The organism is Streptomyces sp. ITFR-21 (genome assembly GCF_031844685.1).
Classification (GTDB): Bacteria; Actinomycetota; Actinomycetes; order Streptomycetales; family Streptomycetaceae; genus Actinacidiphila.
Map to the genome: position 1 here is coordinate 2939282 of NZ_CP134605.1, position 115343 is coordinate 3054624.

Sequence of the window (115343 nt, forward strand, 5' to 3'; positions counted from 1 at the left end):
GGAAGTGATCCGCGCTGTCCTCCCGACAGAGGCCGCCCGCATCCAAGCCGAACCCAACTGGCCCGCCCTGGCCGCCACCCTCACGGAAGCCCGCCGGACCGGCCACGACCCCGTCACCCTCCTCCACAGGGCTGTGGACAACCGCGAACTCACCACAGCCGACTCCCTGACCGACGTCCTCCTCTGGCGCCTCCGCCACGGGGCCGACCTCCCGGCAGCCCCAACCTACGCACCCCAGCAGCGTCGCCCCACGCCGACACCCCGCTCAGTACCGTCGACACCTCCGCCGCCTGCACAGGCTCCCAGCCGGAGGAGGTAAAACGTCCACCTCCAGCGCACTGGTGGGTACCTCGACCAGATGGCAGTGGATTGGCGGAGCTCCGGTACATGAGGCCGACCGAGCTGAATGCCCTCGTCGCGTCCTGCCCGGCGTCGATGGCCTGGGCCTCCCGCCTCCCGGAACAAACCACAGTGCGCTCAGCCCACAAGCCGCCGACAATCCCCTCATGGACCCGATCGACGCCGCGCACGCCGTTGTCGAAGAACACCACCCCGACGCACGAGCCGCCTTCCTCGGCGGCAGCGTCATCACGGACCGCCGCACAGCGACCTCCGACCTGGACATCGTGGTCCTGCTGCACGGCGCTCCGGCGCCCTACCGGCTGAGCCTCCACGAACACGACTGGCCGGTGGAACTGCTGGTGCACACCGAGGAGTCCTGGCACGCCTTCGTCGAGAGAGAGGTACGCAACCGTAGGTCCCCTCTCATGTGGATGTGCGCGAACGGCGTCCTGCTCGTCGACCGGGACGGAGTGGGCGCGCGCATCAGCGTCCAGGCGAAGTCGCTGGCCGCAGCCGGACCTGCCCCGGTGTCCGTCGAGGAGATCGACGACCGCCGTTACGCCCTCACCGATCTCCTCGACGATCTCGCAGGCTGTACTGACCAGGGCGAACGCCTCTATATCTGCATCGAACTCGCCCGCCGTACGGCCGAACTCTCCCTCGCTCTCAACTCCGCCTGGAACGGCGGCGGCAAGTGGCTGGCCCGCCGTCTCGACGCCGCAGCCCCCGGCATGAGCGCGCGTCTGCACAACGGCGTCCGGCAGGCCCTCGCAGGCCGAGCGTCGCCGCTGGTCGCTGTAGTAGACGAGGTGCTGGACCAAGCGGGAGGCCGATTGTGGGTCGGCTACCGACGCAGCGGCACCCCGTAAACGGCGAAGCGCCCGCTCACACCTGCGCTCCCAGGGCCACCTCCCCGATATACGTCGGCTCCCGACCGAGCCACTGCCAGCGTCTCTGCGAACCGATTTTCAGTACGGAGAGCCGCCGTGCTTCGCCGACTGCACGCCCCGCAGACCGTAGTAGGCCCGCAGCGCGGCCTCGCTGCCGGAGCCGGTCGCGGCCATGATGCGCTGGAAGCGGGCGGAGCGCAGATCTCCGGCGGTGATGATGCGCGGGTGCTGGCGATCGGGCGGGCAGTAGCCGGACGGGTCGGGCACGAGGTCGCCGGGCGGCGGCACTGGGGCGCTCCCAAGGTTCACGTACACAGCATCGGCCGTCCCGGAACAGGGATGGCCATCCCGGTCGACCCACTCAGCTGTGAACCCGGAATCGCCGTCCGCACTCACCGACAGGTGGGCGACCGGCAGCAGCGTGACCCGGGCATCACCGCGCACTTCGTCGACCTTGTAGTCGTCCTCCGGCGGATAGGCAACCAGGACCGTGGCGTCGAGTGCCGGGTGGGCGCGGAGGAACGTGCCGAGGGGGCGGTCTGCACCGACCACGAGCAGAAAACCGGCCCCCGCTTCGGGAACCTTGGCACCCCAAAGGGTCGGCGGGTCCGTGCCCGCTGCCACCGTGAGCCACGGGGCGGCCGAGACTGAAACCGGGCCCACCCCGGTCGCGACGACCGCGTAAGAGCCGCTTACGGTGCGGCCGGTGTCCGTCGTGACCGCCACGTGGTCGTCGTGGGCACGGACCTCGGTCGCCCGCGCGCCGAGGTCGACCTCGCACAGCCCGGCGCGAGCGACGTCCTCCGCAATGGCAGCAGTGAGTTCCGGCCCGCTGGCACGGCCGCCCACGACGTTGTTGATGGCGGCGATGTGCCGGAGCTTGGCGCAGAGGGCGTCCGGCTCGATCAGGACCGACCGCATGCCGACACTCGCGGCCATCACCGCCGCCGCGCAGCCGGCCGGGCCTCCCCCGACGATGACCAGGTCCGTGATCGCTGTCATGGGGCTATTCCAGCACCGGGACTTCGAGCCTCGGGGCGAGTTGAGCCAACAGATCCTCGGTGGTGATCAGTTGGCGTGGTCCGATGAGGCGGCGGGCGACGGTGAGGCCGGCATCGTGGACAGTGGGCCCCGCGTCACTGGCGGAGGCGTCGGTGAGGACCCAAGGCGCGTAGCCCCGCTCGAAGGCATCTACCGCGGACTTCAGAACGCAGCTCTCGGTCGCGATGCCGCAGAAGACGAGATCGGTCCAGCCCGCGTCGCCAAGTAGGGCGACCGCCTCGTCGGTGAACAGGGTGTAGCCGACCTTGTCGAGCACGGCACAAGCGGACGCAGCCTGCTCCGCCAACTCCGTAACGATGTCCGTCTCCGGTGGGCTCTGCAACCGGCTCCAGCCGAAGAACCGCTCGAAGGGGCTCTCGGGGTAATTGCGGTAGCGGGTGAAGACGACGGGACGGCCTGCGGCGGACCACCGTGAAACGAGGCTGGAGATCACAGGAACGACGTGTCGGCTGTTGTGGTTGGTGAAGCCGTTCTGCACGTCGACAACGATCAGGGCCGCGCCGTCGATGTCCACCCCGGCATCCGTAACCTCCATGGCGTTGTTCTCCCGTCGTCAGCCCACACTGTCCCGGAGAGCGTCCTGCGCGGCACGCAGTCGTTCCGCGAGTCCGCTCGTCTTCACATCCTGACGCAGGAGCCACCTTCCTCGACGGAAGCGTCATCACGGATCGCCATGCGGCAATCTCTGGCCTGGACGTCGTAGTCCCGCTGCACCGCACTCCGGCGACCTACTGGGCGAACGTCTACGAGCACGGCTGGCCAGTGAAGCTGCGGGTGCACACCATGAATCGGGCCGGAGGCCGGCTGCGGATCAGATACCGCCACGTCGGCATCCAAAGGTTGACCGAACGCCCTCCCACGCCTCGCCCTCAGCAGCCCGATTAACTACCCCGAGTACGACGGTGTCTGGCACCGTGGCGCTTCGCCGGAGGGCTCGTGACCGGCGCTCGTCCATCCGGATCATCGGTGGCAAGAATCGCTTGCCATACCCGCTCCTGCAGTTCCCGGATGCAAGGTCCGCACGCGTACATCGGAGCCTGCGCTCCTGCCACCATGGCAGGGCCTATCCACAGCACTCGGGTCCGCTGCTGGCCGCAGAACAGCCAGCAACAACCGTCGGTCCACTGGGTGCCGTCGTCGGTGGTCGCCGGTTCTGGTGGCCCGCCTCGCGCGAACGCCGCTATCCCGGGTATCACGACATGAGGCAGCGGGACGTCCGTCACCAATTCCTCACCTCCACCTTCACCGCCCTGACGTATCCGCAGCGAGCACCGCTCCATCGCTGCCGTCGGCGAAGAGAAAGAAGAGAAAGGTGGGCTCGGCGAGGATGTCCCGTCCTGCCTCGCTCTTGTAGATCCCGTCGACGCTGCCGAACCGGGCTTCGCTGTAGTCGAGGCCCAGAAGGTTGGCGGCCTCCCGGACGGACTGCTCGTCGGGGCCCTCGATCTCCAGGAAGGTGGGCAGGCCGGGCCAGGTGTCGAAGTCGAAGGCGACGTGGCCGAGTTGCCATTCCTCGCGGAAGTTCTCCTGGTAGCGGACCTCGCGCAGGCCGAGGCTGCTAAGGATCTCGGCCATCGCCTGGAGGTCGCCGACCTCGGTCTCGATCTCGGTCGTCCCATGGATGGACGTGGCATCGCTGACCTGCTTGAGGGTGAGCGTGGTGCGCGTTCCTTCATCGCGCAGCCGCACCCACTGCGTGTCGTCGAGATCGTCGCTCTCGAAGATCTTCCGTGTGAGCAACGTCCGTGGGAGGGCCTGGATGGCGCCCAGGTCCGCAAGCTTGGTCTGGAGTCCGATCACGTCGACGGACAGGAACTTCGCCTCGTACTCGTGCTTCATTACCGCCTTCTTGCCGGGTGGAAGAAAAGAGGGCGCCGACAGTTTGGACGTTGCCATTGACTCAACCGACGAGTTCCCGGCCCAAGGCAGCCGAGAGAGCGCGTTGGTGGACCAGGCCGGCGCGCACCAGGCGGGCCTCCGGCGTCGAACAGTCGACGATGGCGAGGTGGTCGCCAGCCGGGCAGACGCCGCCGTCCAGTACGACGGACACCGGGACGTCGGTGAGCTTGAGGAAAGCCTGGACCTCGTCGACGGTGATCGACGGTCCCGGTGCGTCCGCGTGCGCGTCTCCGGAGACATTGACAGTGGTCGCGGCGACGGGGACGGCGGCTGCTTCCGCGAGCCTCCCAAGAGCGTCGGAGGAGCGGGTGACCAGGGCCGGGGCGCCGACCGCCGTGTACTGGGCGCTGGTCTGCTCGTCACGCCACGGCAGGAGGAGGGCGAGGTCACCGGGCCAGAATGCCTCCATGAGCTTGCGGGCTTCGTGGTGGACGACGAAGTGCCGCTCGCAGTGATCTGCGGAGGGGGACACGAGGACCAGGGACTTCGTGAGGGGACGTTGTTTTGCGTGGAAGATACTGCGGCAGGCCGCCTCGTTGGTGGCGTCTGCGCAGATCATGTACCAGCGCCGGGTGGGCACGATGACCAGCCCACCGGTCTCGATGGCGCGGGCGGCTTCGTGAATCTGGTCTAAGGGGATCGATCGCACGGGACTTCCGTTTCTGACGTCGGAGTGTGAGGTCGGCCGTGACCTGTCCGGCCATTCCAGGGCGAATGACTCCCGTGCCGAAACAGGAGACATCGCGCGCGACCGTGGGCGAGATGATGCGGTTACGCCGTCCGTTCCGACAGCAGTGCCGACAGGGGCGGGTAATCGAGCCACGGGTTCTGCAGAGCTTGGATTTTGCGCTCGGCGTGGTGGATGTGCGAGATGCGGAAGTAGGCCATGACGCGTGGCTCGGTTCCGGTGTTGCTGCCCACCGCGTGCGGCACGAGGTGGTGCATCAGCAGCAGGTCGCCGGGGTTTCCCAGCAACGGGGTTCCGTCCTGGGCGTCGATTGCCGGTGGTACCTGGTCCGTGATGCCGGAGGTCCATTGGTCGCGGAACCATCGCGACATCTCCAGGTGAGCGCCGGGCTGGACCCGCAGCGCACCCGCCTTGGGGTCCGTGACGTCGGACAGCACCACACCCACGAGCAGGGAAAACGTCCGGAGTTCCTCCGGGTCCAGGTGGGGGCAGGCGACGCCGTCGACGTGCATCGGTTTGACCGGCTGGGCAGTCCGGAGGAGGTGTTCCGGAAGGCGGATCTGGACCTGAACCGTGGTGACCCGCTGGATGTCTCCACAGAGTTCGACGGCGAGCTGGGCAGCTCCCGAGCGGGTGAAGAGGGCGAGCAGATCGGGATGGCTGCCCAGCTCGGGAGCGAAGGTGCGCTGGGTGTACTGATCGATGAGGGCCTCGTCCATCGCCTCCCGACACCATTCGTCGGTGAGCGCTCGGGCGCGGGTGACGAGTGCCGGGTCGACGGCGTCGCGCTTGATGATCAGGCCGTCGCGCAGGAAGTCGTGTTTGTCGTCGACGGTGAGGGCCACGGGCAAACTCCTGAAAGGCTCGGCCCTCTACGGGCGGTGGGTGGTGAGCTGTTCGAGCACGTCAGCGGCGGCGTCGAGAGCTCCGGCCAGAACGGACCGGCCGTGGTGGGCGGAGGCAGAACGGGGATCGCCACCGACCACGCCGTGGGTCGCGATAGTGGCGTCGCCCGAGGACCACGGCCAGGTCACCCCACGATCGAACACGATCCGCCGGGTTGTTTCCGGGCCTTGGGAGCCGAGGGAACCGTCGGCCGGTAGGCGGTCAAGGTGGACGTCCTCCGGCGCAAGGGCCAGCATCAGCGAGGTCTCGCGCACACCCGCGTGAACTTCCGGGACCTGCCCTTCTGTCCGGACAGGCGATAGCGCGCTCGGGTGGATCACGCACACCGCCACCCCGTACGCGAGGCGCAGCTCGTGCACTGCGGCCTCCAGAACTCCGCGGTTGCCACCGTGGCCGTTGACGATCACGAGATGCCCCGCGGCGGTGGCTCGCGTGTACCCGCGGACCACCTCGTCCAGCAGGGACAGGAACGTCGCCGCTCGGAGCGTCACCGTGCCGGGCGCCCAGAGGTGCTCCGGTGAGAGTCCGTACGGCATGGCGGGCAGCGCCCACAGGTCATGGCGTTCGCCGTAGCGCTCGACGAGGAGTTCGGTGAACGCCTCGGCTATGACCGTGTCCGTGTTGAGCGGCAGGTGCGGTCCGTGCTGTTCGCACGAGCCGATCGGCAGGCACAGCACCGATGTCTTCGTGAGCGCGCCGGTGGTGTCCGGTGCCGCCAGCCGACCGTAGCGCCGGCAGGCGACAGCCATGGCGGTCCCGGTCATTCCTGGGGCCTGCGGCCGATGCGGATGAGGAACTCGTTGTCCTCGGGGAAGGTGTCGTCGTCGCTGTGCTCGGCGAGCACCGCCTTCACGGAGGTCTCGAACTCCCCGAGGCGGTCGCCGAAGAGGTGTGGTGCGGCGAACGTCGTGGAGTACAGGTAGCCGAGCACGCTTTCGGCGGTCCAGGTGCGGTGGACCGGTACCCGGATCTCCTCGACCTCGCAGAACGGCGACTCGGCCATGATCTCGCTGTAGGGCCGGTCGTGGTGCTTGAAGGTCCCGGAGCCCGCCCTGCGCTCCTCGCCCAGGAATTCCTGGACGACTGCACGTACGTCCCGCTTCCAGGCGCTGTCGGCTGCCCAGAAGCTGTTGTCTCCGAAGATCGCAACGGCTCCGTGCGGAGTGACCTGCTGGTCGAGGAGTCGGAGGACGGCGGCCTGGTCGAGCCAATGGAAGGCCCGGCAGATCGTGACGAGGTCGGCCCGCCATCCGGCCGGGGGAACGAAGTCCTCGGCGGTCGTCTCGACCAGCACGAGCTCGCTTCCGGACGGCAGGTCCGGGCGGAGCGCGGACTCCGCCGCGGCGAGCATCTCCGCGTCGTTGTCGATGGCGATGATGTCGTCGAACCGGCCGAGCAGGGACTCGGCAACAAGCCCCGTACCAGTGCCGACGTCGAGCAGCCGGCGCGGACGGGCCTGCGGGGCAGCGTGGTCGAGGACGACTGCGACCTCCTCGGGGATACCCGGGCGATACTGGCGGTAGAAGCCGACGGTGCCGGTGAACAAGGTCATGAATCGCTCCGTGTGAGGTGGTGCCGGACGTGGGTGACGGCGTCAACGAGATCGTGGGCGACCCGTATGCGCTGTTCAACGAGGAGGCGCGGGTCGGGAACGGTGCGGCCGTGGGAGATCCAGACCGCCCTCGCCCCTGCGGTTGTGGCTCCCTGGATGTCGCATTCCCAGTCGTCTCCGACGTGGACGATGCGCGACAACTCCACCCCGCACTCCTCGGCGACCGTCTGGAACGCACGGTCGTCAGGCTTGGCGTAGCCGGTACGGCAGGAGGGGAAGTGCGCGCTCACCCACGGCGAGAGCAGATCGAGGAGACGCTCCGGATCGGCTTCGGTGCACGTCACGTTCGACAGTGTCACGACGGACGCCATGTCGCTCAGCGCCCGCAGGGCCTCGACCGTCCCGGGAAACAGCACCAGAGGGGCAACAGGCAGGTCGCGGGGGAAGTCGGACGGCTCGATGCGGAGCGCCAGGCAGACCCTGTCGACCACGGCCTCGGTGATCTCGGGCACGGTGTGGAGGACGTCGCGCATGACCCTGCGGGCCTCCTTGGGACCGAGGGGCGAGGCAGCCGCCAGCCGGGCCGCGAGACCGGGTCCTTGCGCGCTTCCGAGCGTGCCCCCGATGTCCAGGCTGATCAACGCTTGCGCCCTTGTCATCACGCCGCCTCGGGGTGGTACGGCGCCAGAGCGGAGACGATGGCCTCGATGCGCGCTGCCCGGATGGCGTCGGTTGTGGCTTCACCGAGGAACGTCAGCGCGTAGCGCAGTTCGGCCGGGTCGAGCGCATCCACGTCGCGTGCGCGCTCCCGGGCCGCTTCCGTGAGGTCGGCGGGGATTCTGCGCGGGCGTGCGCCGTGCGGCAGGTGCAGGACGGCGGTCCAATGCGCGGCCAAGGCGGGGACCGCTTCCGTGGGGCGCAGGACGGTGACGTCATCGAAGCTGATGATCCGCACGGGGACAGACTTGGAGCCGAGGTCGAGTCGGCCGGTGAGAAAGGTGTCGTGTCCTTCGACGTGCTGTTCCAGGACGAGCAGCAGGCCGTGCTCGTCCCGGCGGGTTGTTCCGGTGACGGGGAGCGTTTCGTTGGTGGAAGTCACTGCGGTCTCCGGGGCTCGGTGCCTAGGCCGGCGGATGCGGGTGAGGGGAAAGCGCCGTGTACGGGCGTCCAGGGCCCCTTGTAGAGCTGCTGGCGGCGTGGCTCCCACTGGCGCCGGTACTCGACCGCCGGGACGACGTCCGGGAACGCCGCCGCGAGGTGAATGCCGGGTACGAGGGAACGGCCGTGTGGGTAGAGGGAAGTGCTTGCCTCCCGCGCCGCAGAAACGATTTCGACAGCACGGGTGAGCCCGCCGCAGCCCACGACGTCGATCGTGAGGGCGGCAGGCCGGATCTCGCCGAGGAGACGCGGCAGGTCCTCCTCGGGCATGAGCATCTCCCCGACCGCCAAGGGAAGGCCGGTGGCGGCGAGACGTCCGTAGACCGGCAGATCGTGCTCAGGCAACGGGTCCTCTAGCCAGAGGAGCGCTGAGGCGTCCACCTGGGCAGCGAACGCGGTGCTCAGTTCGGGGTTCCATGTGCCGACCGCGTCGACGGCGAAGCCCGTGCCGAGATGCTGGGCGGCCCGCTGTACGGCGCCCACGAGGTCACGGGCTTCGGAGGCGATGGTCGGTCCCGGCCGCCGGCGCAGGCCCCACTTGGTGAACGCCCAGCCTTCCTCGGCCACTTGCACGAGCGCATCAGGCATTTCCGAGCTGGTGAGGTCCGCCCGGAGCCATGAAGCGTAGGCGGGGACCTGGGTGCGAGCGCGCGGCTGTGCCATCAGTTCGGCCACCGGTTTACCCAGCAGGCGTCCGTGCAGATCCCAAACCGCGCAGTCCACGGCGCCTACGGCCCATTGTTCGAGCCACCCGCGTCGGTCACCGCCGGCCGCCCTGCACAGCCGCCGTACCAGGCCCCAGTGATCGGTGACGGGGGTACCGGCCGCGGCTGCGGCGATGGCCTCGACGGCGCGACCCACCTCCGTGCTGACAGGGCCGTACCAGCCGACGTCGCCGCCGCCCCGCGCTGCCACGAAGACGGTGTCGTCACCAGGGCAGCTGGCTTCTGCCGTCAGGACAACCTCGATCCTGACCAGGGCGGGCTCCATCATCACGCCGCCTCTCGCTTCCGGTCCACCAACCGGCGGGCCGCGCGCAACAGGCCGGCCGGGTCGAGACCGAGCTCGTGAGCCAGCACCACTTGCGGCGCGGGTTGGAGTGGCTCACGCCAGCCGACGACCTCGACGGGACGCCCGAGCCTTCCGCCCAGCAGCCCCCACACCGCGGCCGGGTGGCCGAGGGTGACCACGAGCACGGGTACGTGCCGGCCGAGGTAGCCGTCGAGTTCGGAGTCGGCCAGCCCACGCGGCCAGACGGCCGGATCACCGAGGACCGTCAGATCGAGGACGCTCACGACGCGGACCCGGCACCCGAGCTTCTCCCGGATGACGGGCACCGAAGCGGTGGCGACGTCGGCGGGGAGATCCCCGGCGACCACGACCGTCAGTCCAGGCTCTCCGTCGTCGCTGAGGTGCGGCCAAACGGCCAGGCCGTGCCTCTGCTCCTCGCTGATCGTGGCGGTGGGATGGTTCACGGTGGCGTGCTTGCCGACGATCAGGACGTTGATGCGTCCGACGGAACCGAGCGATTCATCCAAGGCGACAGCCGCCCTTCGCGGATCCGCAGGCGTCAGCACGCGCACCGCTGGGTCGCCAGTGGCGAGGAGCATACTGGCCAGGGAGGGATCGCCGTGGGTGTACACGTTGTGCCAGCCGTACGAGGTGAGCAGCAGATTGAGGCTGGGGGACGGCTTACCCACGGCGAGGCGCCGGTGCTTGCTATGCCCGACGATGCCTGCGGCGAGGAGGGGCGAGAACGCCTCGTACGAGATCAGAACGCCTCGCCGGCCGCTGGCCGTCCATCCGGACAGCCAGCCCAGGAGAACTTCTTCGGCCAGCACTTCGGACACCCAGGGTTCGTCCTGCAGCTCCGCAAGGTGGTTCGAGGCGAGTTCGTCGGGGCTGAAGACCCGGAGGTCTCCGACGGCGGCGTGGCCACGCAGAACCTTGGCGATGGCGTGCCCGAACCGGTCGCCGCCGGGATTCCTTGTGTGGAACGGACTGGGCCAGGGCGTCTTTGCGTGACGAGCAGCCAAGTGCCATCTGGCCGCGCCCAGCGCATCGGCGAGGTCGCCTGCGGGTTGCCCGCTGCCGTCGAAGAGCTCGGCGGGCCGGTAGGAGGCCAGCCACTCCTCCAGCTGCTTCCGCTGGAATTCGTCGTATCGGGCGCCGCTCAACGGTGTCTTGTGGGCGTGCGCTGTGCCCAGCACACGTTGGCCCCCCACGGTCTCCGGACCGCTCCACCCCTTCACGCATCGGAGGAACACTGCTGCCCGGTCGCCGCCAGCGGACTCCTCTAGCGCCTCCGAAAGCGCCGTACGGAAGGCGCAGTGTTCGTCGTCCGAAGCTGCCCCGACATCGACCACGCGGCCACGCCAGCCCAGCCCAGCCGCGTACGCACGGAGCTGCGCGTCGTCCATACCGCCGAGCAGCGATCGGTCACCCATCCTGAAGCCGTTGACGTGCACGATGGGCACCACCGCGCTGTTCTGCAGCACGCGGGCCGCGAGCCAGGAAGCAGCAGTCGTAGGGGTCTCGCATTCGCCGTCGCCAATGACGGGAACCACGACCCGGCCCGGAAAGTCGGCGGCCAAGCCGTGGCTGAACGCCAGTACACCGCCGAGACAACCGCCTGGAGCAGCGCCCGCCGCCAGGAGCGGGTGGACCTCGGAGCCGAGTCCATCGGTCTCGGGGAAGTCGCGGGCGAGCCGGGCAAGCCCCTGGGCATCGCGAGAGTACTGGGGGCGAAGCATCGCGAGCTCGCCGGTCAGCCACGCGAACGCCAACTGGACGACGCCCGCGTGGCCCGCGCCCAGTACCGGTACGACCTCGCGACCGGGCGGCGCTTCCCCTGCCGCAAGCACGATGTGCGCGAGGGCCAACGCGGTGCCGGGAACGGTGCCCCAATGACCCGACGGCCGCGGCTTGACGTGCCCAGCCTCAAGCGGCTCGGCCAGCAGGACGTTGTCGTTCAGGTGGAGAAGCACCACCGAGATGTAGGTGGCGGCCCGCCACAGCGCGTTCGCCTGACTCGTCACGGGGCCACCAAGCTCTCGTCGCCGAAGGTGAAGTACCAGAGAGGCCGGTAGCACTCCCATGCCTTCGGACGCAGGCCGGTGGGGCCGGCGATCTGCTCGATCTCCTGCCTGGCTCGCAGGTAGAAGTCCAGGGTGTCCGAACCGTCCGCCCGGAGCCCGGCCATGATCGCGTTGTGGGCCTGGTACACCTGGAAGTTCGGGAACTCCGTGGTGAAGGGCATCAGTTCGCTGACGCCCCTGCGCAGCTCGTCCAGAGTGTCGAGACCGACGACGTAGGTGAACGAGGTCCCGTGGCCCGCCTGCATGGCCCGCCGGAGAACGTGTGGCATTTCGTCGGCGGTCAGGATCGCTTTGCTGGCCTTCAGCAGCAGGTCCCGGCGGCTGAAGCACTCCGCTGTGAGCCGCAGCACGAACGGCGCCACGTGCTCGGCCAACTCCTCGAACGCCTGCCTGCTGCTGATCACCGAGGTGAGGAAGCCGATCCGGGCACCGACTCCGTGCACGTTGAGCACCTCCCGGAGGCCGAGCAGGTGGTCGACGGCTGCACGCTCGCGCTCGAAGCACCCCGTCGAAACGGTGACCTCGGCGAGTTCGCGCAGGTTGCGGCGAGGGTGCTGTTCGGTCATCGCGGCCAGCAACTCGCTGAGCTGGCGCTCCTCCGCCAGCCGGGGATCAGCTGCGGCCTCCAGCGTGTTGGGGCAGAACGCGCAACCGACACAGCGGCTGCGGGCGTTGGGATTGAGGGTCGCCGCACGCCCGTCGTCGCGGAAGTACCCGCCGACCGCCTCGTCGGCGGCCACCCGCTCGACGGTGCCGATCGGGATGCCGGCCAGAGACAGCTCGTCGCCCCGTAATGAGAAGGGGGAAGCCTGCGCGTTCAGCGGAACGATCACCATCCACGGAACGTGCGGACGGGAGGTGAGGCGTATGGACATGCGTGCCCTGTGCCTGCCGTGAGCGGAAGCGATCCCGAACAGGTTGATCGCGATGAGCAGCGCGTCCTCCACGGGGACATGGTGCTCGTCCGCCATTCGTCGGATCGCGGAAAGTGTGAGCGGCGCCGATGTCTTGCTCAGGGATGTGGTCATGGACCCTCCGAGGGGGCTTGAATCGGGGTCTGCCAAGTCCGACGGTGTGCCCGTCCCGCAACTGGCTGTTGGGACTGCCCGTCTCGCGACGTACTGGTCACAAGCTCGGCCCAGACGGTCTTGCCTCCTGGCGTCTCTCGCTCGACGCCCCACCGCCCGCAGAGCGCCTCGACCAGGAGCAGCCCGCGGCCCGTCTCCGTCGAGGAACCCGGCGCCTTCTGGCGGGGGAGGGAGGAGCCGGGGTCCGCGACTTCGATCCTGAGCCGCTGGTATCCCGGCTTGAGGCGCACGTCGAAGCAGTCGCAGTCGTCTGCCTGAGAGTGCAGCACGGCGTTGACAGTGAGCTCGGACGCAACAAGCTCGGCGTCATCGATGAACTGCGTCGCGTATCCCCATACGTCGGTGACCCTCCGCACCAGGGCGCGGATGGCGGGCACGGAGCTGGGCGAGTTCAGGAACGTCATCTGCAGGGCCACGCAGCCGCCGTCAGCGTCGAGCAACCCGTTCTCGGGAACGTCCCGGTCCCCTGCCAGGCTGTCCCGCTCCGCCCCGTAGAGAGGCACGCACGGACCGTCCGCGGCAGCGGGAGGAACGCGCCTCATCTGCTGTCTCGACCGGTCCATCGACTACGCCTTCCTCATCTAAAACAGCCTGTGCTGACAACTGCTTGATGCCACGTCAGAACGCTAGGAGGATGAACCGCGAGGAACCCGGAAAATTCTTCCGGGGTCCATGAACCGGACGACGCCAGGCTGGAAAGCATGCAGGGGATGACCGACAGTTTGAGCATCGGCGAACGTGTCGCCTGGTACCGGCGGCGGCGAGGCATGCCGCAGGAGGTGCTCGCTGGATTGGTCGGCCGGACTGCCGACTGGCTGAGCAAGGTGGAAAACAACCGCATCGATCTCGACCGGCTGTCGGTGATCAAGGTTCTGGCGGACGCTCTCGACGTCCAACTCGGCGATCTCCTCGCCGAGCCGTCGCTGTTGGACTGGGCCAGCGCCAGTCAGGCCAGCACGGTACCTCGCTTACGCGAAGCACTCATGGACTACAGGCGTATGTCGCCGCTGCTTGCGGTCGACAAGCCGAACGACCTCCCTGACCTGGAGATCCTGCGCGCCGAGGTCGGGTCGTCATGGTCGGCCTACCAGGACGCCAAGTACACCCGGGCTACCCGGCTGATCCCCGACATCCTGGCTGACGCGCAACGCGCAGTACGTGGATATGAGGGAGACGCCCAGCTCCAAGCGAAAGCGCTACTGGCGATGGCGTATCAGGGTGCGGCGATGGTGCTGACGAAGATCGGCGAGGCGGATCTGGCCTGGATGGCAGCCGATCGAGGCTTGGGGGCGGCGCAGGAGTCAGGGAACCACGTTGTCACCGGCTCGCTCTTCCGGTCCGTCGCCCACTGCCTCCTCTCCAACGGTCGGCTCACTGCGGCCCGCGACCTCGTTGCCGACTCCGCCGGCTACCTGGAGCGGGGACTCTCCGACGCCTCACCGACCTACGTGTCGGTCTACGGCACCCTCTTCCTCGTCGGGGCCGTGGCCGCGGCCCGCCTTGACGACCGGGCCACCGTCCGCGCGTTTCTTGCCGAGGCCGACGGCGCGGCGCAGCGCCTCGGCCAGGATGCCAACCACATGTGGACGGCCTTCGGCCCCACAAACGTGGCCATCCACCGAATCTCCACTGCGATGGAACTCGGCGACGTCCAGGTCGCTGCCGACCAAGGGCCCCGGGTGGACTCCTCCACCCTCCCTCTGGAACGCCGCGTCCGCCACACCCTCGAAGTCGCCCGCGCCTACAGCGCCCAGAACCGCACCGACGAGGCCTTGGCACTCGTCCTGGACGCGGAGGAACTCGCCCCCGAGCAGGTCCGCTACCACTTCATCTCCCGCCACCTGGTGACTGCCTGGGTCCGGCAGCAGAAGGGCAAGCCGAGCCACCAACTGGCGGGCGTTGCCCACCGGCTCCGCATCGTCGGGTGACGTGCCCAGCCGCTACAGTCATCGACATGAGCGAGCCCCAAGACCAAGAGGCAGTAGCCCAGCCCCGCACCGCGGCCGGCGTGCTCATCTTCGACGAGGCTGGCCGTGTCCTCCTGGTCAACCCGACCTACAAGCCCGGCTGGGAGATCCCCGGCGGCTACCTCCACCCCGGAGAGACCCCAAGCGAAGGCGCCGCCCGCGAGCTGAAGGAGGAGCTGGGCCTCACCACCCCCATCGGCCGCCTCCTCGTCGCCGACTGGGCCCCCCACCCGAGCGAGGGCGACAAATTCCTCTTCGTCTTCGACGGCGGCCTCATCACCGACGCGGACCGTGCCCAGATCACCCCGGACGGCGAGGAGATCGGCGAGTATGCCTTCCACGACGAGGACCAGATCGACACCATCCTGATCCCCCGCCTCGCCCGTCGTATCCACGCAGCCTTCATGGCGAGAGCGACCAGGCGAACCGTCTACTTGGAGAACGGGGAGCCTGCATAACCGGCCGCCCTGCCGTCAAGAGACGCGCTCGTACAGCGTTCCCTCCACCTCGTGCAGTTCTCGCTCGACGGCTTCGGTGAGGCTCGGGTTATCGATGAGGACGCCGAACTCGACGTTGGTGTTCTCGGCGCTCCAGGAGAAGTTCGCGCTGGTGACCAGCAGGAGATGGTGATCAACGGCGAGGAACTTGGCGTGATTGCGGACGTAGCCGCCGTCGAACTCCTTCGTCCGCCACACCTCGGCAGGAGCGAGGTGCGCGGCCACCTCGGAGGTGGACGGGGACCAGTGATGGCCATTGTTGTCGGCGGCGCGGGCGTCGAGGTAGACGCGGACGGCAACGGAATCGCGCTGTGCCGCCGATCGCAGGGAGGTCCAGAGGGCTGAGCTGCGCTGGAAGTTGTAGGTGGAGCAGGTGATCGCGTGGCGGGCGCTGTCCACTATGCGGGGTACGGACGTGGTGAGCGGGCCGCTCTGGGCGAGGTGGCCCGGCATCGTCCATAGGGGGGACAGCGTGCTGGGGAGTGCCCGTGCGCCCTCGATAGCACGCAGGACGAGCACGTACTGGTCTCTCGCCGCGAGGCCGTGCCCCATGGCCTCCAGGAGTTGCCGAGTCTCTGCCCTGCGGCCGGGGGCGACGACCTTCAGGGCCGTGGTCAAGGTGTCGCCGTCGGCCAGGCGGTCGGCGACATCCTTGGCCTCGGTGCCGGTGAGGAGCCGGCCGAGCAGCCGCGGTGCGTTCGCGACGGTCGGGCGTCCGCTCATTCAGCGGCCTGGAAGAAGCCGAGGGTGCTGCCGGGCAGGTCCAGGAGGAATCGGCGGTCGAGGAAGCGGTTGGCGCGTTCGCACGAGGTCTCGGAGGCCATGACGCAGCAGTGGCAGGCGGCGCCGTGCAGGAAGTCCTCGGGATCCTGCGGGGTGCGCTTGGCGCAGATCGGATCGGAGGAGCAACGCGCGGCCTTGCGGAGCGCATTGGCGACGACGCCTTCCAGGCGCTGCGGTTCGCTGAGCTGGACGAGGCCGCCGAGGGTGCCATCGCTGTCGGAGGCCGTGGTGCAGATAAGCAGGCCGGCGGCAGGGGGGCGGTCGCCGTCGGCGGGCCAGGCGTAGAGGCGTTCGCTGAGGCTTGCGGCCGAGTAGCCGCAGGTAAGGGCGAGTTCGCGGATGAGGACGTGGGCAAGAGTGTGCACGAGCCAGTAGCGCGGTGGCTTGAGGCGGCTGCTGGGCTTGATCGTGGCCGCGGTCTCGGAGAAGCGGCGCTCGAAGTTTCTGTCGTGCGCCGCTTCATGCAGTTTCCACAGGGCGCTGTTTCCGACGCGCTTCTCCCAGGCTGCGACCGTGCCCTCGTCGAGCTGGAGGAAGATCCCCTCGCCCCGGTCCTCGGTGGCCACGGTCCAGGCCGGCCTGGGCGTACGGGTCAGCGGCACCAGGCGGCGCGGCAGGTCACCGGCGCGCTCCATGTCGTCGATACGTGTGAAGCCGACCAGAGCGTTGACCTTGCGCAGGCGCTCGACCGCGAGGACTCGGGTGATCTTTGCCGGCAGTGACTCACCCCGAGCCCTGGTGGCGAGGGCGAGTCCGCTCGTGGGATCCTCCACTCCCGGACCGATGATGTCGCGCAGAAGGTAGTTCCACTCGGGGACGAGCAGGTCCACCGGATCCCAGTCTCGAAGCTTCTGCTCCTGCTCCTCCGGGGTGTCGGTGGGCGCTGAGGCCGCCTGGAGGACCTGCTCGAGGTCGTGGTCGGTCAAATTGGTGACGTCGACGCCGCCGGGCATCCCGAGCAGGTCCCTGACCATGTCCAGGCTGTTCCGGTACTTCGCGAGCTTGTCGCCGAGGGACGTACGGACTCGGTCGGCCAGGTCGCTCTCCTTCTCCTCCTTCGACTCCGGCATCACGATGATCGAGTGCGTGGCCGGGAACCACAGGTTGGAGGCGCCGACGAGCATCAGCCTGGTTTCGTTCCCGCAGCCCTTGGGCTCGAAGGCGTCCAGGTGCGGGTGGCGACCGCGGCAGCGCGGGAGCTTCGCCCTTCCGGCCTCGCCCTGGGCCTCGTTCATCGGCCGCCGCATGTCGCACGAGGCGCAGCGGATCAGGGCCGAGGCGCCCTTGCCCGCAGTCCGGTCGACCATCTTCAGCGCGGGCAGTTCCGCCTGCGCGCAGGGCTGCCCGTGGTGCACCCACAGGTCGTAGGGGAACTCGTCCAGGTGCCCGTCGACGCAGGCCAGCAGATACCGCGCCGGGATGGCGGTACGCCGCGTGGGTTTGCGCACGCCGGCGCCGGCGCGGCCCGTGCACTTGGCGTGCTCGAAGACGGCAAGGTCAGTCCGGAACGGGTGTGTATTGCGGTAGTCGAACTGCGTGACAAGACCGAGCATGTCGCAACCTGTGCACCGCAGCCACTGCGGGAAGACCCGGGCGGGGACTCCCAGGTCGTTGCCTTCGGTGGAGCGGCTGTGCTTCTTCGGCTGCCAGGGGTACGGCCGCAGCTGCACGTCCGGCGCCCGCAGCATGAGCCGTACCACGTCACGCAGGCGCGGAGCGTGGATCTGCGGCGGGGCGGACTCGCGGCGGCTCCAGATGCGGTCCCATTCGTCGAGGCCTGTGGGCATGATCGTGAACTGCGGGAGGTCCATGATCGCGCCGGGGCCGTAGGTGTAGAGCAGGGACGAGGGGCGGGCCGACCCGACCTTGGCACGGTTGTGCTTGGTCGCCTTCTCGGCTTCCTCCTCCAGATCGCCCAGCGGATCGACGGCGTGGGCGACGTCGTGGACGTAACGCGTCTCGTCGCTCACTGGTCGTCCTCCTGCAGCGTCCACTGGGGTGCGTCATCGGGTGCTCGGTACACCAGCCGTTCCTTGATCGGGCTGACGAGGAGGTTGATCTCCGGTTGCACCTCGCGCATCGAGTTCGCGACGACGAAGGGCGGGGCGTCGCGGGTGTCGATACCCGCTTTAGCGTTCTCCGCACTCATCATCAGGGCGTCGTGCCGGCCGTCGTCGAGCACCCTCTCGTAGACCAGTGACTTGCGGTCCTCCATCAGGTGCTTGCGCCGCTTGATCCACTGGTCGAGCCGGTTCTCCAGTCGCAGGCGGGCCCGGTTCGCCGCGTCTTCTCCGCCTGCCGAGTGCGTCCGCCTTACGAGGGCCTCGACGAGCTCGCCGGCGAATTGCTGCTCGGCCTCGATCCACCCCGCCCCGTCCTCCGGGGACAGCCCCGGGCCGGCCTTCGCCGCCTGGAGGACCCGGGCGGCGCTGACCAGCACACCGTCCAGGCCACGCTCCAGGGAGGTCACCGAGAAGGGCGTCACCGACAGTGCTTCGACCTGGGCGTAGAAGGTCTCGTGGTAGTGGCGGAACTGCTCGAAGTGCGCGAGGTCCCGGGGCCGCGCCCAGTTCCCGAGTGCGAGAACCAGCCCCGGCTTGTCCGCGAGGCGGCCGACGCGGGAGGACGCCTGGATGTACTCCGCGGTGTTCTTCGGCTGCCCCACGACAAGCATCAGGCCGAGCCGTGTCACGTCCACGCCTACCTGGAGCATGGAGGTGGCGAGGACTACGTCGTACGGATTGGTCTCCCGCGTCGGCTCCGGCTTCTTCGCCTCCCGCAGGGCTCGCCGGTTCCGCCTGCCCGCTGTGGAGTCGAAGCCCGGGTCGAACGGCAGCGCCATCTGGTCCAGGGTCGCGGTGATGTCCGCGCTGGCCACACGCGAGGTCAGTTCGGCGACGTTCAGCGACCCGTAGTCGGTGCCCGTGCGGCGCGGGAGCTTCGACCATGGGCGGCCCTTGGTCAACGCGGTCTGGATGTCGTCGCTCATGTACCGGGCCATGCCGGCGAGTTCACGTGTTGCGGAGAAGTACCCGACCAGGGTCATGTACGGATCGGCGGCGCTTCCGCAGCGGTCGATGAGCAGCTGCCCCCCGGCCATGAGTACTTCGGCCACCCGGATCTCCGCCGTGGTCAGGCGTACCCCGGTTGTGCTGACGCCGACGTAGCGACGGCCCGGATGCTCCTCGGAGACTGGGATCTCTTTGGAGAAGAAGGTACTGCCCGCGTCCAGAACCTGCGGCGGGAAGATCATGACGCTGCGGCCGTAGAGTGCCTTCACCTGGTCCGACGCGTTGCGGGCGGTAGCTGTGGAAGCAACCAGCAGCGGGCGCACCGGCCGCCCGTCCTTCGTCTTCCAGTCGGACATCACGTCGATGGCCACCTCGAACAGGCCAACGGTCGTGCCGAGCGCTCCGGTGATCAGGTGCAGCTCGTCCTGGATGACTAGGTCCGGGGGCCGCAGCCGCATGGCCGGGTGGACGGGGGCCGCCGGCCAGCCGTCCTTCTTCGGGTGCTTGTTGCCGTCCTTGATGTCGCAGTGCTGGTAGTCGGGGTGGACGAACCCGTGCCGGTCGCAGCGCCGCGAGACATGCCCGAGAAGCGAGGCTGCCTCACCCTCGCGCGCGAGGCGGGCGAATTTGTCCACGGTGGCGATGACGAACGCTGGCGCGAGCCGGTAAATCTCCTCGTCCACAGTCAGTACGGGCAGCCCGTCCGTTACCTCGCCACCATCGGCGAACGGGCAGTCGGCGAGCTCGTCCCCGCAGTACACGTAGATCCTGCGCAAGGTTGGCTCGGTACGCACATCCCGCGCCTCGACCCGGGTGCCGCACCACGGGCAGCGCTGGATCTGGAGCACGGTGAGCCGATAACCGCTGCCGCCGTGGGCTCGCTGCAGCTGCTTGGCAGCTTCGTCGTAACGCTTCGGACTCACATCCGTCCCGACCCACAGCCCGATCCTGAAGGGCTCCTCCCCCCACGTGTCCTCATCTTCACGTCGCACCAGCTCCGCCGCGCACACGAGGGTGGTGGCGCGCTGGAACTGCTGGGCAGTGAGGAGCCGGAGGGTGTACCGCATGAGGACGGCGACGCCAGAACGCCCGTCCAGCGGCCCGGCGAAAGCGTCCACGACGCCCTGGCGGCGGCGGATCGCGAAAGTGTACGCGGCAAGGCCCAGGTACGCCTCCGTCTTGCCGCCGCCGGTCGGGAAGAACAGCAGTTGCGCCGTGGCGAGGTCCGCGGAACGCCGCCCGGAGGCCGGGTCGGACAGCAGCGGCAACTGCATGAGCACGAAGGCGAGCTGGAAGGTACGCCACGAATGCGCCAGAGCGCCTTTCTCGACGAGGATGGCGTCGCGGGCTTCGGCGATGCTGTCCTCCGGCCGGCCCGCCCGCCGCTCCGCGACCTGCGACTGCACGCGTTGGTCGGCCATCACCCGGTTCATGAACCGGAAGCAGCGCAAGGCCTCCTCGTCGGCGAGGAGATGGGCCAGGCCGGTTTCGAGCTGCTGCTGCACGCGGCGCGCGTCGCCCACCGCCTCCATGGCCTCGGACCGCAGATGCTCCGGAAGGGCACCGGCCCGCTGCTCCTCGCCGTCGAGCCAGGCCGCGTAGCCGGCGACGATCGGCTCAAGGCCGCTGCGCAGGTCCTCGACCGAGGCAGTCTGCAGCGCACGCATGTCCAGCAGGGCAGCGCCGATCTCCTCGGCTGCCGTCTGCGGCGTCTCGCTGACCGGCAGCCATGTCGTCCATACCTCGCTGGCTCGGCGTGCGCCGTCAGCTACCGCCCAGTCGACCGAGCACGTACGCCCGTGCGCGAACTCCAGGCGGTCGCGGTACTGGAGCCGCAGCCGGCGCAATTCGTCGTCCGGCTCCCAGCGGGTGTCCAGCAGCGCGTCGTTGACTGGCAGGAACACCTCCGCACCGGCGGCCGACACCGAGAGCTTGGTCTGGTAGAGCCACGCCTCCACCGGGATCTTGCGCGGAGTCTCCCGGTCGTTGCAGAGCGCCACCTCAATGAGGCGGCAGCCGCGCTCGGGGTCGTCGTACCGATCCACCCGCAGCAGGACCTTGTCGTGGAGCACGATCTCGGTCGTGGAGGACGTGGCCAGGTCGGCGGGCTTAATGGTCGTGGAGACGGTGTGCGGAACGCGCTGGTAACGGCGCTGGGCAGGGGGCGCCGCGCTCTCGTCCGCTGCGTGGCCTTCGCCGCGCTTCTCCCTGAGGGGCTCATACGTGCCCCACGTGGCGGTCACAGTGAACTCGTCGAGGTCGTCAGGGATCTGGCAGCGGAGCCCCATCGACGCCGGGATCATCAGCCCGCGCTTCTGCGGCTGGTCCTCGACCTCGTCCTCATCCGAGCTGGCGCTGCTGTCGTCAACGGCGGTAAGCGGCACGCCCCGGCTCTCGGCAGCGTCCACGGCGTCGCCCACGTCGGTGGCCGCGTCGTCCGAACCGGCTTCGCCGGGATCGTCGTGCCCGGCGGTCAGCCGTACGGGCGCGATCCGGCCGACGAGGTAGGCCGCATCGGGGACACCTTCGAGGATCTCCTCCGGCCCGTTGGCCGGCCCAAGAAGCTCGCGCTCCAGGATGTCGGCGAGGTTCTCACGGGCAACCCAGGACCGCTCGTCCGGCTCGACGGCAAGCCGGTACGCCGACGCCTCCGGCGCACCGCCGATCTGGGCGCCATCGCGCCGGGGGGTGGTCACGTTTTAGCCCTCCTCGTCCTCGCTGCCGTCATTGTCGTCCAGGGCACTGACATCGCCCTGCGCGGCAGCCCGCCGGTGGTTCTCTTCGAGGAGCCGGTCCAGGATTTCAACGCGTGCCGCGGGGCTCACTGTCCAGCGCTGCATCTGGCGGTAGGTGTGGAATCCGTGGTCCAGCGGAACGTCGTCCCAGCCGTAGGCCGCCATGACGGCATGGTCGAGCTCGACGTGGATCTGGCGGAGCCGGGCAACATCGGGATCGGCGGAGTCTGCGATGTCGGGGTCGTTGACGAGGTTGTAGAGCTTTGTGAGGCTCAACTCCCGACGAAGCATTACTTCGCGACGCTCACAATCGAGCGTCCGCCCAATTTCATCAAGCATTTTATTCGCGGGAGGTCGCGGAAACGGCTCAAACACATCCGAATGCGTGTACCGTGGGTCACTTCGCAATCCCGATCCGTACTTGATGGCCCAAACCTGGTGTGGACTCGACGATAGGATCGCCTCGAGTGCATACGAGTCGGTGGCGAATACTCCGAGACCATGACTGAAGATCTGCCCGGTCCTAACCCGTACGGGCATAACAGTCCTACTGTGGATGGTGAGCACCAGAACTTCTGGCAACTCTACGATAGCCTTTCGCAGGGCAGGACGCTTCTCGCCGTATTGCCACCACCGATCACGCAGCACTTTGCGATTTACTTGCTGTCGAGACGGCTTCACATCGCGGAACACGCGTCCATAGGGCAGAGTGTACCGCCTCGCCGCCTCCTCCGAACGGTCGTAGAAGTCAATGATCCAACGTGACGGGGAAGCATCGTACCGGGAATTGAGATCTTCCCCCGTCAAGTAGGGGAATACTACGTCTTCATTTGCCTCATCACGCTCAATCCATTCCGCTGCCTCTTCAGCCGTAAGTAGGAACCCGGAACCGTATGGCTTGCACCCTTCGAAAGCAAGTTTCGAGTTCTCCAGGAGCCGAATCGGATCCTCATCGGTTCTCCCCGCAGGCTCAAGCAGCGTAGAGATCCGCTTCACGGGAGTACCGTCTGAAGTTCTAATCGACTCCTCGGCCACTTCACCCCTGGTGCCCCAAACAGCCGCATATTCAAGGTTGGCGCTTGCAGCCGGCCACGAGTTACTCTGAATCGCGCGAGTGATAGTAAAACCACTCCTCACCATTTGATCAAGTCCAACCTTGCGACTGAAACCCTGGGCGACAGAATTTGTTGCAATAAGTCCCAGGTCGCCGCACGCGGTCAGAATTTCATGCGCCCGCAGAAAGAAGTACGCCACAAGATCAGCACTTCCCTTCTTCCCGCCCGCAAGCACGCTGACGAACCAATCGCGTACGTTCGTCCCCATCGATCCAGTGAGTTTCGGACCGCCCAGGAACGGCGGATTCCCGACCACCGCGTCGAACCCGCCACGTTCCATCACGTCCGGCACCGCCAGAATCCAGTGCAACGGCTTCCACCGCTCGTAATCCGTCGTCATCGTCGGTGTGAGACCGGCCTCCAGGATCCCGTCGAGCATCCGCCGGTCCGGCTCTCCGCCCCCGACGGGATACGCCGCCTCCACCGCGATGCGAAGGTCCTCGTACGCCGCCTTCAGCTGCCTCCCCGGCTTACCGCCCCACCGCAGGCCAGCCGCGATCACCCCGTCCGCGATGTCCGCCGCTTTCTCCGTCAGCTCCTGGTACCGGCGCCACAGCCGGCGCTTCGACGCGGCCGAGCGCTGGGGGTCGCTGTCATCTACCTCTGTCGCAAGCTGGCGGCGTAGGCGACTGGCGCGGTCGAGGACGTCGTCGATGTCAACGGAGAAGAGACTGAGCCGGTCGTCGGCCGCGCCAGGGTCGATGTGCAGGCGGCGGAGCTGCTCCGCGTCCGTCAGGCCGAGCAGCGCGTTGCCGTGCAGCACCTTGTCGTCCACGAAGGAGAACGGGAGCTTCGGGTCCAGGGAGACCAGCCACAACGACAGCTTGCACATCTCCACGGCCATGCCGTTGATGTCCGCGCCGTACAAGCAGCTCGCGACCACCATCCTTATGGCGTGGACGTGCAGGTCATGAGGGGTCCGCCCGTGCGCGACGCCCTCCCTCTGCCACGCCTCGACGAGCCGATCCGCCAAGTACCGGGCCGCAGCGACGAGGAAGGCGCCCGAGCCGCAGGCGATGTCGGCGATGCGGAGATCGAGGATCTGGTCGGAGTCGATCGGCCGCCAGGCGTCCTGGTCCGCGGTCTGGTGCGGGCCGGGCGAGTAGACGAGGGGCATCAGCGCGTACCGCACGACCTCCTCGGCCAGCGAGCGCGGCGTGTAGTGCGCGCCCGCGGAGGCGCGGGACGAGGTTTCCACCAGCAGGACGCCGCCGGGTTCGACCACGAGGGGGCGGTTGCGCAGGTCACGGCGGATGACGCCGATGAACGGGCGCAGCCGGTGGCGGAGTTCGGGTTCGTCGGTGACGTCGCGGAGTGCGTTCTCGGTGTCGTCGAGGGTGTCGCCGGCCTTCAGGGCCTTGGTGAGGGCGGGTTTACTCGGCGGCTTCGCCGCTGGCTGGTCCTGCTTGACCCAGGCGAGGATCGCGTCGGCCAGCGCGGATTCCGTGCGCTTGGCGGCGGCGAGTTCTTCGAGAGCGGCGAGGGGGATCTCGGGCTCCGAGCCGGCGCTTCCGATGAGGCCGACGATGACCTCTTCGACGGGTTCGCAGGAGTAGCCGAGCAGGCCCTCGTAGATGTAGCCGATCTGCTCGACGTCGATGTCGCGGAAGGAGATCCGCCGCGCGCCGCCGGGCAGGTGGGCGATCTGGACGGCACGCAGGACTTCGAGCATGACCCGGTCGCTCACCGTGATGGCGAGAGTGTCCTGGGAGTTGCAGGTGGTGAGGAACGGGTAGCGGGCCGGGTCGAAGAGGGAGCCGCCGTATTCGGGCAGCCGCAGGTCTTCGAAGGTCGCGCCCCGGTACAGGGCTTGGGAGGTGGCGAGGAGGCGGTGCCAGGTCAGGAAGGTGGCATCGAGGGACTGCTCGCCTTCCTCCTTCTCGCGGGCGTCGAGCAGGTCGAGTTCGTCGCTGATGCCGTAGCCCATGGCGAAGAGCCGGCCCTGCGGCAGGAGCCCGCGCTCCTCGGCGAAGAGCAGGAAGACGACGCGCATCATGACCGTGACGGCGGCTTCGTAGACGTCCCCGCGCTTGTCTGGCAACGGGTCGGGCTCACCGCGGCGGCGGGCTTCCAAGGCGCCTTCGGACAAGGCCTGGACAATGAGTTCGACGGCGCGGCGGACCTGGGTGCCGAGGGCTTCGGTGATCTTCTCGGCGGCGGTGACGGACTCGCCGAAGAGCTCGGTCAGCCGGTCCTCGGGCTTGCCGCCGACCAGTCGGCGACGTTGGAGGAGCTCGATGAAGGCATTGCGGGTGGCCGGCTCCTCGATCCAGGTCTGTGCGTCGACGATGCCGGAGGCGACCATGGTCTTCGGACGGGCGCTGACCATCGCCCACCAGCGGCCGTCGGTGACGACGCCGATCGGGACGTCCGAGGCGCGGAGCAGCTCCTCCATGCGGTCGATGTGGCTGGCCGACCAGCCGTCGGTGAGGGGGTCGCGCAGGGAGTCCGTCGGGTCCGCGACGAGGACGAGGGCTACCGCGGCGTCCGCGTGGATGAGGGCCCCGTCGGCGCGGACGGTGACGGTGTAGTCGGGTGAGCGGACCTCGGCGGCGGCCGGGGCGTGAGCGGTGTATTCGGCGCCCCAGCACAGGCCTTGGTGCAGGACGAGGTCCACCCAGGTGTCGCGGGCTTCCCGGTAGAGGTCGAGGGCGGCCGGGTCGTCACGGTTCTCGTCCCAGTTCTCCCACGCCTTCTCGAAGGCGGGTTTGGCATCCTTGATGGCGTCGAGGGCGCGGGCATCGGGCTGCGGGATGCCCTGCCGGTAGACACGTTCCAGTGCGGGGACCGCGAGGAACGGGCCGTCGGCATTTACGAGTTCGAGCCAGGCACGGTGCAGGTCGGCGGCGCTCGGGGGGTGCTTGCGGCTCATGCGTTGACCGCTCCGTTCTCCGCGTCTTCGGGGGTCAGCGCGAACACGACCGCGGCGGCGGACACGTACGGCTTGATGTCGCTGTAGCGCTCCTGGATCGCGGCGACTTCGCGCTGCTCCTCGTCGTCCAGGCTGTCGAGGCGTTCGTACATGCGTTGCAGATCGCGTCGGCGCTGCTTCTGCTGGTCGTCGGTGAACAGCAGCTCGTCCTCCGCCTGGATGGCCCGCTCCAGGCGGTCGCGGGACTCGCGCAGGTTGATCCGGAAGGCGTCGAAGATCTCCCGGGCGCCCTGGATATCGGCGTCCCGACGGTGGGCGAGGGCTTCGGTGACCTTCTCCTGCCTGCTGGCGCTCTTGCGTTCCATCGCCGCCAGCAGGCGGGTGCGCAACCGGCCACCGTCGTCGTTCCACTGGGCGGCGAGCCTGACCCGTACTACCTCATCGGTCAGCAGCAGGTCCTCGGAGTCGAGCGTCTCGTCGAGGACCTGCTCGACCTTCGACTCCGCGAGTGCCTGGCCGCGCAGGCGCACACCGGTGAGGAAGACCTCCTCGTGGAGGCGCAGGCCACCGCGGCCCACCAGTACCAGTCGCGAGACAGCGGCGACGCAGGACTCGGACAGACCAGGAGTGACGACGGCGGTGACCCGGTGCACCGGCGAGTCAGCGCTGAACAGCGCGGAGCGCAGGTAGCGAGTGGCACGCTGCATGAGTGCGTGCCCAAGGTGGATGTGGACGAGGTCGGTGCGGTGTTGGGCGGCCTGGTTGTCGAAGGTGATGGGCCGCGGAACCCCCGGCTCCAGCCGGGTGTCGAGGCCGCGCAGGGACGGTTGCCAGGAACGCCCGAGGTTGGGGATCTCGAAGACCTGCGCATCAGTGAGGTCGTCGCCGATCTCGACAAGGGGCGGTTGGGCGGTCAGGGTGAGCGCGGTGTCCACCACCCGCCGGGCGTTGGCCGGGGTGAGGTGCATGGCCGCTTTGCTCTCCTGATACGTCTCGGAGAGACGGGTGAGCTTGCGGTTGAGTTCCATGCCGCCGGCCAGCACACGGGTGATCACTTCGTTGCCGTCGTCCGGTGCGGTCAGCCTGGCCTTCCGTGTCTTGCGGAGAGGGGCGAAGTGCTCCTGCACCTCGGCGTCGATGACCTGGTTGACCCTGCCGAGGTCCACGGTGGCAGTACCAACCTTGGTAGCGATGATGCCCATGAACCTCATGTCTGCCTCGTATGTCGTGGAGGACGAGACGGGCACGAAGTGGAAGATCTCCGGGTTCTCCGGCTGGCCGTAGCGGTCGATACGGCCGATGCGCTGCTCCAGGCGAGACGGATTGAAGGGAATGTCGAAGTTGACCAGCCGGTGGCAGTGGGTCTGGAGGTCGATGCCTTCGCCGGCAGAGTCGGTGGCGAGCAGCACCCGCACCGGGTGCTTGTCGGGGCTCTCGGTGAACCGGGCGCGGATACGCTCCCGTTCGTCCGTCGGGGTGGAGCCCTGGATGACCTCCAGCACGTCGTCGTAGCCCCGCTGGCGGAGGATGCGCTCTATCCATTCGAGGGTGGCCGCGTATTCGGTGAAGACGACGACGCGTTCGTGGTTCCACGTGCCGTCGGGCCGGCAGACGGCGTTGAGGTAGGTCAGGAGTTCCGTCAGCCGGGAGTCGGGCTTGTGCTCGTAGCTGCTCCCCCACGCGATGAGTTCGGCGATCTCGTTCGTGGTGGCCGCCGTCAGCGGGTCAGAGCCCTTGGAGTGCCGCAGTGCGGTGAACTCGGGGTGCTCTGCCGCGCCTTCCTCCTCATCAGACTGGCCGCTGCCCAGGACCTCCGTGTAGTAGTCGTCTTCGTCGTCCATCCGGAGTTGGCGGTTGCCGCCCGCCGCTTCCCCGTACAGTGCGAGTGTGCGGGCGAATGACCACGGGCTGGACAGGAAACGCTTCTTCAGCAGCATCGCGACGATGTCGCCGCCTGCTCCCTCGCCGTTGGCGCGGGCGCTGTCGCCCAGCAGCCGCTCCAGCCGCGCGAACTGCTCCTGCTCCTTCTCGGACGGGGTGAAGGGGAGGGTCCCGAGCTTTCTGGGCTTGAACCCCTTGTCCGGCAGGTCGGTCTTCAGCCAGCGCACCATCACGTCCCGCAGCGCCTGCTCGTCGATGCTCGCACCTCGGGTGAAGCGGCGGCCGTCGATCATTTCCAGGAGGGCGGTGAACGACTCCGAGTAGCCGTTGTGCGGGGTGGCGCTCAGGAACAGCCGGTGCTCGCAGGCCTCCGCGAGCTTCATCGTGGCGGTGGTCCGCTTGCTGTCCACCGCGTAGCCGCGCTGGCCGGGCGCGGTCGTCGGGCTGGCCGGCGCCACGTGGTGGGCCTCGTCGACCACGAGCACGTCGAACGCGTACCGCCTGGCGGTCGTCGAGCTGCGGACGTCGGCGAGTACGTCGCGGAGCAGGCGCTGGGCACGTAGCGACGGCAGCCACGCCATGCTCACGATCACCCGCGGGAAGAGGCGGAAGGGGTTGGCGTTCAGCCCGTGGCTGCGCCGGACCTTCGCCATCAGCTCGCTGTTGACGATGACGAAGTCGAGGCCGAACTTCTCCCGCATCTCGTCCTGCCACTTCAGGGACAGGCTCGGCGGGCAGACGATCACCACGGACCTCGCCCGGTGCCGCAGCAGGAGCTCCTGTACGACGAGGCCGGCCTCGATGGTCTTGCCGAGGCCGACATCGTCTGCGAGCAGCAGGTTCGTACGCGAGGACTCCAGGGCACGGCTGAGGGGCACCAGCTGGTACGACTCGACGTTGGCGCCGCTGCGGAAGGGGGCCTGGTACGAGTCCGCATCTGCCGAGGTCACCGCGCCCCAACGGACGGCGTCTACGAAGGCGGCGAGGGTGTTGGGGTCGTCGAACGCCTCCACGCGCACGGTCTCCGGCAGGCCCTGATTGGGCGCGACGGTGTGCCCGACCTCCAGCTCCCAGACGACCGTGAGCTCCTGCCCGAGCCGGTCCTCGTCGAGCGACTGCAGGCTGACTGCGTGCGTCAGCCCCGGAGACCCCTCGTCGGCGGGGCTTCGCGGCAGCCCCTGGCGCTGAACGTCGGACACGGCCCAGGTGGAGCCCCGCACCTTAACGACCTGCCCCGGCTCCGGCAGGGGCGGGCGGGCCCTCGGTGCGCCCTCGGGGGTGCCGGTCGCCGTTCCCTGCGCATCATCCGTCGCGGTCGTCACCTGGGCAAACTCCTTCACCAGGGCAGTCATTGCCAGAGCGTGGTCTCCTCGACGCGCCGGCTTCCACCGGCGCCGCGGACCACCGAGCCCTCAGTATCTCCGACCCGGCCGCGCCGAGGAGTCATTCGGCACTGGCCGCCAAAACTGCGCCTGTCAGCGCGGCCTCAATACCGGGTGCGGCCGCCGCAACCCTCCGGAGATCCTCACCGCTCAGGTAGCGGTAGCTCTGCGGGGGGTGGAACGCGCCGGCGGTGCGGAGCGCGGCCAACGGCACTGGTGCGTCGAAGGCGATCGGCTCTTCGAGGCTCAGGCCGCTGGCGCTGGTCGCCCCGGTCATGTACTCGTCGTACTCGCGGCGGCTGATCCCCGCGCTCGTACGGCTGGCCGACCACACCTCGCCCGGAGAAGCCACCTGCACGGAAGCGATCCGCGCCATGCCAACGATGGCCATCGTGGGCGCTGTCGCGTAGAGGAGCACCGGCGTTCCCGGCGGAGCTGCGACGCGCTGCCGGCGCACCTCGACCGTCTTGGTCCCGGCCAGGATCGCCGTGGCGAACCGGGGGTGGACGGACAGCAGCATCGCGCGCTCCGGATCACTCACGTCTTTCGGTGCCCCTCTTCGTACACAGCCTGGAACAGCGCGCTGCTGATCTTCGACAGCGTGATCAGCGACAACGGTAGCCCCAGCCCCTGGGCGAGCGCGGCCAAACGCGAATGCGCCACCGGTGCCGGAAAGATCTCCGTGTCCGAGAACCTCAGCGCCATGACACTGCCGGTCGGTTCAGCCTGCTTACGCACTTCCGAAAGACCGTATACGCCCAAGTGTTCGAACCGCGAGAAGAGGGTGTCCGGATCGCCGACAATCACGTCGTCCAGCCGTGAGCAGCCGATCACCATCCTGCCCTGCTGCCCGGGGCTCCCCTCGCTGACGTACCAGAGGATCCGAGCGGGAACCGACTCACCGCGGTGGCCTGCGGACCGGTAGTAGACGTGCTCACGGCTGATTCCAAGCACGTCATCCCGCGGCAGGAGCATGGCGGGCACGTCGAAGAGCTCCGCGGAATAGCGGGGCTTCACCGGCGCGACGAAGGACGGTAGGGCCGTGTCGATGAGCTTTGCGGGCCACCAGGCTCGCTCCGCCACACTCACAATCTCGGGAGATGCCTGGGCGTCCAGACGAGGCGCCGCACGCCCCGCTCGTGCCGCGATCCTTTCCGCTGCTGCGGAAACCGTTTCGGCCGGTCCGCACAGGTCGACAACGAGCGCCGTTAGGCCCTTCTCGTCCTCAACGAAACCGTCGGCGCCCGCAGCTGCCCTTGCAGCTGGCGAGAGGTACGGATCGGCGATGCGAACAGTTTGGGCACCCCGCTCCCGGCCCAACCGCTTGAGCATGAAGAGCAGCTGCCGAGCGAGCGTCTCCTCCAGTCGGTGTGCCGCCGTCCGCAGGAGGTCGACGTTCAGCGTGGGCCCGTCCATGGCCCAGGCGTAAAGCGCCACCGGGTGGCCACTCTCGTCCCGCAGCAACTCCCTGTGCCACAAAACCCCGTCGGAACCGAGGGCCGCCAGTCGCGCGGCGAAGGCGGTACCGCTGTCGCCGTCGGCCTGGTCGAAGAAGGCGACCAGTTCCCCTTCGTTTCCGAAGGCAACCTCCTCAGCCGAGAACGCGGTACCCAGGAGGTCCGCCGGGCGGTAGACCTGGGCCTGGCGGAGTTCATCGACATGCTGTGTCACCAAAGCCGGTGAGACCACTCGGACACGCGCGACGTCCCAGACGAGGTCGGTCAGCCGATTCAGCTCGGGATCACGCGTGGCCAGAACTTGCAGACCGGCGCCCGCTGCCTCGGCCACGTACTGCAGCCGGCGGCCCAGGTCGTCGTCGATCGGCACGTCCGCCAGGCGCTCGCTCACCGCGGCGATCAGCTCCTCCTGGCGGGCGGAGACCGAAGCCTTCTCCGGGGAGGCCGAACGAAGCCGGGACAGGGCAGCTCGCTGGTGGGTCCGCTCCGCCCGGTCGTCGATCTCCCGTACATCGAGTAGTAGCTGCGGCGTGTAAGCAAGTTCGATCAGGTCCGCAAGCCAGCCGGCCTCCAGGGCCCGCGATTCCTCGACGTCCTGCTCGTCACCCGACCCCTGAAGCCCGAAGAAGACGCTGTGGTCGACCGCCACGACCAGCAAGGCATCGCTCTGCACCTCGGTGAACAGGTCGTCGTGGCCGAGATCGAGCCACCACGTATCGAGGGTCTCCTTGTCGCCGCCGCGCCCCAGCCCCTCCCCCTTTGGGACGAAGCCGAGGCTGCTCCACATAGGGCCCAAGTCGTAGTTCCGTCGGCATCTCGCCCGGATACCCAAACGGCGTGATTGTCGGCGCCGCAGCTCTGCGATCAGAAGTGCCGCGATCCCGTTGCCCCGACGTTCCTCCGCCACGCAGAGGTGGGCGAGACGCACGTGCTGGTTGCGCTTGGGCAAGCCAAAAAGTGTGTACCCGACGACCTCGGACCCCTCCAGCGCCACCAGCAACCCACCGTCGTCGGCGTACTTGCGGTAGGCGGGCGGCGTGAGCAGGCCCAGCTGTTTCTTGTAGCGGTTGCCAAGCGCAATGGCTGCAGCGAGTAGTTCCGGCTGCTCCCCTGTCACTGGCAGTACTTCGATCGCCATGCACCCCTCCGAATTCGGCATAGTCCGACAGATCCCACCCTGGGCGCATACTGCCGAACCCGAGCGACACCCGGCCACCACTTGGTCACATCTGACCTATTTAGATCGGATGACGGCCAGGTCGCGAAAGTGCAGTAGCTCCACGTGATCACTACTCCCGGCCCCACAGATGGGAGCTCGTTGGCCGCTACGCGCCGCCAACGGCCAGGCGCGTGATCGAGCAGGTCAGGACCCATGGCTCTGGGAGAAAATTGGGAGACGATCATGGAAAAACCACCTCCCGAGACCAACCCCCACCCACCCCCTGACCTGCAGTTTCCCAAACGCCGCAGGTCAGGGGAGGATCAGGGCCTCATTCGGGACGAAGAGGCCGTGGGTTCGTTGCTGTCGGGGCCTGGCGTCCCGCGCTGGCAGGGTCGTCGACCCTGACCACGCCGCCCGCATTCAAACCGATCTCATCAGCTCGCCCCGCCGTGCGCCCGAGGCGTCAGAGGCGTATTCCTCGCGTCTCGTCGCTCGGGGCGCCGGCCGATGCCAGGTCGTCGAGGAGGGGGCCAGCGACCGTCTCCTCGAGCACCGCCGTGCCGTGCTCCGCCATCGCCTCGGTGAGGGCCAGGTCCCAGGGGGCGGTGGTCAGGCGTCCGACTGCGGGGCCGTGGGCGGTTCGGGTTAGAGCGTCACGGTAGTCGGCAGCCGTCATGCGCCAGGGGGCCGCAGGAGTCTTGTCCAAAACGTAGGCCGCGATACGTATGCCTTCTCCGTCGAAGTCGCCGTGGTACCGCAGCACGGCCCCATGGTCGGCGAGCAGACGCAGGAGGTGGACGGCCGCGCTGTTGGGCCAGCCCGACGTGCAGACGAGGGGTGGGCAGGCGGTACCGAAGCGGCGCAGGGCCAGGGCCATCACGCTGGGGTTCTCCGTGATGTGCACCGGCCCCTCGCAGGGTCGGAGGTCACCCGGGTCCCGGAGTTGGGCGAGGGTGAGCGATGCCGCGTGCCCGGCCTGCGTGCAGGCGCCGGTGATCCGGCTGAGCAGTCCGTCGCCGACGAGACGGAGGCCGGCGGCGAGAACGGTGCCGGACAGCTCGTCGTCGGCGACACCGGCTCGGGCCCACATCCCGCGCCGCTGCTGCGCGTTGCCCGGCATCTCGACGGCGTGCATGGCGGACAGCGCCCGCAGGACGAGCGAGGACAGGCGGGTCCCGTCGTCCAGGGCGTGCGAGTCCCCGCTCACCATTCGGGCGGCGAACACGGGGAGGGGCTCCGCCTCGGCCGGGAGGGCCGCCAGCACGGCCAGCGCGGCGGACAGGAGATCCCGGGTCCGCGGCACCGAGCCGTCGATGAGGCCACCGCTGCGGCACTGGGCGACCCAGTCACCGAGGGCGGGTTGCGACCGTACCGTCTCGTGTCCCTCCAGCCAGGCCCACAGTTCGTCCCGCTCGTCCTTACGGAGCTGTCGCACGGCGGCGCGGTCGTCGAGGGGGCCCACGAGGCCGGCAACAACGTCTCGAAGCGTACGGCCGCCGGCGTCGGCAACCGCCTCCTCCAGCCGTGCGAGCGCGACAGAAGGCCTCACGTCCGGCAGGCGGTCCAGCCCGAGCAGATCGGCCAGGGCGCTGCGCTGCTCGTCGTCCAGCGGGCCGATACGCACACGGCTGACAGGACGACCGGAGGACAGACGCTCGTGCACGGCCTGCCACAGCGGCCGGAGGGCGCGGCCGTCCAAGCCCGCAAAGTCGCTCATACCGGGAGATCCTCCGCGTCCTCCAGCGCGCCCAACTCGTCCGCAGCCTCCTCCGCCTCCACCTCGATGCCGTTCCATACGAAGCGCACGCTGGTGACCGCGTCGTCACCGTCGTCGGCTCCGGTGATCAGCTGGTGGACTGCGATACCGGACAGCTCCCGGTACGTGCACCACTCGTGGTCCGAGGTGAGGATCAGGTCGAGGTCGAGCGCGCTGAGCAGGGCGAACACTTGACCGCGGTTGGTGGTGTCGACGCCGACGAAGACCTCGTCCAGCAGGATGGGGCGGGGTGCGTCCGGTACGGCCTCGTAGTGGGACGCCACCGCGGCGAAGAGCGGAAGGTGCAGGGCGATCGCCTTCTCACCGCCCGAGAGCGCTCCGTGCAGCTTCTTGGTAAGGAGCTGCCAACCTGAACCGTTCGCGCGGTCGAGCTTGACCACGAACTGGTGCCAGGCGGTGTAGTCAAGGACTTCGGCGAGCTGCTCCTCCCAACTGGCTGCTGTGTCCTTGGCCTTGGCCTCTTCGATGCGGGCACGGAAGAAGGCATGCAGCGCCTCCCGGTCGGCGTCCGTGATCCTTGCGGGGTCCTTGAGGAGGAGTTCGCGGGCGGTCCGGGTGCCTGGCGGGAGGTCGGGGTGGACCTGCCACACCAGTTGCACCGCGACGTTGGAGGCGGTGCGCACGTGCTCGAGATGACCGTTCATGCGGTCGACGAGGTCGTTTGCCCCGCGGATGCGGTCGGCCAGGTGGCGTCGGGTGTCTCCGGTGAGGGTCTGGTCGAAGAGGCGCCGTTCAGCGACCGTGATGTCGTCCCGGCTGCTGTCGCGTTCCTGCATGAGGGTCTTGAGCAGCCCCGCCGCACCGATGCGGACACCGTCCATGGACGCGGTGAAGAGTTGCACGTCCTCGTCGGACTCCAGGTCGAGGTCGGCGCGGCGTCCGACGGACTCGCGGGCTTTGTGGATCGCTTCGGAGAGCCGGTTCAAGGCGTCGCCGAGATTGCGTGGCCCGTGCGGGAGGTCCGGCCACTTCGCCGCCACTGACCGTGCCGCCTCCAGGGTGGCGCGAGTGCCGTCCTGGGCTGCCAGGTTGACGGCCAGCCCCGCGTCCTCCGCAAGGCCGAGGGCAGTCAGGTACCGGAATCGCCGCGCTGCCTCGTCCCTGGTACCCACGGCCTTGTCGCGCTCGCCGGCGTCCTGCGCCGTCTTCTCCTTCAGTCCCCCGATGAGCTGTGCCAGGCGCAGGAGTTCGGTGTCCTTGGCCTTGATCTCCTCGCGGGTGCGGTTGAGCTCTTGGCGATGTTCGCCGATATGGGCGGCGATGGCACGGAAATCCTGCCCGACGGTGCTCTCCGCTGCCTCCAAGGTCGCGGCGAACTCCTGCGCCTCCGTCTCGGCGGCCTCGGCGTCGGCTGCGTGCTCCCGGGCGGTGTCGAGCGAACGGGCTGCCTGGCCGCTTTCCGAGGCTGCCCGCTCCGCGGCCGTTGTCGCGTGCAGGTGAGCGTCCATCCAGGCGTCGGCCGTGTCCCGGAAGACGTCCACTGCGGAGGACAGCTTCCTCAGGTGATCCCGGCCGGTGGGCAGCAGGTGCTCGGCGGCCAGCCGGCTGAGGGTGCGCAGGGACTTCGCGACCTCCACCTCACGGTCGGCCAGCACGCCGACCGCACCCCGCACGGCGTCGTCCCGGACCCCGACGCCTTCTTCTGCCCGGTCCCAGGCTCGTCGCTTGGCATCCAGTTCGCTGTACCGGGGGCGGACGGCGAGGTCAGCCTCCAACCGGGAGCGCCGATCACGCAGTTCACGCAGCTGCGCGTCGAGCGCAGCGATGGTGCCGTTCACCGCGGAGAGTCGCTCGGTGAGCTCGGCGACACGGCGGCGCCTGGCCCTTTCCCGGGCGACGGAGCCGATGTGGGCCGGCTCCGGTTTGCTCCATGTGCCGGTGACGGAGGCCAGTCGCCAGCTTCCGTCGGCTCCGACCGCCGCCATGTGATCGGTAGGAAGATGCATGCCGAAGGCGATGCCGGCCAGAAGCCGGTGCACGGTGTCGGCAGGTACCGCGGCATCGGATTCGGGACGCAGCACGTCCAGCAGCGACGCTCCTGCAGCCGGCACCGCCCAGGCGGCGTCGGCCTGGGTGTCGTGGCCGCGTAGCGCAACGTCCCCGTAGGGGCTCACCCAGGCGTCCAGCAGGCCGGATGCCTCCAAAGCCGCCTCCACACCCGATTGAACGCTGCCCGGAACGACATCGTGGAAAGCCACGAGCCTCCACAACGGCGCTCCGATCATCGTGGAACGATCAGCGGTTCGGGTCGGCGGAGCTACGGGAGGCACATCGGTTTCCCGGTGCAGAAGGTCGATGGCGGCCCCGAGCTCGGCACGCTCGGCCAGTGCGGTCCCGCGAGCCGTCTCAGCCCGTGTCCGGGCCTCGGTGATGTCCCGGTCCACGGTGCGGACGCAGGACTCCACGACCGCCATCACGTCGGCCTCCACCGCCGCACGGGAAGCCAGCTCCTCGACGTCATCGAAGCGCAGTTCCACGCATGCTGCGGCCCACTGCGCCAGCAGCTCCGCCTGCCGGACGAGACCTTCCTCGTAGGCGTTTGCTGCCTCGTCCCGTCGTGTCACCGCCTCCGCCAGTCCGGTCCGCGCCTGGTCCAGTGCCCCCTCGGCGGCGGCTCGCTCGCGCACGGTCCGCTCGTGCCGTTCGGAGGCGGCGACGACCTGCACGATCTGTCCCTGACGGGAGTTGACCGCACCCCGCAGCAGTTGGCGAGCCGACCGGATTCGCTTCTCGACCGCCACGCCCGTTTCACCCGCGACGCCTGAGGAGTCCGTGGCAGTGACCGAGGCGTCAAGCATCGCCTCCGCCTCGCGGTGGACCGACTCCAGGCCGGCGTCGCGACCTGCTCTCCGAGCGTTTTGGGACGCGTCCTGAGCGTGGACGGTCGCCGATCGTGCGCTGCCGGCGGCACGGTCGGCGCGCTGCCGGTCCTCTGCCGCCAGCCGCCGTTTGTCGTCGGCCGTGGCGCGTTGCGCCCGTGCGTGGTCCGCCGCGCGTTTGGTGCGACGGTGGAGGGTGTCCAACTCCTTGCCCTGCCGGTATGCGTCGTGGTTCATCAGGCCCTCGATGGCCGCTTCCAACCTTCGGGTACGCCGCTCGCACTCATCCCGCTGATCGGCGCCGGCCCGCCGCGCCTGCACGGCCTGCTCGTGCTGCTCCTCGCTCTCCCGGGCGACACGGGTGAGGTTGTCCATGTCGGTGGTCGCGGAGATCAGCGTGGCGGCGTGCGCGCGCAACACGCGCTGTGCGTAGCCGCGTTGCTGGGTGGCGATGCTGCCGGCGGCGTCGACCTCGTTGTCCAGGTCCTTGAGATGGTCACGCTGGCGGTCCAGTCGTTCGAAACCCTCGGCGAGTTCGGAGATCTCTCCCTCGCCCAGCGGCGGCAGTGCCCGTGACAGAAGCGTGGACAGCAGGGACGGATCGAGCCGTTCAGAGAGTTTGGGCTGGCGCAGTTGAAGCAGGGCGGTGATCAGGGCTTCGTACCGCTGCTCGCTCATACCGGCAAAGAGCGTGCGGCGGACCGCCGTCCGATAGGAGTCGGCCGAGGGATGGAACTCGCCGTTGCCGTCCAGCGCGGACGCGAGTGCCGCCTTGGTCAGGGGCTGGCCTGCTTCGTTGAGCAGGAGAACGCCGTCGGGGCGGCCGATCCTCCGGTCGGTGGTGAAGTAGTCGGCGTGCGTGCCCGTGGTGTGAGTGCTCGCCTGCAGACGCGCCCCGCAGGTGAACCATCGGGTGTCGCCGCCGTCACCGCCGCCGTCAGAGGGGTAGCCGAACTCCATCCACACGTAGCCGACACGTGTCTTGCCGGTCGCCCCCTCTCCCATGAGGTTCCAGTGCATGGTCCGCTCCGACCCGCCGAAGGTGGAGAGGCGGTTGGGCCGCAGGTTGGCATCGAAGAGAAAGGGCAGCAGCAGCTCCAGGGCCTTCGACTTGCCGGTGCCGTTCTGGCCGCGCAGCAGGAGGCGCCCCTGGTGGAAGACGAAGGTCTCGTCGTAGTAGCGCCAGACGTTGAGGATGCCGGCGCGGTACGGCTGCCAGCGACGTCGGGGTGAGGGGGCCTCCTGCTCAGGCAGGGTTGCGGCACTCCTCGCGGGCAGGTCCGTGACGCTCACGGGGCGACCTCCTCGGCCTTGCGGCGCACAGCTACAGGATCGGCGGAGTCACCAGCACCGTCCTCGGTTGTCGAAGTGGCGCCGGTGAGGCGGTAGCGGAAGGCGGCCGGTCGCAGCAGCGTGCGGTCGCCAACATGGTGGGCGAGGCCGAAATCGCGCAGGACCGACACCGCGTCGTCGGCAAGTCGCTCGGCCCCGTCCGCCGACTGGTACGCCTTGGCCCAGCGCGGGAACTTTCGCAGCAGCCGGGAACCGATCTCGACGAGTTGTTCCGGAGCCGCCCCGCCCGGCAGATCCTGGATCTGCTCCAGGAGGAGCAGCGCGGCGACCTTGGCGGTGGAGGAGTCGTCGGGGAACTTGGCGTCGGTCGCCAGGGAGTCCGGGTCGACGAGGAGGAGACCCTCCGTCCGCTCCTCCAGGACGAAGCCCGCCTGCTCGACGGATCTGCGCAGGATCTGGCGTCCGGTCGGGGAGGCGAGGTAGGCCCGTTCGTCGTCGGTGAGATCGTCGCGGTAGAGAACGGGGTCGTCGAAAAGGCGGCGCAGGACGGAGTGGCGCAGCCACAGGTTGCGCTGCGTCTCGGAGACGGCCGCTGACTCGCCCGGATCGTCGGCGATCATTCCTCCCCCATAACGGCGCTCCCGGACCAGCCCCGCCAGCAACTCTTCGAAGCGCAGGGGAACTTCGGCAGACGGAACCGACAGCCGGGACGCCCCGATGGGTGCGGCCGCCAACCGCATGAGCAGCGTCGCGTCGACCCGGTAGAGCACTTTCGCGTCAGCCGACTCCACGAAGGACTCGGTCGCGCCGTCCAGGGCGGTCAACACACCGTAGGACTCCAGCAGCTTGAGTACGTCCGCGAATGCCATCCGCTCCGCGCGGCCGGCCGTGTCGAGCGACGGCAGTGCCGGATCGGCGGCGGTGGCCTGGACGACGCGGTCGGCGAGCAGGCCGATAGTCGTCACCGGCACCGCCAGCAACTCGGCCGCCGTGACGCACAGGAGCACGTACCGCCTGCGGTCGAACGGGGCACGGCCGGAGCGCAGGCGCCGAGCGGGGCGGGAACCGTCAGCAGAGGGGCGGACCTTGGCCAGCCGGGCGTACCCGCGCCGGGGTTCCACCACGAGGCTCCAGCCACAGGTGTAGTCGAACCACTTCGCCAGGGGCTCCTTGCGCCGCCGGACGACGTCGAAGCCCGCAGGATCGGCACGTTCGGTGATCAGCGGCTGTGCCAGGAGCAGTCGGATCCCCAGGCTGACCTCCTCCCGCTCCGCGACCACGAGTTGGTTGGCGAGAGTGCTCATCCCGTAGCCTCCCGAAGTCCGCTCCGCCCGTACGGGGCCTCGGTAACACCGGCGGCGGTAATACTCACCACGTGGTCCGGTCCGGTCAGGACGCCTTTGGACGTTCTGAGCCGAGCGGTCCGGCCGTCGTCGACCTCGACCAGACTGATCTCCACCTGGCCGTCGGACGTGCCGGCCCGTCGGGTTCCTGAGGCGTCAGGGTGGGCAGACAGCGCCCTGCCGAGCAGGTCGAGCAGTCGGGCGAACGCAGCGTCGTCCAACTCACCGAAGTCGGAGAGCCGCACCGGACCGTCGGTCCTCAACGTGCCCCATGCCCGCTGGAGTTCGGCTCTCTCCTGTCGCGCCTTGTGTGCCCGCGCGGCCTTGACCGACGCGACGTCCCGCACCTTGCCCGTTCGGGTGAAGCGCTCCGTGCGCCCGCTCGTCCGCAGCAGCGCCGAGACCTCGACGGGAGGGGCCTCCGCCCACGTGCGGGAGGACGGGACCAACTCCGGGTCCGGGTGCGCCAGGTGCGCATGGCGTGCCGACCCCAACCCGAATGCCAGGGTCCACAGCCTGTGCAGATCCTCATCCCCCGGGGCGTCCGCGAACCAGCGTGCCAGCTCCCTGAAGTCCTGCGCGGCGCTGGAGGAGCGCCGGCGCGACTCGGTGATCCGGTCGAGGACCTGGAGCAGCGAGACGATGGCGCGGCGGGCGACATCGTGAAGGCGGTCCACGCGTGGCCTCGCTCCGTCCTCAGGCAGGAACCAGGCCCGCAGACCTACCCAGCGCGCCCGGCGGCGCTCCAGCCACATCGGGCCGGCGTCATCACCAGCGACCGGCGGAAGCTCGGCCCCGCGCAGCGCTCGCTCATGCAGGACCGCGACTCCGCGCTCTTCCACGCGAGCGATGGCCGAGGCGACGCCGTGGCTGCGCTGCTCCAGGTTGACCAGGAACTCCTGGAGGTACGCCACCGTGGCGGCCTTCACCTCGCGGAAAACGTTGAGATCCGCGCCCTCAACGCGCAGCAGGCGCTGCAACTCGCCGTTGAACGCCTTCGTGTTGTCCAGCAGGGCCTCCAGATGGCCCTCCAACTCCTGCAGGGTGCTGAAGATCCGGCGATCCGGCGACGTCGGCTCCTTGAGCAGGACGTACAGCTCGTCCAGCCGATCGGTGATCGCCTCCAGGACAGCTGTCTGCAACGCCCCTGTCGCCGTGAGCACCTCCAACGCGTGCTGGACCCCGGCCAGGGCTGCCTCTCCGCGCCGGGTCAGCGAGTACTGCAGGTTCCGCCGTTCGTACTCCTCCGCCGTCCGGTAGTTCTCCGCATGGTTCTGGACGACATCCAGCAGCCCCCACTCCCGGAGTGCCTTCAGCGCGCCGTGGAGATCATCGTCGGATATCGCATCCAGCCAGCCCGCCGTGCGCAGCCGCCCCCGGACGTCGTCCAGCACAAGCGCCGTCTCCAAGCGTTCGTTGGCCGCGCCGAAGGCACCCAGGATCGCGCCGTACAGATCAGCACGCTCTCCGGTGGCGAAGCGGAACATCTCCGGTGGAACCCTGCGCACGTGTCCTTCCCCCTCCGAGCGGGATCGCGGCGACCCCACGCCGCACACAACGGTAGGGGCATGCGCTGACAGCCGAGTCGGAAATGACGGACTCGACGGCTCTGCCGTCACGCCTGGAGAAGGACTGCCAGGACAACAGCGGGATCGCTGTCCGGGGGACCCGACGGCCACCACACCGCCCGCTCCTTGACATACGGGTACCACAATCCGTCCCGGCCCAGGCGGAGTTGGGCGGCGCGTCTTTCGACGGTCCAGCGGTTGCGCCAGGTACGCAGCCGGGGCGGGGCGCCGTCCGCCCAGTCCGCCCGCAGGGCCTCGCGGTCGCGCTCCAGCCGCCCGGCGGGCGGGTTCCACGGGTGCTCCAGCACGTCGAGGGACGCCGCGCCGCCGAAGCGCCAGGCGCGGGTGGCAGCGGCGAGTGCGGTGGGAGCGCGTCCGCAGTTCGCCGCGAGCCGGGCGAAGACCTCCATGCTGGGGTGCTCAGCGGCCAGGCGGACGGTGTCCTGCCACTCGGTGAGCGGGACGGGAGGCGCACTGCCGGCGTGCCGCGAAGTGTCCAGGGCCGCGGCCAGGAGGTGGTGGGCGCGCAGGGCGGTGTCGGCGGCGAGCAGTTCGAGCGCGACCGGGTCCAATCCGGGCTCGGGAGCGGCCGATTCCGCCAGCGCGGGGCCGTGGCCGGCCTCCTCGGGCAGCAGCGGTAGGGCAGGCAGCGGGGGCCGTGCGGAGCCGGAGGAGAACGCCGGCCCGGCGGGGTCACCGGTACGAGGCCGCGGTAGGACCGTGCGCGAACCCGCCGCAGGGGAGGAGACGGCGGCCTCGGCAGCAGCGCGGACCCGGTTCCGGCAACCGAGTTCGTCGGTCAGCTCGTGCTCACCACGTCCCCGCAGGAGCAGCAGGACGAAGGGGTCCCGGTCCAGCAGCCGGGCGACCTGGTAGCAGAGGGCGGCGGCGTGCTTACAGGGCTCGCCCCAGTCGGGGCAGTTGCACGCCGGGTCGAGGTCCTGCGGACCGGGCAGCAGTGTCACGCCCGCGGCTTCGGCGTCGTCGGCGAGCCCGGGCGGCATCTCTCCGTCGAGGAGTGCGGCGATGTGGGCGGCCCGCTCGGCGATCATGTCGAGGAGGTGGTCCCACTGCTGATCGGTGAGCTGCCGTACCCGGACCCTGGAGCGGTAGGGGGCCGGGCGGCTGCCCTGCACGGTGGCGGTGACCGAACCGTGGTCGATGGTGACGTGACCGACGGCGCCGCGTCTCGCGTAAGTGCGGCCCCGCTGGAGGCGGCCGGGGTCCAGCGAGGACTCCTCCAGCGCCGTCAGCCACGCCCGGCCCCACCAGGACTCCGCGAACGGGGCACGACTGCCCCTGGCGGGAGGGAGGGCGTCGAAGGTGCGGACGGCCCTTCGCTGCGAAGGGGCGCGCTGCCCGGCCGGCTTCGTCATCGCCGCGAACCGCGCAGTGCGACCAGGTCGGCGAGTTCGGCGTCGCTCAGCTCGCTGAACGCCGCTTCGCCCGTACCGAGTACGGCGTCGGCAAGTTCCCGTTTCTGGCGGAGCATGTCGGCGACCTTCTCCTCAACCGTTCCCTCGGCGATCAGTTTGTGGACCTGTACGGGCTGGGTCTGCCCGATCCGGTAGGCGCGATCGGTGGCCTGGTCCTCCACGGCGGGGTTCCACCACCGGTCGTAGTGGACGACATGCCCGGCACGGGTGAGGTTCAGGCCGGTCCCAGCGGCCTTGAGGGACAGCAGGAAGACCCTCTTTTCACCGGTCTGGAAGGCGTCGACCATCTCCTCTCGGCGCGTGACCGTGGTCCCGCCGTGCAGGAACAAGGTCGTCACGCCCCGGTCCGCCAGGTGGCGCTCCAGCAGCCGGCCCATGGCCACGTACTGGGTGAAGACCAGAACGGACCCGTCCTCGGCGAGGACGGTGTCCAGGAGTTCGTCGAGCAGTTCGAGCTTCCCCGAGCGGCCGGGCAGCTTCGTGCCGACCGGTTCCTTGAGGTATTGCGCAGGGTGGTTGCACACCTGCTTCAAGCCGGTGAGGAGCTTCATCACCAGCCCGCGCCGCGCCATGCCGTCCGATCCCTCGATCTCCGCCATGAGTTCGCGCACCAGTGCCTCGTACAGGGAGACCTGCTCCTTCGTCAGCGGCACCGGCTGATCGGTCTCGGTCTTGGGCGGCAGTTCGGGCGCGATACCGGGGTCGGACTTGCGCCTCCTGAGCAGGAACGGCCGGACCAGCGAAGCGAGTCGGCGGGCCGCCTGTTGGTCGCGATCGCCCTCGACTGCCTTCGCGTAGCGGTCCCGGAAGGCGGAGAGCGTGCCCAACAGCCCTGGGGTGGTCCAGTCGAGCAGGGCCCACAGCTCGGAGAGGTTGTTCTCCACCGGGGTGCCGGTCAGCGCGACGCGGCCCCGCGAGGGGATCGTGCGCAGCGCCTGCGCGGTGTGCGCGTGCGGATTCTTGACGTGCTGGGCCTCATCGGCGACCAGCAGTCCCCAGGCCTGCCCCGCCAGGCGCTCGGTGTCGCGGCGCATCGTCCCGTAGGTGGTCAGCACGAAGGCGTCGCCTTCGAGACCGGCCAGTTCGCGGCCGGGGCCGTGGAAGCGGCGTACGGAGGAGGCCGGCGCGAAGCGGCGGATCTCGCGCTCCCAGTTGCCCAGCAAGGAGGCGGGACAGACCACCAGCGTCGGGCCGGCGGTGGCCTTCCGCTCCTGACGGCGCAGGTGGAGGGCGATCAGCGTCACGGTCTTGCCCAGGCCCATATCGTCCGCGAGGCAGCCGCCCAGACCGAGCGAGGTCATCTGGTGCAGCCAGTTAAGACCGCGCAGCTGGTAGTCGCGCAGGGTCGCCGTCAGGCCCTTCGGCGGCCCCTGTGGTTCACGTGCGGCGCAAACCTCCGGATCGGCGATCCTGGCCCGCAACTCCTCCAGCACACCACCCGCGGTGACCGCGACCTGCTCTCCGTCCACCTCGACGCTGCTGGTCAGCGCGGCACCCAGCGCGTCGATCGCGGTCAGCGAGGGCGCCCCGGACCGGGCCGCCCGCCGCAGACGGCGCACCAACTCCGGGTCGACGACCACCCACTGATCACGCAGCCGCACGACCGGCCGATGGGCCTGGACAAGCCGCTCCAGTTCCTCCTCGGTGAGCTCCTGGTCCCCGAGCGCGACCCGCCAGCGGAAGTCCAGCAGAGCGCCGGAGGACAGGAAGGACCCGGCCGCGGATGTCGTTGTCTTGCGTGCCGGTTCCAGGACACCGGACGCGGTCAGCCCGCGCACCAGCTCCTTGGGCCAGTGCACGGCCACCCCGGCCCCGGCGAGGCTCTCGGCCGCCTCGCCCAGCAGCGCCAGGGCCTCTTCGTCGGACAGTTCCAGACCCACCGGAGCGGCCGCCTCCAGCAGTCGTGCGGCAGGTGGCCACACGCGTGCGGCCCGGCGCAGCGTCAGCATCGTGTCCACGCGGGCCCGCGGGCCGAACAGCTCGGGCGCGGCAGCCGATCCGGCCCACAGGTCCGCGGCGTCGGCGAGCACCGTCGGATCGGCCAGGCTGAGCAGCTGGACGACGGCCCGGAGGGAACCCTGGCCTGCCTCTTCGGCATCCTCACCGGCCCGCAGCTCCCCGTCGTCCGACGCCTCTCCACCCGGCTCCGCCGTACGCGACAGCTCCAGCCGCAGCGACACCTGAAGTCCCGCGTCACGGCCGGCGGCGACCTCGGCCGCCCAGGCCCGCTGCTCGGGCACGGCCTGCGGCGCGCCGTCCGCGAAGGCCCTCCCGCCGGTCAAGTGGCGAGAGGCAGGGGTACGGGCGAGGGAGTCAGCAACCGCGTCCAGGAACGCTCGCACCAGCGGTTCGGCCGCCGGGAGCGTGAGAGGTGTCCGGCCGGGAACCGGAACAGCGCGGGCCTGCGGCGGCATGGCGGCCGCAAGCCCACGCAGCCGCTCCAGATCCCCGGCGTCGAACGGCCCCACCCGCCACGCGTCGAAGCCCTCCGGTGACACGCCAGGCAGTACCCGCCCCCGGGCCGCCAGGCTCAGACCCAGTACGGCCGCGGTGCCCCAGAACGCCGTGGTGGCCGACGCCCGCCCGCTGCCGTCCGCACCCAGAGCGCGGCAACGCGTCAGCAGTGGCAGCGCCTGCCCCACCGGCACCGCCGCGGCCGGCACTCGCGCCCTCCGCACGGACGGCCCGTACGGCCGGACCACCGTGAGCTCCTCGGGTCGCACCCCGAGGTCCGGGGGTTCGCCGCCGGGCGTCCAGAAGGCCATCCGCCCCAGCCGAGGCGGGTCCGCCGGAAGGAAAACCACCTCACCCGCGGCCAGCTCCGGCAGCGACGCGAGCAACCGGTCCGGGTCCAGGGCACCCGACCCGCGTGCGGGCAACCGGTCGGTCACGGCAAGGTCGGAGGAGCCGCCCTCTGCCGACGGATAAGCCTTCGCCATCGCATCCACGTCGTGGGACTTCCTTTCGGGCGGCCGGGACACCGTCCGTCCCTGACGCCTTCAGCAAGGCTAGCCACTCGCGGGGACACGATGTGCCCGGGACTGCTCCTGTGACACAGCTCAGGGACAGGCAGCCGGCCACGTCGGAGGCCGAAGCGGTCACCTGTTCCCCGACCTCGCTCGAAGGCGACCTCGCTCGAAGGCCGGGGGGCGGGGGCGTGCGGGCAGATTGGCCGAGTAACCGCACGGGCGGTATGGTCAATGGTATGGCAACCAAGAAGTACACCGTGACGCTGCCGGAGGAGCTGGCCGAGGAGATCCGCTCCGAGGTCGGCCCCGGCGGCTTCAGCCGTTATGTCACACAGGCTGTCGAGCGCCAGCGGGAGCGGGAGCGGTTGCACGAAGCCGTGGACTGGTGGGAATCCGAGTACGGCGAGGCCACGGCCGAGGAATTGGCCGAGGCAGAGGCCGAGCGCAGAGAGATCGAGCGGGCGCACGCGGAGCGGGCGCGCAAGGTGGTCAATCCGCCCGGAGCTGCCGCGTGAGCGACGGGCAGGTCTACCTGCTCGACAGCGAGGGCCTGTCCCAGTGGGTACGCGGCGACCGCCGCATGGGTGCCCGGATCAAGGACGCCGATCGCTCGGACATCCCCGTGGTCACGACCTCGATGACCCTCGTCGAGGCCTATCACGCCAAGCTACACCGGCCGGCCTGGCGGTGGGCGCTGTCGCGCTTGCGCGTGGAACCGGTGACCGAGCAGATCGCCGATGCCGCCATCGACCTCCTTCAGGACGCCGGGCTGCACGGGCACGAATACGCGACCGACGCCGCACTGGCCGCCGTGGCCCTGCGGCAGCCCGGCCGGGTCACGATCTTCACGTCCGACGAGGACGACATGCGCAAGCTCTGCGGCGACCGCGTCGTGATGGTGAAGCTATGACGCAGACGCCTCGGCCCCGCATCCGCGTCCAAGGTGATGAAACAGGTCAGGCCACTGATCTCTGGGAGCCGTCTGGGAGCCGAACCGCTCCCCGGGTCCCCGCGGGACCGCCCCAGCCCCACTCAGCCCAACCCTCTGACCTGCGGCAACGCCGAACGCCCAGCCAGCGCCCACGGTTCGACGGCATTCGGGACGAAGAGGCCGTGGGTGCAAATCCCGCCACCCCGACGGCACAGCAGCAGGTCAGGGGCCTTCAGGAGACATCCTGTCGGGCCCCTGACCTGTGTGTAGGCGTCAGGTACAGCAACTACTGTGGCCCCGCTGACGTGGCCTACGTGTGGCTTTGTCGTCGGACCGTCGTTTCCCGGGCAGAGCGGCGGCTTGGTGTTGCGTTTCGGATCAGCGGGGGCGCCAGGCCCTGAGCAGTTCTTCTGGACTGTAGGTTGCCCGCAGTCCGGAGCAGGTCGCGCCGCTTCGGGAGACCGCGACAAGCGGGATCGTTTCGTCGGTGAGGGCGGCCCGGTGCTTGTGCAGGGCCGCCAGGTCGTGGGCGTCGAACGGGGCCGTCTCAAGCCACTTGACCGATCCCAGGAACAGCAACCGCCTCGCCACGGGCTGCCGGCCGGCACCCACCAGATCGGTCTCGACATCGTTGCTGCGTGTCCAGTAGCCGCCGACAGCGGGGGCGGCGGGCAGTTCGCCGTCCGGCAGGATCCGGGCAAGGGACTCCCGGACCAGGGGTTCGACAGCACGTCCCCGCCATCTGCTCCACTGTTCCCTGATGCGGGCCAAGGTGAGGTCTCCCCGCATGCGCACGATCTCTGCCATGTGCGGATCGAGGAACGCCAGCCAGAAGCGGAGATAGGGGTCCGCCACCCGGTGGCGGCGCTCTTTCGAAGGGTGTAGCGAGATCGGAAGTTCTGCCGCCACGACACGCTTGTCGATCAGCAGGTCAGATGCCCTGGCGAGCGTGCCGTGGGCGATGCCGCCGGCGGCCCGCGCGATGTTGGTGAAGGTCCGCTCGCCCGATCCGATCGCCCGTAGTACGTCCCTGCCCGTCGTCCGCGGAGGGAACCCGGCGGCGAGCGATCGCTCCGCCGAGACCAGGAGAGCGGAGATGGGGTTTTCCAGCGCCGCATCCAGGAAGTCCCACATGGAGGCCCCGGCCGGCCACTCCCGGCAGATGAGCGGCAGCCCGCCGGTGATGAGTGCGGCGTCGAAAGCAGCAGCCGGCCCCAAGTCGGGCATTTCGCTGATGTCTGCCGGAGTCAGCGGCCCCACGACCATCTCCCGCCCGCGCTGGTGGAACGGGCGGTCGTAGCTGTTGAGCGCTTCCATCATCGACAGATCCGAGCCGACCAGCAGCAACAGGACGGGCTTGCGGCTGAGCAATCGGTCCCAGGCGCGTTGGAGCATCTTTTTCGAAGGCGTCGACGCGCTCCATGAGATACGGTACTTCATCGATCACGACCACACTCGGGGTGTCATCGGGCAGGATCTCCGCCAAGAGCCGGAAGGCCGCGTTCCACTGGCTCGGCGCCTCCTCGGCGAAGAGAGAGCTCCCCGGCGGGGTGACCTGCTCAGATGACCTCATCGACCACCCTGCCGAGATTTCCGGACGGAGAGGCCGTGGGTTCAGATTTCGCCATTTCGAAGGGTCGGCTGGTGGATCGGCCGGACCGAACCGACGGGCTTCGCGGTCGGCGGCCCGGCGGCCGGCGGCCGGCGGCCGGCGATGAGATGCCTGTGCGGCCCGGCGGCCCGCTCCGTCGCGCGCGCGTCGTTGCCGGTGGTCTGGCCGCCTCAGTCGTCGCAGGCCACCGGCGACGGGAAGGGCGCGGTGGAGGAACGGTCAGGGCCGAGCGGGGCCGAGGCGGGTCAGGGCGTGGTGACCGGGTCGACGTAGGTGCCCGGGTGGGTGGCGGCGTCTTGGCGGAGGATGCTGCTGCCGGGCCAGGTGAGGGTGGCGGAGGCGGTGTCGTCGGGCGCGGTGATGACGACGCTCGTCGCGTTGAACTCCTCGCCGGAGCCCGCCTGCCAGGGGAGGTAGGTGATGACGAAGCTCGCGGTGGCGCCGGAGGTGAGAGTGACGGTGGAGGGGGTCTTGGCGGTGCGGACGAGGGACCAGGTGTCCGCGGCCCTGAGGTCCACGCCCGGGAAGCCCTTGACGGTGCAGGTCGATCCGCCGCTGTTCGTCATCAGGACCTCGAGGTGCTGCTGGTCGTCGGAACTGCTGTAGGCGCCGTCGCCGTTGCCGAAGGAGAACGTCAGGTCGGCGGTACGGCAGCGGCCGACGGTGGCGGCGGGCTTGTCGGCGGAGGAGGACACCTCCGTGCCGGCGGGGTCGGGCTTCGCGCCGGCCGTCTTTGTCCCGGCCGGTCCACCCGTGGTGGGGGCGGCCCCGGGGGCGGACGTGTCAGTCGGCGCGGACGCCGACACCGAGGCCGACGTGTCCGCCGACGTGGCCGCCCCCGAGTCGCAGGCGGAGAGCCCGAGAGCCGCGACTACGGCGGTGGCGGCGACGACGGCGGTGCGCAGGGCACGAGGCACGGTTTCTCCCGGTGATCGGACACGGTGGCGAGGTGACGACCAGTATCAGCGCCGATGGGCAACAGCCCTGTCATCGGTTCTTCCTGACTGAACGACAGTCCTGGAGCCCGCTGCCAGCCACGGATCCGGGTCTCGCGGAACCATGTGCCGACCGTCGCCGGGCAGGCTGAACAGGCCCGTCCCGGGGCTGCGTTCGCTTCTGGTAGGACAGACCTTCCGAGCCCGGCACCCCACCCCTTGAAGGCAGCGACGTGACCGACCTTTCAGCGCTCTTCGCCCGCGTGCGCAGCCGGGCCGAGCGGCAGAACACGGAGCTTCCGCCGTGCGCGGGCGAACAGGACGTCGCGCGGGCCGAGTCCGATCTCGGCTTCGCGCTGCCGCCGGTCCTGAGCGGGCTGTACCGCCGGGTCGCCAACGGGGGCTTCGGGCCCGAGTACCTGTTGTTTCCGCTGACGGGGCACGGGCGGACCGCGGTCGCGGAGTACGGTCCGCTCCGCACGGCCGCCTCCGCGTACTGGCCCCACGGTGTCCTGCCGATCCTGGACTGGGGCTGCGGCATGTACGCCGCCGTCGACTGCCTCCACCCCGACGGGCAGGTCCTGGTCTTCGAGCCGAACGCCGGCCCGGACGACTGGGCCGACGCCTGGTTCCAGGACTCGCCGTCCCTCGCGCAGTGGCTGCTCAACTGGCTGAACGGGACCGGCTGGTGGGAGGAGGACGGCACGGTGTCCGACGACGCGGCAGCACTCCAGCCGCAGCCCTGGCCCGACGCCGCCCGGCGCCTCGCCGGAGCCGGCCGGAGATGAGGCCCGGAGCCCGGAGCCGGCCCGGCGAGGGCGAACCGCACCGGTGCCCCCGTACGGCCCGGCCGCGGCCGGCCGGCCGCCGCCAAGCGCACACGCCCCGCTCCCCCGCACGGCGCCCCCGCTCCCGAACGCCCCAATGCCTTAACGCGCAGGCTGTTTACACCCTGTCGATCCGCTGTTACCTTCCCCGCATGGGAGCGCTCCCATGCGCTCTCCCCCCACCCCCCCCGGTGCCGGCTGCGCGGTGGACCACGGCGTCGGGGACGTTGCCGGAAAGGTCACCACCTTGAAGAAAGACTTGAACAGGACCAGCAGGAAACTCTCCTTATTCGGCGTCCTCGCCACGCTGATCGCGGCGCTCTGCGTCGTCTTCCTCGGGCAGGACGCCGCGCAGGCACACGGTGTCGCGATGATGCCCGGGTCGCGTACGTACCTGTGCTACGAGGACGCCCTGACGTCCACGGGCGCGCTCACCCCCACCAATCCGGCCTGCGCCGCGGCGGTGGCCCAGAGCGGAACGACGCCGCTGTACAACTGGTTCGCGGTGCTCGACTCCAACGCGGGCGGGCGGGGCCAGGGTTACGTGCCGGACGGGACGATCTGCAGCGCGGGCGACAAGTCGCCGTACGACTTCTCCGCGTACAACGCGGCCCGGAGCGACTGGCCGCGGACGCACCTGACGTCCGGTTCCACGATCCAGACGCAGTACAGCAACTGGGCCGCGCACCCTGGCACGTTCAAGGTGTACGTCACCAAGCAGGGCTGGGCGCCGACCACTCCGCTGGCCTGGGCCGACCTGGAGCAGATCGGGAGCATCACCAACCCGCCCTCGGTGGGTTCGCCGGGCACTGACGGCGGCCACTACTACTGGGACCTGACGCTGCCGGCCAACCGGTCGGGCGACGCCCTGATCTTCATCCAGTGGGTCCGCTCGGACAGCAACGAGAACTTCTTCTCCTGCTCCGACATCGCCTTCGACGGCGGCAACGGCGAGGTCACCGGCATCAACAACGGCGGCACGACGCAGCCCCCGACCTCGCAGCCGCCCACCACCGAGCCGCCCACCACCGAGCCGCCCACCACCGAGCCGCCCACCACCGAGCCGCCGACCTCCCCGCCGCCCACGACCATGCCTCCTGTCGACGGCGCCTGCATGGCGACGTACGCGGTGTCCAACGTCTGGAGCGGCGGCTTCCAGGCAGAGGTCACGGTCATGAACCACGGCACCTCGCCGTCGGGCCACTGGCAGGTGAACTGGACGCCCGGCAGCGGAACACAGATCACCACGCTGTGGAACGGCACCCTGTCCAGCAGCGGCGGCACGGTGAGCGTCGCCAACGCTGCCTACAACGGCACGATCGCCCCGGACGGTTCGACCACCTTCGGCTTCACGGCCAACTCGACCGGCAACAACCTTCCCAACGGCTCGATCACGTGCACGTTCGCGTGACGCTGACGCGCTGACGCGCTGACGCGCTGACGCGCTGACGCCATCGCCCGCGCCGTCGCCCGCTTGGCGCGGCGCGATGCCCGCCCCGTACGACCCTGCGGCCGTACGGGGCGGACGTGCGAGGCAGCCGTACGAGGCGGACGTACGCCGGGAGCCGCCCCCCTCCGCGCCCGGCGACGGCCGCCGCCACAAACCGGGCTGGGCCCGCGAAGCCAGGGCACGCTTGAGGCATGGACGGCAGCGCGCGTGGCACAGGAGGCGGCCCGGCGTTCGTGCTGGGCGGCGGGGGCGCCTGGGAGCGTACGAAGTCGGCATGCTCAAGGCGCTGTTCGCCGCGGGGGTCAAACCGAACCTGGTGCTGGGCACTTCCGTCGGAGCGGTCAACGGGGCCGCCGTGGCCGCCGATCCGTCGGAGAACTCGGTGCGCCGCCTGATCGACCTCCGAGGGAACGCGGGAGACCGAGGGGCCGCCGTCCTCCCCGGCTCAGTCGGGGAAACGGCCGCAGAGCCGGTCGCCCGGGGCCGCCGGCAGCCGGCTCCAACGGGCCGCGAGCGCCCTGAAGTCCTCCTCGCGCAGATGGCCGTCGCCGTCCGCGTTGAACGCGGCGAACATCCCCCTGAGCTTGCGCTCCTGAAGCGCGGAGGGCGTCGACGGCGTCGAGGACGGCGGGATCCCGACCTGGTAGCGGCTGCCCGGTTGGCGGGTGCCGCCGCTCGCCGGCGGCGAACCCGTGGCGGGGGCGGGCGGGTACGGGTACGGGTGGGGAAGCGCCGCGCGGAGGAGGGCGGGGTGGGGCGGGGGGCGGGGTCACCAGGCGGGGTAGCGGGGGAGCCAGGTGGGGTCCCAGGCGGCGGTGTAGGCGGTGCCGCTGGGGGAGGTGGCGGCTTCGGTCAGGAGATCCCGCGCCAGGGTGTCCAGCACCCAGGCGAGTTCGTGGCGGCTCGACAGGTCGACGGGGAGGGCCTCGACACCGTGTGCGGCGCCGAGGAGTGCTCCGGTCACGCAGGCGACGGAGTCGGGGTAGGGCGCGCTCGCCGCGAAACCGAGCGCGGCTCCGACGTCGGCGCGGGCGGGGAACGAGGCCGTCACGTAGAGGGCGCCGAGCAACGCCGCGGGAGCCGTGGCGTCCGGGGCGAGCCGGGCGAGCCGTCGTGCGTCGCCGGGCTGGTCGAGGGCCTGTTGGAGGGCCGCCAGGAGGCTGTCGTGGCTGTCGTGCCCTTCGTCGGCTAACTGGAGGCCGGCGGACGGGAGTCGGCCGAGGGCCGCCCGAATGGCCTGCGGCGCCGGTCTGTTGGGGACGGCGGGGTGGGTCAGGAGGTAGTGGACCAGGAAGGCCGCCCGGGTGGTCGCGGACCGCGCGGCCGCGTCGCCGTGGGTGAGTGCGGCGATCTCCCCTGCCTGGGCGACCCCGTTCATGCCGGCGATCGCGACCGGCAGGGTGCGGGCCAGCGCGTGCCAGCCCCGGCTCGGGGTGGCCATCCGCTCGGGTCCTTCGCCGATCCGGGACAGCGCGGTGACCGTCGCCGGTGCGCTGCCGCGGCGTTCGGCCAGCGCGGGCACGTGTGCCAGCCAACCGTCCGGCCACGCCGTGCTGTTGCCGGAGGGGGCCCAGTGGCGCCGCATCTTCTCCGTCTCGATGCCCTGCACGGCCGCCCAGCGGCAGTAGGCGTGCAGGACGACCGACGGGGGATGGCAGATCCCCTTGTGGCTTGAGCGCACCATCGCGCGCAGGATGCCCTCGGCGGTGAAGCAGGCGAGCTGGGTACTCACGCCGGCCCGCAGCACCCCGCCGGCCGGCGGGGTGCCGTGGGCCGTCCCCAGCGTGTCCCCGAGTGCCAGCCCGAGCAGCATCCCGCGGGCCCGGGACTGCGCCGTCAGGAACGCCCTGTGCTGATCGCTGTCGTCGGCCACGACAATCCGCTTCCCCTCGATGTCGGAAAGTGAGCATCCGGACGATAGTCGCTCCTGCTTGCTCATCCCAGCAGGCGTACACGCGTACGGGCTCCGGCAGTTGGTACGCGGAAGTCGTCGCCGCCACCCAGTACGTGCGCGGGGACGTCCGGCAGGCGCCGAGCCGGGGCGCCGCATCCTCGCGGCCCGGCCGCTCCGCCCGACTGCGCGCGGAATGCGGGCTTTTCGGCTACGCGGCGGGACTGCGCGCTTCGTACGACACGTCGGCCGGTGCAGCGTGCGTACCTGCCGGGCCCACGCGCCGTACCGCCCGGGTGGCCGCGGCCGTAGCGGTCCCGGTCAGCCGGGTCGCCCCGGCTGCCCTCATCAACCGGCTGCCGCGCCCAACAGGAGCCGCGGCCCGCGGTCACCCGGCCGCACCGCCACCCGGGTCAGCGCACGCGGACGTACATACGGGGGCCCGCCGTGTTTACGTGGGGCGGGCCGGGGGTTCACCGGCCGGCTGACCGGGATGACCTCGAAGTCCGCCCGGGAGCCCGGGAGCGCGGTCCGGATGGGCGGGAAGGGAGCCCGGGAACGCCGGGGCGGTGCCCGGCATCCGGGGCCCGGAAGGGCGGTCCGGGGGCGGGGGTTCGGGCTCAGGTGGTGGATAGGGCCTCGCCCAGCGTGGCGTGCGGAGTGCCCCCGAGGGCGTGGTGCAGTGCTACGGCGCGGGAGCGGACGAGGCCCTCGCGATAGGGCTGGGGCAGGCGCTGCCAGACGGCAACGGCCCGGTCGGCCGCGGCGGCCGAGTCGCCGTCGGCGTGCAGGCAGGCGGCGGCGTCCATCTCCAGAAGGGCGCGGGTTATGACGGAGGGGCCGACGGTGAGGGCGAAGGCCGCCGTCTGTTCGGCGTACGCCTCTTCGGTACGGCCCATCAGCGTGAACGCCCGCGAGAGGTGGACGTGGTGCTTCTGGAGCGGGTAGCCGAACCAGGTGTCGGCGGACTGGGTGCCGTCGAGGCGTTCGGCGATCCGGCGGGCGTCGGCGACCGCGGCCAGGGCTCCCCTGTCGTTGCCGACCGAGGCGAGGGCCCGCGCGGTGACCGCGGCGGCCAGTGCCGCGGCGGCGGACGGGGTCGGCCCGGCCACGGCGCGGGCCCGGACGGCGAGGGCGGCGGCGGCCATCGGGGCACCGTAGTTGAGCGGGACCATCGCGTGCCGGGCCAGCACCCAGGCGAGCATCCACCGGTCGCCGGACTCGCCGGCCGCCTGCTCGGCGGTGGCGAACCAGCCGTGGGACTCGCGCTGTTCGCTGCGGTCGTGCTGAATGATGGCCACCAGGCCGGTGATTCCGGCGGCGGTACGGGCGAGGTCGGCGCGCGCCGCCGCGGCGTGCGGTCGGCTGAGGACGTCCCGCAGCAGGTCGAGGTCGCCGCGCATCTGGGCCAGGACGAAGGTCGGCGGGCGACCGCGGTAACCGCCGCGGTGCCGCTCGAACGCGCCGTTCAGGTAGGCGAGATCGCCGGCGTCGGAGTCGGACAGGGCGGCGTCGATGCCCTTGCGCGACTCCGCGATGCCGGGCAGCACCACCACGCCGGTCGCCGCCGCTGCCGCCGCGCCCGTGGCCGCTACCGCCGCCGCGCCGAAGAACCGTCGTCGGTCCACCGCCGTGCCCTCCTCTCCCTGCCCGCCGGCCGCCTGGCGCTGCAGCCTGCGCCACCGCTTGCTCACCGCCACCGCCCGGACGATCTCGGCCACCGGCACGCCGTATCCCCGGGCCAGCAGCTCGTGCCGGGCGGGGATCGGCAAACGACGCTCGGTCTCCCAGCGTTTCAGGTTCTCCGGGTCGAACCAACGCCCGCCCTGGGCCTCTTCGAGGACCAGCGCCTGCTCCTCGCGGGTGCGTCCGGCCGATTCACGCATCGCCCGCAGCATGGCGCCAATTCCGTCCGGAGCCATCATGCCCGCCTCCCGTGTACCTCAACGTCACGCGAACGATCGATCCCGGCCCCCCGACGCGGCCCCCCGCGGGAAACGCACCCCTGCCCGGCACCGGCAATCATGTGCGGCGGGCAGTTGACTGGAGGTCGGAACAGCGGATACGGCACACGATCGGGCGAATTCCGTCCCCCCGCGCATGCCGCGCCCGCTCCTCCATGGCGGCCTACACCGGTCAAAGGGGCCTTCGTCATGCGCGCCTACAGCAGCAGGTTCTCCGTGGTCAGCGATCCCTCGTCGGTGCCGGCCGCCCGCCGGCGGGTCCGCGGCCTGGTGACCGGCTGGGGGCTGCGGCTGGACGAGGAGAGCCGCGTCGTACTGGCCACCGTCGTCTCGGAGTTGGTCACCAACGCCGTGGAGCACAGCGGCGCCCGCGAGTTCACCGTCAAAGTGCGGGCCGAACCGGTAGCCCGCCGGATCGTCGTCGAGGTCCACGACGGCTGCGCGGCGCTGCCACGGCTGCTCGCCGCCGACGACGACGCTGAAGGCGGCCGGGGGATGTGGCTGGTCAGCCAACTGGCCGCCGCCTGCGGCGCCGAACCCGTCAGACGCGGCAAGCGGGTCTGGGCCGCCGTCGCCATCCCCGAACAGCCCTTCGCCCGGCGCCAGTTCCTTCGCCCTGGCCGGGCCGGCCGGGCGCTCGGCGGCCGGCCGGCCCGGCCCCGACGCCGGCCGATACCGGCCGCGGCCGGTAGGCGGCCCCCCGCGCCCAGGACGCCCAGGAAGCCAGCACCCGCGTACGCCCCCGCAGGCCCGCAGAGCCCGCAGGCCCGCAGAGCCCGTAGGCCCGCAGAGCCCGTAGGCCCGCCGCGGGCGGTGTCAGCTCACCAGGAACACCGGCCGGCGCCGCACGCTCCCGTCCGTGAACGTGTCCGCCTCCTCGTCCAGGCCCGCCGTGCGCAGGCTGGTGATCACGTCCGTGGAGTCGATCCGGCGCTTGCGGCCGACGTACCCCAGCAGCTGCCGGATGTCCTCGTGCCCGGCGCCCGCGTCCTTGAGCGCCTGGACGGCCGAGGGGACGCGGCGGTCCGGCAGGCAGTCGGGGCTCAGCAGCGCCCGCATCTCGATCTCCAGCACGGCGGGCAGGTACGTGGCCCCGTGCACCTGCGGCAGCCGTACGAACTCCTCCCAGCCGAAGGAGGCGAGCACCGCGCTCTCCACGACGCCGCGCAGCTCGCCGTACCGGTGGGCGGACAGCAGGCGGCCGACCAGGGCCATGATCTGCCGGGTGTCGCGGCGCTCCGCAAGGCCCGCGATCAGCTCGCGGACCGCCTTGCGCCACTCCTGCGCGGCGTCGGGCCGGCGTTGCAGGGCGAGGATCAGTTCGGCGATCTCGGCGCCGTCGGCCTTGCGCTCGCCGAGGACGGCGACGGCCTGCCGGAAGAGCTGTTTGGCCACGCCCGGGTACGCGGTGTCGGTGAACCGCCAGGCCAGCTCCTCCATCCGCGGTATCGGCCAGGTCTCCGCGACGGCGGCGCCGACCACCTTCTCGCCGTCGTCGATCCGGCTGCGGGCCCACAGGGTGAGTTCGTACGCCTGTTCCACCGTGCAGTTCTGCGCCATGACCCGCAGGACGCGGTTGAGTTGGTCCGCGCCGGGCCGCCGGCTGCGGCGGAAGAGGTCCAGGCTCTCGCTGAAGGAGCCGGGCCGGACGTGCGCGACGGCACTGTGCAGCACGGTCGCCGCCTCCTCCCGCAGGCCGCGGTCGTGCAGCAGGATGAAGAGGTGCAGGACGTTGTCGGCGCGGGTGTCGCCGACGATGTGCGCGACCGCGTCGGCCACCAGGCCGGGTTGGCCCAGCGTGCTCAGCCGGTGCACGAGGTCCGCGACCGCCTCGCCGTCGCCGCGCAGGGCGCGGGCGAGCAGCTCGTCGACCGCGTCCCGGTCCCCGTACCCGTCGAACAGGACGAGCGCCGAGGCCAGTTCGGGGACGGGCAGCCGGCTGACCAGCTCGATCAGGGATCGCGCCGTCGCCGGGGCCGGGCGGCCCGAGTGCCGCAGTACCAACAGCATGTGGCAGACGTCGCGTACGGTACCGGCGGCCACGGCCGTGGTCAGCAGGAGATCCGCCACCGGGCTGCTCCCGGCCTCCAGGATCCGCAGCAGCTCGGCGAGGAACGCGGGCGGGCGGCGCCTGACCAGGGTGCGCAGGACGGCGCCGGCGGCAAGGGGGTCCGGATCCGCTGCGCGGGCGGGGCGCTCGGGGCCGGTGGCGGTGGCGGGGCGCTCAGGGCCGGAGCCGGGCGCACGGGCCGATCGCGGCTGCGGAGCCGGTCCCGCGCCCGGCCCCTGGGCCGGTTCCGCAACCGGTCCTGCGCCCGGCCCCTGGGCCGACTCGCCATGTCGCTCTGGTCCCGGGCCCGGCCGCGGGGCCGGCTCCCCGGCCGGCTCCTGGCTCAGCTCCCGTTCCAGCAACTCGGCCACGTCCCGCGCCGGCCGGTTGGCGGCGGCCGACTCCACCAGCACGACGGCGAGTTCGCCCGCACCCCGGTCGGTCAGCCGTGCCGCCAGGTCGAGTACGGCCGCCGGCGCCGCCGCCACGGCGACCCGTTCCATGATGCCGGCCGCCGCGATCCGGCCGCGCGGCGCGGCGGGCCCGGCGCGGTCCCGGCCGCTCACGGACCACAGCTGAGCGGCGACCTCGGCGAGCCGTTCGGTGGAGAGCGCGGCGAGCAACCGGTCGCGCGGCGAAGGCGGTACGGCGGCGGGCGGCTCGCCGGCAACCGGGCCGGGGGCGGCGAAAGCTGCCGACGTGCCGGTGTCCGGACCGGAGTAGAGGCCGGCGTCCGACCCGGCGGCCGGGCCCGCGGCGAGCCCCATGGTCAGGCCCGGGTCCGGCCCGGCGGTCGCCTCCGCCGCGAACGCGGCGTTGAGGACCGCGTCCCGCCCGGCGGTCAGGCCCCCGTCCGGCCCGGCGGCCGGCACCGCCGCGAACCCGGGACCCGAGCCCGCGTCCAGTCCCGCCAGCAGCTCGACCAGCCGGCCCACCTCCCAGTCGCTCGCCGCCGCCTTCGTCGACAGAGCGCCGGCGAGCCGTCGGCACTCCGCGCAGTCCCTGCCGTACAACGCCCGCACCGTCGCCGCGAAGCGCTCCGCTGAGGCACCGGCGAGCGCGCCGAACAGCAGGTCGAGGCCCGGCGTCCCGTCCCCGCCGGCGGCGTCCGCTGCCACATCGCCCGCCACATCGCCCGCCACATCGCCCGCCACATCGCCCGCCGCGCCGCCCGCCGCGCCGCGCAGCACGTCGTCGTGCAGCAGGTGCGTCACCGTCCCGAACTCCGCCTCGTCCCGCAGCGCGACGACGCTGCCGACGGTGGCCGCCGCGAGTTCGGAACGGCCCAGCGCGGAGAAGGCCCGGACGAGAGCGGCGGCATCGGGGAGTTCGCGGCGCCCGACGAAGGCGTCGAGCCTGCCGCGGCTCTCGGCCGACTCCCCCTGCTCGGCGCCGAGATCGGCCACGTCCTTGGCGTACGCCGCGGGCTCGGCCGAGGTGTCCGGCGCCTGCGGGAGCTGGGCGGGCCCGAGGAACGGGAACGGCTGGTGAAGCCGGGCGGGCGGCGACTGCCCGGCCCGCGGGTGCAGGTTGCGGAAGATCGGCCGGTTGCCGGCACTGTCGCTGCCGCGCATCCCCGGCTGCGGCATGTCGTAGCTCCGCAGCCGGGTTTCCAGCGCCCGGAACACGTCGTGGATCGTGAGCAGTCCGGGCGCTTCCTCGATGCCCCCGTTCAGCACCTCCAGCAGAGCGCCGGCGAAGGCGGTGTAGCCGGTGCCCCGCCACTTGGCGACGGCCTCCATCCGGTACTCCGTCGCCACCAGCGTGCACACACCGGGCAGGTCCTGCTGGATCGGGTCGGTGAGCCGGCCGAGATAGGAGTCGTCGGCGTAGCAGCAGTCGAGGAGCAGCAGTTTCAGCGGCGCTTCCGACCGTTGCAGGATCTCCTTGACCTGGCTGAACGGGAGATGTGTGGCGAAGTGGTCGAAGTCCGCGTCGGACATGGCGAGTTTGAGCCCCGGGTCGCTGTAGAAGCGCTTGCCGTGGCAGCCGATGTAGATCAGCAGCAGACCGACCTGCGCCTTGGCCGCCTGGACCAGAGCGTCCATCGCGGCCCGTCCCCCGACGTCGCCGCTCAGGACCACCCGCCGCGCGTCGGGCAGATCCCACACGCCGTTGTCGGCGAACCGGTCGGCCAGAGCGCGCGCGCTCTCGGCCACCGAAGGGCGGTCGCCGTACCTGGGATCCGGAAACCGGGACGCTCCGATGAACAGCCCATAAGCCCTTGGCGTTCCGAGCGTGGCCTGCTCAGCTCTCATCTGGGTCGATCAGGGGGGCCGGTGCGCCGGTCCCGCCGGTGATCGTGATCGTGACCGGGCCGACCTGGATCGTGGTGACGTCGCCCGAGGTCACCGCGATCGGGTCCTCCGTCGCGACGTCGCGGCCGAACCGGTTGTGCACCCATCCCCTGACCGCCACACCGAGGGCGAAGAGGTCCGCGGTCGCGCTGATCGCCGCGAAGAGTTCCTCCACCTGCGCTCCGAGGTGGTCGCCGGTTCCCGAGTCCGGGTCCTTGAAGGCGAGTTGCAGGTTGGGATCCGCCTTCGGCAGCCATTCCCGGAGCGACTGGAGGTCTTGAGTCCGGTTCGTACCGGCGCAGTTGAACGTGACGTCCACCGTGTCTCCGGGCGCTTCAGACGATTTGCCGATGGCTCCAGAGTACTGGTGACCGCGATGATGGGAAGGGAGAATCGCGATGATCCGATCGGTGCCATTGTCGGATTGCCGGAATGACGTGGACGGTCCCGGCGCTGTTCCGGTCGGCGCCGTCCGTACGCTTCGCAGGGGGATTCACGGGGGGATACGTATGACGACGACGGCACGATTATCCAAGGACGGGATGTCCGAGGACCGACATCTCAAGCGTGAACTGGGCTTCTGGCACCTGACCGGCATCTCCCTGGGCGGTGTCATCGGTTCCGGCTGGCTGCTGGCACCGATGAAGGTGGCACACACCGCGGGACCGGCCGGTGTCCTATCCTGGGCCGTCGGCGGACTGGTCCTGGTCCTGATGTCCCTGGTCCTGGTGGAACTCGGCGCCTCCGTACCGCTGTCCGGCGGCCTGGTGCGCTGGCCCTTCCACGGCTCCGGGCGGCTCGTCGGGACGCTGGCGGGCTGGAGCATCTGGGTCGCCTACGCCATCAACCCGCCGAGCGAGGCGGCGGCGATGGTGCAGTACCTGAGCCCGCACGTGCGCGGCCTGCCGCTCTACCGGTCGAACCGGCTGACCACGCCGGGCATGCTGTTCTGCTTCCTCATCATGGTCGCCTTCGTGGTGGTGAACTGGTACGGGGTGCGGCTGTTCGCGCGGGTCAATCTGGCCCTCACCATAGGCAAGTTCGTCTTCCCGGTATTGACCGCCGCGGCGCTGTTCGCCTCCGGGTTCCACCCGCACAATCTCACCGCGCACCACGGCCCGTCCCCGTTCGGGTACGACCCGACGCTCACCGCGATCACCACCAGCGGGGTCTTCTTCGCCTACACCGGATTCCAGGGACCGCTCGACCTCGCCGGCGAGGCGAAAAACGCCAAGCGGGACGTTCCGCGGGCGGTGGTCGCCGCCCTGGTGCTGGCGATGCTGGTGTACACGGCGCTGCAGATCGCCTACATCGGCGCCGTACCGCTGGGCGCGGCCGGCTGGCACGGCATCGACACCAACTCGACGTTCGTGCAGGTCGCCACCAACCTCAACATCGCCTGGATCCTCATCATGCTCCAGGTGGGCGCCGTCGTCTCCCCGGGCGGCTCTTCGATGGTCTACACCGCCGAGAGCAGCCGGTCGGTGTACGCGATGGGCCTCAACTCGCTGCTGCCGACCGTCATCGCCAAGGTCGACCGCAGATCCGGGATCCCGCGCCGGGCGCTGGTGGTGAACACCGCCATCGGCGGGGTGTTCCTGTTCACCCTGCAGAAGTGGTCGAGCATGGTGGCCGTGGCGAGCGCGCTGACCCTCATCGGCTACTCGCTCAGCCTGATCGCCGAGCAGGCGATCCGCCGCCGCTACCCCCAGTTGATGGCCGGCTGGGTGCGCGGCACCCGGATCATCGCGCCGGCGAGCTTCGTCATCACCACGGTGATCTTCTACCGGTCCGGCTGGTCCCATGTGCGGATCGCCGTCCTGGTGCTGCTGGCGGCCGCGCTCCTCGGCTACGGCTGGGAGTGGGTCAACCACAAGTCCGGCAAGCGCGACCTGGCGTCGGGCTGGTGGCTGATCGCCTACCTGGCCGCGCTGTCGGCGCTCTCCAAGGTCGGGAACTACGGCGGCCTGCGCGCCCACGCGCTGCCGATCCCGGTCGACTCGCTGCTCGCCGCGCTGATCGGTCTGGCCGGCTACTGGTTCGGTTTGCGCGGGGCGCTGCGGCACCTGCGCGGAGGCGAGCCGCTGCTCGAAGAACTCGACACGCTGCGGAAGCGCTGACAACCCCGGGGCCGTAATCCCCCGGGGGCTTTCCCGGGAATTCACCGCAACGGGCACCTACCGCGCCCGGGAAACGCCCGGACCCGGCTGGTCGGCGGCGCTCCGGCATCCCGGTGCGAATCCGTGCGACGGCCTGACGGAAAACCGCCCGGCCGGGCCGGGGAATGCTCCGGTCATCCCCGCCGGCCGTTCCGGTGTGCCGTTCCGTACGCCATTGCACACCCCGTCACAAGCACTATGACGCCGCCCCCGCGGGTGGTCGACCCGGGTTCCGGCGACCCGTCGGAAACGCTCCGCCCGGGGCCGTTGATCCGCGCGATCGGGCACCCGCGGAAGCCGTCGGCGCTTTCCCCGGCCGTACGGTTCTCCCCCGCTGATCCCGGCCTTTCCCCCTTGCCTTTCCGAGCCGGTCGCCGCATTCCGGCCCCGTGCCGCGCCGTACCCCGGACGGTGTCGGACGCGGGCGTCACAGAAAAGCGGCGCGGTGGCTCGCGGCCCAGTCCCGGAAGGAACGCGGGGGGCGGCCGGTGAGATCGGTGACGGTGCGGGTGACGGTGGCTTTGTGGCCGAGGGACTGCCGGCGGGCGCTGCGCAGGAGGGCGTCGACCACCGGGGCGGGGTAGCGGGCGGCCCACTGGGCGGCGGCTTGGGCGAAGGTGAGTTCCTCGAAGGCCAGCGGGCGGCCGAGGACGTCGGCGAGCCGGGCGGTCTGGTCGGCGGCCGTGAGGGCTTCGGGACCGGTGAGGGCGTAGACCCGCCCGGCGTGGCCGGGGGTGGTGAGGGCGCGGACGGCGACCTCGGCGATGTCGCGGGGGTCGACGCAGGCGTTGGCGGCGGCGGCGTGCAGGGACCGTACGACGCCCTCTGCGCGGATCGACGGCGCCCAGGCCAGTGTGTTCGACATGAAGGAGCGCGGGCGCAGGAAGGTCCAGTCGACGCCGGAGCCGCGGATCGTGCGCTCGGCGGCGCGCTGCCACTCGGTGATCAGGTCGTCCGCGTCCTCCTCGCCGGCCGCGTACGACGAGAGCTTCACGACGTGGCGTACGCCGGCCCGGACCGCCGCCGCCATGAAGCGGTCGTCGTCCGGACTGCCCGGATCGGTGGTCACCAGGAAGGCCGCCCGGATCCCCTTGAGGGCCCGCAGCAGCCCGTCGCGGTCGGCGTACGCGGCCTCGGCGACCTCGACGCGGGGGCCGGTGACGGTGAGCCGGGCGCGGTCCCTGACGAGCACCCGTACCGGTCCGGCAGCCGCCAGCAACCGCGCCACCTCCCCGCCTGTCACGCCCGTCGCACCCGTTACCAGAATCACCGCGGACTTCCTCTCATAAGGGTCGACCGGGTGGCAAAGTGCCGCCTGCGGCGCGACCGGGTGGGTAAGACGGTAACCGGCTGATGGACGGCCGAGGGCAAGCAGGGAGATGGAATCGTAACCGTTCACGATTTACCGGCGAATGGCGGCCGGGCTATGGTCTGTTCCTGTACCCGGTAGGGGAAGCCGGGCCACGGGGAGGGGTGAATTCGTCGCCGAACGGGACCGTTGACTACCAGTCGGGCATGCTCAAGAGCGTGTGAGCAGGTAGCGGAGTCTTCCCGCTTCCAGGTGGAACGAAGCGTCACCAGTACGGATCCGCGCGCCATTACCCAAGTGCGGCGATCCGGTCAGTCGCGCCGGCCAAACGCTTCGGCGCGCCCGAAGAACGACCCATAGGGGTTTATCGCGGCCGGACCCTGCTCTCCGGTCCGCTGTCCGGCCATGCGGTCCGCATTTCATGCCCGCCTTCCCCGGGACCGCTCGGCCGAAACACCACGGAACACCTAGTTCGGTACGGAAGCGCATTGCCTGTATTCGCCTCGACGCGAAGGAGCTGGTAAATGATGCAAGCCGGTAGAGCCGGGCACGTCCCGCACCAGGACCACGACGGTCCGCTCCATCCGCTGGTGCCGCTGCCCGGCGCGGACGAGTGGCTGACCGATCTGTGCGTGGACCAGACCGACCCCTTCTTCTTCGACCATCCACTGGACCATGTGCCCGGCATGCTGCTGGTGTGTGCCATGGCCGAGACGGTGCGCGGCCTGGACGGGCTGCCCGCGAGCAGCCGGGTCAAGGCGGTGGTGAACTTCCGGGCGATGCCCGAACTCAGGCCGGAGCTGGCGCTGCTGGCGGGACCGGCGCAGGAGGGCCGGCGCGGGTTACGAGTCCTCCAGGGGACGTCGGTGGTGGCCGACGGGTCGGTGGTGGTGCTGTCCAGGGCGCGGGGCGGGTGGGAGGCCGAGCCGCCGTCGGGGGCCGCGCCGGGGGCAGCAGCCGGTGCGGCGGGCGGGTCGGCGGGCGGGTCGGGGGCGGGAGCCGGGACCGGGACCGGGACGGAGCCGGCGGGCGGGTCGGGGGCGGTGGCACGGGCGGAGGAGGTGCCCACCGGCTCCGCCGACCCTGCCGGCGCCCGCGGCGTGCACGGCACCCGCGGCGGCCACGACGACACCGGGGACCAGGCGCGCGCCACGCTCGTCCACCGTACGAGACCCGAGAACGTCATGATCGGCGAACCCGCCACCGTGGAAGCCGGGATCACCGCCGCGGTGCTGCTGCCGCCCCCGGGACACGCCTTACGCGGTCCGCACCCCGGCTCCCGCCCGGTGGAGGCCCTCATCGAGGCCGGCCGCCAGCTGTCCGTGTGGCTGTCGCACCGGCTGGGCGGCTGGCCGCCGGACACCCGGATCCTGTGGCTCAAGCTCACCGCCGATCTGCCGGCCGCGCTGCCGAGTTCACTGCGGGTGGCGCTGCACTGGCAGTCCGGGCACATCCCCGACGACCGGGCCAGGGTCCGCTTCGACGTGATCGCCGGCGGCGGGGTGAAGGTCGGCTCGCTGGTCTACGTCAGCAAGGCGATGCGGCCGGCGGAGTACGCCCGCTTCCGGGCCGAGGCGCAGATCGAGGCGCGGGCCGGCGGCCGCGTCGGCGACCGGACCCACGTCCGGCCGCAGGCGCCGGCCGAGCCCCCCGCGCGGGTTTCCGCACCGGCCCCGGTGCAGACCCCCGCGCAGGCCCCGGTACAGCCGAACCCGTACCGGAGCGCGGTATGAACCAGCGCCTGGTCGTCACGGCGCTCCGCGCCCTCCTGCCGCTCACCGTCACGGTGTTCACCGCCGCCATCGCGTGGCTGGCCTTCTCCTCCGGCCGGTCCCCGCACGCCGCCGCCGCGGCGTTCGCCTTCGCCTACCTGCTGTGGATCCTCGCCGAGGCGCGCATCACCGTCCGGCACCCCTCGCAGACGGCCGCCGAGAACAGCACCCTTCTGCCGTACGCCCTCAGCCGGGCCGGGACCGGCATGGCCGCGGTGCTGTGGCCGCTGCCGTGGGCCGGCTGGTCACCGTGGCAGATCGCGCCCATGGCCGTGTTCGCCGGCGCGGTCGCGCTGCGCCTGACGGCCATCCGCACCCTGGGCCGCTTCTACTCGCACCACGTGGTCCGCTACTCCGACCACTCCGTCGTCACCACCGGCCCGTACCGCTTCGTGCGCCACCCGGCCTACACCGGGATGCTGTTGGCCAACGCGGCCTTCGTGGCGTTCTTCCTCAACCCGTTGAGCGTGCTGCTGTTCGTCGCGCTGTGCGGCTTCGTCACCTGGCGCATCCACGTCGAGGAACGGGTCCTGTGGGCCGTCCCCGGCTATGCCGGCTACGCCAGCGGGCGGGCCCGTCTCGTCCCTGGAGTGTGGTGAGCATGGAACTCCTGCTGCGAGGACCTGAGTCGAACGACCCGACGCAGGTCGGCCACAAGTTCGCCCGGCAGTACGAGATGCGCCGCGCCGGACTGCCGGTGCCCTCGTTCTTCTGCCTGTCCGCGGCGGCCTTCGAAGCCTGCGTGCCGTCCGCCGCCGGCTTCCCCGGACCGGCCGCGCCCACCGCGGAACTGGCCGCCTGGGCCGTCTCGGTCCGCGAGCAGGTCCGCGCCGGCGGGGTGCCGGGAGACCTGGCCGCCCGGGTCCGCGCCGAACTGGCCGGTCAGGAGGGCCTGTTCGCGGTCCGGGCCTGTGTGGCGGCGGCGCCGGACGGCGCGGGCGAGGACAGCGCCGACGACCCGTTCGCCGGTCTGTCGGACAGCTTCCTGTACGTGGACCGCGACACCGTGGCGGCCCGGATCGCGGACTGCTGGGCGTCCGCGTACAACCCCGAGGCGGTGCTGTACCGGGTCCGCAGGGGCGTGGACCCCACGGCGGTACGGGTCGCCGTCGGCGTGCAGCACATGGTGCCGGGCGTCCGGTCGTTCGTGGTGTTCACCCGCGACCCGCGCACCGGCGCCGACCGGCGGGTGATCGCCGCCGCGCACGGCATCGGCGAAGGCGTCGTGCAGGAGAAGGCGGACATCGACCACTTCTTCGTGGACGGCCCGACCGGCGCGATCGAGGTCCGGCCGGTCGTCAAGTCCGTGATGATCGGCCTGGACCAGGACCGGCCCACCGCCGGTCCCACCACGCTCCCGGTGCCCGCCGGACTCGCGGACGCGCCGGTGCTGACCGACGCCGACGTGCTGCGGGTCTGCGCCCTCGCCGCCGAGACCGAGCGACTCTTCGGCGGGCCGCAGGACGTCGAGGGCACCATCACGGACGGCGGCGAGGTCTTCCTGGTGCAGGCCAGGCCCGTCGTGGCGGTGGACACCCGGACCGGGCCACCACCGCGGGCCCGGCGGCCGTCCGGGGCGGCCGTGCCGACCGGCGCCCCGTGGTCGGCGGACGCGCAGGAGATGGGCGCGCAGGCGGGTGCCCGGTCGGCGGGCGCGCAGGCGGCCGGGACGCAGGCGGCGGGCGCGCGGCCGACCGGTCCGCGGATCCCGTGGACCAACCACAACCTCACCGAGAGTTTCCCGGGCCTGACCAGCCCGTTGACGTATTCCCAGGCGCGCGTCTTCTACCGGATGGGCTTCACCGACTTCTACCGGCGGCTCGGCGTGAGCCCCCGCTCGCTGCGCCGCAACCAGCACCATCTCAGCCGGATGATCGGTTACTTGGACGGCCGGGTGTACTACCGTCTGGACGCCTGGTTCACCCTGCACGCGCAGATCCCCGGCTTCGCCCTGATGCGGCCGATGTGGGAACGCTCGCTCGGACTGACCGAACGCGCCGGCCCGCCGCGGCCGGCGGCGTCCAGGACATGGCCGGGCGTGCTGGCGGCGACGCCGCGGCTCGCCTGGACGTGTGCGGCCCACCCCTGGCGGCTGCGCCGGTTCCTGCGCTGGTGGGACGGCCTGATGGCCGACTCCGCCGCGTTCGGCGACCGTACGGACGACGAACTCGTCGCCCGCTACCGGTCCCTGTGGGCACAGGCGGCGCAGCGGTGGGGCGTCACCATGGTGTCGAGCTACTTCGCGCTCGGCGCCCTGACCCTCGCCGACGCCCTGCTCAAGCGCTGGGTCCCGGACGGCGCCGCACTGCTGCCCCGGCTGCTGGCCGGCGGGAAGCCGAACCGCACGCTGGCGTCCGTCCGTTCGGCCATCGCGCTGGCCGAACGCGTCGGTGCGCGGCCCGCGTTGCGGACCGCCGTACTGGAGCGGCCCGAGCGCGAGGTCTGGGCGGAGATCACCGCGGGCCGCCACGGCGCCGACGTGGCCGAGGAGTTCGGCCGGCACCTGGCCACGTACGGCGACCGCGCGCTGCACGACCTGAAGCTGGAGGTGCTCACCCCGCGCCAGGAGCCCTGGCGGATCCTGACCACCCTGCGGCCGTTCGTCATCCAGGGGCTGACCGTCGAGGCGAACGTCGCCGCCGGGGCGGGCGCGCGCCGGCAGGCCGGGCAGGCGCTGCGGGAAGCATGCCCCAACCCGCTGCGGCGGGTGGTGCTGGGCACCTTGCTGGCGTCGCTGCGGGCCGGCGTCAAGGCCCGGGAGGACACCCGGTTCTGCCGCAGCCAGTTGTACGGCGTCTCCCGGGACGTGCTGTGGCGGCTGGCCGACCGGCTGGTCACGGCCGGGGTGCTGGACGGGGCCGCCGACATCGTGCACCTGCAAGTGGAAGAGGTGCTGGGCGCGTTCGACGGCACACTGCCCGAGACCGACCTGCGGGCGGTGGTGTCGCGGCGCAAGGCCGAGTCGGCGGGGTACGCCGATCGCCCGGACCTGCCCGCGTACTTCACCCTGCCGGCCGGCGTGCCGGTCGCGGTCGCGCTGGCCGAACAACATGTCACCACCACGGACGGCGAGTTGGCGCAGGACGGGGTGCTGCGCGGCCTGGCGTCCAGCAGCGGGAAGGTGCGGGCCCGAGCGCTGGTGGTCGAGGACGCCTCGGTGTCGCCGCAGTCGTGCGTGGACCGGGTGCTCGTCGCCAAGGAGACCGACCCGGGCTGGCTGGCACTGATGATGGCCGCGAAGGGCATGGTCGTCGAGCGCGGCAGCCTCGTCTCGCACACCGCGATCAGCGGCCGGCTGCTGGGCATTCCGACCGTGGTCGCGGTGCCCCACGCCATGACCCTGATCCCGGACGGCAGTTGGGTGGAGCTGGACGGCGACGCCGGAACGGTCCGCCTGCTGTCCGGCCCCGGCCCGGAGGACTCGGCCGACGGCTCGCCCGACGAACCGGCGGCGGGATCACCCGGCGGCACGGACGCCGGACCGCCCCGAACCGCGGCCGTCGACCTGCCCGTCGGCTCGACCGGCAGTCCGCTCGGCGGTTCGCTCGGCGGATCACTTCACGCTTCGGAGGACACGTAGCCATGCGGGTGGACAACCTGTACATCGCCGGGCTGGGGAGTTACGTGCCCGAGCCGTTCCCGGCGGAACGCGCCGTCGCCATGGGCCTGTACGACGAGGCCGAGTGGCGGGGCAGCGGCTGGACCGGTGCGGCCGTCGCCGGGAACATCTCGGCACCGGAGATGGCGGTGGCCGCCGGCCGCCGGGCGCTGGCCCGCTCCGGCCACCCGGCGACCGACATCGCCCTGGTACTGCACGCCTCGCTGCACGAACAGGGCCCGGAGATGTGGACCCCCCACCAGTACGTGCTGCGGCACGTACTCGGCACCGAGGTACCGGCGTTGGAGGTCAGTCAGGGCTGCAACGCCGCCCTCGGCGCGATGGAACTCGCCCACGGCTACCTCGGCTGCGACCCCGGCCGGGTCGCCGCGCTGGTGACCGCGGGCGAGAACTTCGGTACGCCGCGGCTGGACCGCTGGCGCTACCAGGCGGGCGCGAACACCAACCGGGGCTCGATCGTGGGTGACGCGGGCAGCGCGGTCGTGGTGTCCACCCGGGCCGGCTTCGCCCGGGTCAGGGCGATGAACTCGGCCTCCCTGCCGGACCTTGAGGAGATGAACCGCCCGGCGGGCCCGCTGTTCCCGCCGATGACCACCCGCGAGGGGCCGATCGACATGGTCGGCCGGCTCCTCGGCTACGCCCGCCGGGACCCCGCGGGCGCGGCGGCGGCGAAGAAGTCCGTCGCGGACGCGCGGGTCGAACTCGGCCTGCGCACCATCGCCGAGGCCGGCATCACCCCGGCCGAGATCACCCGGGCCACCCACGTGCTGTCCGGCGGCGAGGAGTACATCCGCAGCGTGCTGGCGCCCATGGGCATCGACCCGGGCAGGGGGATGCTCGCGTTCGGCCGCGCCCTGGGCCACATGACCACCAGCGACCACCTGGCCGCCCTCACCCACCTGGTCGAGACCCGCCAGGTCGGCGTCGGCGACCACGTCCTGATGATCGGCAACAGCGTCGGGGTCTCCCTCTTCGCCGCGGTCGTCGAGATCACCGAACTGCCGTCCTGGGCCACCGGAAGCCCGCAACCGTACGAGGAGCGCGTATGAACATCCAGGAGCCGCAGGCCGCCGAACCGGTCGGCGGGGAAGCGGGTGCTCGGAACCCGGGCGCCTCGGAACCGGGCCACCGGGCGCCGGACGAGCGGGAGTCGGACGAGCGGGAGTCGGACCAGCGGGAGTCGGTCGTCCAGAGGTGGACCGCGGCACTCGAGGCGCGGTGGCGGGACCGCGACCCGGAGCGGATCGCCGCGCTGTTCACCGAGCAGGCCGTGTACCACCAGGGCCCGTTCGGCGCCTCCGTCGTCGGGCGGGAGGCGATCGCGGAGCACTGGCGGAAGACGCTGTCGCGGCAGCGGGACCCGCTGATCTGGTTCGGCGCCCCGATCGTCTCCGGCCGCCGGGCGTCCGTGGAGTGGTGGTGCGTCCTGCACGACCCGGTCACCGGTACGCCCCGCAACGCCGCCGGCGCGCTGGCGCTGCGCTTCACCGACGACGGGCTGTGCACGCACTTCCACGAGTACTTCCACGCGGCGCAGGACAGCGCGCTCACGCCCGCCGAGGGGTGGTGGGGATGACCGATGCCCTGACACGGCGTCAGGTCCCCACGGCCGCCGGAACACCGACCGGCCTGCCCGCCGGGACGACCGGAACCGACAGGTCCGACAACGCCGACAGGTCCGACAACGCCGGCGAGCCCGACGACGCGGCGGCGGCCGACGCGGCGGCCGACGCGGGGCTCGCCGCGGGGATCGCCGCCAACCGGCCGTCGCCCGCCGCCGGTCGCCCGCACTTCCCGTTCCCCGACCGGCCCGGTGTCAGCCTGGACGCGGAGTACCTGGCGCGGTTCCGGGCCGCGCCGCTGGTCCCGGTACGACTGGCCGGCGAGCGGGACGCGCTGCTGGTCACCGGTTACGCCGACGTCAGGACCGTGCTGGCGGATCCGCGTTTCAGCCGGGAGGCATGGGCCAACGGCACGCTGTTCGCCCGCAAGTCGACCGCCCTCGCGCTGGCCGTCAGCGACGCGCCCACCCACACCCGGCGCCGTAGCGCGGTCCAGGCCCGGTTCACCCACCGCCGGGCGGAGGAGGACCGGCCGCGCATCGCCGCGATCGCCGAGGAGCTGCTGGACCGGATCGTGGCCGCCGGCCGAACCGTCGACCTGATCGCCGAGTTCACCACGCCGTTCCCGTACCGGGTGATCTGCGACATGCTCGGGGTGCCGGTCGCCGATCTCGACCGGCTGCTGCCGTCGGTGACCGTCATGATGTCCTTCGGCGGCAGGTTCCCCGCCGACGAGGTCGCCGCCGCGCACAAGGTCATGTACGACTACTTCTTCGCGCAGGTGGCGCTGCGGCGACAGGCGGTCGCGGCGGGCACGCCCGGCCCGGATCTGCTGACCTCGCTGCTGACCGCGCCGCAGGAGAGCCGGCTCAGCGACGAGGAGATCGTGGTCTTCGGCTTCGGCCTGCTGATGGCCGGCGGCGAGACCACCGCCTCCCACCTGGCGATGTGCGTACTGCAGGTGCTGCGGACACCGGGACTCGCCGACAGGCTGCGCCGCGATCCCTCGGCGATCCCGGCCGCCGTCGAGGAGCTGCTGCGCTGGGTGTGGTTCGCCGGCACCGGCGGCCAGCCGCATGTCACTCTGGACGAGGTGGAGTTGGCGGGTACGGTACTCGGCCCCAACCAGGTCGTCATCCCGCTCACCGACGCGGCGAACCGGGACGGGCAGGTGTTCGCCGACGCCGACGCGTTCAGCCCCGACCGAACCCCCAACCCGCATCTCGGCTTCGGCCACGGCCGGCACATGTGCCTGGGCGCCGCCCACGCCCGGGTGGAACTGCAGGAGGGTCTGGCCGCGGTCCTGCGCCGTCTGGACGACCTCGAACTGGCCGTCGGGGAAGGGGAGACGCCCGGCGCGCCCGGCCGTCAGGAGGATCCGGTCCCCGGGACCAACCCGGTCACCGGAGCTCCCGCCGCCGCGAGCTGGGCGTCCGCCCCCGGGACCCCTGCTCCCGGGACCCCCGTTCCCGGGGCGCCCGACCCCGCCCCACGGCCCGGCGGGCCGGCGGGCCGACTTGACTGGCGCGACCGGATGTTCATGCGCGGCGTGTGGCGGCTGCCGGTACGGTGGCGAGCCCCCGGAGCCGCCAAGTGATCGTCCGCTGGGCCCGTTTCGTGGCCGGCAGCTACCCGCCGGTGATCTCCGTGCTGTTCGCCTTCGCCTGGGCCTACGGAGTCACCGGGCTGTTCGCCGCCGTCCAGCCGGGCAGTCCCCCCTGGCGGCCGGGCGCGGGCACCGCCGTCTCCGCCGTCACCCTCACCGTCACGCTGCTGCTGATGCGGGCGGTGGACGACATCCGCGACCTGGAGTACGACCGCGGGTTCAATCCCAAGAGGCCGCTGGCCAGGGGCGCGGTGCGCGTCCGCGACCTGCTCGTCCTGTACGCGGCCGGGTCCGTACTGGTTCTGGCGATCAACTCCCGGAGTCCGGCCGCCCTTGCCGTTCTCGCCGGTCAACTCGCCTACTGCCTGGTTGTGCTGGCCGTCGACCACTGGCTGCGCTGGCCGCCGGGCGACAACCTGCCGCTGAGCCTGCTGGTCAGCTCCCCGGCCCAACTCCTGCTGCACGTCTACCTCTACGCCCGCTATCTGGACGGCTCCGGGCGCGCCCCGGACCACCGCGCGGTGCTCGCGATCGTGATCACCGTACTCGCCACCGCCCACCTGGAGTTCGCCAAGAAGGTCACCCGGCAGCCGCGGCCGGGCGAGCGCAGCTACGTCGACGCCCTCGGCTTCCCCGCCACGGTCGGTATCGCCCTGACCGCACCGGTCGTTTCCGTCGTCCTGCTGCTCGCCGGCGCGCGGGCCACCTCGGCGCTGGTGCCGCTGGCGGTCCTCCCGCTCGCGCTGCCCGCGCTGGCCGGCTGGCGCTTCTGGCGCACGCCCGCGACCCGTTGGCCTCCGGCGGCGCCCGCGTTCTACGTCCTGCTCACCTTCGCCTGCTACTTCGTGCTCGGTCTGAGCTACACCTGACCCCCGGGCCCTCGGCCGGTGACCGGCCGGGGGCCCGGGGCGCGCGGCCGTACGGACGTCAGTGGTGGTCGTCGTCGCGCTTGATCGACTCCATCGCGTCGTCCGCCTTGTCGCGCATGTCGCCCATGGCGTTCTTGGCGTCGCCCTTGAGCTGGTCGTTCTTCCCCTCCGTCGTCTTGCTCCGGTTGCCGGTCGCCTTGCCGGTCATTTCCTTCGCCTTGCCCTTGATCTTGTCCATCGCACCGTCGTCGCCCATGAGAACTCCCGGGGTTGTGGGGGGCTTACCTGGCCAACGTAAATCGCCGCCCGGCCCCCCGCCCGGCGAGCGCCGCTGGACGGGGCACGGAGCAGGTGGGGCAGGGGGTCGGCGGGGCGGGGAGCGGTGGGACAGGGCGGCAGGTCGGGGCAGCGGGCGGGCGCCCGACGGAGGTGGCGGCCCGAGCTACCCTTCCGGCCGCCGCCCGGCGGCCTCACCGGTGAACCACGGCGGAAGCGCCTCCACCGCCTGCCGCCACGCGGCCGGAATGCCCGCGGCGCCGACCCGCGCGGCGACGACGCCGCCGACGATCGCGCACGTCGTGTCCACGTCCCCGCCCGCGGACGAGCAGGCCCACAGCGCTTCCCCGTAGTCGTCCAGGTACCGGGCCGCGCACCACAGCGCGAACGGCACCGTGTCCACGGCGCTCACCTGGCTGCCGTTGCCGAGCCGGTGCGCGGCGAACCCGGCGTGCGGCTGCCCGAGCAGGCCCCTCGCCTCGACCACCCCGGCCCGTACCGCACCCGCCGGGGTGAACGCCGCGACCGTACGCAGCAGCTCCTCCCCGGCCGGCGGTCCCGTACGGCCCCGGACGGCCACCGCCGCCGCCACCGCCACGGCGACCGCGCCGGCCACCGCCTCGGGATGCGTATGGGTGACGGCGGCGGACCGGGCGGCCTCCTCGGCCGTACGCGGGAGGTCGGCCGCGAACCAGGCGCCGAGCGGGGCCACCCGCATCGCGGCGCCGTTGCCCCAGGATCCCCGGCCGTCGAACAGCCCGGCGGCCAGCTCCCGCCAGGACTCCCCCTGCCGGACCAGCCGCAGCAGCCGGTTCACCGCCGGGCCGTAGCCGCGGTCGACGTCGTGGTGCCGGGCGAAGGACTCGGCGAGCCGGTCCTGATCGAGGGCGCCGTCGCGCAGGAGGGTCAGGAGCAGCCCGCAGGCCATCTCGGTGTCATCGGTCCACGGCCACGGCGCCTCGGGCAGATGCCGTGCGCGCAGCGCGGGAAGGTTGCCGGGAACAAAGAACCGCGCGCCGAACGCGTCGCCCACGGCAAGCCCGTTGAGGCAGTCCCGGGCCGCGGCGGGTCCGTCGCCCGGCCGGGAGGGAAAGGTCTCGGAAGTCATCTGCCGCCATCATGCCGGGCCGGCGGGCCTCACCGCGACGGATTGCGCCGCCGGCTGCCTCAGTTGGATCACCGCGTGCGTCCCGGTCGTACGCCACGGCTCGCCGGTCCCGTCGAGCGCGGCCACCGTGCCGGGATCAAGGCCGGTGATCACATCGGACTTGAGGGTGCGTAGGGCGGCCAGGGCGGCGCCGGGGAAGTAAGCGGTGCGGTCGGCAAAGGGCGTTGTGGCGGGCCAGTGGCGATCCCCGACCAGGCGGCGGTAGTTGAGGTCGCCCTTGGCGAGGACGAGGGTGGCGCGGGCCAGCTCGTTACGCAGGTCGGCGGGCATGTCCGCGTAGGGCAGCGGCGCGCAGGAGAACGGATGCGCGCGGACCGACAGACGGCCGTCGGCCATCGCCTGCCAAAGCCGGCCGCCGACACGGCCCGCCCGGCCCTCGGCCTCGCCGATCCGGCGCAGGCAGTCGACGACGTCCGCGGTGGTCGCGTCGGAGACGAAGTACGGGTGCGGCTTGACGTGGAGCACGACGGTGGCGGCGCGCCCGGTGTGCAGCAGGTGGTCGATGAGGACCAGGTCGGCGATGAGCTCGCGTCCGGCGTTGTCGGCGAGCACGTACACCGTGCCGCCGGGTACCGCGTGCTTCCACAGCGGGTCGCCGTCGTCCACCAGCACGGACCGCACACCGGCCGGGCCCTGCCCCTGCTGCGCCCCCGCTCCCGCTCCCGCACCGGTGCTCGCGGTCTGGCCGGCGGTTGGGGCGGCGGTTGGGGCGGCGGCGGAGATGCGGAACCCCAGGTCGGCCCGGTTGCCCCAGAGCGACCCGTGCAGCACCGCCCGGTCCCGGGCGCCCGTCGGCAGACCGGTCAGCCCGTCCAGCGCGGCCAGCTCCTCCGCCACGGCCGAACCCCTCAGCTCGGCCCGCTTCGCGGGCCCGAAGGGATCGATACCCTGCCAGGGACCGGCACCGAAATACCCGACCGCGTCCAGCAGCCGCCAGTAGAAACAGCCCTCCGCCCACAGGAACGGCACCTCGAACCACGACCGGCCCGCGTACCCTTCGTCCCAGCCCTCCGGCACCGCCCCGATCGGCCCGCCTCCCGCGCTCTCCTCCAGCAGCACCTCAAGAGCCCGCCGCTGCCCCGGCCCGTACGGAAACGCGTCCCGAACCTGCCGGATGAGCGCAGGGTGCCGCTCGGTCAGCACGCCGCGGGCGAAGGAACCCGGTGTGGCGGTGACGACCGTTGCCGGTGCCATCAGCTCGGACCCTTCCCTCGCGCCGACGCCTCTACGGCAGCCGTCACCCTCGCGATCTGCCGCCCACCAACCGGGGCACCCGCGAGGGGACCCGTGGGCAGTTCCGGGAGCGCATCCGGAAAGAAGACACCAGCGGCGCCGGTCCCGCCCGCCGACCGGCCCAGCGCACCCCCCGCCCGCCCGGCCGTCCTGCCGTGCCGCCGGGCGGCTTCCAGCCCGGCACCTTCCCGCCTGGCAGCGACACGCCGGACGCCATCGCCTCGCGACCCTGGTGCTTCCCCGAGATGGTGACTACCGCTCGCTGAGCTCACCCGGCCAGCCTACGCGGCCGCCTCCCGGCCTCCCCGACCGTCGCAGCCGTCGCAACCGCCGCGTCGGCCAGGCGGTAGGCCCCTCCCACCCCGCCGTCGCCGGGCCGTCCGGTCAGGTCACCGGCCGCGGCCCGGTCACCGGTGCCAGACGCCCGATCACCGGTGCCCGATACCCGTTGCTCCACGAGCGCCGCCTTACGCCCGCGACGGACGTGGCCCCTCGCACTTCCGGCCAGGCGCTCCGCGCAGCAAGCCGCCCCTTCCCCCGGGGCCCGCCCGCTCCGGGGCCACCGCTCCTCGGTGAGTCCCGCGCATTTCACGGCCGGGGTCGCGCGATGGTAGTCCGGGAAGGCGCGCGGAACTGCGTGCTCGAGTGACGAAGGCGGGCGGACCGATGCGGTGGTCGGGTTGGGCGGTCGGCCCAGGCAGTATGGGCGGCACAGGCGGCACAGGCGGCCCGGACCGGCCGGGCTGGCCGGGCTGGCCGGGCTGGCCGGGAGGGGTGGGCCGCTCCGGAGAGGTGGGCCGGCCGTGCCAATCGGGGCCCACCGGTCACACTTCCCGGCCGGGCCGGGCCGATCCGCGCCCGGCAAACCCGCGCCCGGCCCAGGCGCCTGACCTCCCCCCTGCCGGCACGGCCTCCGCCCCGGATTCTCGGCTCCGGAGCGGCAGGTGACCCGTACCGAACATGTCTGGTACGCCTCCTACGGCTCCAACATGCACACCTCCCGACTGCGCTGCTATCTCGCCGGCGGCCGTCCACCAGGCGCTTCCCGCACTTACCCGGGCTGCCGCGACCCCCGGATGCCGCTGCGGTCGGTGGCCGTCGACCTGCCCGGCAGCGTCTACTTCGCCACCGAGTCCCCGGTCTGGACCGGCGGCCGCGCTTTCTACGACCCGGACGCGCCCGGCCGCGTCCTGGCCCGGGCCCACCTGGTGACCACCGCCCAGTTCGCCGACATCGCCGCCCAGGAGATGTACGCCCCGCCCGGCCACGACCTCGACCTCACCCAGGTCCTCACCGAGGGGCGCGCCCGCCTCGGCCCCGGCCGTTACGAGACGCTGGTCCGCCCCGGCGAGCTGGACGGCTTCCCCGTCCTCACCTTCACGGCGCCCTGGCTGATGGGCGACGTCAAGTGGACCCAGCCGTCCGCCGGCTACCTCCGTCACCTCGCCGCCGGCCTGCTCGAAGCGGGCGCCTGGGATCTGGCGTCCGTCGCCGCCTACCTCGCCGACCTCCCGGGCGCCGCCGGCCACTGGACGGCTGCGGAGGTACGGCTGCTCGTCGCGGACTGACCCGCGCGCCGGTTCCGCGCCGCGGCTACCGGGTCCCGACCGGCGGCCACGGCTCCACCGCACGGACCGCCGCCACGGGCAGCGGCCCGTAGATGTGCGGGTACTCGGGCGCCCCGGGGGCGGCCGGCTCATAGCGGACCGGGACGCCGAGCAGCGTGTCGTCGATCACCAGCACAACCAGCTCGACCCCGGCCGCCGGGTCGCGCCTCCCGTCGCGGTCGCCGTAGAGGAAGGCGGCCACGGCCGGGAGCTGGTGCCGTAGCGAGCAGTGGATGAAGCCCTCCTGCTGGAGGGTGCGCCCCCGGGTGGACCAGGTGTACGTACCGGCCGCGCGGGCCGCCTCCCACAGGGGCCGTTCGGTGAGGTGGAGCAGTTCCGCCATGGCCCCACGCTACGGGCTACGGTCGCGGCGCGGGACCGGGCGGCCGGGTGGGCGGCCGGGTGGGCGGCCAGGTGGGTGGTGCGCCCCGTGGCGCGGGTGGGCGTCAGGACCGGGGTTCGCGCCACATGGGCCACATGTGCGGGCCGTCGGGGAGGTCGACGGTCCGGCCCAGGAAGACGAACCCGAGCCGTTCGTAGAGGGCGCGGCTGCGGAGGCTGCTCGCTTCGAGGTAGGCGTGCAGTCCGTCACGGTCACAACGGGCCAGCACCCCGGCTATCAGCTCGGTACCCAGACCCTTCCCGTGCAGGTCGGGGTCGACACCTATCACCACCAGGTACTCGTGCGCGCGGTCCTTGGGATGTGCTTCGCCGGTGAGCCGGGCGATCTGCTCGATGCGTTCGTTGTCCGGGTCGATCGAGGCACGGAAACCCGCCGGGTCGTCGTCATCTCCATGCTCCCCCGCGGGTACCGACTGCCACACCGCGACCGCCGAACCGTCCTCGGCCAGGTCCACATACCCTCCCTCCGCGATCGCCATGTCGAAGAAGGCCCCCATCAAGGTGCCGTGGTCCCGCTCCAGCTGGTCCGGGTCGGGGAAGACCCAGCGGCTCACCGCGTCCGAGGCGAAAGCCCTGTGCAGCAGTTCGACTGCCGTGTCCCGGTCGCCCGCCCCGGCCCTCCGAATCGGCACGCCCATGTGTCCGCCCCGCCCTTCATGTCAGTTCACCCTGCACGTACGGCGGTTGCAGCCTAGACGGTGTGCTCCCGCGGCCCATGTCGGGGATGCCCGCCGCGTCCCCGACATCAGCGGCGGCCGTTCAGCCGCGCCCTCGTATGCCGGCCGTGCGCGCCTCGATCGCGTGCAGCACCGAGACCATGTCGCCGTCGGCGTACCCCAGGCCGACCGTCTCCGCGAACAGGGCGTGGCACACATCCAACAGCGGCGACGCCACGTCCGACTTCCTGGCGGCGTCGGCGATCAACTCGTTGTTCTTCAGTACGTCCGACGCGGCCGCCTGAACGGCGAAGTCCCGGCTCATCAGCTTGGGCGACTTCATCCGCGACACTCCGCTCGCCATCGGTCCCGCGTCCAGCACCTCCAGGAACTGCCGCTTGTCCAGCCCGTGCTGGTCCGCGAAGTGGAACGCCTCGGTGAGTCCGGTCACCAGGGTGATCAGGAAGATGTTCACCGACAGCTTCATCAGCAGCGCGTCGGGAGCGGCACCGCAGACAAACGTCTCCCGGCACATGGGCCCGAGCAACGGCCGCACCCTCTCCACCGCCTCCTCCTCTCCCGCGAGCATCGCCACCAGTCGGCCCTCCTCCGCCGGGACCCTGGATCCCGAGACCGGCGCCTCCACGTAACTCCCGCCCGCCGCACGGACATCGGCCTCCAGCGCGTGCGAATAGTCCGGCGACGTGGTCCCCATGTGCACAACCGTCCGTCCGGCGACGTACCCGGCGAAGTCCGGACTCCCCCGCCGCAGGGTGGCGTCGACCGCGCCCCCGTCGGCGAGCATCAGGAACACGACCTGGGACCGCTGGAACACCTCCAAGGGGGTTGCCGCGACCACCGCCCCGGCCGCCCCCAGCCGGTCGCCACGGGCCGGCGTCCGGTTCCAGACGGTGAGCGGGGTGCCGGCCCGCGCCAGGTTCAGCGCCATGGGGCGACCCATGACACCAAGGCCGAGAAAGCCCACCCGCACCGTCTCTGTCTCCGTCATCCTGCACCGCCGCCTTCGTCTGATCGTGGATCGAACATGGACTTGCCACCTATGACGGTCGTCATGATACTGATTTCTATGACAGTCGTCATAGAAGATGCGGTCAGCTCTCCGGCCGTACGGCCCCACTCCGGCCAGCCGGCCTCCACCTTGTGGTCGGTCGCCCCGGCCCACCCCGGCGACCGCCCGGCCCTGGCCGACCTCTTCACCGCCTGCTCGCCGGAGACCATCCGTCTCCGCTTCTTCGGACGCCTGCGCGCGTGGCCCCGCGACTACCTGGACGGCGCCCTCGCCGGCCCGCCCGAGCAGCACGACAGCGTGGTGGCCTACCGAAGCGGCCGTACCCACCTGCTCGGGATGGCCAGCCTCGCCACCCCCTGCGACGCCGGGCCCGACGTCGGCGAACTGGGGGTCCTCGTCGCCGATCCCTGGCAGCGCCAGGGCGTCGGCACCGCCATGCTCGAACTGCTCCTCACCCGGGCCCGCGCCCGCGGGCTCGAACGAGTGGCGGCCTCAGTCATGCCCGGCAGACCCCGCCTCCTTGCGGCCCTCGCCCAGCGCCTCGAAGCGGACGGCGCCCTGCGCGCGCGGGACGGCCTGACGGGCATCTATAAGCTGACCCGGCGGCCGTAGCCGGCCGCGTTCCTTCGGTGAGGCCCCGTTTCTCCGGAGAGGTCCCGCGCCCTTCGGAGTGTCAGCGAGTCGGAGAGGTGGTCGGTCGGCGATGGCGATTCCGGAAGAGCGGCCCGCAACAGTGAATCCGCGGCCCGAGGAGCGCGCGCCCCAGGAAGGCAGCGCCACGGGCAGGACCCACAGCCCCCGCGAGCGGATGGTCTTCAGCGCCGCCCAACTCATCCGCCGCGACGGCGTGAGCGCCACCGGTATGCGCGAGGTCGCCGCCCACGCCCGGGCACCTCGCGGCTCGCTCCAGCACTATTTCCCCGGCGGCAAGGAACAGCTCGTCAACGAGGCCGTCGCCTGGGCCGGCCGCTACGCCGGCAACCGCGTCGCCCGCTTCCTCGCCGCCATGTCCGAGCCACCGACGCCGAGCAGACTTTTCGCGGCGATGGTTCAGCAGTGGACGGACGAATTCCAGACCGCCGGCTTCGCCTCGGGCTGCCCGGTCGCCGCCGCGACGGTGGACTGCGCGGAGTCCACCGGGTCCACCCGGGCAGCGGCCGCCGACGCCTTCGCCACCTGGAACGCCCCCGTCGCCCGAGCCCTCACCTCCATGGGCGTGCCGGCCGCCCAAGCCCCTTCTCTGGCCACCCTCATGATCAGCACGCTTGAGGGCGCCATCCTCATTTCCCGCGCCGAACACGACATCCGCGCGCTCACGACGGTCGCCCAGCAGCTGGGACCACTGCTGGACGGATGTGTCGCAACCACCCCGTGAACCCGTGTCCCACTGAACACATCCATATCTCGGCCAAAAATCACCGACCTCTCCGAATCGGTCCATGCGCCCTCAGCGCCGTGTTCCTATTTCCCAGCCAGGTCCGGCCTTGCCTGTGCGACGTGTCCGGACGGGGCGGGACCGGCCGCGGTATCCGGCCCCCAGCCCCAGACCGCGCACGCCTGGTCGTGTGCCACCGCCCTCGCCGCACCACAACGACGGCGGACACGACGGTCACCACGGACAACGACACGGCGAGAGACACGACAGCCGCACGTCACAGCCACCCCGGAGCCGGTGCGGGCGCGCCACCGGAACGACCATGACATGAGAACGGCTGCCGTCCGCCGCCGAGCCGTCCGCACTCCGGACCGACCCCGTAGCCCGGATTCACAACGGAGCGCCGGCCGCGTGGCGGGTGGACGCGGCGAAGCTCGACCGTTGCTCGGGCGGCGCCGGCTGACCCGCATCCGCCGGCCGCACCCGCCCGAGGGGCTCGTGGAAATGATCCCCCACGACCACAACGGTAAACAATGAATTCTGCGGAATTTCCCCTCCGGAATAATAGGGCTTATGTGAATTACGGATGGTGTTTGCGATGCGGTCCCGGGGGCAGCAGATCCGCGTACGCAGCCGCGTATGTACGCGTGTGTATAGGTGTCAGTGAGGAGACCGCGATGGTCGAGCCGATTGCCGATCCCGAGGACGAATCCGTGGAGCTGCCGGTGGGGGAACCGGCGGGCCGGTCCGTGGTCGAACCGTTGGGCGCGGTGGCGACCGCGCCGACGAGCGAATCCGCGACCGCCCCGGGCAGGATCGTGGTCGGTGTCGACGGCTCGCAGCCGTCGTTGCAGGCGCTGCGCTGGGCCGCCCGCCAGACCGCCCTCACCGGGTCGGCCCTCGAAGCGGTCCTGGCATATGAACTGCCCGGCGCGGCGGGCTGGGCCGGGCTACCGGAGCTGCCGGAGCTGCCGGAGCTGCCGGAGCTGCCGGACGATCTTGACTTGGAAGGCCCGGCGCGGCGGGCACTGGCGCAAGCGGTCACGACCGCGCTGCCGGGCGAACAGGCCGTGCCCGTCAGTCAGACCGTGGTGATGGGCAACGCCGCCCAGGCCATTCTCGACCGGGCCGTGGGCGCCGAGCTGATCGTGGTCGGCGTGCGCGGCCACGGCACTTTCCGCGCGACGCTGCTCGGCTCGGTCAGTCATACGGTCACACTTCACGCGCCGTGCCCGGTCGTGGTGGTGCGCGGCACGGCGGAACAGTCCGAGGCGGGCGCGCACCGAAGCTCGTAGCGGGATATAGAGAAAAACGCATAGCGAAAAACGGCCGGCGAAAGCTGGACCGGCCCCGGGCGGCTGCGCCGCGGTGGCCGCGGCGCAGCCGTGGAACTGTCGAAACGGACACATCGAAACACATCGGACGGGCCGGCGGATCGGCCGCGGCCGGAAGTTATCCACAGGCCACGAAGGCCATCTCACCGAATGTGCGTGCGGCAGAGCATGATGGGGGCATGAACGAGATCACCGGGCCCGCGAGCGGGTCCATGCCCGATTGGGAGAAGCGGTTCCGCGCGCCGCGCGTCGGCCTGCCGGAGTGGGCGGAAGACGCCCCGGAGCGCAGCCTGTTCGTATCGAACGTCACGGGTACGTATGAGCTGTACGCGTGGGATCGCAGAACCGGCGGCCGACGGCAGGTGACCGACCGGCCGAACGGGACGACGGAAGGCGCCCTCAGCCGGGACGGCGAGTGGGTGTGGTGGTTCTCCGACTCCGACGGGGACGAGTTCGGGGTGTGGATGAAGCAGCCGTTCCGGGGTGGCGAGGACATACCGGCCGCGCCGGAACTCACACCTTCCTACCCGGCCGGGCTGGCGCTCGGCGCCGACGGGGTCGCGGTGATCGGCCGTTCCACGGACGACGAGGGCACCTCCGTGCATGTGGTGCGCCCGGACACGGCGGCACCGTACGAGATCTACCGGCACGCGGAGTCCGCGGGTGTCGGGGACCTCTCGGAGGACGGCACGCTGGTCGTCATCGAGCACACCGAACACGGCGACGCGATGCACAGTGCCCTGCGGGTCGTCCGGGTCGCGGACGGCTCGACGGTCGCCGAACTGGACGACACCGCGGGCGGCACCCGCGAACTGGGTCTGGACTGCCTCGGGTTCGCCCCTGTGCCGGGGGACACCCGGCTGCTCGTCGGCCACCAGAGGACCGACCGCTGGCTGCCGATGATCTGGGACGTGGCAAGCGGCGAGGAGACAGCTCTCGCTATAAATCTACCGGGCGACGTGCACGCCGAGTGGTATCCGGACGGTTCCGCGCTGCTGGTCGTGCACGACTTCCACGCCCGCAGCGAGATCTTCCGGTACGACCTGGCGGCGAGCGTTCTGACGCCGCTGGACACACCGCCGGGTTCGGTCGGCGGAGCGACGGCCCGACCGGACGGCACGGTGGAGTATCTGTGGTCGTCGGCGGAGCATCCGCCGGCGGTACGGTCCACGACCGGCGGCATCGTACTGGAGGCGCCGGGACTGCGGGCACCGGACTCAGCGCCGGTGGAGGACGTATGGGTGGACGGGCCCGCCGGCCCCATCCACGCACTGGTGCAGCGCCCGGTCCAACCCCGCACCGGGGCCGAGGACGGGAAGGAACAAGCGGGAGGTCCATACCCGACCGTCTTCGAACTCCACGGCGGCCCGACCTGGCACGACTCCGACGCGTTCGCCGCCGGACCGGCCGCCTGGCTCGACCACGGCTTCGCAGTGGTCCGGGTCAACTACCGCGGCTCGACCGGTTACGGCCGCGAGTGGACGGACGCGCTCAAGCATCGAGTGGGTCTGATCGAGCTGGAGGACATCGCGGCAGTCCGCGAATGGGCGGTCGCATCCGGCCTCGCCGACCCGGCGAAGCTGGTACTGACCGGCGGCTCCTGGGGCGGTTACCTGACGCTGCTGGGCCTCGGCACCCAGCCGGAGGCGTGGACGGTGGGCGTGGCGGCGGTCCCGGTCGCCGACTATCCGGCCGCATACGCCGACGAGATGGAGGCCCTCAAGGCTTTGGACCGCACCTTCTTCGGCGGTTCCCCGGAGGAGGTGCCGGAGCGCTACCAGGCCTCGTCGCCGCTCACCTACATCGACGAGGTGACCGCGCCCGTCTACATCAGTGCGGGCACGAACGACCCGCGCTGCCCGATACGCCAGATCGACAACTACGTCGAGCGGCTGCGGGAGCTGGACAAGCCGCACGAGGTGTACCGGTACGACGCGGGACACGGTTCTCTGGTGGTGGAGGAGCGGATCAAGCAGGTCCGGCTGGAGCTGGCCTTCGCCCTGCGGCACGTGGGCGGCTGAGCGGACAGAGCGAAAGCCCGGCCAGGCGGGCGGTGCGGTCCGGACGCGGGCGGGCGCGTCCGGACCGGTTCGGCCGAGTCCGGCGGGCGGGAGTCGAGGGCCGGACGTCCGAATCCGAGGGTCCGCAGCCGGACGTCCACAGCGGACGTCCCCAGTCGGCCGCCTCCACCAGGGCCGGGGCCGGGGCCGGGGCCGGGGCCGGAAAACCAGGTGGGGCCGGCGCAGGGTTCCGGCGCGGAGTCCCGGCGGCGAGGTTCACCGACCGGTTCCGCCCCGCGGTCGGGGCCCCGTCCGAGCACTTGTCAGATCCGCCGACCAACCGGTCAGCCGGCCGGAGCCGAGGAGACCGCCTTCGGAACCGCGCCCTCCGATTCCTTACCCACCGCCGCCCCCACCTCGCTCGCCGGTTCAGTGCCCGCCGGCCCGGGTGCTGTCGGCGGGACTCCGGTCTCGCCCTCCCGCTCCGGCACATCCCCGGCCGCCGGGCCCTCGCCGTCCGGAAGCTCTTCCTCCGGGACGAGGCCGAGCGCGGCGTCCGACCGCGCCTCGGCCTCGCGCCGGACGAGCCGGAACCACATGAAGACCACGAAGCCGGCGAAGACGAACCACTGCCCGGTGTAGCCGAGGTTCTGGAACGCCTTCAGGTCCAGGCCGCTGTTGGGGGGCGCGGCGGGTGGCACCGCCTGGAGCGGCGACGCGGGATGCGAGGCGGTGATCCAACCGCCGTACACGGGATATGGGAGGACGTTGACAAGAGAGGCCGCGCTGATCATGCCGAGTTGCCCGGCGGGCAGCAGCCCGGTCCGTACTTCGCCGGTGTCGGTGGTCTCGGGGTACTGCGCGGCCCCGACCACGGTGACCTGCCCGGCCGGGGCGGCCGGCACCGTACCGGAACGCTGAGCGGCGGACGCGTCGCCCGGCAGCCAGCCGCGGACCACCGGCAGTGCCCCACCGCCGGCGACCCGCAGCGGGGTGAGGACGTAGAAGCCGTTGTGGTCGTCGAGAGTGCGGCCGGGGACGAGGAACTGGTGCCCGGTGTCGTAGCGGCCCGTGGCGGTGACGATCCGCCCGGAATCGTCGCCGGCGAGGGCGGTCCGGGTGTCGGGCAGCACCTCGTTCAGCGGTACCGGTGCCTCGGCGGCGGTCCGGCGCTGATCGTGCTGAGCACTCTTGTGCTGGTCGACCCGAACCTCGAACCGGCTCAGCTGCCAACTGCCCATGAACACGCAGAAGGGGATCGCGAGCAGCGCGAACACGCTGACCGCCAGCCAGCCGCGGGTGAACAGGAACCGGTACACGCCCACCACCGTACGGGGGCCCGCCACGAGACCCGCAACCGGCCCCGCGGGGGAAGCAGAATGCGCCCTGAACCCGGCTCCCCGGTCAGGGCACCGGGGAACCCGCCGGTTCAGGAATGGCCGTGGTCGTGTAGACCGTGCCCGCGCAGGCGTCCTGAATGACCGGGCCGGCGACCACGGGGGCGCCAGCGGCCGGGGTGTGGTTCAGGGCCACGCTGCCGGGCGTCTCGGAGACAGGGGTGTCCTCGACAAGCTGGGGCGAGGTGGCGTTGCCGGAGCCGGCCGAGCCTCCCGGGCTGCCCGTGGTACTCCCGTCGGCGGCACCCGCGTCCGTGCCGGGAGGAGCGGTCGGGGTGTCGGTGGGGGTCGGCGTGGCGGGCGGGGTGGTGGAGACGACGGGGCAGCCGCCGGGGCCGTCGCTTGAGGGCACCCAGGCGAAGGCGACCTCGTAGTTCTCACCCGGGCTGAGGACGACCGGGCCGCCGCCGGGGGCGACGGGCAGCCCGCCGGCGGCGTCACCGACGGTGTGGTCCACGATCTGGATCCTGGACGGGTCGGCGGAACCCTGGGCGACCGCCTGGACCACCCCGCCGCTCGGCACCGTGCACGGGGTGTCGGAGACGTTGGCGACGCGGAACCAGCCGTAGACCCGGCCCCCGGAGTCGGGGGCCCCGGCCTGGCTGGCGCCCTGGCCGAGCTGGGTGCTGGAGCACTCGGGGACGGGCGGGGCCGGGTCCGAGGGGACGGCGGGCCGGCTGGTGGGCCCACTGGTGCCGCCGGTGGTGGGCTGCTCCGGGGTGGGTGTGCCGTCCGGGTCCGGTGAGGCCTTGCCGGTGAGGGCGCCGGAGTCGCCCCAGGCGTCGGTGTGTCCGTCCTCGCCGGGCGCGCCGGTGTGGGCGCTGGCGACACTCGCGGCTGTGGCGTCGGCGCTCTGCCCGGTGCCGGTGGCGCGGAGCAGCGCGGGTACGGCCATACCGGCCAGCAGTACCGCGGCGGCGGCGCCGACCAGGGCCTGCCTGTGGTGCTGGCGGCGGATCGGGATGGCCCGGCGGAGGCGGTCCAGGGCATCGGGCGAGCCGTGGAGGCCGGCGACGGCGCCGTGCATGAGGGTGCGCAGTGCCTCCTCGCCGGCGGTCTCGCCGAAGAGGTCGGCGAGGGGGTCGGCAGGGTGGCCGCCGGGGTCGTGGCCGGGGCGGCCGTCGGCGTCGCGGGTGTTCCGGGGGGTCTGCGGATCCATACCGTGTGCGTCGTCGGGGGTGTTCGGGGGGATGGTCATGCCGGTGCCTCCATCGCGACGCGGAGCGCCGCGAGGCCACGTGAACCGTACGCCTTCACCGAGCCCAGGGAGATACCGAGGGTCTCGGCGACCTGCGCCTCGGTCATGTCGGCGAAGTAGCGCAGTACCAGCACCTCGCGCTGCCGCCGCTGGAGCGAGCGCATGGCGGCCTTGAGCTGATCGCGCTCCAGGATCTCGTACGCCCCCTCCTCCGCGCTGGCCATGTCGGGCATGGGCTTGGAGAGGAGTTTGAGGCCCAGGATGCGTCGGCGCAACGCCGAGCGGGAGAGGTTCACCACGGTCTGGCGGAGATAGGCGAGAGTCTTCTCGGGGTCGCGGACGCGGCTGCGCGCCGAGTGCACCCGGATGAACGCCTCCTGGACGACGTCCTCGCAGGAGGCGGTGTCGTCCAGCAGCAGCGCGGCGAGACCCAGCAGGGAGCGGTAGTGCGCACGGTAGGTCTCGGTGAGGTGGTCGACCGTGGTGCCGACTGCCATTGCGGTGTCAGCGTCCCCGCCGTCGGCGGCGGTACCGGCCACCCGGACCGGCCAGGGCGCGATCACCGGCAGACCACCGGCCCGCGGCGGCGCGAGCACGCCCCCCCGCCGTCCGAATACCGTCTCGATACCCAATGCCTCCGCCACGCCAGTTGGACACGCATCCCCCCCTCAGGGTTGTACGCGCAAGACAGGTCGCCCCGTAGAGCGCCGGTTATCCCCATGCGCACCAACTCTTCCTCAATGCCCTTATCGCACCGACGTTTTCCCCGGATCACGCTCGGTGTACAGCGCCATGGCGCTGTGCGCTGACACAAAGACGCTCGCCCGCGGCGGTCGGTTGCAGCCGAGGGAAAGTGAATTGTCCAACGGGCGGGCGGGAAGGTTCAAGTGGTCCAGACCAGCGGTTTCGTCACAAACGCGTGCGGGACGCAACGATTTCACCGTCGCGCCCCGCGGGGTTTTCGTACCGGTAAGGCGGTCGCCGGAGCCCCGGCGGACGGTCAGCGGCCGGTGCCGCCGTATACGACCGCCTCGTCGCTGTCGCTGTCCAGTCCGAAGGCCGAGTGCACCGCCTGCACGGCCGGCTTCACGTCGTCCGCCCGGGTCACCACCGAGATCCGGATCTCGGAGGTCGAGATGAGCTCGATGTTCACCCCGGCGTTGGAAAGCGCCTCGAAGAAGGTCGCGGTGACCCCGGGGTTGGTCTTCATCCCGGCGCCGACCAGTGAGATCTTCCCGATCTGGTCGTCGTAGCGCAGTGAGTCGAAGGCGATCACCGCCTGCGCCTTGGTCAGCGCCTCCATCGCCTTGTGCCCCTCGGACTTCGGCAGCGTGAAGGAGATGTCGGTCAGTCCGGTGGCGGCGGCCGACACGTTCTGCACCACCATGTCGATGTTGATCTCGGCGTCCGCGATGGCCCGGAAGATCGTCGCCGCCTCGCCCGGCTTGTCCGGCACCCCGACGACCGTGATCTTCGCCTCGGACGTGTCGTGCGAGACGCCCGAGATGATCGCCTGCTCCATCGCCTTGTCCCCTTGCCCTGAATACCCTGGTTGACCTGCTTGCCATGACGCTTGCGGAGGCCGGTAGCCCGCCGGCGGCTCGCTGCTGACCCAGGTGCCCGGCAGCCCGGAGAACGAGGACCGGACGTGGATCGGGATGTTGTAGCGACGCGCGTACTCGACACAGCGGTGCAGCAGCACCTTCGAGCCCGAACTCGCCAGCTCCAGCATGTCCTCGAAGGCGATCCACTCCATCTTGCGGGCCTTCTTCACCACCCGCGGGTCGGCGGTGAACACCCCGTCGACGTCCGTGTAGATCTCGCACACCTCGGCGTCCAGCGCCGCGGCCAGCGCCACCGCCGTGGTGTCGGAACCGCCCCGCCCCAGCGTGGTGATGTCCTTCTTGTCCTGGGACACGCCCTGGAACCCGGCCACGATCGCGATGTTGCCCTCGTCGAGCGCGGTACGGATACGGCCCGGGGTCACGTCGATGATCCGCGCCTTGTTGTGCACCGAGTCGGTGATCACGCCGGCCTGGCTGCCGGTGAAGGACTGCGCCTCGTGGCCGAGGCTCTTGATCGCCATCGCCAGCAGCGCCATGGAGATCCGCTCTCCGGCGGTCAGCAGCATGTCGAACTCGCGGCCGGCCGGGATCGGCGAGACCTGCTCCGCGAGATCGATCAGCTCGTCCGTCGTGTCACCCATCGCCGACACCACGACGACGACCCGGTGGCCCGCCTTCTTGGTGTCCACGATCCGGCGGGCGACCCGCTTGATGCCTTCGGCATCGGCGACAGAGGAGCCGCCGTACTTCTGCACGACAAGGCCCACGTGCGCTCCTCGCTCAGGGTTGAATGCGGTCGGCCCAGTTTAACGAGCAGGCCGGGTATGCCCCGGGCGTATCACATGACGAGACAGAGCGTTCAATAAGTGATCACGCGACTTCCGGGAGAAGGCCCCCGGCGTACCCGCCGCTACTCGTCGCGGCGCCGCCCGATCGTCCCCAGCTCCGCCTCCATCACCTTCCCGGCCTCCCGGGCCAGCCGCTCCTCGTCGTCCCCGTCACTGCCGGTGTCCAGCCCGTCCAGCTCGTCCAGCGGGCTGTCCAGCCGTACGTGCGCCACCAGCGACTGCAGCGCCCGCAGCGACGCGCTCGCGGTGGACCCCCAGTTGGACAGGTACGAGAACTGCCACCACCACAGCGCCTCGGAGATCCGCCCGGCCTTGAAGTGCGCGAGGCCGTGGGTGAGGTCGGCCACCACGTCGGCCATGTCGTCCGAGATCCGGCAGGCCACCGGCGTGGACCGGGGCACGTACGGATCGAACACCTCGGAGTAGACGTCGATCGGCTCCAGCAGCGCCGCGAGCCGCTGCCGCAGGTCGTCCTCGTCCGGCTCCGGGCCGACGTCCGGCTCGTAGCGCTCGTCCGGCACGATGTCCTCGTGCGCGCCGAGCCGCCCGCCGGCCAGCAGCAGCTGCGAGACCTCCAGCAGCAGGTACGGCACCGCGCTGTCCGGGTCGTCGCCCTTGGCCACCTCGCGGACCGAGAGGATGAAGCTCTCGATCTGGTCGGTGATCTGCACGGCGAACTCGTCCGGCTCCTCGGCGCCCGCGGACCCGCCGCCGGCCCCGGCCGCCGTCTTCGCCGCGTCCCCGGCCGCGCCCCTCGGCTGGCCCTTCGCGCCGCCCTTCGTCACCCGCTTCGCCGCGCCCCCACCCGTCCTCGAACCCGTCCTCGCGCCCGCACGCCTCGCCGGGCTCTTCGCCGCGCCGTCCGTCACGTCCTGCTGTACGTTCCCGCCCGCGTTCTGGTTCAGATCCTGATCCGCGTCCCTGTTCACCACGGTGTCAGACATCCAGCAACCGCCTTCCTTCGAAGGCCCGCCCCAGCGTGACCTCGTCCGCGTACTCCAAGTCGCCGCCCACCGGCAGCCCGCTGGCCAGCCGGGTCACCCGCAGCCCCATGGGCTTCACCATCCGGGCCAGATAGGTGGCCGTCGCCTCGCCCTCCAGGTTCGGGTCCGTCGCCAGGATCAGCTCGGTGACGGTGCCGTCCGCGAGGCGGGCGAGCAGCTCTCTTATCCGCAGGTCGTCCGGACCGACGCCCTCGATCGGACTGATCGCGCCGCCCAGCACGTGGTACTTCCCCCGGAACTCGCGGGTACGCTCCACCGCCACCACGTCCTTGGGCTCCTCGACCACGCAGATCACCGCGGGATCGCGGCGCGGATCGCGGCACACCCGGCACAGGTCGTCCTCGGCGACGTTCCCGCACACCGCGCAGAACCGCACCTTCGCCTTGACCTCGGAGAGCACGTGCGCGAGGCGGCGTACGTCAGCGGGGTCGGCCTGCAGGATGTGGAAGGCGATCCGCTGCGCGCTCTTGGGACCCACGCCGGGCAGTCTGCCCAGTTCGTCGATCAGGTCCTGAACCACGCCCTCGTACACGCGACGCGCCTTCCTTCCCTGCTTCTCGGGTCTTCCCTGGATTCTCCGGGTCTCCGGCGTCCCCGGTCCACAAGGTGGTCCGGGGGATCGGTGAGATCCGTGAGACGGCCCGTGAAGCGACTCACGGGCGGTCCGGTTCGTCGGATGCCTCGGCAAATGCCTCGGCAGGTGTCTTGTCAGGTGTCTTGTCAGGTCATTCGTCGGACGGGACGACTCGCCGGTGGTTCACCGGCCGGCCCGCCGGACCGTCCGCCGGGCAAGGCGGCTGATCAGGTGGGACGGGGCGGGGCCCGGGGTCAGAACGGCAGACCGGGCATGCCGGAGAGCCCCTCGGTGAGCGGGCCGAGCTTGGTCTGCTGCAACTGCTGCGCGGCCTCGTTCGCGTTGTGGACCGCGGCCACCACCAGGTCGGCGAGCGTCTCCGCGTCCTCCGGGTCGACCGCCTTGGGGTCGATCACCAGCGCGCGCAGCTCACCGGCACCGGTCACCGTCGCTTTGACCAGGCCCCCGCCCGCGGAGCCCTCCACCTCGGCCTCGGCCAGCTCCTGCTGGGCCGCGGCGAGATCCTGCTGCATCTTCTGGGCCTGCTGGAGCAGCGCCTGCATGTTCGGCTGACCACCAGGGATCACGGTTTCGCTCCTGACGTGCGACCGGCTGTGCGGCTCGGCTCGTTGTACGGCTGTGGACTGGTCGTACGGTTACGGCTCGGCTGTACGGTTACGGCTCGGCTGTACGGGCGCGGCTTGCCGGACGGCCGCGGCCGGGGTCCGGTGTCCCGGACATCCGGTCCGGCGCCCGCGCCCGGTCCGATGTGCCGACCCGGGCGGCCCGGCCCTTCGGCCGTGGCAACGGTGCCGCTTCTTGTGTGACTACGTGACAGGGCGAGCCTACGTGTTCGTCCGGCGCAGCGCCCTACGCCTGACGGAGGATCGGCGCGGCGCCGTGTCCACCCGGAGCGGTACGCCGGCACGCCCCCCGGCACACACACCGACCGATCCGGAGAATCCGCAGGTCAACACGATACGGCGCCGGGTCAGCCGTGGCTGATCTCCTCGATCACGGTGGCGCCCAGTTCCCTGATGAACAGGTCGTGTCCGCTGAGCGCGGAGTCGACCAGGTCGGGGTCGTCGTCCTCCGGGATGTCGTCCTCGATCGCGGCGTAGTCCGGGTGGTCGTCGGGCGGCGGCGGGCCCGCGTGGTCGGCGGCGCCGAAGCGGGACGCGGCGGGGCGTTCGGCGGTGAGGGCGGCGGAGCCGGTGGGACCGCCGCCGCCCGGCCCCTGGTCGTACCCGGTCGGGGCGGGGGCGCCGCCGTACGGGGCGGGACCGGCGGACGGGTGCGGCTGGGACGGGGACTGCGTTTGCGACGGGGCGGGGGGGCGCGAGCCGGGGCCCGCGCCCGGTCCAGGGCCGCCACCGAAGCCACCGCCCGAACCTCCGCCCGGCCCGGTCGCCCCGCCGCCGAACCCGCCCGTACCGCCGGCGGGACCCCCGTAACCGCCCGTACCGCCTCCGCCCGCGCCCCCGCCCCCGCCCCCGCCGCCACCGGACGGATCGACGATCGCCTCGATCCGCCACTCCACGCCCAGCGCATCGCTGATCGCCTGCCGGAGTACGTCCTCGCTGCCGTTGTTGGCGAAGCTGTTACGGGCGCCCGGGTTGTCGAACCCGATCTGCAGTGTCTCGCCGTCGAACCCGGCGACCTGCGCGTTGTTGAACAACAGCATCCACGTCAGGCGGCGCCGGTTCTTCACCGCCTCCAGGATGGTCGGCCACATCTGCCGTACCCGGGTGGGGTCGCCGACGGCCCGCGGCGGCTGCTGGGACTGCTGCGGCGGCTGCTGCTGCTGTGCGGCGGGGGGAGCAGCCGGCGCCGGGAGCGGTGCGGCGGGGGCGGTGCGGGCGGCTGGAGCGGCCTGCTGCGATGGCGCCGGCGCGCGTTCAGCCGCGGGCGGCGGGGTCGCGGGGCCGCCGGCGCTCGCGGTGGTCGGCCAGGCACCGGGGCGGGGTGCGGCGGCCGGGGGGGCCGGATTCGTACCGCCGCCGGGGCCTCCCGGACCAGCGGGTCCGCCAGGGCCCGCGGCACCGCCGGGTCCGCCGCCTTGGAGTACCGGCCAGGCCCCCGGGCGCGGCGCGGTCGGCGGCTCCTCGGCGGGCGGGACGGCGTGCTGTGCCGGCGGAGGGGGCTGGTCGGGGCTCTGCTGCTGAGGGGCGGAAGCCGGGGCCGGGGCCTGGACCTGGGGGTACGCCGGGGCCTGAGCCTGAGGCTGTGCGTTGACCTGGGCCGACGCGTGGACCGCCGGGGCCGGGCCCTGGTCCGGAGCGTGGCCCGGCGGCTGGCCGGCGGCCCGGCCCGGGTACTGCGCCGGCGGCTGCGGCTGTCCGGCGTCCGAGGCCGTACGCCCGAGGGCCGCACGCGCCGCCGCAGCCCCACCGGGTCCCGCGGGAACCCCCGCCTCACCGCCGACGTTCGGCGCCGCGGGTGCCGCAGGTGCCGTCCCCAGGCCGATCGCGCCCGAGGCGATCCCCCGCTCCAGCCGTTCCAGCCGCGCCTGCGTCGACCGCTCGTCGTCGTACGCGGCCGGCAACAGCACACGGGCGCAGATCAGTTCGAGCTGGAGGCGGGGCGAGGTGGCACCGCGCATCTCCGTCAGCCCGGTGTTGACCAGGTCGGCCGCCCGGCTCAGCTCCGCGGCCCCGAAGACCGCGGCCTGGACCGCCATCCGCTCCACCACCTCGCGCGGGGCGTCGATCAGCCCCTTCTCCACCGCGTCCGGGACAGCCGCGATGATCACCAGGTCCCGTAGCCGTTCCAGCAGGTCGGCCACGAACCGGCGCGGGTCGTGACCGCCCTCGATCACCCGGTCCACGATCTCGAAGACCGCCGCCCCGTCCCCGGCCGCGAACCCCTCCACCACCTCGTCCAGCAGCGTCGCGTCCGTGTAGCCGAGCAGCGCGGTGGCCATGGCGTACGTCACACCGTCCGCCCCCGCGCCCGCCAGCAACTGGTCCATGACCGACATCGAGTCACGTACCGAACCGGCGCCGGCCCGTACCACCAGCGGATACACCTCGTCCTCGACCCGGATCGCCTCGCGCTCGCACACCGCCGTCAGGTGGTCGCGCAGCGTCCCGGGCGGGACCAGCCGGAAGGGGTAGTGGTGCGTACGCGATCGGATGGTGCCGATGACCTTCTCGGGCTCGGTGGTCGCGAAGATGAACTTCAGATGCTCCGGCGGCTCCTCGACCACCTTCAGCAGGGCGTTGAACCCCGCCGAGGTGACCATGTGCGCCTCGTCGATGATGTAGATCTTGTACCGGCTGCCGGCCGGCCCGAAGAACGCCTTCTCCCGCAAATCACGGGCGTCGTCCACACCGCCGTGCGACGCCGCGTCGATCTCGATCACGTCGATCGACCCGGGCCCGTTCCTGGCCAGGTCCCGGCACGACTGGCACTCCCCGCACGGCGTCGGCGTCGGCCCCTGCTCGCAGTTCAGGCAGCGCGCCAGGATCCGCGCGCTCGTCGTCTTCCCGCACCCGCGCGGCCCGCTGAACAGGTACGCGTGATTGACCCGGTTGTTCCGCAGCGCCTGCTGCAGCGGATCGGTGACGTGCTCCTGCCCGATGACCTCGGCGAAGGTCTCGGGTCGGTAGCGGCGGTACAGAGCGAGGGACACGTCTACGACCCTATCCGGGCCCACCGACATCCGACCCCGCGTCCCGCTCCCCCACCCGCCCGATCCGCCGGCCTCGTCCGTCCACCCGCCCGATCCGCCCCCGACCACGCGAAGGCCCCCCACGCACCCGCCAGAGCCCACCTACCCTTGCTGCCTTCCGGCCCTGGGGGAGTTCAGCGAGATAGCGCCACGTGAGGGGCTTCCCCCAACCCTACCCGATCCCCTCCCCCTCATCGAGTTCGCCCCCACCCCCTCCCGCCCTGTACTCTTCCCCACGGAGGATTCGCCTAGAGGCCTAGGGCGCACGCTTGGAAAGCGTGTTGGGGGCAACCCCTCACGAGTTCGAATCTCGTATCCTCCGCCAGTGCCTCACCGGGCACGACGTCGAGGGGCCCCGCAGTTTACTGCGGGGCCCCTCGACGTTCTCAGGCGATGTTGAAGTGGCGGGAGACTTCATCGATGGTGAAGTGGGCTCGAAGCTTGCACGCGGAGTTCTGGTTGGCGAAGAATCCCGCCCGCCACAGAGCCTGATCGCGTGGGACAGCCTTCTCCCAATCGACCGGGACAACCCATTCACGGCGGTCCTCGCCTGCTTCCACCGCCGGGGCATCCGGGCCAGGTCGGTAGCCGCCCTTCAGTGGGAGCCGGCTCATGGGCACTGCCTCACCCCTGCCAGCCCCACGCCATGCAAAACAGTCTCATACTGGTGTGAATCAGCCGAAAGAAGCTGTTGCCCGGACAGTGAAGTTTTCTCAGCGAAGATCATTTCCAGATTTCGTTGAGGACGAGTGCGGCGCGGGTGATGTCGCCGATCCGGCGTGGGCTGAGGGTGACGTGTTTGAGAGCGCGCCAGTGTTTTTTGAGTTCGGCGGCGGCGCGTTCGCCGAGTGCGCGGAGGTCTCTGATGAGGGTGTTCGTGGTTCGGGTGTCGGCGTGGAGGGCCTGCTCGGACTGGCTTTTCGGTCGGCGGACCGGCACGTGGATGCCGATGCCGGCGCCGGTGTGGCCCTTGTCTGCCGGGGTCGGCAGCCCGTGGGCGGCGGCCTTGTAGAGGGCGGGCAGTGCGTGGATGCGGGCGGCGGTGATGTCGGGGGTGGAGCCGGGTTCGACGTCGGAGACCCATAAGGGGGTTCCGTCCGGGGCGGACAGGAACTGCACGTTGCCGCCGAACGCTTTGTGTTTCCGGCTGAACCACAAGTCGTTGCCGTTGTCGCGGACGCCCGCGAGGCGGTCGGACTCGATGAGGGTGCCGTCGAGGATCACGTGCGTCATGCCTTCGCGTCGGCAGCGGTTGAGGACCTGGTGCAGGGCGGGGGCTTGGTCGGCGAGGACGCCGATGCCCTCGTGGAGGTGGCGGTAGCCGGTGGCCTGGGAGACTCCGGCGTCCTGTGCCGGGCAGTGCACGCAGGCTTGCTGGCGGAACCAGCGCAGGACGGGCACGGCCTGACGGAACGGACCGAGCGCCCGGCTGCCGCGCGGGGTGCCGATGCGGCGACGGTGGGCGGCCAGTAGCCGGGACAGGTGGTCCACGACGTAGCGCGGGACGTCGAGCGTGGCAACATAGGTGACCAACGTGAAGCCTCTGGTGGTTCGGACAAGATCTTGTGGTGAGACCTGTCCTACCAGGGGCTTTACGTCTGCCCACGGCCGGTATGGGTTCGTCCGATCCGCCCACAGGCGCGCGGTTCACGACGTTTCGCGAAGATCATTTCGCTGCGAAAACCTCAGTGGGTAGCCCAGAGCCAGGACGGCCTTGCGGAACGCCGACAGGCGGTCGGGGGAGACCGCGAGGTGGCGTTCGCCGATTCGGGTACACAGCGCGCGCAGGCGGCGGTCGCTGATGATGAGGACCGCCAGTGCCTCGTCTGCGCACTCAATGAGATGGGTCTGCCCTGTGTCGCGGATTCGGCCGGTGCGGCGGCCGGTGTCGTCGAGCAGGGTGGTGACGGTCTGGGGCAGGGGACGCGAGGTGGCTCGGTTCAGGTAGCCACAGAGTTCGTCGAGGGTGTGCCCGCCATTGAGGGCATGGATGAGGGATGCGGTGGTCAGAGTCCAAACGCGGTCGGATGTCCGGTCGGCGAAGCCGTCCAGGAGGACTGTTTCGGCGGAGGGCAGTCCATCGAGGGCGACGATGTCGAAGTTCGCCGGGACAGTGACCTTGCCCGTCGGGACGGCCGGCGCTGGTATCGACGCGGGTGCGTAGTCGCCGGTGCGATCGACGGCGTAGGCGCCAAGCGCGTTGAGGCGGGTTGCGGTCAGGCCGTCGTAGCGGCTGAGCCGGTCGAGGTCGTCGCCGCCCCAGTTGTCGCGGTAGTCGTCGCGGGCGCCCGCCGGGGGGACGTACTCGATGCCGATGAGGCCGAGCGTGGCGGCGTACTCGAAGAGCACCGCCAGAGTGTACCGGCCCTGGAGGAGGGACCAGCCGTGGTAACCGTCGTAGCCGAGACTGCCGTATTCGGGATCCCGCAGATACAGCTTCCACAGGGCGCGTTCGCTGCGGTGGACGACGGGATTGAGTCCGGCCGTGCGCATCTGCGTGAACAGGCCGTCGACGGAGGTCCATGCGTCGGGTGTGAGGCTGGCCAGCGCCTGACCGACGATCTTGCGGCGCGCTTTGGCCGCGGTCAGGACGTTCGCCGCGCGCTGGCCCTTGATCTCCTCTACGCGGGAGAACTCGTCCAGGAGGCTGTTGTTCAGCCAGCGCTGCCAGAGCTGGGCGACGGTCAGGTGCGGCGGCCTGGTCAGTGCGGCCCGGCCGCGCGCGGTCGGCGCGAGTCGGCCGCCGGTGAGCTCTGCGAGACCGCCTGCCTGGAGCAGCATCGGCCAGGCGAAGGCGGAGATCGCTTCGTCCGGGTAGAAGTCACCGCCGGCCAGGACGTCACCGATCACAGCGACAGTGGCGGCACCGGGGCGGCGGGTCTTTTCGCTGCACCGCAACTTCCCTGCCGCGCACAGGCGCAGCACGGCGAGGAGATTGGATTGCGCCTCGTGCTCGGTGCACCGGACCGTTGGTTCCTCAACCTGCCCCTGCGCCACTGCATCTGTCCCCGCGTCTTGTTCCGCTTCGGCCCGCTCCTACAGATGGGCGATGTAATGGTAGTTGCCCTTGCCTCGGGTGCGCTCCAGGGTCTGGACCACTTTGCGCGGGTCATCGTAGGGGCCGGAGATGTCGAATGGTTTGCCGTCTTTGCCGAAGCCGATGGCAGTCCGGTCGCCGGGCGCTGCGCCCAGGTGCACAGCAGCGTCTGCGAGGTCACCGGCCGGATCGAAACCGAGGCTGTGTGCGTATGCGACCGCGTCGTGCACGATCACCTATGCCTGTTCGACGTCAATCCGCAGTGGTGCGTGGTGGAAAGCCGAGTAGTACATCGGTACGTACGTGGCCAGGGATCCGGACCCATCACCTCGGGGCCGGTGACGTTCTTGACCCCTAGTACTACAGGGCTAGATCTGGATCATCTGGAGCCGTAGCCGCCTTCGGAAATGGTGCCGCCGTGCTTCCGCCTGATGCGCACGTCGCCAGATTGACCAGCGGAGTCCCTGGTTGATGGCGGTGCGAGTCGAGCCGATCAGGTTGAACAGCCGCCGGACCTCGGCGATGGTCAGGCGCGCGAGCCGCTGTGTTCGCGGCTCGCGGTCACCGCCCAGGCCTGAAGAGCCCACTTTTGTGGAGTTCGGGCCATCGCGGCCAAGAACGCCAGTGCCACCATGGCCATGGTGATATGGTGATACCAGGCGTTGTATGTGCGTACCTGGTAGTTTTCCAGCCCGGCCTGCTGCTTTGCCGCGTCGAAACACTCCTCGACCGGCCAGCGCAGTCCGATGACAGCCACCAGTTCCGACAGCGGTTCCCAGCGCGGGTTGTAGCAGTGGAAGTAGGCGGTCGCTCCGTCCGCGATACTGCGGCGGACGACATACTGGCGCCCGTCCCGTCCGGCGATCACGGCCCAGTCGTAGGTACGGAATCCTTTCGCACCGATCCCGCAGGCATGCCGGGAGAAGTGCGCCGGCCGTAGGTGTGATGCCAGGCTGTCCAGCCGGGTCGGAGTGCCGGGGTTGGTGGTGATGCCCGCGGTGTTCACGTCGGTGGATTTTGGGACGGCCATACAGTAGGCAATGCCCGCTGCTTCAAGGTGCTCACGCAGGATTCTGTTCTGGCCGAACTCCTCGTCCGCGGTGAACCACGAGAACGGCACCCCGGCCGCGACAGCGCGCTCGATCATGGCCTGCGCCTGCTGCGGACGGGTACGGAAGGCCACCTCGTCCGGGATCCCGGCCTCCCGGCGGCGTTCGGGATCGGCAGCCCGGGAATCGTTGGGCAGGTAGAGTTCCCTGTCGATCAGCACCCGGTCGCCACGGCGGTTGGCGTAGGCCAGAAACGTCCCGGTCTGACAATTGTCGATACGCCCGAGAGTGCCGGAATACTGCCGCTGGACCCCGGCGGATCTGGTGCCCTTCTTCGCGAATCCGGTGGGGTCGACGATCAGTCACGGCGGCTGTGGTTCCGGCCGGTAGGGCTTCGTAGCTGGTCAGCGGGCCGGGGTGGCTGCGGGCATGGGTACGGCCACCGTGATCATGAACGTTTGTGACGACGTATCAAGAGCAGGTGGCCGTGGAGGCCACGATAGCCGAGCGGGAGTGGACGGCTGCGCTTGGGGCGGTGACCGGCCGGATCACGGACTGTTTCGGACGCCGTGAACCCCGCGCTCCGGCCCGGGAGATGTGCGAGGCGATGCTGATGGAGCAGGACACCCGTAACTGCTGGACTCTGGCCGAGGCACTCGGACACTCCGGCACCCACCGGCTGCAGCACTTCCTGTCCCGCGCGGGCGTCGACCACGACACCGCCCGAGACCGGATCGCGATGTGGACCGCCGGCGAACTCGCCGACGGCCAGGCGGTGCTGGTGGTGGACGAGACCGGCGACGAGAAGTCCTCGGCCGACTGCGTCGGGGCGGCCAGGCAGTACTCCGGAGCCCTGGGCGGGATCGGTTTGTGCCAAGTCGCCGTCCACCTCACCTACGCCACCGCCCGTGGACACGCCCCGATCGACCGCGCCCTCTGCCTCGGGGCGGACTGGGCCGCCGACGAAGAACGCCGTCTGCTGACCGGCGTTCCGGACGACATCGAGTTCGCCACCAAGCCACAACTGGCCGCCGCTATGCTCCAGCGCGTCCGTGCCCTGGGCATACCGGCCCGGTGGCTGGCCGGCGACGAGGTCTACGGAGGCCTTGAACTTCGCCGCACCGCGCAAACGCTCGGCTTCGACTACGTCTTGGCCGTCCGCGCCGACCACCGCGTGGACACCGCCGTCGGCCGCCTGACCGTGACCGAACTCGCCGCCCGCGTCCCGAAACGGAACTGGATGCGCATGCGCACCGGCCACAGCCCCAAGGGCGATCGCCACTACGACTGGGCCATGCTCGACATCCGCAGCAACGACACGCCCGACGGCCGCGACACCCCCGGCGGCCAGGATGCCGGGCACTCCGTCGTGCTGGTCCGCCGCCACCGCTACACCCGCGAACTGTCCTTCTACCGCTGCCACTCCGTCGCCCCCGTCGCCCTGGCGAGTCTCGTGGATGTGGTGTGCCGCAGGCGGCGGGTCGAGAAGGACTTCCAGCTCGCCAAGGGAGTAGCCGGCCTGGACCAGGGCCAGACGACCAGCTGGAACTCCTGGATGCGCTGGACCCTGATCAGCATGCCCGCCACCGCCGTCCTCGCCGTCACTCACGCCCGCACCACCATCGCGGCACCCCCGGGCCACCGGCTCATCCCGCCCAGCGTCCGCGAGATCCTGCGGTTGCTGCGGATCACCGCTCTGCCCAGCCCCCGACGCGACCGCGAGCACGTCCTGCACTGGTCTGCCTGGCGCCGCCACCACCAGCACCAGGCCGCCGAAGCCCACCGCCGCTGGAACAACATCACCGCCGCAGCAACCGCTTGACCAGCAACGATGACCCACCGATCAAGGAACTACAGCTGCCGTGACTGACAGCATCCGACAAATGACCTGGATCATGAGGCTGTGTCGTCACCACAGCCATAGTTTTCCACCACTCCATGATCCAGATCTAACCCTGTAGTACTAGCCGTCGCAGCGGGCACCTGGCGGTAACAGCACCGCAGTTGCCATACCGCACATATCAAGCCACTCAAGAGTGCCGAAATAGCCATTTTCTTCCCTCGTGCAGTGCTGTCCGCGCTGCTATCCCATCCTGGAACGTTCGTCACCAACCGAGGGGAGAACGGTGGACGTTCGAAAGCGGCACGCAGGTGACCCGGAGGTCATCGCGGCTGCGACAGGCCTGGTAAATTTTCTTCGCGAGGTGGTACAGAACAGCACGCAGCAGATTCGTGATGACCGGGTCCGGTCCCGCGAGCATTTGTGGTTGGCGCAGCTCCCGGAAGGCGTACGCCGGCCGACAGATCGGCAGGATGGGCTGTTGGTCACCCTCGATCACGTGCCGAGGGCAGTTCCACCGCCCCTGCCGGAAGTTCTGGAGGGCTGGGTGGCGCCGGACCGGGTCGAGCTCGCGGACGGTGGAGATCCGCCGCTGGCGGAAGAGGGCCCGGGGAAGAAGCGGGAAAGCGACGCGGATGGTCGTACGTGGTGGGAGGAACGCACGGTCCAGCGCGAAGACGCGGCCGAGGTCTTACGTGCTTACGGCTCCTGGCTGCAGCGATGGCGGCGATGGGCACATCGGGAACGGGCAGACCGTACCCTGCGCGACCAGTACGAGTTCCTCTACCGTTGGCATCAGCTGCTCTCCCAGCAGGATGACCAGCAAGAGCTGGTACTCGCTGTCGGGTTGCTGACCTGGAAGGACCCGAATGGTGAATCGGTCCACCGGCATTTGCTGACCCGCCGTGTGGAAACGGCGGTTGAGCGCCGCACAGCACGGCTGACTGTGCGTCTCGCCTCGGAGAGCTCTCTTCGGGTTGAGGATCGGGACTTCCTGGACAGCGATGACGGTTGGGATCCCGAGAGGTCGACCGCTGTTGCCGAAGACCTGGAGGCCCGCTCGCCGCATCCGCTGAGTGACGTGGTGCTTGAACAGTTGCCGCAGTGGCAGGAGCGGGCGCTGTCGCGGCCGACAGCGTTCAGTGCGGAGTGGGTACCGCCGGGTGAGCCGGAAGCGGCGGCACAACTGACGTATGCGCCTGCGTTGATCCTGCGTCCCCGGGATCGCAACGCGCTGCTTCGCTGCTACGAGCAGATCGCCGCCAGCGTGGCAACGGAAGAACACGCCCCCCTCGGGCTGGCGCAGTTGGTGCTGACGCTGGACGCCGAAGAGCGCGCACAGTGGACCAGTGATGAGAAGCCGCCACTGTTCGGCGACGACCCGCTCTTCCCTTTGAAGACCAACGCGCAGCAGCGTGACGTCCTTCGACGTCTTGAGCGGGATACCGGTGTGGTGGTGCAGGGGCCGCCCGGCACTGGCAAGACCCACACGATCGCCAACCTCGTCTCGGCACTACTTGCGCAAGGACAGCGAGTCCTAGTTACGAGTGCCCGCGATCAGCCGTTGACAGTCCTGCGGGACAAACTTCCGCCTTCTGTTCGTGACCTGTGCGTTCTGCTGCTGAGTTCCACGCGCCAGGACGGCACCAGCGAACTGGAACGCACCATCAACGCCTTGACGGACCAAGTAGCTGCCAGCGACATCGGAAGCCTGCGTGGGGAGATCGATATCCTGTCCACGCAGCGCGACGGTGTGCGTGCACGGATCGCCACCCTGACGGGCGAAGTAATCGAACTACGTGAGGCTGAGACCCGTCACCATGAAGGTGTAGCGCCCGGCTATGAAGGCACTCTGGCGGCCATCGTGCAGCGTGTGCAGGACAGAGAGCCCCAATACGGGTGGATGGGAACTCTGCCCGATGGTTCCGGTGTCACCCCGCCCCTGTCTTCGGTGCAGGCCGAGGAACTGCTTACTTTGCTACGTGAAGAGCTGGGGCAGATCCGGGCGGGCGGCGCTCTGCCCGTGCCAGACGAGTTGCCGTCCGCACACGAGGTCGCCGAGACCCTGGCCGCCTCCAGACTGACAGGCGACGGGCTGTCCAGGGAAGTCGTAACCACCAGGGATGTTCTGGCTGGTCTGGACGTCTCTGTCACCGATCAACTGACAAAAGCGTTGAGCGAGTGCCGAACCGCGCTGCACAATCTTGGCGTACCTGCGGCACCGGCGCAGTGGGGCAGCGGGCTCTGGATCACACAAGCGCTAGAGGACAGACTGGCCCGTCGCAATGTGCTGCTGTGGCAGCGCGTGGCCGCCGGCGCGTCGGAACTCGCATCTGTCAGGCGCGGCGTCGACAGTCTGGGATTGAGAGATGTCTCACTCCCCGATGGTCTCTCCAAGGACGGCGCAGGACAGATGGTCAGGTCGGGCAGCGCCCTGAGAAATCATTTGGCAGGCGGCCGAAAACTCCGTACCCGGTTGCTCTCCAGGGTCCAGAAGGAGGCTCAGGAACTACTGGACAGCTGCACAGTCGATGGGCGGCCTCCGACAACTCCGGAAGAACTTGACGCGGTCCTCGCGCACCTGCAGGCACACACTGTCATCACGACCGTGGCTGGACGTTGGGAACAGGTCGGCGCGTCGCTACCCGATGGCCCTATCGAAGTGGGCTTGGCAGTACTCGCCGAGCGCTATGAGCAGTTGGCGCAGATCGACACGTTCGGGACTTCGCGAGAGCAGATGGACAAACTCCTCGTCAGCGAGGGAGTACATATCGCCCTGACCTCCCGCGATAGCTGGCAGCACTTCGCCGACGCGGTGACCGCCCTCGACGGACGGCGTACGGCCGACGAAGCAATGGCCCGGCTCTCGGCCTGGGAGGAACGGCTACGCACGCCCGTGGAGGGCACGCACCCTGCTTCCGAGGCGCTGGCAGTGGCTCAAGCCATCCGCGAGGGGGATGTTGAACGGTATGCTAAAGAGTTCGATGGTCTGGCCTCGGCGTATGACCGCGAGCACCGCACGCGGCGGTGCTCCGAGCTGCTGGATGTTCTACGGAGCGCGCACCCGGTCCTGGCCGCACTCCTGGCTGAGCACTATGGCGAACCGGAATGGGATTCACGGCTGGGCGAATTCGGTGAGGCGTGGGCCTGGGCGCGGGCGGCTTCTTTCGTGCGACGACGGCGTACTCCCGGTCTGGAGCAGCGGATTGAGGGGGAGCTGGTCGAACAGGAGGAGCGGCTGGAGCGGCTGACTGGTGACCTCGCCGGATTGATGGGGCGTTTGCACTGCCTTGAGCGCATGACCCAGGCCCAGCGGTCCAGCCTACAGGCGTACCGCTCCCACATGTCCTCGTACGGGAAGGGGAAGGGCCGGCATGCCGGTATGTTCAAAGCGGCGGCGCGCGAGGCGATGCAAAAAGCCATGGAGGCGGTGCCGGCGTGGGTCACGCCGATCGGCCAAGTAGCCGAGATGGTCCAAGCCAAGCGTGACGCGTTTGACGTGGTTATCGTCGATGAAGCCAGTCAGGCCGGGATGGACGCCCTCTTTTTGCTGTGGCTGGCACCGCGCGTCATCGTGGTCGGCGACGACAAGCAATGCGCGCCGTCGTTGTCCGGCATGGGGCGCACTCAGGCCATCCAGGACCGGCTCACGGCGCATCTGCCGGAAGTTCCGCTCTCGCTGCGTCAGCTGTACACCCCGCACACCAATCTGTACCAGTTGCTATCCACCTTCTTCCCAGAGGTCATCCGGCTCGGAGAACACTTCCGGTGCATGCCTGAGATCATCGCCTGGTCGTCGAAGACCTTTTACGACGACAAGCTCGTACCGCTGCGCCAGTTCGGTGGGGAGCGTCTTCAACCACTGCTGACGCACTTCGTCGAGGGAGCTGTGACCGAGGGTCGCGAGGGCCGTCTCCGCAACCCCAAGGAGGCGGAAGCGATCGTGGACTGCTTGGCGGAGATGGTCAAGGACCCGGCCTACCGGGACAAGAGCATGGGCGTGATCGTCCTTCAAGGACAGGGACAGATCAGACTTCTCGACGACCTCATCAAGCAGCGGCTCCCTGCGACGGTGCGCGAGCGCCACGCGATCCGTGTCGGCAACCCCGCCTCGTTCCAAGGTGACGAGCGGCACGTAATCATGCTGTCGATGGTGGTCACCGAACCGGCCCGTATCACCGGAGGCCAGCGCAGTGAGCGGCAGGCGTATAACGTCGCCGCCAGCCGCGCGCAGGACCAGATGCGCCTCTTCTACTCCGTCCATCGCGGTCATCTCAAATCGGGTGACCTGCGACTCAACCTTCTGACGTACATGGAGAATCCTCCAGAGGCATTGGCCGCTGACAACAGGATCGGGCCCGTGGCGGCCGACGTGCTGACCGCTCCTTTTGACTCACTCTTCGAGCAGCAGGTGTATCTGCGTCTGAAAGAGCGGGGTTACTACGTCATCCCGCAATTCCCCGCCGGTGAGAAACGCATCGACTTGGTGGTCATTGGGCCACGCGGACGGCTGGCCGTGGAATGTGACGGGGACTACTACCACTCGACGCCAGAGCAGATCCGGCGGGATCAGCAACGTGAACGTGAACTGCAACGTGCCGGGTGGAAATTCTGGAGGGTCCGAGAAAGCGAGTTCCGCTTCGATACGGACGCCGCACTGGCCGGCCTCTGGGAAGAGCTGGAACGGCAGGGGATCCACCCAGCGGACTACGCGCGTCCGCAGAACTCACGTCCACAGGGCGGTGCATGGGTATCACTTGATCTCTCCGCGGACGACATCCTGGAGGACGATGCTGAGGAGCAGGTCAACGCCGACAGCGCCCCCGACGCACTCGACACCCCGGAAGGCGAGGAATGAGCCAGCAGCCGGTCCGACCCGTAATAGAGCTCGACGCCAACACCCTGGAGGAGATCGCTCGCGTCATCTGCGGTGACCATCTTTACTACCGTCAGGGCTGGGAGATCGCCAAATTCCTGAAGCATGCCGGCTGGGCGGAAGTGCCTGACTTCGACGGTGCATACCGCCGTGAATGGACCCTCGCCCGCCTCACTGAACGACGCGAGGACCCCTCGGAGCTGGAGAAGGTGCTGCTGCGTCTCGCAGATCCGCTGGAGTACCTGGATGAACCGAAGCAACTGCCAGGGGTGATTGCAGCCGTCAACGCGTTCCTCGTATATGAAGGCTTCCGTCTGGACAGCCCCGGCGGACGGCCTCGCCTTGTTGCCTGTGATCCAGCCCTAGCATATCCAGGCCAACATGCACCGGCGGAGTTCAAGGCCGTAATGGCCGACATCATCAAAGACCCAGGGACGGCGGACCTTCTCCAGCGCCGCCTTGACGAGGCCCAGACGTGTTACGCCAACGGCGCTCATGTCGCGGCGATCATCATGCTGGGCAGCCTGCTGGAGGGGGCCCTCGTGCAGGTGATCCAAGAACGTGACCGCTTTGTCCTTGGATCCACCACGCCGGACAAGGCAACGCTTGATGTGCTCATCAAGGTGTGTCACCGGGCCGGCTGGATCGGAGCTGATATCGAGCGCTTCTGCCATGAACTGCGCAAATACCGCAACTACGTCCATCCGCGGGCAGAGATCAGGGAGGCCCACACGCCTGACCGAGACACCCTGAACGTCTCATGGCAGGTTGTCAGTGCAGTCCTCAACGACTTGGCCACGACCCAACCCGAACGGCCCTGACCGGCGGTCTCCGCTCTCGGCACCAGCCTGCTCGCTGCCGGGAGCGGGGCGCAGGAAAGTGAGGGGCCTCGCTCTTTCCGGACAATGGTCTGACAGTTTATTTCACGCGGCTATACGAAACTCCATGTATGCGGCGTGAACTTCTCGCGGTGGGCGGTATCCGACAGCCGAGTGCAGGCGTTTGTGATTGTACCAGAGTTCGATGTATCGAGTGATGTCCCGTCGGGCGTCCTCTCGGGTCGGGTAAATCACGCGAAAAACCCGCTCGTTCTTCAGATCGCCGTAGAATGATTCCGCCATCGCGTTATCCCAGCAGACGAGCCTTGCCGCTGAAGGGCTGCTGGAGCGGCAGCATCTGCAGGAGTGGGTGATCGGCAACCCGCAGGTACTCGGGGACACGGTGCTGGTGATTGTACTGCCCCGTGAGGTTGGGGACGCGGCTGGCGGGTGGTTGGCCTTTGAGCGCGGTGTGTCCGCGGTGGTGTTTGTAGGTGTGGAGCCACTGCGGGTATGCCTCGCGTCGTTCGGCTTCGCTGCGGTAGAGCTTTGCGTAGGCCCATTCGTCCAGCAGGGTGCGGTTGAACCGCTCGACCTTCCCGTTGGTCTGGGGCCGGTAGGGGCGGGTGCGCTTGTGTGCGATGCCCTGCGCTGCAAGGGTGTTGCGCCACAGGTGTGACGTGTAGCAGGCGCCGTTGTCGGTCAGTACCCGCTGGACGGTGATCCCGGCTGCGGTGAAGTAGGCGTGGGCCCGTTGCCAGAACCCGACGGCGGTCTCCTTCTTCTCGTCGGTGAGGATCTCGCTGTAGGCGAGGCGGGAGTGGTCGGCGACGGCGTTGTGCAGGAAGCTCATGCCGGCCTTGGCCCGGTTCTTGCGGCCCGCCTGCCGGCCCAGGAGCCTGTGGCCGCCTCCGTCGGGGATGCTGCCGGGTTTCTTGATGTCGATGTGCACCAGGTCGCCGGGGGTGGCGTGTTCGTAGCGGCGGATCACCCGGTCGGTGGCGCGGTCCAGGTGGGCCAGAGGGGCGAGACCGAAGCGGGTCAGGACGCGGTGCACGGTGGCCGGGTTCAGTCGCAGCAGGTAGGCGATGCGGGCCGGCCCCCACCGGCGCAGGACGCGGACTGTGATGATCCGCCGCTCGGTCCGGGTCGGTGTCCGGCGCGGGCTGTGGTGCGGGCGTGAGGACCGGTCGGACATCCCGGCTTCGCCCATCTCCCGGTAGCGGGCTGCCCACCGCTGGGCCGTGGTGGGCGAGACCTGGAAGCGCTCGGCAGCACGCCGCGGCGACCAGCCGTCGTCCACGACGCAGCGGGCCAGACGCAGACGACCGGTCTCGGTCAGGGGTGCATTACGGTGGGCATGAGGGCCTTCTGATCGTTCCATGTCGATGTCGCAATCCACACCGAACCCGGAAGGCCCTCACTCATTCAAGATCCCCAAGCCGTGGGATCCGTCACCAACCTCCGTGGACAGAACACCTAGGAAGCCAGGTCAGCGGTACCCGCAAGGACTGGACCGACCTGCACACCCTGCTGGCCGCCATACCCAAAAGCCGATGGACCGCCTACGGCGACATCGCCGCAGCCATGGAAAGCCATCCAGTGCCGATAGGCACCCACCTGGCGTCGTGCCCCCAGTGCCCGGCCCCCTGGCGCGTACTCACCGCTGCGGGAAAAGTCAGCACCGGATTCCGCTGGTCCGACCCGCAGCGGACGGAAACACCCGAGGACATCCTGCTTGCCGACGGAGTCCCGATACGCGACGGCACCGCGGCCCCCGCGGCACGCATGTCAGGACCGGAACTGCAAGCACTCCTGGACAGCTGAACCCGGATCCACCGGCTTGATGCTGGTGGATGGTTCACCCAGAAACGAAGAAGTGCCTTGCGACCTGCGATGATGGGGTTTGTCTAGGACCACATCAGGCACGATCGACAAGGCACTTCCGAGATGCAGTCTTCCCATGCCGCGGCGGCAGTCTCATCCGCGTTCGATGATCCGAACCTGATCGCGTACGGCGGGCTGGAGCCGGTGGTGCGGCTGGCCGAGCGGTGCGGTCTGCCCAAGCTGGCCGGCGAGCACGTCCGGCTGCCCGATTCGAAGGACGGCACCGGCGCCTTCCCAGCGGCGAAACTGATGTCGCTGGTGGGCGGCATGGCCGCGGGCGCCGACAGCATCGACGACATGGACCGGCTGCGGCACGGCGCCATGGGCCGCCTGTTCTCCGGAGTGCGGGCCCCGTCTACGCTGGGGTCGTTCCTGCGCTCCTTCACCCACGGGCATGTGAAGCAACCGCACGCCGTGGCCCGCCGGTTCCTGCACGAACTGGCCCGTCACACCCCGCTGTTGCCCGGCGCGGACCAGGCCGCCTACGTGGACATCGACGACACCGTCCGCCGCACCCACGGCTACGCCAAACAGGGCGCCGGATACGGATACAGCAAGGTCAAGGGCCTGAATGCACTGCTCGGCGTCGTCTCCACACCCCTGTCCGCCCCCGTGACCGCCGCCACCAGGCTGCGCAAGGGCCCCTCGAACTCCGCGCGCGGGGCGGCAGCGTTCGTCGCTGAGACCATCCGCACCGCACGCGCCTGCGGCGCCAGCGGCCTGCTGGTGCTGCGGGCGGACTCCGCGTTCTACGGCGCCGACGTTGTCAACGCCTGCCGGGCCCTGGGTGCCCGCTTCTCCATCACCATGCGGATGAACGCCTCCGTAAAAGCCACCATCGCCCGCATCGACGAGGACGCCTGGACACCGATCAAATATCCCCAAGCGGTCTGGGACGAGGAGGGCCAGTGCCCGATCTCCGACGCCGAGATAGCCGAGATCCGCTACACCGCTTTCACTTCCAAGCCGAAGAAACAGCAGGTTACCGCCCGACTGATCACGCGCCGCGTCAAGCGCCTGAGCGCCGGTACCGTCCCCGCCGGGCAGGGCACGCTCTTCGATACCCGGCGCTACCACGCCGCGTTCACCGACTCCCCGCTCGCCTTGAGGGATGCCGAGCGTGATCACCGCCGGCACGCTGTCGTCGAGCAGGTGATCGCCGATGTCAAGAACAGCGGCTTCGCCCACGCGCCGTCCGGTCATTTCCAGGCCAATGCCGCGTGGCTCGCCCTGGCGGCCCTGGCACACAACCTGACCCGCGCCGCTGGCGCCCTGGCCTCCGCGTTCCATGCCAGGGCGACCACCGCCACCATCCGTGATCGCCTGATCAACGTGCCCGCCCGCCTGGCCCGCTCCGCCCGCCGCTTCACCCTGCACCTGCCTGAGCGCTGGCCCTGGAGCGAGGACTTCACCCAGCTGTTCAGCACGGTGCATGCACCACCGGCCCTCTGACGCTCCCTGACCGACCTGCCCGAAAGGGCCCGAGACCTGTGGACAGAGTGGAAGAGCTGGGCAGACCAGCGGCCACCCCATGCCCGAATCCGCAACTCAGCCCCAACACGGCCGGCACGACCCCGAAACGATCAACCGGGAATCAAGCCGGTGGATCCGGGATGAACCGCCCTCGAAGTAGCGCGGCGAGGTCGTACTTCCGGTCTCGCGGCCTCTGCTTTACTTCTTGCGCTTGGTCGCCTTCTTGCGGGGAGCTGCCTGCCGACGCTTCGCCGCTTCGTAGGCCGACCATTCACCCTGGTGTTCTGCGCACCGCGAAGTGCCCTTCACCGCGAGTTTCCGGCATCGGCCGCCGGCCTTGGTGAGCGCTCCGCATCGGGGCTGCGTCGTAGCCATGATCGCCTCTCCTCCAACGTGCGCAGAAAGACCGTAAATCCGCGAGGAGTCCCCGGACGCGGTCCAGGTTCCGCATACGTCACTTCCCGTACGCCTGTTTCCAGCGCGAGCGGTGCCGTGAATCGCCTTGGCCAACACCGTTGACTTCCACAGGGGACATTAGGGAAGCACCATTGTTCCACAGACCAAGGTGGTCGCGGTGGATGGCGAAAATTCCGTTCTGTACAGCGAAGCCCTCACCCTGTGCGCTGAAAAGGGTGGTCGTGACGAAGACGGCCAGGTCGGCGCCGAAATGAGTTTTGGCTCCGGGCAGATCACGTAGATCGCGGGCAGGGATGGTGCTGCTGGGGGCATAGCGCTTGCACTGGACGACAACCGTCCTGCCATCCGGCAGGAGTCCACGCACATCGGCGCCATTGTCGCCCGACCCACCTACACGTCGAATCTCGGTACATCCATCGCGGCGGCAGAGCGAGGCTACGAACTCTTCGAACTCAGTGCCAGACATCTTGTCCACCTGTGCGAGTGTCCGATGCCCAGCCTGGACCGCATCCTGGCGCCGCCAGCGCAGGTCCGCCCTGCGATGGACCTGGCCGGTACGCCACAACCACCAGCCTCCTGCGCTGAAACCTCCAAGCAGCACCGCCGCCGGGAGGTAAGGCCAGACAGATGACCAGAGCGCTGCCAAGACCAGCAACAGGACGGCTCCACCAGCGAAAAGTCCACGTCGACGAATTTCCCGTCGTCTACGTGCCGCCGAGCGACGCCTCTTCTCGCCCACAGACCCCCTCCCGCCCCTGCTCAGCAGTGTGGACGCGGGATGCGCCTTCGCGAAAGAGCGCCTTGCATACTTGGCTGGATCGCTTCCCGGGCAGGCACCTCTGGACCACTGCCGAAGCTGGCGTCTTCCTTGTCCCATCGGAGCCGGGGCAAATCAGCTTTTTCGATCGCCGTGCTCAGAGGCTAAACCAGGCCACGCAGTCGGTCGATTGTTCGATTTCTGCGAATCCACGAATGCAATGGAACGCAAAACGGTAACGAAGCATCAGATCAGCCGCTCAGAGCACCCGCCATGTGATCGCATCCGAGCACTAAAACAAACCGGCGACACGCCGGAACAACGAGGCAATCATGCCCCGATCTAGGCGTCTCGCATATATCCACATGAGTGAAAGAAGTGCCGCAAGTGCCTGCTTCCTTACACGAGGTCCTCGACTCCATCCGCGCCAGCTCGACGTCGAACCGGGAGCGGGGGACGGAGTTCGAGGAGCTCATGGTCAAGTACCTGAGCACCGACCCCCAGTGGACTCGCCAGTTCTCGCACGTCTGGATGTTCGCCGACTGGGTGGGGGCCCAGACCGACAAGCGGGACGTGGGTATCGACCTGGTTGCGCAGGATCGGGAGACCGGCGGGCTCTGCGCCATACAGTGCAAGTTCTACGAGCCTCAGCACCAGGTGCAGAAGGCCGACCTGGACTCCTTCTTCACTGCCTCCGGCAAGGGCGGCTTCACCCGCCGCCTGATCATATCGACAACGGACAGGTGGGGCCGGAACGCCGAGACGGCCTTGGACGACCAGCAGATCCCCGTGACGCGGCTCGGGCTGGCCGACATAGAGGCGAGTCCGGTCGAGTGGCAACTACCCGCCGCCCGTGATCGAATCAAGGCGACCCTTCGCAGGCAGAAGAGGCTGCTGCCCCACCAACAGCGAGCCGTCGAAGCCGTCTTCGAGGGCTTCGCCTCGCAGGCCCGCGGCAAGATGATCATGGCCTGCGGGACGGGCAAGACCTTCACCAGCCTGAAGGTTGCCGAGCGGCTGCAGCAGGAACGTGCCAAGCGGGGTGAAGGGGAGCACACCCGGGTCCTGTTCCTCGTACCGTCCATCGCGTTGTTGAGCCAGTCACTCAGGGAGTGGAGTTACGAGGCAGAGACCCCCCTACGCGCCTTTGCCGTCTGCTCGGACGCCAAGGTCGGCAAGCACCAGCCGCTGGAAGGAGACGACCAGGACCTACCTACCCACGATCTGGCGTTACCGGCTTCCACTGACGCGGGTCAATTGGTCCGGCGGCTCGAGATTGCAGGCGAGGAGCCTGGGCTCACCGTTGTCTTCTCCACCTACCAGTCGCTCTCGGCAGTTGCGGAGGCACAGCGTCAGGGTGTGCCCGGCTTCGACCTGGTGCTGTGTGACGAGGCCCACCGTACGACCGGTGTCACCCTGGCTGGCCACGACGAATCGGATTTCGTCCGCGTCCACGACAACAGCTTTCTTGTCGCGGATCGCCGCCTGTACATGACAGCCACGCCTCGGATCTACAACGAGGACACCAAAGCGACCGCGAACAAAGCGGATGCCGCCGTCGCTTCGATGGACGACGAAGACACGTTCGGTCCGGAGTTCCACCGTCTGGGCTTCGGGCAGGCCGTGGAGCAGGGCCTCCTTACCGACTACAAGGTGCTCATCCTCACCGTCGACGAGGGCGTCGTTGCAGAGACGATCCAGCGAAGCCTGGCCAACGGCGGCTCCGAGCTGAATGTCGACGACGCCGCAAAGATCATCGGGTGCTGGAACGCCCTGGCCAAGCGGCGCGGCACCTTCGCCGACGGATCGGGCTTCGCAGACGAAGATGCCCCGATGAGGCGAGCTGTCGCTTTCGCCCGCAGCATCGCGGACTCCAAATGGATCGCCGAGAAGTTTCAGGACATCGTCGATGCCTATGACGGTGCCGACGACGACGTGCTGCGCTGCGAAGTCGACCACGTGGACGGCACCTTCAACGCCCTGCGACGCAATCAGCTCCTTGGCTGGCTCAAACAAGATCCCGGCCCGGGCACAGCCCGCGTCCTCTCCAATGCCCGTTGTCTGTCCGAGGGCATCGATGTCCCCAACTTGGACGCGGTGCTCTTCCTGCACCCGCGCAACTCCGTCGTGGACGTGGTGCAATCCGTCGGACGGGTAATGCGGCGCGCGGACGGCAAGGACTACGGCTACATCATCCTGCCTGTCACGGTGCCGGCCGGAATGGCGCCCGAGAAAGCACTTGCCGACAACCGGCGTTTCAAGACGGTCTGGCAGGTCCTCCAAGCCCTGCGCGCTCACGACGACCGGTTCAACGCAACCGTCAACCAGATCGAGCTCAACAAGAAGCGGCCCGACAATAAGATCGGCATCGGCAGCGTCGGCCCCTACGACGAGACGATCGGCGACCGCGACGCCTCCAGCAATGCCGACACTGCGGACGACGCGAAGCGTCGGCAGGCGGAAAGCGCCCAAGGGATACAGGATGCCCTTTTCTCCGTCGCCGACTGGCGCGAGGCGATCTACGCCCGAATCGTCGACAAGGTCGGCGAGCGTCACTACTGGGAGGACTGGGCCAGGGACATCGCCAGCATCGCCAACCGGCACGTAACCCGTATCAAGGCCGTCTTGGCGTTGCCGGAGAAGCGGGCGGCTTTCGAGGAATTCATCGGCGAACTCCGGGCGAACATCAACCCGGGTGTCACCGAAGCCGTCGCCATCGACATGCTGTCCCAGCACCTCGTCACGAAGCCGGTATTCGACGCTCTCTTCAAAGACTATGGCTTCGCGGAACGCAACCCGGTCTCTCGGGCCATGCAGCGCATCATCGACGTCTTGGACGACCAGGGCATGGGTGCCGAGACCAAAACGCTGGAAAACTTCTACCACTCGGTCCGCGTCCGAGCCGAGGGCCTCGACAATCACGAGGGCCGCCAGCGAGTGATCATGGAACTGTACGACAAGTTCTTCAAGACCGCCCTCCCCAAGACCGCCGACGCGCTCGGTATCGTCTACACTCCCATCGAGGTTGTCGACTTCATCATCCGCTCCACCGAACAGGCCATCAACAAGCACTTCGGGCGGTCGCTCTCCGATGAGGGAGTCCACGTCATCGACCCCTTCGCAGGCACCGGCACCTTCCCGGTACGAATTATCCAATCCGGCCTTATCCGCCCGGAGGCCCTGCGGCGTAAGTACGCAAGCGAGCTCCACGCCAACGAGGTTGTTCTTCTCGCCTACTACATAGCCGCGATTAATATCGAGGCCGCGTTCCACGACATCGTCGGCGTCGATTACCAGCCTTTCGAAGGCATCGTTCTCACCGATACGTTCCAGCTCGCCGAGGGCATGGAGAAGCTCGACGGAATGGACGCCCTGGAAGGCAACAGCGAGCGCGCGAAGAAACAACAGAAGCAGGACATCACCGTTGTCGTTGGCAACCCGCCGTATTCGGTGGGGCAGGACAACGCGAACGACGACAACCAGAACCTCAAGTACGAGGCGCTGGACGAGCGCATCCAACAGACTTATGCGGCCCTGTCCACGGCCACGAACAAGAACTCGCTCTACGACTCATACATTCGCGCCATCCGCTGGGCCTCCGACCGCATCAAGAACGAGGGCGTCGTCGCCTTCGTCTCCAACGGTGGTTACATCGACGGCAACACGGCAGACGGCCTACGCAAGTCACTCACCAGTGAATTCGACACGATCTACTGCTACAATCTGCGCGGCAACCAGCGAACGGCTGGCGAACAGTCCAAAAAGGAAGGCGGAAAGATCTTCGGATCTGGCAGCCGAAACACCGTCGCCATCCTGGTCCTCGTCAAGGGCGGAGAGCGGGCCGATCCAACTGCCAGCTGCGCTCTGTACTACCGAGACATCGGCAACTACCTCAGCCGAGACGATAAGCTCCGCATTCTCACCACACAGGACCTCAAGTCGGTCGAGTGGGAGCAACTCCTCCCGAACGTCGACGGCGATTGGATAAATCAGCGGGACGAGCGGTACAAGGAATTCAGGCTGCTGGGAGACAAGGCTTCAAAGAGTGACTACGCTGCAATTTTTGGGGTCTACTCCCCAGGGCTTCAGACCAACCGGGATTCTTGGGTTTACAGCTACTCCGAGCGGAAACTCGGTGAAAAAGTAGAGTCGCTGATCGACTTCTACAATTCGCAGCGCACCGGCTTCAGCGCACATTGCAAAACGGTCGGTGTTGTGAACTCGAGGCCAGCCGATGCAGAGAAGTACATCGACCGCGACCCCAGGCGAATCAGTTGGTCGTCGAGCCTGATCTCCAAGCTGGCCCAGGGAAAGAATATAACGTACGACGCGGGTCGCGTAGTTATAGGCATGTACCGACCCTTTAGCCGGCAGGCGGTCTACTTCGACCGGGACTTGAATCACCGCCCGGGTAAACTACCGCTGATGTTCCCGACTCCGGATCACGAGAACCTCGGATTCTACGTGACCGGCATGGGGTCGGACAAGCCCTTCTCGGTGCACGCAGTCGACCATCTTCCGGACCTGGCATACTGGGGTTCCAGTAATGGGCAGTTCTTCTCCCGCTACGCCTACCGTGAACTGGGCGGCATCGACGATCTCTTTGCCGCCGCAGGCGAAGAGGCCGGTTTTGAGCGTGTAGACAACATCACCGACGCCGCGCTGCAGGACTACCGAGAAACGTACGATGACCCGGAGATCACCAAGGACGATCTTTTCTTCTACTGCTACGGGCTGCTCCATTCCCTCGACTACCGCACTGCTTTCGCCGCTGACCTGAAGAAGTCCCTGCCCCGCATACCCAAAGCGCGCGACTTCAGGGCCTTCACCCAAGCCGGTCGCAGGCTCGCCGACCTGCACGTCAACTACGAGCAAGCCGAGCCGTACGCAGGTATCGTCGAGACCGTCACCGGGACCGCCTCCAGCATCCCGCAGCGTGAGCTGTACCGAGTCTCGAAGATGAAGATCCCTAAGGTGAAGGGGCGGCAAGATCGTTCGACGATCATCTACAACCACCGCGTAACCCTAACCAACATCCCGGAAGAGGTGTACCGCTACCAGCTCGGCGCCCGCTCCGCGATTGAATGGGTCATCGATCGGTACCAGATCAGGGCTGACAAGACATCAGAAATCACCAACGACCCCAACGACTGGTCCGACGATCCGCGCTACATCATCGACCTCGTCAAGCGGGTTGCGACGGTGAGCGTAAACACGGTGAAAATTGTCGACTCTCTGCCGGCATTGGACATCCTGGAGTAGCGAAGCCGCTCGGCTAAAACGCCGCGGTCAATCTAGGTACCGCCAGGCAGTAGTGACTTTCTCATGCCTGGCGGTACTTGTCGACCACCACAGGGTAGGGACGGAGTAGCGGTGCGACGGTGACGCGGAGCAACTTCGCATCGGTCACAGGGAGCTTGAGAACAGCCCTCCGCATGCGTACGCTCCATGCGCTCGGGTCGGGAAAGACCTCTAGCTGTGGGACAAGATCGCTAAGCACGAGTCCGCCACGCCAATCGGCCAAGGCATGGATATCCAGGGTGCACCCCTCAGGGAAGATGCGTTCACCGAGATGCATTGGTTCCGGCAGAATCTGAACTGGACTCGCGACAGTCGCGCAGCCCATCAGACGCCCGCGGTCACGAGTGGGGTTACTGAAACACCCACGAGTGGTATACAGAAGGACTTCGTCGCCCTCTTTGACTGATTGAGCGAGTCTGGAGCGGCCGGCAGGAAAAGCCATCCTCTGCTCCGTCACCACCCAGCTTAATGCATCGCGGTTGCTGATGATCATGAGGTGTGTCTCGGGCATGTTGACGACGATACTGGTCTCGGGAGCCCCGTCGGCTTGCCCGATCGGATCCACTGCACGAAGCGATGGCGCGCAGGGACGTTGGCCAAGGGCTTTGAAGCATCTGGTGCTGACACCGCCGGTCAGCCTGAAGGCAACGAAGCTCGTAGACACCCTGCAGTGCCTGGACCACTGGCGCAGGAGCTCGACCCAGCCCCGCCGCAGCCGAGTCCTGGTTGCAGTTCTGGTTGCATCGGTCCCGTCCGGCGCTGTCCGAAGCCCTTGCCATTACCAGCTCCGCCCCAGGTCAGAATGCCTCTGCTCCCCGACGTACGGCCCCGTGGCCCGTTGGAAAGCGTGTTGGGGGCAGCGCCTCACGAGTTCGATTCTCGTATCCTCCGCAGGCCAGAGGGCCCGCAGCGTTCACCGGTGCGGGCCCACTGCGCTTCTGGTCT

The 115343-nt window shown here is 70.0% G+C and carries 80 protein-coding genes, 1 tRNA gene, 1 other RNA gene and 5 pseudogenes (1 of these 87 cut by a window edge); 29 read left to right on the forward strand and 58 right to left on the reverse strand.

What is annotated here, in order from left to right; translation table 11 throughout:
- Positions 1-319, forward strand: the 3' end of a protein-coding gene (locus RLT57_RS12830; RefSeq protein WP_311297522.1) for a relaxase/mobilization nuclease domain-containing protein. Its footprint begins 1376 nt before the window's first position; 319 of the gene's 1695 nt are visible here — the last part of the coding sequence; its start codon lies beyond the left edge, outside the window; the stop codon is at positions 317-319.
- Between the two features lie 187 nt (positions 320-506).
- Entirely contained in the window at positions 507-1211 is a 705-nt protein-coding gene (locus RLT57_RS12835) for a nucleotidyltransferase domain-containing protein (RefSeq protein ID WP_311297523.1), read from the forward strand.
- Positions 1212-1310: 99 nt separating this feature from the next.
- On the opposite strand, the gene RLT57_RS12840 is transcribed toward RLT57_RS12835, so the two are convergent.
- The 13 genes from RLT57_RS12840 to RLT57_RS12900 all read right to left on the reverse strand — a co-directional run bounded on the left by RLT57_RS12840 (position 1311) and on the right by RLT57_RS12900 (position 13186).
- Positions 1311-2234 carry an FAD-dependent oxidoreductase gene (locus RLT57_RS12840; protein WP_311297524.1) on the reverse strand — a complete coding sequence of 308 codons (924 nt, stop codon included), beginning with the start codon at positions 2232-2234 and terminating at the stop codon, positions 1311-1313.
- Positions 2235-2238: 4 nt separating this feature from the next.
- The gene (locus RLT57_RS12845) at positions 2239-2808 is read right to left on the reverse strand and encodes a cysteine hydrolase family protein (RefSeq protein WP_311297525.1); all 570 of its coding nucleotides are present in this window, start codon (positions 2806-2808) and stop codon (positions 2239-2241) included.
- A gap of 728 nt (positions 2809-3536) precedes the next feature.
- Positions 3537-4133 carry a class IV adenylate cyclase gene (locus RLT57_RS12850; protein WP_311297526.1) on the reverse strand — a complete coding sequence of 199 codons (597 nt, stop codon included), beginning with the start codon at positions 4131-4133 and terminating at the stop codon, positions 3537-3539.
- 61 nt (positions 4134-4194) lie between these two features.
- Positions 4195-4842: a Sua5/YciO/YrdC/YwlC family protein gene (locus RLT57_RS12855; RefSeq protein WP_311297527.1), complete on the reverse strand. Its 648-nt coding sequence runs from the start codon at positions 4840-4842 to the stop codon at positions 4195-4197.
- 122 nt (positions 4843-4964) lie between these two features.
- Positions 4965-5726: a phytanoyl-CoA dioxygenase family protein gene (locus tag RLT57_RS12860; protein ID WP_311297528.1), complete on the reverse strand. Its 762-nt coding sequence runs from the start codon at positions 5724-5726 to the stop codon at positions 4965-4967.
- Positions 5727-5753: 27 nt separating this feature from the next.
- Complete coding sequence (locus RLT57_RS12865; protein ID WP_311297529.1) at positions 5754-6536, reverse strand: creatininase family protein; 783 nt, start codon at positions 6534-6536, stop codon at positions 5754-5756.
- 11 nt (positions 6537-6547) lie between these two features.
- Complete coding sequence (locus RLT57_RS12870; protein ID WP_311297530.1) at positions 6548-7339, reverse strand: class I SAM-dependent methyltransferase; 792 nt, start codon at positions 7337-7339, stop codon at positions 6548-6550.
- Positions 7336-7998, reverse strand: a complete 663-nt coding sequence (locus RLT57_RS12875) for an HAD family hydrolase (protein WP_311297531.1) — start codon at positions 7996-7998, stop codon at positions 7336-7338. The genes RLT57_RS12870 and RLT57_RS12875 overlap by 4 nt, the downstream gene beginning before the upstream one ends.
- Positions 7998-8438 (reverse strand): hypothetical protein, encoded by a 441-nt coding sequence (locus RLT57_RS12880; protein WP_311297532.1) that lies wholly within the window; start codon positions 8436-8438, stop codon positions 7998-8000. The genes RLT57_RS12875 and RLT57_RS12880 overlap by 1 nt, the downstream gene beginning before the upstream one ends.
- Positions 8435-9490, reverse strand: a complete 1056-nt coding sequence (locus RLT57_RS12885) for an enolase C-terminal domain-like protein (RefSeq protein WP_311297533.1) — start codon at positions 9488-9490, stop codon at positions 8435-8437. The genes RLT57_RS12880 and RLT57_RS12885 overlap by 4 nt, the downstream gene beginning before the upstream one ends.
- Positions 9490-11535 (reverse strand): hypothetical protein, encoded by a 2046-nt coding sequence (locus tag RLT57_RS12890; RefSeq protein WP_311297534.1) that lies wholly within the window; start codon positions 11533-11535, stop codon positions 9490-9492. The genes RLT57_RS12885 and RLT57_RS12890 overlap by 1 nt, the downstream gene beginning before the upstream one ends.
- Positions 11532-12623, reverse strand: coding sequence for a hypothetical protein (locus RLT57_RS12895; protein WP_311297535.1), 1092 nt, complete (start codon positions 12621-12623; stop codon positions 11532-11534). Before RLT57_RS12895 ends, RLT57_RS12890 begins: the two co-directional genes overlap by 4 nt.
- A complete protein-coding gene (locus RLT57_RS12900; RefSeq protein WP_311297536.1) occupies positions 12620-13186 on the reverse strand; it encodes an ATP-binding protein in 567 nt (188 codons plus the stop codon). Before RLT57_RS12900 ends, RLT57_RS12895 begins: the two co-directional genes overlap by 4 nt.
- Before the next feature lie 276 nt (positions 13187-13462).
- Here RLT57_RS12900 and RLT57_RS12905 point away from each other — a divergent pair, with 276 nt between their 5' ends.
- Together RLT57_RS12905 and RLT57_RS12910 are read left to right on the forward strand one after the other, a co-directional pair.
- Positions 13463-14611, forward strand: coding sequence for a helix-turn-helix domain-containing protein (locus RLT57_RS12905; RefSeq protein WP_311297537.1), 1149 nt, complete (start codon positions 13463-13465; stop codon positions 14609-14611).
- A gap of 26 nt (positions 14612-14637) precedes the next feature.
- Entirely contained in the window at positions 14638-15108 is a 471-nt protein-coding gene (locus RLT57_RS12910; protein ID WP_311297538.1) for an NUDIX domain-containing protein, read from the forward strand.
- A 15-nt stretch (positions 15109-15123) separates the two neighbouring features.
- Here the strand turns inward: RLT57_RS12910 and drmC are convergent, their stop codons facing one another.
- From drmC to RLT57_RS12975, 13 genes are all read right to left on the reverse strand, one after another.
- Positions 15124-15870, reverse strand: coding sequence for a DISARM system phospholipase D-like protein DrmC (gene drmC, locus RLT57_RS12915; protein ID WP_311297539.1), 747 nt, complete (start codon positions 15868-15870; stop codon positions 15124-15126).
- Positions 15867-17900 (reverse strand): DUF1998 domain-containing protein, encoded by a 2034-nt coding sequence (locus tag RLT57_RS12920; protein WP_311297540.1) that lies wholly within the window; start codon positions 17898-17900, stop codon positions 15867-15869. The genes drmC and RLT57_RS12920 overlap by 4 nt, the downstream gene beginning before the upstream one ends.
- Positions 17897-21637: a DISARM system helicase DrmA gene (gene drmA, locus RLT57_RS12925; RefSeq protein ID WP_311297541.1), complete on the reverse strand. Its 3741-nt coding sequence runs from the start codon at positions 21635-21637 to the stop codon at positions 17897-17899. The genes RLT57_RS12920 and drmA overlap by 4 nt, the downstream gene beginning before the upstream one ends.
- A gap of 3 nt (positions 21638-21640) precedes the next feature.
- Complete coding sequence (locus RLT57_RS12930) at positions 21641-25663, reverse strand: DNA methyltransferase (protein ID WP_311297542.1); 4023 nt, start codon at positions 25661-25663, stop codon at positions 21641-21643.
- The gene (drmD, locus tag RLT57_RS12935; protein ID WP_311297543.1) at positions 25660-28896 is read right to left on the reverse strand and encodes a DISARM system SNF2-like helicase DrmD; all 3237 of its coding nucleotides are present in this window, start codon (positions 28894-28896) and stop codon (positions 25660-25662) included. Before drmD ends, RLT57_RS12930 begins: the two co-directional genes overlap by 4 nt.
- Positions 28897-28987: 91 nt before the next feature.
- The gene (locus tag RLT57_RS12940; protein ID WP_311297544.1) at positions 28988-29467 is read right to left on the reverse strand and encodes an ASCH domain-containing protein; all 480 of its coding nucleotides are present in this window, start codon (positions 29465-29467) and stop codon (positions 28988-28990) included.
- Complete coding sequence (locus tag RLT57_RS12945; RefSeq protein WP_311297545.1) at positions 29464-31521, reverse strand: GNAT family N-acetyltransferase; 2058 nt, start codon at positions 31519-31521, stop codon at positions 29464-29466. Before RLT57_RS12945 ends, RLT57_RS12940 begins: the two co-directional genes overlap by 4 nt.
- Positions 31522-32008: 487 nt before the next feature.
- On the reverse strand, positions 32009-33262 hold the full coding sequence (locus tag RLT57_RS12950; RefSeq protein WP_311297546.1) for a TIGR02679 family protein: 1254 nt from the start codon (positions 33260-33262) through the stop codon (positions 32009-32011).
- Positions 33259-37434 (reverse strand): TIGR02680 family protein, encoded by a 4176-nt coding sequence (locus tag RLT57_RS12955; protein ID WP_311297547.1) that lies wholly within the window; start codon positions 37432-37434, stop codon positions 33259-33261. Before RLT57_RS12955 ends, RLT57_RS12950 begins: the two co-directional genes overlap by 4 nt.
- Positions 37431-38738: a TIGR02678 family protein gene (locus RLT57_RS12960; RefSeq protein WP_311297548.1), complete on the reverse strand. Its 1308-nt coding sequence runs from the start codon at positions 38736-38738 to the stop codon at positions 37431-37433. Before RLT57_RS12960 ends, RLT57_RS12955 begins: the two co-directional genes overlap by 4 nt.
- Entirely contained in the window at positions 38735-40285 is a 1551-nt protein-coding gene (locus tag RLT57_RS12965; RefSeq protein ID WP_399128570.1) for a TIGR02677 family protein, read from the reverse strand. The genes RLT57_RS12960 and RLT57_RS12965 overlap by 4 nt, the downstream gene beginning before the upstream one ends.
- Before the next feature lie 107 nt (positions 40286-40392).
- On the reverse strand, positions 40393-41721 hold the full coding sequence (locus RLT57_RS12970) for an SWIM zinc finger family protein (RefSeq protein ID WP_311297549.1): 1329 nt from the start codon (positions 41719-41721) through the stop codon (positions 40393-40395).
- Positions 41718-44720, reverse strand: coding sequence for an SNF2-related protein (locus RLT57_RS12975; RefSeq protein ID WP_399129830.1), 3003 nt, complete (start codon positions 44718-44720; stop codon positions 41718-41720). Before RLT57_RS12975 ends, RLT57_RS12970 begins: the two co-directional genes overlap by 4 nt.
- A gap of 266 nt (positions 44721-44986) precedes the next feature.
- Here RLT57_RS12975 and RLT57_RS12980 point away from each other — a divergent pair, with 266 nt between their 5' ends.
- Both RLT57_RS12980 and RLT57_RS12985 read left to right on the forward strand, forming a co-directional pair.
- On the forward strand, positions 44987-45265 hold the full coding sequence (locus tag RLT57_RS12980; protein WP_311297550.1) for a hypothetical protein: 279 nt from the start codon (positions 44987-44989) through the stop codon (positions 45263-45265).
- Positions 45262-45660, forward strand: coding sequence for a PIN domain-containing protein (locus RLT57_RS12985; protein WP_311297551.1), 399 nt, complete (start codon positions 45262-45264; stop codon positions 45658-45660). The genes RLT57_RS12980 and RLT57_RS12985 overlap by 4 nt, the downstream gene beginning before the upstream one ends.
- 399 nt (positions 45661-46059) lie before the next feature.
- On the opposite strand, the pseudogene RLT57_RS12990 reads toward RLT57_RS12985, so the two are convergent.
- Both RLT57_RS12990 and RLT57_RS12995 read right to left on the reverse strand, forming a co-directional pair.
- Positions 46060-47233: pseudogene (locus RLT57_RS12990) on the reverse strand (ATP-binding protein); the annotation flags it as partial.
- 305 nt (positions 47234-47538) lie between these two features.
- Entirely contained in the window at positions 47539-48210 is a 672-nt protein-coding gene (locus RLT57_RS12995) for a DUF4232 domain-containing protein (protein WP_311297552.1), read from the reverse strand.
- Positions 48211-48461: 251 nt separating this feature from the next.
- On the opposite strand from RLT57_RS12995, the gene RLT57_RS13000 reads away from it, so the two are divergent.
- The 3 genes and pseudogenes from RLT57_RS13000 to RLT57_RS33330 form a co-directional block, all read left to right on the forward strand.
- A complete protein-coding gene (locus RLT57_RS13000) occupies positions 48462-49016 on the forward strand; it encodes an SMI1/KNR4 family protein (protein WP_311297553.1) in 555 nt (184 codons plus the stop codon).
- A 298-nt stretch (positions 49017-49314) separates the two neighbouring features.
- Positions 49315-50466 carry a lytic polysaccharide monooxygenase gene (locus RLT57_RS13005; protein WP_311300692.1) on the forward strand — a complete coding sequence of 384 codons (1152 nt, stop codon included), beginning with the start codon at positions 49315-49317 and terminating at the stop codon, positions 50464-50466.
- A 313-nt stretch (positions 50467-50779) separates the two neighbouring features.
- Positions 50780-50845 (forward strand): annotated as a pseudogene (locus tag RLT57_RS33330) (hypothetical protein); the annotation flags it as partial.
- Positions 50846-50950: 105 nt separating this feature from the next.
- Here the strand turns inward: RLT57_RS33330 and RLT57_RS33335 are convergent.
- The 3 genes from RLT57_RS33335 to RLT57_RS13020 all read right to left on the reverse strand — a co-directional run bounded on the left by RLT57_RS33335 (position 50951) and on the right by RLT57_RS13020 (position 54321).
- Complete coding sequence (locus RLT57_RS33335) at positions 50951-51079, reverse strand: hypothetical protein (RefSeq protein ID WP_399128574.1); 129 nt, start codon at positions 51077-51079, stop codon at positions 50951-50953.
- A 195-nt stretch (positions 51080-51274) separates the two neighbouring features.
- The gene (locus RLT57_RS13015; protein ID WP_311297554.1) at positions 51275-52444 is read right to left on the reverse strand and encodes an ADP-ribosylglycohydrolase family protein; all 1170 of its coding nucleotides are present in this window, start codon (positions 52442-52444) and stop codon (positions 51275-51277) included.
- Positions 52445-53016: 572 nt separating this feature from the next.
- Positions 53017-54321 carry a transcriptional regulator gene (locus RLT57_RS13020; protein WP_311297555.1) on the reverse strand — a complete coding sequence of 435 codons (1305 nt, stop codon included), beginning with the start codon at positions 54319-54321 and terminating at the stop codon, positions 53017-53019.
- Between the two features lie 228 nt (positions 54322-54549).
- Between RLT57_RS13020 and RLT57_RS33340 the strand changes: the two are divergent.
- A pseudogene (locus RLT57_RS33340) lies at positions 54550-54864 on the forward strand (ATP-binding protein); the annotation flags it as partial.
- Positions 54865-55176: 312 nt separating this feature from the next.
- Here the strand turns inward: RLT57_RS33340 and RLT57_RS13030 are convergent.
- A complete protein-coding gene (locus RLT57_RS13030) occupies positions 55177-58569 on the reverse strand; it encodes a hypothetical protein (protein WP_311297557.1) in 3393 nt (1130 codons plus the stop codon).
- An 88-nt stretch (positions 58570-58657) separates the two neighbouring features.
- Positions 58658-59026: a hypothetical protein gene (locus tag RLT57_RS13035; RefSeq protein ID WP_311297558.1), complete on the reverse strand. Its 369-nt coding sequence runs from the start codon at positions 59024-59026 to the stop codon at positions 58658-58660.
- A 190-nt stretch (positions 59027-59216) separates the two neighbouring features.
- Here RLT57_RS13035 and RLT57_RS13040 point away from each other — a divergent pair, with 190 nt between their 5' ends.
- Positions 59217-60827, forward strand: a complete 1611-nt coding sequence (locus tag RLT57_RS13040; RefSeq protein WP_311297559.1) for an APC family permease — start codon at positions 59217-59219, stop codon at positions 60825-60827.
- A gap of 466 nt (positions 60828-61293) precedes the next feature.
- Here RLT57_RS13040 and RLT57_RS13045 read toward each other — a convergent pair whose 3' ends face one another.
- Positions 61294-62136 (reverse strand): NAD(P)H-binding protein, encoded by an 843-nt coding sequence (locus tag RLT57_RS13045; RefSeq protein WP_311297560.1) that lies wholly within the window; start codon positions 62134-62136, stop codon positions 61294-61296.
- A gap of 563 nt (positions 62137-62699) precedes the next feature.
- On the opposite strand from RLT57_RS13045, the gene RLT57_RS13050 reads away from it, so the two are divergent.
- The 7 genes from RLT57_RS13050 to RLT57_RS13080 are packed head-to-tail and all read left to right on the forward strand — an operon-like array spanning position 62700 to position 71603.
- The gene (locus RLT57_RS13050; RefSeq protein ID WP_311297561.1) at positions 62700-63908 is read left to right on the forward strand and encodes an AfsA-related hotdog domain-containing protein; all 1209 of its coding nucleotides are present in this window, start codon (positions 62700-62702) and stop codon (positions 63906-63908) included.
- Complete coding sequence (locus RLT57_RS13055; RefSeq protein WP_311297562.1) at positions 63905-64546, forward strand: methyltransferase family protein; 642 nt, start codon at positions 63905-63907, stop codon at positions 64544-64546. Before RLT57_RS13050 ends, RLT57_RS13055 begins: the two co-directional genes overlap by 4 nt.
- 2 nt (positions 64547-64548) lie before the next feature.
- Positions 64549-67527, forward strand: coding sequence for a PEP/pyruvate-binding domain-containing protein (locus tag RLT57_RS13060; protein ID WP_311300693.1), 2979 nt, complete (start codon positions 64549-64551; stop codon positions 67525-67527).
- Positions 67528-67529: 2 nt separating this feature from the next.
- Positions 67530-68615 carry a ketoacyl-ACP synthase III family protein gene (locus RLT57_RS13065; RefSeq protein WP_311297563.1) on the forward strand — a complete coding sequence of 362 codons (1086 nt, stop codon included), beginning with the start codon at positions 67530-67532 and terminating at the stop codon, positions 68613-68615.
- Positions 68612-69142 (forward strand): nuclear transport factor 2 family protein, encoded by a 531-nt coding sequence (locus RLT57_RS13070; protein ID WP_311297564.1) that lies wholly within the window; start codon positions 68612-68614, stop codon positions 69140-69142. The genes RLT57_RS13065 and RLT57_RS13070 overlap by 4 nt, the downstream gene beginning before the upstream one ends.
- A complete protein-coding gene (locus RLT57_RS13075) occupies positions 69139-70725 on the forward strand; it encodes a cytochrome P450 (RefSeq protein WP_311297565.1) in 1587 nt (528 codons plus the stop codon). Before RLT57_RS13070 ends, RLT57_RS13075 begins: the two co-directional genes overlap by 4 nt.
- A complete protein-coding gene (locus RLT57_RS13080) occupies positions 70722-71603 on the forward strand; it encodes a hypothetical protein (protein ID WP_311297566.1) in 882 nt (293 codons plus the stop codon). Before RLT57_RS13075 ends, RLT57_RS13080 begins: the two co-directional genes overlap by 4 nt.
- Before the next feature lie 58 nt (positions 71604-71661).
- On the opposite strand, the gene RLT57_RS13085 is transcribed toward RLT57_RS13080, so the two are convergent.
- From RLT57_RS13085 to RLT57_RS13095, 3 genes are all read right to left on the reverse strand, one after another.
- Entirely contained in the window at positions 71662-71859 is a 198-nt protein-coding gene (locus RLT57_RS13085) for a CsbD family protein (protein WP_311297567.1), read from the reverse strand.
- Between the two features lie 186 nt (positions 71860-72045).
- Positions 72046-72987 carry an ADP-ribosylglycohydrolase family protein gene (locus RLT57_RS13090; RefSeq protein WP_311297568.1) on the reverse strand — a complete coding sequence of 314 codons (942 nt, stop codon included), beginning with the start codon at positions 72985-72987 and terminating at the stop codon, positions 72046-72048.
- Between the two features lie 9 nt (positions 72988-72996).
- The gene (locus RLT57_RS13095) at positions 72997-74241 is read right to left on the reverse strand and encodes a damage-control phosphatase ARMT1 family protein (RefSeq protein ID WP_311297569.1); all 1245 of its coding nucleotides are present in this window, start codon (positions 74239-74241) and stop codon (positions 72997-72999) included.
- Positions 74242-75269: 1028 nt separating this feature from the next.
- On the opposite strand from RLT57_RS13095, the gene RLT57_RS13100 reads away from it, so the two are divergent.
- Positions 75270-75848: a histone deacetylase gene (locus tag RLT57_RS13100; RefSeq protein ID WP_311300694.1), complete on the forward strand. Its 579-nt coding sequence runs from the start codon at positions 75270-75272 to the stop codon at positions 75846-75848.
- 25 nt (positions 75849-75873) lie between these two features.
- Here RLT57_RS13100 and RLT57_RS13105 read toward each other — a convergent pair whose 3' ends face one another.
- The 3 genes from RLT57_RS13105 to RLT57_RS13115 all read right to left on the reverse strand — a co-directional run bounded on the left by RLT57_RS13105 (position 75874) and on the right by RLT57_RS13115 (position 77936).
- A complete protein-coding gene (locus RLT57_RS13105; protein ID WP_311297570.1) occupies positions 75874-76230 on the reverse strand; it encodes a DUF952 domain-containing protein in 357 nt (118 codons plus the stop codon).
- A 103-nt stretch (positions 76231-76333) separates the two neighbouring features.
- On the reverse strand, positions 76334-76927 hold the full coding sequence (locus RLT57_RS13110) for a GNAT family N-acetyltransferase (protein WP_311297571.1): 594 nt from the start codon (positions 76925-76927) through the stop codon (positions 76334-76336).
- 121 nt (positions 76928-77048) lie between these two features.
- The gene (locus RLT57_RS13115; RefSeq protein WP_311300695.1) at positions 77049-77936 is read right to left on the reverse strand and encodes an NAD(P)-dependent oxidoreductase; all 888 of its coding nucleotides are present in this window, start codon (positions 77934-77936) and stop codon (positions 77049-77051) included.
- Positions 77937-78032: 96 nt separating this feature from the next.
- On the opposite strand from RLT57_RS13115, the gene RLT57_RS13120 reads away from it, so the two are divergent.
- The 4 genes from RLT57_RS13120 (at position 78033) to RLT57_RS13135 (ending at position 82705) form a co-directional block, all read left to right on the forward strand.
- On the forward strand, positions 78033-78587 hold the full coding sequence (locus RLT57_RS13120; RefSeq protein WP_311297572.1) for a GNAT family N-acetyltransferase: 555 nt from the start codon (positions 78033-78035) through the stop codon (positions 78585-78587).
- Positions 78588-78783: 196 nt separating this feature from the next.
- Positions 78784-79350, forward strand: a complete 567-nt coding sequence (locus tag RLT57_RS13125) for a helix-turn-helix domain-containing protein (RefSeq protein ID WP_311300696.1) — start codon at positions 78784-78786, stop codon at positions 79348-79350.
- Between the two features lie 770 nt (positions 79351-80120).
- Entirely contained in the window at positions 80121-80645 is a 525-nt protein-coding gene (locus RLT57_RS13130) for a universal stress protein (protein ID WP_311300697.1), read from the forward strand.
- A 218-nt stretch (positions 80646-80863) separates the two neighbouring features.
- Positions 80864-82705, forward strand: a complete 1842-nt coding sequence (locus RLT57_RS13135) for a S9 family peptidase (protein WP_311297573.1) — start codon at positions 80864-80866, stop codon at positions 82703-82705.
- A 323-nt stretch (positions 82706-83028) separates the two neighbouring features.
- On the opposite strand, the gene RLT57_RS13140 is transcribed toward RLT57_RS13135, so the two are convergent.
- The 9 genes from RLT57_RS13140 to ffs form a co-directional block, all read right to left on the reverse strand.
- On the reverse strand, positions 83029-84003 hold the full coding sequence (locus tag RLT57_RS13140) for an SURF1 family protein (protein WP_311297574.1): 975 nt from the start codon (positions 84001-84003) through the stop codon (positions 83029-83031).
- Between the two features lie 85 nt (positions 84004-84088).
- Positions 84089-85279 (reverse strand): hypothetical protein, encoded by a 1191-nt coding sequence (locus RLT57_RS13145; RefSeq protein WP_311297575.1) that lies wholly within the window; start codon positions 85277-85279, stop codon positions 84089-84091.
- Positions 85276-85923 (reverse strand): SigE family RNA polymerase sigma factor, encoded by a 648-nt coding sequence (locus RLT57_RS13150; protein WP_399128581.1) that lies wholly within the window; start codon positions 85921-85923, stop codon positions 85276-85278. Before RLT57_RS13150 ends, RLT57_RS13145 begins: the two co-directional genes overlap by 4 nt.
- A gap of 356 nt (positions 85924-86279) precedes the next feature.
- Positions 86280-87611: an aspartate kinase gene (locus tag RLT57_RS13155; RefSeq protein WP_311297576.1), complete on the reverse strand. Its 1332-nt coding sequence runs from the start codon at positions 87609-87611 to the stop codon at positions 86280-86282.
- Between the two features lie 143 nt (positions 87612-87754).
- Positions 87755-88561 (reverse strand): DUF5063 domain-containing protein, encoded by an 807-nt coding sequence (locus tag RLT57_RS13160; RefSeq protein WP_399129834.1) that lies wholly within the window; start codon positions 88559-88561, stop codon positions 87755-87757.
- A 67-nt stretch (positions 88562-88628) separates the two neighbouring features.
- On the reverse strand, positions 88629-89228 hold the full coding sequence (gene recR, locus RLT57_RS13165; protein WP_311297577.1) for a recombination mediator RecR: 600 nt from the start codon (positions 89226-89228) through the stop codon (positions 88629-88631).
- A 296-nt stretch (positions 89229-89524) separates the two neighbouring features.
- Positions 89525-89857 carry a YbaB/EbfC family nucleoid-associated protein gene (locus RLT57_RS13170; RefSeq protein ID WP_311297578.1) on the reverse strand — a complete coding sequence of 111 codons (333 nt, stop codon included), beginning with the start codon at positions 89855-89857 and terminating at the stop codon, positions 89525-89527.
- Positions 89858-90261: 404 nt separating this feature from the next.
- Positions 90262-92904 (reverse strand): DNA polymerase III subunit gamma and tau, encoded by a 2643-nt coding sequence (locus tag RLT57_RS13175; protein WP_311297579.1) that lies wholly within the window; start codon positions 92902-92904, stop codon positions 90262-90264.
- Between the two features lie 108 nt (positions 92905-93012).
- An RNA gene (ffs, locus tag RLT57_RS13180) (signal recognition particle sRNA small type) lies at positions 93013-93107 on the reverse strand.
- 73 nt (positions 93108-93180) lie between these two features.
- On the opposite strand from ffs, the gene RLT57_RS13185 reads away from it, so the two are divergent.
- A tRNA-Ser gene (locus tag RLT57_RS13185) sits at positions 93181-93268 on the forward strand.
- A 61-nt stretch (positions 93269-93329) separates the two neighbouring features.
- On the opposite strand, the gene RLT57_RS13190 is transcribed toward RLT57_RS13185, so the two are convergent.
- The 5 genes and pseudogenes from RLT57_RS13190 to RLT57_RS13210 form a co-directional block, all read right to left on the reverse strand.
- On the reverse strand, positions 93330-93557 hold the full coding sequence (locus tag RLT57_RS13190) for a hypothetical protein (protein WP_311297580.1): 228 nt from the start codon (positions 93555-93557) through the stop codon (positions 93330-93332).
- Between the two features lie 109 nt (positions 93558-93666).
- Positions 93667-94476 (reverse strand): transposase family protein, encoded by an 810-nt coding sequence (locus tag RLT57_RS13195; protein ID WP_311297581.1) that lies wholly within the window; start codon positions 94474-94476, stop codon positions 93667-93669.
- Positions 94477-94590: 114 nt separating this feature from the next.
- Complete coding sequence (locus RLT57_RS13200; protein ID WP_311297582.1) at positions 94591-95940, reverse strand: helicase-associated domain-containing protein; 1350 nt, start codon at positions 95938-95940, stop codon at positions 94591-94593.
- 39 nt (positions 95941-95979) lie between these two features.
- Complete coding sequence (locus tag RLT57_RS13205) at positions 95980-96216, reverse strand: hypothetical protein (protein WP_311297583.1); 237 nt, start codon at positions 96214-96216, stop codon at positions 95980-95982.
- A gap of 290 nt (positions 96217-96506) precedes the next feature.
- Positions 96507-97391 (reverse strand): annotated as a pseudogene (locus RLT57_RS13210) (IS701 family transposase); the annotation flags it as partial.
- A 98-nt stretch (positions 97392-97489) separates the two neighbouring features.
- Between RLT57_RS13210 and RLT57_RS13215 the strand changes: the two are divergent.
- The 3 genes from RLT57_RS13215 to RLT57_RS13225 all read left to right on the forward strand — a co-directional run bounded on the left by RLT57_RS13215 (position 97490) and on the right by RLT57_RS13225 (position 104566).
- Complete coding sequence (locus tag RLT57_RS13215; protein ID WP_311297584.1) at positions 97490-98851, forward strand: IS701 family transposase; 1362 nt, start codon at positions 97490-97492, stop codon at positions 98849-98851.
- A gap of 304 nt (positions 98852-99155) precedes the next feature.
- Positions 99156-103727, forward strand: coding sequence for an AAA domain-containing protein (locus tag RLT57_RS13220; protein WP_311297585.1), 4572 nt, complete (start codon positions 99156-99158; stop codon positions 103725-103727).
- Positions 103724-104566, forward strand: a complete 843-nt coding sequence (locus RLT57_RS13225; RefSeq protein WP_311297586.1) for a hypothetical protein — start codon at positions 103724-103726, stop codon at positions 104564-104566. The genes RLT57_RS13220 and RLT57_RS13225 overlap by 4 nt, the downstream gene beginning before the upstream one ends.
- 102 nt (positions 104567-104668) lie before the next feature.
- On the opposite strand, the gene RLT57_RS13230 is transcribed toward RLT57_RS13225, so the two are convergent.
- Both RLT57_RS13230 and RLT57_RS13235 read right to left on the reverse strand, forming a co-directional pair.
- The gene (locus RLT57_RS13230; protein ID WP_399128586.1) at positions 104669-104866 is read right to left on the reverse strand and encodes an integrase core domain-containing protein; all 198 of its coding nucleotides are present in this window, start codon (positions 104864-104866) and stop codon (positions 104669-104671) included.
- Positions 104867-104978: 112 nt separating this feature from the next.
- A pseudogene (locus tag RLT57_RS13235) lies at positions 104979-105947 on the reverse strand (IS481 family transposase); the annotation flags it as partial.
- Between the two features lie 566 nt (positions 105948-106513).
- On the opposite strand from RLT57_RS13235, the gene RLT57_RS13240 reads away from it, so the two are divergent.
- Entirely contained in the window at positions 106514-107902 is a 1389-nt protein-coding gene (locus tag RLT57_RS13240; RefSeq protein ID WP_311297587.1) for an IS1380 family transposase, read from the forward strand.
- A 475-nt stretch (positions 107903-108377) separates the two neighbouring features.
- Here the strand turns inward: RLT57_RS13240 and RLT57_RS13245 are convergent, their stop codons facing one another.
- Positions 108378-108806, reverse strand: a complete 429-nt coding sequence (locus RLT57_RS13245; RefSeq protein WP_311300700.1) for a restriction endonuclease — start codon at positions 108804-108806, stop codon at positions 108378-108380.
- A gap of 765 nt (positions 108807-109571) precedes the next feature.
- On the opposite strand from RLT57_RS13245, the gene RLT57_RS13250 reads away from it, so the two are divergent.
- Entirely contained in the window at positions 109572-114359 is a 4788-nt protein-coding gene (locus RLT57_RS13250) for a DEAD/DEAH box helicase (RefSeq protein WP_311297588.1), read from the forward strand.
- A gap of 61 nt (positions 114360-114420) precedes the next feature.
- Here the strand turns inward: RLT57_RS13250 and RLT57_RS13255 are convergent, their stop codons facing one another.
- Positions 114421-114909, reverse strand: a complete 489-nt coding sequence (locus tag RLT57_RS13255; RefSeq protein ID WP_311297589.1) for a hypothetical protein — start codon at positions 114907-114909, stop codon at positions 114421-114423.
- Positions 114910-115343 lie beyond the last annotated feature (434 nt).

Bases quoted from the DNA above. Each gene is read 5' to 3' on its own strand.
- RLT57_RS12835 (WP_311297523.1), top strand. From the start codon at position 507: ATGGACCCGATCGACGCCGCGCACGCCGTTGTCGAAGAACACCACCCC.
- RLT57_RS12840 (WP_311297524.1), bottom strand. From the start codon at position 2,234: ATGACAGCGATCACGGACCTGGTCATCGTCGGGGGAGGCCCGGCCGGC.
- RLT57_RS12850 (WP_311297526.1), bottom strand. From the start codon at position 4,133: ATGAAGCACGAGTACGAGGCGAAGTTCCTGTCCGTCGACGTGATCGGA.
- RLT57_RS12865 (WP_311297529.1), bottom strand. From the start codon at position 6,536: ATGGCTGTCGCCTGCCGGCGCTACGGTCGGCTGGCGGCACCGGACACC.
- RLT57_RS12870 (WP_311297530.1), bottom strand. From the start codon at position 7,339: ATGACCTTGTTCACCGGCACCGTCGGCTTCTACCGCCAGTATCGCCCG.
- RLT57_RS12875 (WP_311297531.1), bottom strand. From the start codon at position 7,998: ATGACAAGGGCGCAAGCGTTGATCAGCCTGGACATCGGGGGCACGCTC.
- RLT57_RS12885 (WP_311297533.1), bottom strand. From the start codon at position 9,490: ATGATGGAGCCCGCCCTGGTCAGGATCGAGGTTGTCCTGACGGCAGAA.
- RLT57_RS12895 (WP_311297535.1), bottom strand. From the start codon at position 12,623: ATGACCACATCCCTGAGCAAGACATCGGCGCCGCTCACACTTTCCGCG.
- RLT57_RS12910 (WP_311297538.1), top strand. From the start codon at position 14,638: ATGAGCGAGCCCCAAGACCAAGAGGCAGTAGCCCAGCCCCGCACCGCG.
- drmC (WP_311297539.1), bottom strand. From the start codon at position 15,870: ATGAGCGGACGCCCGACCGTCGCGAACGCACCGCGGCTGCTCGGCCGG.
- RLT57_RS12930 (WP_311297542.1), bottom strand. From the start codon at position 25,663: ATGAGCCGCAAGCACCCCCCGAGCGCCGCCGACCTGCACCGTGCCTGG.
- drmD (WP_311297543.1), bottom strand. From the start codon at position 28,896: ATGACTGCCCTGGTGAAGGAGTTTGCCCAGGTGACGACCGCGACGGAT.
- RLT57_RS12945 (WP_311297545.1), bottom strand. From the start codon at position 31,521: ATGGCGATCGAAGTACTGCCAGTGACAGGGGAGCAGCCGGAACTACTC.
- RLT57_RS12950 (WP_311297546.1), bottom strand. From the start codon at position 33,262: ATGAGCGACTTTGCGGGCTTGGACGGCCGCGCCCTCCGGCCGCTGTGG.
- RLT57_RS12960 (WP_311297548.1), bottom strand. From the start codon at position 38,738: ATGAGCACTCTCGCCAACCAACTCGTGGTCGCGGAGCGGGAGGAGGTC.
- RLT57_RS12970 (WP_311297549.1), bottom strand. From the start codon at position 41,721: ATGACGAAGCCGGCCGGGCAGCGCGCCCCTTCGCAGCGAAGGGCCGTC.
- RLT57_RS12975 (WP_399129830.1), bottom strand. From the start codon at position 44,720: ATGGCGAAGGCTTATCCGTCGGCAGAGGGCGGCTCCTCCGACCTTGCC.
- RLT57_RS12980 (WP_311297550.1), top strand. From the start codon at position 44,987: ATGGCAACCAAGAAGTACACCGTGACGCTGCCGGAGGAGCTGGCCGAG.
- RLT57_RS33335 (WP_399128574.1), bottom strand. From the start codon at position 51,079: ATGTTCGCCGCGTTCAACGCGGACGGCGACGGCCATCTGCGCGAGGAG.
- RLT57_RS13015 (WP_311297554.1), bottom strand. From the start codon at position 52,444: ATGAGCAAGCAGGAGCGACTATCGTCCGGATGCTCACTTTCCGACATC.
- RLT57_RS13020 (WP_311297555.1), bottom strand. From the start codon at position 54,321: ATGATGGCTCCGGACGGAATTGGCGCCATGCTGCGGGCGATGCGTGAA.
- RLT57_RS13040 (WP_311297559.1), top strand. From the start codon at position 59,217: ATGACGACGACGGCACGATTATCCAAGGACGGGATGTCCGAGGACCGA.
- RLT57_RS13050 (WP_311297561.1), top strand. From the start codon at position 62,700: ATGATGCAAGCCGGTAGAGCCGGGCACGTCCCGCACCAGGACCACGAC.
- RLT57_RS13055 (WP_311297562.1), top strand. From the start codon at position 63,905: ATGAACCAGCGCCTGGTCGTCACGGCGCTCCGCGCCCTCCTGCCGCTC.
- RLT57_RS13060 (WP_311300693.1), top strand. From the start codon at position 64,549: ATGGAACTCCTGCTGCGAGGACCTGAGTCGAACGACCCGACGCAGGTC.
- RLT57_RS13065 (WP_311297563.1), top strand. From the start codon at position 67,530: ATGCGGGTGGACAACCTGTACATCGCCGGGCTGGGGAGTTACGTGCCC.
- RLT57_RS13070 (WP_311297564.1), top strand. From the start codon at position 68,612: ATGAACATCCAGGAGCCGCAGGCCGCCGAACCGGTCGGCGGGGAAGCG.
- RLT57_RS13075 (WP_311297565.1), top strand. From the start codon at position 69,139: ATGACCGATGCCCTGACACGGCGTCAGGTCCCCACGGCCGCCGGAACA.
- RLT57_RS13085 (WP_311297567.1), bottom strand. From the start codon at position 71,859: ATGGGCGACGACGGTGCGATGGACAAGATCAAGGGCAAGGCGAAGGAA.
- RLT57_RS13090 (WP_311297568.1), bottom strand. From the start codon at position 72,987: ATGACTTCCGAGACCTTTCCCTCCCGGCCGGGCGACGGACCCGCCGCG.
- RLT57_RS13095 (WP_311297569.1), bottom strand. From the start codon at position 74,241: ATGGCACCGGCAACGGTCGTCACCGCCACACCGGGTTCCTTCGCCCGC.
- RLT57_RS13100 (WP_311300694.1), top strand. From the start codon at position 75,270: ATGCACACCTCCCGACTGCGCTGCTATCTCGCCGGCGGCCGTCCACCA.
- RLT57_RS13105 (WP_311297570.1), bottom strand. From the start codon at position 76,230: ATGGCGGAACTGCTCCACCTCACCGAACGGCCCCTGTGGGAGGCGGCC.
- RLT57_RS13110 (WP_311297571.1), bottom strand. From the start codon at position 76,927: ATGGGCGTGCCGATTCGGAGGGCCGGGGCGGGCGACCGGGACACGGCA.
- RLT57_RS13120 (WP_311297572.1), top strand. From the start codon at position 78,033: ATGACAGTCGTCATAGAAGATGCGGTCAGCTCTCCGGCCGTACGGCCC.
- RLT57_RS13125 (WP_311300696.1), top strand. From the start codon at position 78,784: ATGGTCTTCAGCGCCGCCCAACTCATCCGCCGCGACGGCGTGAGCGCC.
- RLT57_RS13135 (WP_311297573.1), top strand. From the start codon at position 80,864: ATGAACGAGATCACCGGGCCCGCGAGCGGGTCCATGCCCGATTGGGAG.
- RLT57_RS13145 (WP_311297575.1), bottom strand. From the start codon at position 85,279: ATGACCATCCCCCCGAACACCCCCGACGACGCACACGGTATGGATCCG.
- RLT57_RS13190 (WP_311297580.1), bottom strand. From the start codon at position 93,557: ATGAGCCGGCTCCCACTGAAGGGCGGCTACCGACCTGGCCCGGATGCC.
- RLT57_RS13225 (WP_311297586.1), top strand. From the start codon at position 103,724: ATGAGCCAGCAGCCGGTCCGACCCGTAATAGAGCTCGACGCCAACACC.
- RLT57_RS13230 (WP_399128586.1), bottom strand. From the start codon at position 104,866: ATGGCGGAATCATTCTACGGCGATCTGAAGAACGAGCGGGTTTTTCGC.
- RLT57_RS13240 (WP_311297587.1), top strand. From the start codon at position 106,514: ATGCAGTCTTCCCATGCCGCGGCGGCAGTCTCATCCGCGTTCGATGAT.
- RLT57_RS13245 (WP_311300700.1), bottom strand. From the start codon at position 108,806: ATGTCTGGCACTGAGTTCGAAGAGTTCGTAGCCTCGCTCTGCCGCCGC.
- RLT57_RS13250 (WP_311297588.1), top strand. From the start codon at position 109,572: ATGGTCAAGTACCTGAGCACCGACCCCCAGTGGACTCGCCAGTTCTCG.
- RLT57_RS13255 (WP_311297589.1), bottom strand. From the start codon at position 114,909: ATGCCCGAGACACACCTCATGATCATCAGCAACCGCGATGCATTAAGC.